A 114243-nucleotide genomic window follows, 5' to 3' on the forward strand; every position below is an offset into this window, starting at 1 on the left:
CCCCCCCCCGCTCCGTCCGGCGCGGACATGCAGGTGATCAATGCTTCCTTGATCTTGAGTGCGGGTGCTGCCTGGTCGACTTCACCGTCCAACGCAGCGATGGCTCCTGCTGTTCATCGCTGTCCCTGCCGGCTCAGGAGCATCGCGAGGGCCTGCGAGCGCTGAGCCACCAGTTCGTCGTAGGTGCCGTCGCGCTCGGCCCACCGGTGCACCAGGACGCGATCGACGAGGATCTCGCGCGGAGTGGGCTCGGTCCCCAGCAGGTCCATCACCTCGGTGGCGAAGTCGTCGAGCGGCAGCGCGTGCGGGTTCACCTTTTCCTGTCCTGCCGTGGCGACGGCCGGCGGGACGAGCTCGACGACGTCGACACCGGTGCCGTCGAGCTGCGCGCGCAGCGCCTCGGAGTAGGCGTGCACCGCGGCCTTCGAGGCTGCGTAGCTGGGCATGGGCGGGAAGGGCAGGAAGGCGATGCCGGAGGTGACGGTGATGAAGGTGCCGGCGCCCCGCCTGACCAGGTGCGGGGTGAAGGCGTCGATGACCCGGATGGTGCCGAGCAGGTTGGTGTCGATCGTCGTTGCCGCCGCCTCGAAGTGCGCGGGGTCGCGCAGGTCCTCCAGGAGCATGACGCCCGACATCGTCACCACGGTGTCCAGCTCGGGGTAGCGGGCGAGCACGGTGTCACGGAAAGATGCGACGGACGCAGTGTCGGTGACGTCGACGCCGATCGTGCCGAAGCCTTCCTCGGCGAGTTCCGCGAGTGCCTCCGGGCTGCGGCCGCCGACGGCCACGGTGCTGCCCGCCGCAGCGAACCGTCGGGCCAGCTCCCGCCCGATACCCGAGGTTCCGCCGACGATGAGAACGGTGCGGTTGGAGAGATCCATGAGATCTTCCCTTCGGTCCAGGGCGCCGCCGGCGTTCAGGCCCGCGGCGCAGACAGTGATGCTCCCTGTCTCTCTCGAAACAGTGCTGTCGCAGTCTTGACGGCATTCGCCGGGTGTGGCAGAGCCCCCGTCTTCCCTGGTCCTGCCAGGGCCCCCTCTGAGACACGCGCACCGCATTACGGTGTCGGTATGAAGGATGAGGAATCCGGCAACCGGCTCGGCAGCTACCTCCGTGCCCGGCGTGAGCTGGTCTCCCCGGCGCAGGCAGGACTCCCGCCCGGCGGCAACCGCCGCGTGCCGGGCCTGCGCCGTGAGGAAGTCGCCCTGCTCGCCGGGATCAGTCCTGACTACTACCTGCGCCTTGAACGGGGCCGTGACAAGAACCCCTCACCGCAGGTCCTCGAATCACTCGCGCGCGTCCTGCAGCTCGACGACGTCGAACGGACGTATCTGCTCGGCCTCGCGGCGGGCCGCCCCAGGGCGCCGCGCCGCAAGCGGCCCGAGCACGTACCGGCGCGGGTGCACGAGCTGCTCGCCCACCTTGAGATCCCCGCGTTCGTCGAAGGGCGCGCGTTCGACGTCCTGGCCTCCAACCCCATGGCCGTCGCGCTTTCCCCCCGCCTGCGGCCCGGCCAGAACCGGCTTCGTTCTCTCCTCCTCGATCCCGAGGAACAGGCCTTCCACCAGGACTGGGCGAAAGCCACCGCCGATTTCATCGCCGCCCTGCGCACCACCATCGGGGACGACACCGATGACCCCCGGTTCGTCGAGCTCGTCGGAGAACTCGCACTGTCCAGTCAGCGGTTCCGTACCCTGTGGGCCCGCCACGACGTCCGCAGTCTCGACGGAGGCACGATCACGGTCCACCACCCCGTCGTCGGTGAACTACGCCTCCACCGCGACAAACTCCCGATCGGCGACGTCATCCTCGTCGTTTACTACCCCGACAAAGACAGCGACAGCGACGAGAAACTGCGGCTCCTCGCCGCACTCTCACACACCGAGTCCGCCGGCACAGCACACGGCAGACCGGCGGACGACCCGCTCCCGAAGACGCCCTGACGAACAGCCACCGTCCCAGCGTCGCAACCAGAACGCCCGCACCCTTCCGCACCGGCCGCACGGCCGGACGATCTGCAAGTGCTCGATGTGCCCGTGGCCTCTGGCCCTGGAGGGTGATCAATCGCCGGCGGCCGCTGCTTACCGGGTGCGCTCAGTGCGGTCGTCGTACTCCCCGCGGGCGGTGATGACTTCCTCGATGTGCCGCACCGACCACTCCGTGAGCGCCTTCAGCGGTTCCCGCAGCGTCTGGCCGAGGGCGGTCAGTTCATACTCCACGTGCGGCGGCACCTCTGGGTAGACGGTCCGGCTGACCAGCCCGTCGCGTTCGAGGGTGCGCAGCGTCTGGGTGAGCATCTTCTCGCTCACGCCCGCCAGCGCCTGCCGGAGCCGGCTGAACCGGGAGGCCCCGTTCCGGCCGAGCTCGCCCAGCACGAGGACCGCCCACTTGCTGCCGATCTGGTCGAGCAGGTCCCGCGACGGGCAGCCGCGCTCGTACGGATCGAATGACGGTATGGGCCCGGTCACGTTCTCGACAGCCGCCATACGGCTCACCTCAATGCTTTCGCTTGGGTAAGTACCCTACCAAAAAGTGGCTACTTCCCGATGGAGAGTGTGCAGGTCACCCTGAATTCCACCCTGCCGCGGACGAACCGCGACAGGCGCGCGAGGCACGCTCGGAAGGAAGGAATGACCGTCATGTCGATCGTCGTCACAGGAGCCACCGGCCAGCTGGGCAGGCTCACCGTCGAGGCGCTGCTGCGGCGCGGGATCCCGGCCGCGGACATCATCGCGACCGGCCGGAACATCGCCGGCATCAAGGACCTGGCCGACCGAGGCGTCACGGCACGCCGCGCCGACTTCGCGGACACCGACAGCCTGGCCGAGGCCTTCGCGGGGGCGGACAGACTGCTGCTGATCTCGGCCTCGGTCCCCGTGGACGAACGGGTCGCCAACCACCGCCGCGTGATGGACGCCGCGGTGGCCGCGGGCGTGTCGCTCGTGGCGTACACGAGCACGACGCACGCGGACACGGCCACCACCATCATCGGTGCCACGCACGGCGAGACCGAGGAGTACCTGCGGGACCGCGGAATCCCCAGCGTGCTGCTGCGCAACGGCTGGTACCTGGAGAACTACACCAGCCAACTGCCGCAGATCCTGCAGAACGGCGCCGTCGTCGGCGCCGCGGGCGAGGGGCGGATCAGCGCCGCCTCCCGCGCCGACTACGCCGAGGCCGCGGCGGTCGTCCTCACCACCGAAGGCCATACCGGCGCCGTGTACGAACTCGGCGGCGACGAGTCCTTCACACTGACCGAGCTCGCCGCCGCGATCTCCGCTGCGGCCGGGAAACAGGTTGCCTACGCCGACCTCCCGGTGACCGAGTTCGCCCGGGTACTGGCCGCCGCAGGCCTGCCCGCCGAGCTGGCGGAGGTCCTCGCTGACGCTGACCGCGGCCTGAGCCGCGGCGAGATGTACACCGATTCCGGCGACTTGCGCCGCCTGATCGGCCGACGGCCCGTGACCCTGGCCGAGGCACTCGCGGTCGCGCCGCATTGACCCGGGGCCGGGGACTCGTCCGCGTCACTCGCCCAGGCTCTCAATCCGTGATCGCGTCGATCACGGTATCCGGGATGCCGAGGATCAGGAGGACGGCGGTCACGGCGGGGTGGTGAGCGCCGGCGAGACGCCCGTCCCGGGCCTGGAGCGGGGGCTGCGGACGTTGGACAGTCCGGCGCCTGAGGGGAAGGCTGTATGGGCGAGGGCCGCGCCCTCGCCCTCGCTCGTGGTGGCCCGCTCAGGCGAGGCCTTGGCACCCCACCCCTCACGTCAGAGGAGCGCTGATGACACCCACCTTCGACGCGGTCGTGATCGGGTCCGGCGTGAACGGCTTGGTCGCCGCTGCCCAGCTGGCCAAGGACGGCTGGTCGGTGGCCCTCGTGGAAGGAAGCGACCGGCTGGGCGGCTTCATCGCCACCGAGGAGCGGACTCTGCCCGGCTACCTGCACGACACGTACTCGTCGTGGCACCCGCTGTTCGTGTCCGGCGGGGCATACGCCGCCCTCGGCGAGGACCTGCACCGTCACGGTCTGGAGTACCGCAACACCGACGGACTGATCACGGGCACCGTCACCGACGAAGGGCGCGTGGTCCTTGCCCACCGCGACCCCGCGGCCACCGCCGAGATGTTCGGCCACTCCGAGGACCGAACCGCCTACCTCACCCTGCTGCAGAGGTTCCTCGACAACGCCGACGCACTGGGCGGCATCCTGGGCGGTGAGCCACGCTCGCCCCGTGTGCTCCGGCATGTGGTGAAGCTGCTGCGCCGCGAGCGCTTCAGCGGCACCGAGGAGTGGTTGCGGGCCACCGTGACCAGCGGCCGCTCCTACTGCCGCGGCACCTTCCGCGGCGACGAGCCCGATGTGCTGTGGACACCCTGGCTGCTGCACGCCGGACTGTCTCCGGACCACGCCTTGGGCGGCCTGATGCTGCCTCTCATGGCCGCGACCCTGCACGGTTTCGGCATGCCCGTGGTGGCGGGCGGCGCCCGGAACTTCGTCCGCGCCTTCGAGGCGCTGCTCGGCGAGCTCGGGGTGCACGTCTCCACGGGGCGGCCGGCGGAGCGTCTGCTCCTCACGGACGGCCGGGTCATGGGCGTCGCCACCGACGGCGAAACCCTCCGGGCCCGCCACGCCGTCCTGGCCTCGGTCACCCCGACCGCGCTGTACGGCGAGCTCCTGCCACAGGACGTGCCCGTCCCGCCCACCATCCGCCACGAGGCCACGCGCTACCGGTACGGACGCGCTGCGATGCAGCTCCACGTCGCCCTCTCCGCCCCGCTCGGCTGGCGCGATGCGCGCCTGACCGGCGTACCGCTGGTCCACCTCAGCGACGGGTCCGCGAGCACCGCGATCGCGTGCGCGGAGGCCGAGGCGGGGCTGCTGCCGCGCAGGCCCACACTGGTCGTCGGTCAGCAGTACGTCCTGGACCCTTCACGCGTGCCGGACGGCGCGGCGACCTTGTGGATCCAGCTCCAAGAACTGCCCTACAAGCCGACCGGCGACGCGGCGGGCGAACTGGACGCCCAGGGCCGCTGGACGAAGGAGCTGACCGAGGGATACGTCCAACGGGTCCTGGCCAGGATCGCGCTGCACGCACCCGACCTGCCGGAGAAGCTACTCGCCTGGGACGCCGTCACACCGTCGGACCTGGTGGCGCACAATCCGAACGCGGTCAACGGCGACCCCTACGGCGGCTCGGCCGAACTCGACCAGGCCCTCCTGTGGCGCCCCCTACCGGGCGCGGCCCGGCACGCCACCCCTGTACCCGGCCTGTGGCACATCGGCGCCTCGACCCACCCCGGCCCCGGCCTCGGCGCCGGGTCGGGCCACCTCGTGGCCCAGCACCTCATCCGCACCAGGCACCGAAGCAGCCGCCGCTGACACGCGGTCAGCAGGGCCCGGCCCGTCTCAGTTCCCCTCTCGTTCAGCCCCGTTCACGGCGTGACCTCAGCTTGTCCGGGTTGCTGTGGAAGGGGACTTGGGCTTCGGCTTGCCCGCTTTGGGGGTGGTCGAGGCGGTCGTGCCGGGCGGCGTGGGGGAGGTGTCGGGCTGCGCGGGCCGGCTCAAGCGGTGGCGGGGGGTCGCGCGGCGGGGCGGGCGGGTCAGGGTGATCTGGCGTACGAGTTGTTGGAAGCAGGCCAGGGACGCCAGGCCCGGCAGGGCGGCCGCCGACATGTCGACGAGCGTCCTCGGTGCCTGGACCACGCACAGCAGCATCGCGATGGACGAGAAGAGCAGCACCACGCACCAGGAGTGGACGGCGCGGCGCTGGTGCAGTGCGGCGCGCAGGACGGACAGCGACGCGACCAGCCAGGGGCCGTACACCAGCAGGGGCCACCAGGACGCGATGCCGTCGTGCATGCGGGACACCGCGACGATGTGCAGCGGATCGTAGGCGACCATGCCGCCGAAGAAGCTCACCGTGGAGGCGATCACCGCGGCGAGGGCGGCGATGAGATGGCTGGCGGTGCGCAGCATGTTCGGGCGCCTGCGTTCGCGGACCTTTCGGTGGCCGCGGGAGACGTCCCTCAGCGGAGGCAGTTCCGCCGTGATCTCCTGCAGGTTCTCCAGGGGGGTGTTCCCGGTTTTCGCGGCGGGCGCGTCGGGCTCGGGCTCGTCCCGGGCCGTGGGAATCGTCGGCCGCTGCTCCTGCTCCATCGCGTCCTGGAGCATGAAGGCCAGTTCCTCGGCGGGGTCCCACGCCGAGTCCGGCGGCACCAGAGGGCCGGCGAAGAACTGCGTCGGCGTCGCCCGGTGCCGCCCCGTGCCGCCTCCTGTTTCGCTTCCGCCTAATCCGCCGGTATACGGGTAATCATTCTGCACATGGCCGGTCTGCGGGTCTTCGGCATACGGGTAATCGGTGGAATATCCGGGACGTCGGTCGATACGTTCGTCATACATGAAATGACCCGGCTATTCCGGTCGCGGCACGGCGGACCGGCCTTCCGGGCCCACCCAGCGGCGGGCGAGGTCGGCTTGCAGCGCGCTGATCGCGTCCAGGAAATCCCGCAGCAGCGGTTCGGTCACGTCCAGCGCGACCGGGAGATCTCCCCTGGTCAGGGTGCCATTGACGTTGCCCGGCGCATGCACGGGCGCGGGCAGGTAGGTGTAGGGCCCCAGCGCGACCGCGCATCCGGCACTCGCGTTCTGTCGCTCGCGGCCCGCGAACAGACCGAAGTACCCTTCCCTGGTTGCCTTAGTCATATCCCAACTAACGCCACCCGACTTCCCCGGATGCGCGGCAAACGGGTGAAGGAATTCCCCGACCAGGCCTATATGTGCGATCGAATGGTTCATCCGTCCGTCCGGCCGGAGAGGTCCGCATCCGCAGCACGGCAGCGCAATTTCCGATATCGACCCCAACGCAATGGAATATTCAAAGTTACGGAAGGCGGAGGAGAGACTCCCCGGTCGGGCCAACCGGCGAGACACCCCCTAGCGCAGGATCCGCACCGTCCGCGACCCGCTCGCCTGGTCCAGCTCCGACACCCGTACCGTCGCCTTCGCGGTCCAGGCACCGGGGATCGGGAGGTTGAGGGAGTCGGTGCCCCAGTAGCCCCCCCTGTCGGTGAGCCGGGCGTCGATCGGGCCGATCTTCTGGGCCGGCAGGGACAGCGAGAGACGGAGTTCCGGGACGGTGGACAGGCCTCCGTCGGGGCCGAACACCACGGCCTCCACCGCGTTCTGGCCGACGCGGCCCGGTTCCAGGGTGATCTGCACGGTGCCGCGGCCGCCGGGCGTGCCGGTGTCGAACGGGATCGTCGTGACGGAGGCGCCCGGGATCCCTGCGGCGGGTGCGGTTCCGGCCGCCTCGGCGGCGGCCCGGCCCGGCAGCGTGCCGCTCAGCACCGTACTGACCACCAGCACGGCGACGGCCACGGCGACCTCGGCGAGCACCGAGCGCCGCAGTGCGCGCAGGCAGCCGCCCGGTGCGGGGGACGGGCAGGGAGAGGATGTGCCGAATGCCGCGCCGGCAGGTGGGCCCGAAAGCGGGGCTGAGGTCGAGACTGTCTGTGGCGCTGTCGTCCGCGCCGCCGGGTACGACGGGCCACCGACGGGCTCCGGGGTCCGTTCCTGCACGGCCTCGCTCCCGGTCGCTGCCGTTCCCGCGCTTCCCGCACTTCCCGCCCTCCCCGCCGCCGTCACCAGCCGTGCGGTCCAGCGGCGCGAGCCGCCCGCTGCGGCCAGCAACAGCACCACGGCGGCCAGTTTGGCCAGCAGCAGCCGCCCGTAGGTGGTGTCGGTGAGTGCGGTCCAGGAGCCGAGGCCGCGCCAGGACTGGTAGACGCCGGTGACCACCAGGACGGTGACGGCGAGGAACGCGATACGGGAGAAACGGGCCACCGTCGCGGTCAGCCGGGGGTCGTCGCCGGAGCTGCTCTCCGGGTCGGGGTCCGCCGTCGCCCGTTGAAGGGTCGTCAGCAGCGCCGTCAGGCCGCCCAGCCACACGGCCATGGCCAGCAGGTGCAGCACCGAGGACGCCATCGCCGACGGGACCTGGATGCCGGCCGAGGCGTGTTCGGACGCGGCCCAGGTCAGGGCCAGCGCGAGCGCCAGGGCGGCGCCCGTCGCCGGTGTCGTGCGCGACGGGCCGCGTCGGGACAGCCGTACGAGGAACGCGGCCACCGGTGCGAGCAGGGCCAGGCGGGCCAGCAGCACCAGACCCGGGCGGCCGGTCAGCGTGCGGGCCAGGGCCGCGGGGTCGAGCGCCGACGCCGGGCCGGCGCCGGTCTCGTACGGTGCCCGCAGCGCCAGCAGGACGACGGTGGACGCCAGCAGCGTCCACCAGCCCGCGGCCAACGGCCGGCGCAGCGGGCCGGGGTCCGGCGGACGGCACAGCAGCACGAAGGCCGCCGTGCCGATGAGCAGGGCGGCGGCGCCGTAGGCGGCGTAGCGGGCGAGGTCCCAGAGAGCGCCGGTCGCCGGGTTCTCGTCCGGGCCCGTGTCGACGGCGGCGGAGGTCGGGGACGGCTTCCCCACGGAGAAGGTGAAGGCGCCGGAGACCGGGTGGCTGTCCGCCGACACCACCCGCCACGCCACGGTGAACGTGCCCTGGCCCAGCCCGGCCGGGAACGCGACCTCGGCCGTGTCCGAGTGGCCCGGCGCGTGCCGGGCCTCGCCCGTGTGCACCCGCCGGCCGTCGGGACCGAACAGGCGGAAGGAGTCGTCGAGCAGACCGACGGACTCGGAGAAGGTCAAGGTGACGGAGGCCGGGGCGGCCTTGAGGACGGTTCCGTCGGCGGGGTCACTGGAGCGCAGGACCGCGTGGGCCGAGGCGGGGCCCGCACCGCCGAGCAGGAGCAGGAGCAGTACGGCGCCGAGCACCACCAACCGTCGCGCCGAGCCTCGGGTCACGTCACTTCTCCGTTGTGGGACTTGCCGGCCTTCCGATACGTACGGGCGCGGACGGCGCATCACTCACCGGTCGGTGACGGTCCTCCACCTGGCGTCGGGAAAGACCGTCTCCCGAGAAAGAAAGGCGAGTTGGGCACGCTTCTCCGGCAGGTGCACGTCGGGCAGGTCGTTCTCCGGCAGGACGACGACCGGTCCCCGTTCGAACCCCTGCCGCAGAAAGCGGGCGATGGCCTTGTCGTTGCGCACGTCAGGGTCCACCACGATCCGCCTGCGGTCCAGGCCCAGCAGGAGGTGGGTCAGGACGGCGTGCAGCAGCGCCGCGGTCCAGCCGGGACGCCGGCCGTCCGCGCCGGCCGGGGCGAGCAGCAGGTGGAGGCCGATGTCACCGGGGCGGACCGGATAGCACTCGCTCACGCGGTCGGCCTCCGGCTCGTACGTCTGGAGCAGGGCGGCCGCGGTGCCGTCCTTGACCACCAGGAAGGCGTGGTGGGTGTCCAGGGTGTCCATGTGGGCGTAGACGTCCGCGACCTGGCTGCGCGTCAGGCCGGTCATGCCCCAGAAGGAGGCGCGTTCCTCGCTCACCCAGCGGTGGACGGTGCCGGCGTCGGTGTCCGGGTCCAGGGGCAGGACGCGGACGGTGCCGAAGCCGTCGACGACCTGCTCGTGGACGGCTTCGCGCTCGGCGGCGTACGGCACGTACGGCTCTGGGGTCGTCACAGGTCGGTCTCCTTCGTCAGGCGGGCCCAGTCGGTGACGACCGGGGCGAGGTCTCCGGCGGTCCACAGGGCGAGTTGGTCGTGGTGGTGGGGTGCGCCGGGCACGCCGTCGGCGCCGAGCGGCACCACCCAGCGGCTGTTCTCGCGGTCGGCGAGGTCCCAGACGTAACGGGCCACCGGCCCGCGCGCGGCGAGATCGGTCAGCCCCGGCACGGCGGAGGTGCACAGCACGCAGTCGTGGTCACCGGCCAGACCGGGTTCGTCGTACGGCGCCCCGGCATCCGGCAGTGCCCGCCACGCGGCGAGGCGGTGCCGCTCCCCCCACGTCGTGGCGGGCCGGTCCGCCACCTCCTCCACGGCCGCGCGCACGATCGCCGGGCGGTCGATCCCGTACAGCTCCCGCGCCCCGAGGAGGATCTCCAGGGCGTGTCCGATGCGCGGGACGAGGGCCAGCCAGGGGAGGAACACCTCCGGGTAGGCGGGCGGTTCGGCGAGCGCGGCGAAGACGGGGTGGGCGGCGAGGCGGCGTACGACGGCCGTACGCACCGCCGCGTACGCCCCCGCGTCCTCGCTGCCCGCGTCCATGTGCCGGTCCCAGCGAAGGAGGCGGTCGCGCAGCCGGGCCGCCGCCGGGGACAGGCCGTCCAGGGCCGCCAGGTGGTCGAGCAGCGGGGCGGCGGAGGCGAGGTGGGTGTCGGTGTGGATCGCCGGCATGTCGCCGGCCGACCACACGGCGCGCCCGGCGAGCAGGGCACGGATGCGGTCGGCGCGGTGCGGCGGGGCGAACTCGACGCCGAGCGGGGCTGCGGGGCCGCGCTGGTTCGCCATCACGGCGACGCCGTCGGCCAGTCCGGCACGGGGCGGCTCGTGCCGGCCCTGCCAGTCGTGGCCGGGTTCCCAGGCCGGAACCGGGCGCAGACGGTTGTCCGGGGCGCGCAGCGGAACCCGGCCCGCGACCCGGTGCAGCACGCCTCCCTCGGTGTCGGCGGCCAGAACCACGTTGACCGGCTCGGCCCAGGCGTCGAAGGCACGGTCGACGTCCCCGACCCGGCGGGCGCGCAGGAGCGGCAGCAGCGCACCGAACCCGAGGTCACCGGTCACGCGGGGCGGGTAGCGGAGGCTGAGGGCGACGGGGTGCGCGAGGGAATCGTCCGGGCGGGGGCGGTCATCCGGTCCCTGGAGGGGGTCCCGGTACAGGCGGTGCAGGCCGTCCCGGCGCTCCGGACTCTCCGGGCCCCCCGAGCTCTCCGGCCTCTCCCGGCTCGCCGAACTCTGCGAGCTCGCCGAACTCTGCGGACCCGCCGGGTTCCCCGAGCCACCCGGTGTCGGTCCCTGGAGACCGCTCAGGCCCGCCGGCCCGTCCAGGCCCTCCGGGCCGCCCGCGATCACGGGGCCGCGGTCGGTCTCGACGATCTCCACCTCGACCGGGGCCTCGCCCGCGATCTCGACGGTCTCCGTGTGGCGGGCGGCGCGCCGCCAGGTGCCGTCGGGGCCGAGCGCCTCGATCCCGGCGCCCGTGCGGCGCAGGCGCTCCCGGTAGAGGTCCTGGTAGTCGGCCATGGCGTTGGTGATGGCCCAGGCGACCGTGCCGGTGTGGCCGAAGTGGGCGATGCCCGGGACGCCCGGGACGGCGAGGCCGACCACGTCGAACTCCGGGCAGGCCAGCCGTATCTGCTGGTAGACACCGGGGTCCTCGATGAAGCGGTGCGGGTCTCCGGCGATCAGCGCCTGCCCGGTGACCGTACGCGCTCCGCTCACCAGCCAGCCGTTGCTGCCGGAGGTCCCGGGGCCGTCGGTGGCGAACAACTCGACCGCGCCGGGCCCGAGACGGCGTACGACGTGCTCGCGCCACAGCTTGGCCGGGAAGCCGGCGAAGAGGATGTGCGCGCCGAGCCAGACGCCGAGCGGATGCCAGGGCTCCCAGTGACCGGGGGCGAGGCCGGTCCCGGCGAACTCGGGGGCGCGCCGGGCGCCCTCGGCGAGCCCCTCGTTGACGCCTTCGGTGTACGCCCTTACCCAGTCGGCCGTCTCCGGGTCCTGTCGCTCCAGGGCCGCGAAACAGCGCCGGGCGGTGTCGGCGAGGCGGGCGCGCCGGGCGAAGACGTCCCAGGCGAGGGCGGTGGCGCCGAGGAAGGACGCCGAGGTGCCCTGTGCCCGGTGCCGCTCGACCTCCAGCTGCCAGGCGCGGTCCAGGGCGGTGACCCGGCCCTGGGCCCGGGCGAGGGCGCGGGGGCCGTCGGCGCGCAGGTGCGGAATGCCCCAGGCGTCGCGATGGACCTCGGCGGTCGTCGTGTGCATCCACCCACCCCAATCTGATCAGGTTAGGCTAACCTAACTCAAGCTTGCGGACGGCGGAAACGGGGGCGCCAGGGGAGGTACGGCCCGGCTGCGGGCCGGCGCCTGACGGGCGATCATCGGGGCATGGACGTCACCCTGCACCTCGCCCAGGACCCCGAGGCCGACGAGCTCCTCGGCCGCAGTCCGCTCGCCGCGCTGGTCGGGATGCTGCTGGACCAGCAGATCCCGATGGAGTGGGCGTTCAAGGGACCGGCCACGATCGTCCGGCGCATGGGCACCGCGGACCTGGACGCCCACGAGATCGTGGCGTTCGAGCCGGAGACCTTCGCCCGGCTGCTGTCGGACAAGCCGGCGGTGCACCGCTATCCGGGGTCGATGGCCAAACGGATCCAGGCGCTGTGCCACTACCTGGTCGAGCACTACGACGGCGATCCCGAGGCCATCTGGCGGGACGTGGACAGCGGTCCCGAGCTGCTGCGCCGGCTCGAGGAGCTGCCCGGGTTCGGCAAGCAGAAGGCGCAGATCTTCCTCGCGCTGCTCGGCAAGCAGCTCGGAGTGCGCCCGGAGGGCTGGCGGGAGGCCGCGGGGGCGTACGGCGAGCCGGAGTCCTTCCGGTCCGTCGCGGACATCACCGGGCCCGACTCGCTGGCCAGGGTGCGGGCGCACAAGCAGGAGTTGAAGGCCGCCGCCAAGGCGGCCGAGAAGGCCAGGACGTCACCCAAGGCGTCGAAGCCCGCCGGCCAGTGACCGCCGGAGCCCGTGCCCGAAGCCGGTACCCGAAATCGATGGCCGAAGTCGGCGGCCGAAGTCGACGGCCGGAGCGGGTACGCCAGGTCAGCCGAACGGACCGTCAGCGGTGGCGGCCCGGCCGCGTCCGTTCGCAGCATGAAGCATGAGCGAGCCACCGAGCGGCGGACCGGAAGGGCCGGGGTACGACGACCGCCACGTCCACGCGGCACGTGAGGCACGGGACGCCCGGTCCGCGTCGTCGCAGGCGTCCGCGCCGCACTCCGCACCGCCTCACGAACCGCCGTTGGAAGGGCCCCTGCACTTCCTCTCCCGCACCGCCTGGCAGGCCGTCCTCGTCACCGGCGTCGCCGCTCTGATCCTGGGCATCCTCGTGCTGCTGTGGCCCGGTGCCTCGCTGGTGGCCGCCGGAGTCCTCTTCGGCGTCTATCTCGTGGTCAGCGGAGTGCTCCAGCTGGTCTCGGCCTTCGGCACCCACCGGACGACCTCGCTGCGCGTGCTGGCCTTCGCCAGCGGCGCCCTGTCGATCCTGCTGGGCCTGTTCTGCTTCCGGGGCGCCATGCAGTCGATCCTGCTGCTCGCCCTGTGGATCGGCATCGGCTGGCTGATCCGCGGGATCACGCAGACCATCGCCGCCATCCACGACCGTACGGCTCCCGCGCGCGGCTGGCAGATCTTCCTCGGCATCGTCACCTTCGTCGCCGGGATCGTGCTGATCGACTCGCCGCTGGAGTCGGTCGCCGTGCTCACCCTGGTCGGCGGCTGGTGGCTGGTGGTGGTCGGCGTCATGGAGATCGTCACCGCCTTCCGCGTACGCCGTCACGCCGAGACCGTTCCGCGTCAGCTGTGAACGCCGTCGACCGCCGCCCGCGGGATACGCCGAGCGGGCGGTTCGGCCGGCCGGCGCGGTGAACGTCGTACGGACGCCGGGGACATGACCGACGTGAGCACAGCACCCGCCGCACCACGCGCCGCCCACACGGCCGGCCGCGTCGGCCGCGTCGGCCGCGCGCGCTGCACGGACCGCGTGCGCCTCACGGACCACATGGGCTTCGCGGGCCGCGTGGGCCGCGTGGGCCTCACCGGCCGCTCCGGCCGCCGTCCCGTGCGCCCCGCGCGAAGCCGGATCGTCTGCCTGCGGACGCTCGTGCTGCTGCTCGCCCTCCTGATGCCCGGCGGGCCCGTCGCGGCGTACGGGGTGTACGGGTCGTACGGGGCACACGCGGTGCCCCTCGTGGCGGTGGCCGGCGGGCCGGTCTGCGCCGCCGCCGAGCACGAGACCCCCGACTCCGCACTGCGCACCTCCGTGCGGGTCAGCGTGCGCGTCGGTGGACCGCCCCTGCGGCCCACGCCCCCGTCCGCGCCGGTGTCCGCGCACGCGGCGGACCGCCCCGCACACACGCGCGTGCCCTCGCACCCTCCGTACCGCCTGCACGCGCTGCGCTGCGTGGTCCTGCGCTGCTGAGCCGGCCGGCACGCCTGCCCGGTCAGTTCATCAGCAAGCTCGGCCGGCTCAGCACGCCCGGCCGAGCACGTCCAGGAAGCGAAGTACAGCCATGCCCGTCGATCCCTACGCGGTCCTGCGCGCCCTCGTGCGCGCGGAGGCCGCCCGCAGCGCGCCCAAGCCGCCGCACCCACCTGTGAAGGAAGCTCATCGGCAGGAACCCCGTCGGCAGGAAACTGATCGGCCCGAGCCGGGCGAACCCCGCCCGGCCGCCGCCGAACCCGACCGCGGCTGACCGTCGAGCGGTCGAGCCGGGTGCCGGGACGGCGGACGGTCCCGGCACCCGGCTCACTCGGCGTCCGGCTCACCGCGACCATGATCCTGGTTCGCCCGGGTTTGCCGCGGCATTTCCAGAGCCGCACTGCGGCGGCGAGGCTGCGCCCGGAAGGTCTTGACCGGTAGGCTTTCCGTGTGATCTTCAAGCGCATCGGAAACGGCCGGCCGTACCCCGACCACGGCCGGGAAAGCACCCGGCAGTGGGCGGACGTCGCGCCGCGCCCGGTCCGCCTCGATCAGCTCGTGACCACCAAGCAGCAGCTCGACCTGGAGACCCTGCTGGCGGAGGACTCGACCTTCTACGGCGACCTCTTCGCGCATGTCGTGAAGTGGCAGGGCGACCTGTATCTGGAGGACGGACTGCACCGCGCGGTCCGGGCGGCGCTGCAGCAGCGCCAGGTGCTGCACGCACGCGTGCTCGAACTGGACTGACTCGACCGGACCGAGCCCACGGCCCGCATCGCCCGGCGGACACCGGCCATTCGGTGACGGCTTGGACCTTTCGGGTTCTGCTGAGCCGGATCCAATGATCATCTAGTAGGAATCGCCGCTCCCGCGCACTACGCTGCGCCCATGAGCATGCTGACGCCCCCCGGCATGGGCGGGCAGTACCGGATCACGGGGAACAAGTACCCCCGAATGCGCAGGCCCCGGCGGCACGGCAGGCTCGTGCTCCTGGTCGTCGCCTCCGCCGCCGTGCTCGGCGTGATCGGGTGGGGCACGCTGCAGCTCATCGACGTCTTCGCCGGCGGCAAGAAGGCCTCGGCGGCCGGCGCCGGGACGCACTGCGCGACCGACACGGCGGCCAAGACCGGGCCCTCGCCGGCGCGCACCGTTCGTGCGCTGCCCAAGCCGGGCCAGATCACCGTCAACGTCCTCAACGCCACGCCCCGCAGCGGACTCGCCAAGCAGACCGCCGACGAGCTGAAGAAGCGCGGCTTCCGCATCGGCCAGGTGGGCAACGCGACCAAGGAGTTCGACAAGAAGGTCAAGGGCTCCGGGATACTGCTCGGCCCCGCGTCGTCCCTCAACACCTCGCTGCCGGTGCTCGCCACCCAGCTCCCGGGCGCCGAAAGCCGCACCGACACCCGCAAGGGCACCGACGTCGACCTGATCATCGGCGACGGTTTCAAGCAGCTGGCCCAGAAGCCGGCCGCCGACAAGGCCCTGGCCGCCCTGACCGCACCGCAGCCGGCGTCCACCGCGAAGAAGGGCTGCTGAGCGGACGCCGGGCCCCGATCCGTGCGACGGGCCGGGCCGATCTCCGTAAGGCGGCCCGCCCGGCCGTCCGATCAAGCCTCGGCTACTCGGCCGCCCCGTACATGCGGTCGCCCGCGTCGCCGAGGCCGGGCACGATGTAGCCGTTCTCGTTGAGGCGTTCGTCGACCGACGCCGTCACGACCGTCACCGGGGTGCCCGCCAGGTCGCGTTCCATCACCGCGACGCCCTCGGGCGCGGCCAGCAGCACCACCGCGGTCACGTCGTCGGCGCCGCGCCTGATCAGCTCCTGGATCGCCGCGACCAGCGTGCCGCCGGTGGCGAGCATCGGGTCGAGGACGTACACCTGACGGCCGGAGAGGTCCTCCGGCATGCGCGTGGCGTACGTGGAGGCCTGCAGCGTCTCCTCGTTGCGGATCATGCCCAGGAAGCCCACCTCGGCGGTCGGCAGCAGCCGCACCATGCCGTCCAGCATGCCGAGCCCGGCCCGCAGGATCGGCACCACCAGCGGGCGCGGGTGGGAGAGCTTGACGCCGGTGGTCTCGGCGACCGGCGTGTTGATGTCGACCTGTTCGGTGCGCACGTCCCGGGTCGCCTCGTAGGCGAGCAGGGTGACCAGCTCGTCGGCGAGCCGGCGGAAGGTGGCGGAGTCGGTGCGGCGGTCGCGCAGCGTGGTGAGCTTGTGGGCGACCAGGGGGTGGTCGACGACGTGGAGACGCATGAGCCAACAGTAACCGGGCCCGGAACCGGGTCGCCCGCCACCACCTGCGGCCCGTCCGCGGCCCGTTCCAGCCCTCCGCGCCACCGTCCGCCCGTTCCCTTCCGCGCTGTTGTGGCGTCGGACCCGCCGTGTTGTGGCGTCGGACCCGCCGTCCGAGGGAAAGTGGGAGGGACGGAACCGGGGGTGGTGAGCCCATGCCCGGCCGGCGGTCCCACGAGGATCCGGCGCCGAACACCGCGGACGACGAGCGCCTTCGGCGCCGCGCGTCGCGCTCGCAGACCACTGTTCCGCCCGGTTCCGCTCGTAGGCCACTGCGGGGAACCCGGGAGAACACGGGCGGCACGGGGAAGAGAACTGGGGCAGTACACAGAAGGAAGAAGGCCGACACCGCGAGGAAGAAGGCCGACACCAGCGCCGACGCTCCGGGGCGGGCCGTGCGTGCCCGCCGGGCAAAGCCGCGTACGATCCGCAGGTGGCGGCAACTAGTGCGCTGGTGAGTGCTTTACCGACGGACGACAAAACAGCCGGACACAGGGAGTCGAAGACATCCCCTGAACGCCTTGTTTCTGCCACGATTCCGAGTGGGTGGGGCTCGGAGCCCAGCTCTCTCCGCCCAGAACCTCCGCCGGGGGGACCCCCAACCGGCACGCCTACGACCAGTGGGAGAGTCACGGTGTACTTCGCCGCACTGCTCGCGCGCACCGAAGACGGGTGGGAAGCGAGCGACACAGAGCTCGACGATGTGGAGACGCTGTCCGACCTGGCCGACCTGGCCCGGGAAGCCTCGGCCGAGGACGACACGGTGCTCGTCCTCATCGAGCAGGAGGACGCGTGGTTCGGCGTCGTCCGCGTGGACGGCGAGGACGACCCTCGTATCTACGTCTCGGACGCCGCCGCCGCTGCCCGCAGTTCGTACGGCGAGATCCTGCTCACCGACGAACTGCTCGGCCGGGAGCCCGGTGACGACGTCCCCGACCTGGACTCCCTCGACCTCGACGGCACGGAGGACGGCGAACCGGCGTCCGCCGAGGACGACGAGGAGGAGGAGGCCGTTTCCGCCGAAGCCATCACACACAGCCCGCTGGGTGACGGTGAGATCCTCGACGACCTGGGCGTCAGCGAGAAGGAGCTGCGCACCCTGGCCGCGGAGGACGCGCTGAGCGCGATCGCCGAGGCCCTGGGCGCCTCGGAGGTGCTGGAGACCGTCCGCTGACCCCGCAGGAGACACCGGGCACGTCCGGCGTGCCCCGCCTGCCCGACCCCGTCCGCGATCCCTGGCGGGACGCGATGCGGCTCGCCCTGCGCGAGGCCGAGGCGGCCGTCCGGGGCGGGGACGTCCCGGTCGGCGCCGTCGTGCTGTCGGGTGACGGCACGACCGTGCTCGGAGCGGGGCACAACGAGCGCGAGGCCACCGGAGACCCGACCGCCCACGCGGAGGTCCTCGCCATCCGGCGGGCCGCCGCGCGGGTCGGACAGTGGCGGCTGTCCGGCTGCACGCTGGTGGTCACGCTGGAGCCGTGCACGATGTGCGCGGGGGCCGTCGTGCTCTCCCGCGTGGACCGGGTGGTCTACGGCGCCCGCGACGAGAAGGCGGGTGCCGTCGGCTCGCTCTGGGACGTCGTACGGGACCGGCGGCTCAACCACCGGCCCGAGGTGATCGAGGGTGTGCTCGCCGACGACTGCGCCGGCATGCTCACCGAGTTCTTCCGCACCCGCTGAGCCCGGACGTTCCGTGACGCCAGACGCCCGGGAAACGGATTTCGGCCCAGGCCCCACTGTGCTGTAAGGTCTCCCTCGGTAGCGTGTCCGAGCGGCCGAAGGAGCTCGCCTCGAAAGCGAGTGTGGCGCAAGTCACCGAGGGTTCAAATCCCTCCGCTACCGCTGTAGAAGGGCCCCGTCCGCCGGACGGGGCCCTTCGTGCGATCATCGTGCAGCCGACGCCAGGGGCGACCAGCGACAGGGGAGGCCGCGATGGCCGTGAACGCCAAGAAGATCGTCGTCTATGTGCTCGTGGTCTTCGCGCTGTACGTGATCATCACGGACCCGGCCAAGGCCGCCGACTACGTCCAGATAGGGTTCGAGGGCATATCGGACGCCGCCAAGGCCATCGGCGACTTCATGACATGGGTCGCCAACGGAGGAAACTCATGATCCGCCACCTGGTCCTCTTCAAGCTCAACGAGGGTGTCGAGCGCGACGACCCGCGCGTCGTGGAGGGGGCCGAGGCCTTCCGCGTCCTCGGCGACCGGATCGAGGAGCTGCGCTTCTGGGAGTGCGGCTGGAACATGAGCGACCGGCCGATCGCCTACGACTTCGCGATCAACTCCGCCGTGGAGGACGCCGACGCCCTGAAGCGGTACCTGGAGCACCCGGCCCACCAGGCGGGCGTCGCGCTGTGGCGCGAGTTCGCCACGTGGGTGATCGCCGACTACGAGTTCTGAGCCGTACGGCTGCACGCTCGACCCCGCACCGGAACGGTGCGGGGATTTTTCGCGTCTTATGCCCTAATTCATACCTCAACACGTGCTTATGCGGTGCTTGAACCCGATGCACCTGTCTTGTGATGCTATGACCGCTTTTGACGGATGAGTTGATCGACGAAGAGGTGGCGTTGACCGTGTCGGCCAGTACTGCGCCGCCCCAGGAGGAATCCACTCAGGCCGCGGCCCCCGGGCCGACCGCGAACCCGAACCCGACCGCCCCGCCGGCCCCGGAGAAGCGGCGCGGCGCCGACACCCGCGCCCTCACCCAGCTGCTCTTCACCCAGCTGAAGGAGCTCGAATCCGGCACCGCCGAACACGCCCGCGTGCGCGGGGCGCTCATCGAGGCCAACCTACCGCTCGTGCGCTACGCGGCCGCCCGCTTCCGCTCCCGCAACGAGCCGATGGAGGACGTCGTCCAGGTCGGCACCATCGGGCTGATCAACGCCATCGACCGCTTCGATCCGGACCGGGGCGTGCAGTTCCCGACCTTCGCCATGCCCACGGTCGTCGGCGAGATCAAGCGGTACTTCCGCGACAACGTCCGCACCGTCCACGTCCCGCGCCGGCTGCACGAACTGTGGGTCCAGGTCAACAGCGCGACGGAGGACCTGACGACCACCTTCGGCCGCTCCCCCACGACCGCCGAGATCGCCGAGCGGCTGCGCATCACCGAGGAGGAGGTGCTCTCCTGCATCGAGGCCGGGAGGTCGTACCACGCGACCTCCCTGGAGGCGGCCCAGGAGGGCGACGGGCTGCCCGGGCTGCTGGACCGGCTCGGCTACGAGGACCCGGCCCTGGACGGCGTCGAGCACCGCGACCTGGTCCGCCACCTCCTCGTCCAACTCCCCGAACGGGAACAGCGCATCCTGCTGCTGCGCTACTACAGCAATCTCACCCAGTCGCAGATCAGCGCCGAACTCGGCGTCTCCCAGATGCATGTCTCCCGGCTACTCGCGCGTAGCTTCCAGCGGTTGAGATCCGCAAACAGGATCGAGGCGTAACCGTCACGAGCGAATCGCCCACCTGGGAAGATTCCGACAGGGACGTTCCGAAAGCCCGTCAGACCGCTTTCTGCCAGGGCGGATTCGCGTATCGGATGTCGACATGTCACTACAGCGCGTTGCCGACATGTGACATTCTGCGGGAAGCGCGTTTGCCGCGGCTTCGGCTCCGGTATTCAGGTGAAGGCTGAGTTCTCCTCGTCAGAGAGCCCGGCCGCGACCGTCCCGCGACCCAGAGGGGGTGGCATGTCCGCAGACCAGGGCAGCTCCAAGGTGCTGACGCTCATGAAGAGCGAGGCGCCGTCCCCGGCGCTCGAGCCGCTCGACGCCCTCGACGACGTGACGGCCCTCGCGGCCGTCCCGGCCCCGGCCCTGCCGGCCACTCCCACCCCGGCACTGCCGCCCTCGGAGATCATCGACACCCGCACCCTGTCCCGCTCCCTGTTCCTGCGGCTCGCCGCGCTCGACGAGAACAGCCCCGAGCGCGCCTACGTCCGGGACACCCTGATCGAGCTCAACCTCCCGCTGGTCCGCTACGCGGCAGCCCGCTTCCGCTCGCGCAACGAGCCGATGGAGGACATCGTCCAGGTCGGCACCATCGGCCTGATCAAGGCGATCGACCGCTTCGACTGCGAACGCGGCGTGGAGTTCCCGACGTTCGCGATGCCGACCGTGGTCGGCGAGATCAAGCGCTTCTTCCGGGACACGTCCTGGTCGGTGCGGGTGCCCAGGCGCCTTCAGGAGCTGCGGCTCGCCCTGACCAAGGCCAGCGACGAGCTGTCGCAGAAGCTGGACCGGTCGCCGACCGTCGGCGAACTCGCCGCGGTCCTGGGCGTGTCGGAGGAGGACGTCGTCGACGGCCTCGCGGTCGGCAACGCCTACACCGCCTCCTCCCTCGACTCCCCGGCCCCGGAGGACGACGGAGGCGAGGGCTCCCTGGCGGACCGCCTCGGCTACGAGGACTCGGCGCTGGAGGGGGTGGAGTACCGCGAGTCGCTCAAGCCGCTGCTCGCCAAGCTGCCGCCCCGGGAGCGGCGGATCATCATGCTGCGCTTCTTCGCCAACATGACCCAGTCGCAGATCGGCGAGGAGGTCGGCATCTCGCAGATGCACGTCTCCCGGCTGCTCACCCGGACCCTGGCACAGCTGCGGGAAGGGCTCATCTCGGACTGACGCCCCGAGGCAGGGCGACGGAGCAGCAGGAACGACGACATCGACTCACGGCCGTCGAGGCGCCGATGCGGGCGCCCCGACGGCCGTCGTCCGTCCGGGCGGGGGCGCGGGTGGCCGCCCGCCCGGGCGCGAGCTGTGCTCGAACGCCAGCTCTACTTGAACGCCAGGTCTACTTGAACGCCAGCCAGGCGACGGCCGCGACGATCACCACGGCGGCGACGACACCGATGATCAGGCCGACGCGCGGCCCGGAGGAGGTCTCCTGCTGCCGCGCGGCCTGGGGAGCCTCGTCGACGAACGCGCGGAACATCTGGGTGCTGCCGGCGGGGTCGTAATTGCCCTGGGGGCCCTGGGTGTTAGCCATGGCCCGAGACCCTAGCGAAAACGCGGGGGCTGCCCAAGCGCGGGGGCTCTTTCCGCTGCTCCTTCACACGCACCCGAGTGCTCCTTCACACGCACCCGAGTCGGTGTGGCCGTCCCTGGGGCTGCCGCCCCCGGACCCCCGCTTCGGCCTGAACGGCCTCGTCCTCGAACTCCGCCGGGGGGACCCCGGGACGGGCTGCCTTCTCCACCTGCAGGTTTACGTTCGCAATACTTGCCTTTGCCAAGTTTTTGCGCCGCCGACCACCGATTTGTTTGCCTGCAGCAACCAACCGCCCGTATGGTTGCCCCAAGCAACGATTACGGGAGGTGTGATGGCCGGGCAGGCGCAGTTCGAAGAGCTGGCGCGTCAGCTCAGCGCCATCGGAGCCGTGAAACGGGACATGGGACGGATCCTGCCGTCCGACTGTCCGGCGGGCTCGGCAGCCGTGCTGACGCTGCTCGGCCGTCATGGCGACATGCGCATGAGCAAGCTCGCGGAGCTGCTCGCCGTGGACATGTCGGTGACCAGCCGGCATGTGGCGCACGTCGCCGCGCGCGGCTGGATCGAGCGGCTGCCGGACCCCGCGGACAAGCGCTCGCGCATCCTGCGCCTGACGCCCGTGGGAGTGGACCGGCTGGACGACCTGTACCGGCGGACCACACACCTGTTCGCCGAACGGCTGAGCGACTGGACCGACGACGAGGTCGGTCAGCTCATCCGGCTGATGACCCGGCTGCGCGACAGCTTCGGCGACTGCCGGACCAGCGCCGTCCGGATCCCCGAACCCGCCGCGCCCGTAGTCGAAGAGACCACTTTGACCACCCGTACACCCGCAAGCACGTAAGTAAAGGAAGCCCATGGCAACGACCACACCAGCCGGTGTGCGGGCTCACGCCAAGCATGGGGGAGGCTCCCCGGGGAGCGCTCCGATGACCCACCGGCAGATCATGGAGGCGCTCTCCGGGCTGCTGCTCGGCATGTTCGTGGCGATCCTGTCGTCCACGATCGTCTCCAACGCACTGCCGCACATCATCAGCGACCTCGGTGGCGGCCAGTCCGCCTACACCTGGGTGGTCACGGCCGCCCTGCTGTCGATGACCGCGGCCACTCCCCTGTGGGGCAAGCTCGCCGACCTGTACAGCAAGAAGGCGCTCGTCCAGATAGCCCTGATCATCTACGTCGTCGCGTCGATGGCCGCCGGTCTCTCGCAGAACCCCGGCATGCTGATCGTCTGCCGCGTGATCCAGGGCATCGGCGTCGGCGGTCTGTCCGCACTGGCGCAGATCGTCATGGCCGCGATGATCTCCCCGCGCGAGCGGGGCCGTTACTCCGGCTACCTCGGCGCCACGTTCGCCGTCGCCACCGTCGGCGGCCCGCTGCTCGGCGGTGTCATCACCGACACCTCCTGGCTGGGCTGGCGCTGGTGCTTCTACGTCGGCGTGCCGTTCGCGGTGATCGCGCTGATCGTGCTCCAGAAGACCCTGCACCTGCCGGTCGTGAAGCGGAAGGTGAAGGTCGACTGGCTGGGCGCGTTCCTGATCTCGGCCGCCGTCTCGCTGCTGCTGATCTGGGTCACCTTCGCCGGTGACAAGTACGACTGGCTGTCGTGGCAGACGGCCGCGATGGTCGCCGGTTCGGTCGTCCTCGGCCTGCTGTTCGTGCTCGCGGAGGCCAAGGCCAGCGAGCCGATCATCCCGCTGCGGCTGTTCCGCAACCGCACCATCACGCTCGCGTCGCTCGCGTCGCTCTTCGTGGGCATCGCGATGTTCACCGGCACGGTGTTCTTCAGCCAGTACTTCCAGCTGGCCCGCGACAAGTCCCCGACGATGTCGGGTGTCATGACGATCCCGATGATCGGCGGTCTGTTCGTCTCCTCCACCGTCTCGGGTCAGTTCATCACCCGTACCGGCCGCTGGAAGGGCTGGCTGGTCAGCGGTGGCGTGCTGGTGACGGCCGGTCTGGGCCTGCTGGGCACCATCCGGTACGACACCGACTACTGGAAGATGGCCATCTTCATGGCGCTGCTGGGTCTCGGCATCGGCATGATGATGCAGAACCTGGTGCTGTGCACGCAGAACCAGGTGGCCCCGAGCGACCTCGGTTCCGCCAGCTCCACGGTCACCTTCTTCCGTTCCCTGGGCGGTGCGGTCGGCGTCTCCGCGCTCGGTGCGGTGATGGCCAACCGGATCACCCACTACGTCAAGGACGGCCTGTCCGACCTCGGTCCGAAGTACGCCAAGCTCGGCTCCGGCTCCGGCACCGACACCATCCCGGACATGAACGCGCTGCCGAAGCCGCTGCGCACGGTCATGGAGAGCGCCTACGGGCACGGCATCGCCGACATCTTCCTGATCGCCGGCGCGCTGGCCGCCGTCGCCTTCCTGATCACGCTGTTCATCAAGGAGGTTCCGTTGCGCACGAAGGGCGCGCTGGCGCAGGCCGCCGAGGGCGAGAGCGCCCCGGTGGACCCGGCCGCGACTCCGGTCGTCGCCGAGGCCGAGACCACGGCCGTCGAGGCCGCCGCGGCTCAGCCGTCCGCCCCGGCCGAGGAGCGGGTGCCCAGCTGGGCCGCCGCCACCGCCGGCACGGAGGCCGGCCCGGAGGGCACGCAGCGGCTGGCCGCGGTCGCCACGGTGGCGCCCGGTGAGCCGGCTGCCGGCTCCGGCGGCGGAATCCCGGTGCGCGGCTTCGTCCGGGGCGCCGAGAGCGCGCCGGTGCCGCAGGCCGCGGTCACGCTGATCTCGCTGGCCGGCCGCCAGCTGGGCCGGTCGGTCGCACAGGCCGACGGCGCCTACGCGGTGGACGCGCCCGGCGCGGGCTCCTACGTCCTGATCGCCTCCGCCGACGGCTTCCAGCCGCAGGCGTCCACGATCGTCGTGAACGGCGAGCCGGTGGCGTACGACATCCTGCTCAGCGGCACCAGCGGGCTGACCGGCGTGGTGCGGGCCGTGGAGAACGGGCTGCCGGTGAAGGACGCCATGGTGATCGTCACCGACGTGCGCGGCGATCTGCTGGCCACCGGGACCACCGGTGAGCAGGGCGAGTTCTCCTTCGCCGAGCTGGTGCCGGGTGCGGTGACCGTCGCGGTGAACGCCGTCGGGTACCGCCCGCGGGCACTGCCGGTCGAGGTGGGCGGCACCGGGGTCACCCGGGTCGAGATCGACCTCGACTCCGGCGCCCAGCTCCAGGGTGTCGTCCGGGCCCCGCACGGTCCCCTCGCGGACGCCCGCGTGACCCTGGTGGACGCGGCGGGCAACGTGGTCGGCACGGCCACCACCGGCACGGACGGGGCGTACGCCTTCACCGACCTGAACAGCGGTGAGTACACCGTCATCGCGACGGGCTACCCGCCGGTGGCGACGGCCCTGTCCGTCACCGGCCGCGGTGTCGACGACCACGACATCGAGCTCGCCCACCCCGGCGAGTAGTCCGGATCCGGCCCGCGGCGGGGCGTGCTCCGAACGGAGGTGCGCCCCACCGCGGGCCGGTTTCATATGACCAATTTGCAAGGCTTTGCACGCGAGTGAGCCGAAGGGGCGACGCCGGCACCGGCCGAAGCGCCCCGCAGGCGAGCGAGCAATCGAGAGGGAAGAAAACGGGATGGGACTGACCGCGAGGATCCGCACCCGGGACGGATGGGCCGTGTCGCACGCGGTCGTCACGGTGACCGACATGACGGGCACGCAGGTGCTGCGCGCCGAGGCCGACCACGAGGGCGCCGTACGGGACACCACCGAGCTGGTGCCGGGCGCGTACACGGTCATCGTCACCGCGGTCGGCTACGCGCCCGCCGCCTCCAGCGCGATCGTCACCGCCAGCGGCCGGGCCGAGGTCGGCACGGTGACGCTGGCCCGCCAGGGCGGCACCGAACTGCCGCCGCCGGGACCGTGGACCATCGATCCGGCGCACTCCTCGGTGGCCGCGGTCGCCCAGCACCTGGGGATCTCCAGCGTGCACGGCCGGTTCACGGACTTCTCGGGCACGATCGAGATCGCCCCGGACGAGGTCGCCAAGTCCCGTGTGGAGGCGGTCATCCGCGCCGCCTCCATCGACACGGGCAACGGCATGCGCGACGGCCATCTGCAGTCCCCGGACTTCCTGGACGTCGAGCGGTACCCGGAGATCACCTACCGTTCCACCGGGCTGACCGCCGCCGGCTCGGACCGCTGGACCGTCCACGGCGAGCTGACCATGCACGGCGTGGTCCGCCCGGTCGACCTCGACCTCGCCTACCTCGGCACCGGCGCCGACCCCTGGGGCGGCACCCGGGCCGCGTTCCGCGCGACCGCGGAACTGCGCCGCGAGGACTTCGCCATGAACTACAACCAGGTCCTCCAGGCGGGCATCGCCGCCATCGGTACGACGCTGAAGGTGGAGCTGGACATCCAGGCGGTGCAGGGCGACTCGCTGCCGCAGGCGTAGGCACAGCAGGGTCAGCCACAGGGGCGCACTTCGCCCCTAGGCTGCCCCCATGGCACCGAACATCGCTACCAACACCCGCGTCTCGCGAGACGAGCTGCTGGACTTCGTACGGCCCCGGCACCGGGCCCTGCTGATCACCCGCCGCACCGACGGCGGCCCGCAGGCCTCCCCGCTGACCTGCGGGGTCGACGACTCCGGACGGATCGTGGTCTCCACCTACCCGGAGCGGGCCAAGACCCGCAACGCCAAGCGGGACGCACGGGTGAGCATCGTCGTGCTGAGCGACGAGTGGAACGGGCCGTGGGTGCAGATCGACGGCACCGCCGAGGTCATCGACACGCCGGACTCCGTGGAACCGCTGGTCGAGTACTACCGCAACATCGCCGGCGAGCACCCCGACTGGGACGAGTACCGCCAGGCGATGGTCAAGCAGGGCAAGTCGATCATCCGGATCACACCGGAACGGTGGGGACCGGTGGCCACGGGCGGCTTCCCGGCCCGGCTCGCCGATGAGGGATGATCAGCCCCGGGCGACCATCGCCTCGATGCCCGCGACCAGCAGGTCCAGGGCGTAGGTGAAGTCGCGGTCCAGCATCTCCGCGACCGTGTCACCGCCGCGGGCCTCCATGATCTCCTTGGACTGCTCGATGTAGTCCGCCACAGACGGGTGCTGCCGCACCGCGCTCATCGCCTGCGCGTAGTAGTCGTCCGGCGTCATGCCGCTGTCCGCGATCCGGGACAGGAACTGGCCCTCGATCGTGCCGTAGCCGTAGACGAACTGGAAGACGGCCGAGATCGCGCTCGTCACGCGGTGCGCGGGCAGCCCGGCGCGGCGGATGACACGCTGCACCGTGTTGGAGAACGCCAGGTGGTTCGGGCCGATGTTGAGATAGCTGCCCGCCAGCGGCGACAGCCACGGATGGCGGACCAGCTGCGCGCGGTACTCGGCCGCGAGAGCGCGCAGCTGGTCGCGCCAGTCCACGTCGGCCTCCGGGTCGGGCAGCCGCACCTCCCCGAAGGCTGCGTCCAGGGCGAGTTCGAGCAGGTCGTCCTTGGTGTCGACGTACCAGTACACGGACATCGCCGTCACGTTCAGCTCGGCGGCGAGCCGGCGCATGGAGAACTTGGCCAGCCCCTCCGCGTCCAGCAGCCGCACCGTGACCTCGGTGATCCGCTCCCGGTCGAGCCCCGACGGCTGCCCGCCGCCGCGCCCACCCCGACGCGCCCTGCCCTCCAGCCAGACACTGGTCCGCGCCGCGTCCTTGGCGCCGGCTGCCTTCACCATGGCGCACCTTCCCATCGGTCCGATGCTCGTCATGCTAAGCGGCCGCTGAGGGCCGCCGGCACGCGCTACCGGGCGACCGCCATCTCCGCGTCCGTGTTCTCCCCTGCCCGCTCCGCCCGGTGCAGCAACGCCGCCGCGAGCAGTCCGCCGAGCAGTACGGCCGCCGCGCCGACCAGTTGGCTCGTCTCCAGGCCCGAGGAGAACGCGTGGGTGATCTGCCGCCGTTCCTCCGCGGAGTGCGCCGCGGCCAGCGCCGCCGGCAGCGAGCTCGCCGCCACCGGCACCAGCGCCGCGAACCGCGCGTTGAGGACCGCGCCCAGCACGGCCACGCCCAGGCCGTTGCCGAACTCCGCCAGCGTGCCGTTGACGCCCGCGCCCACGCCCGCCTTGGCCGGCGGGATCGCGCTCATGATGGCGTGCGCCATGGCCGGGCCGGCGACCGCCATGCCACCGCCGATCAGCACCAGGCCGAGGAGCGTACCGGCGTACCCGCGCCCGGAAAGGGTGGCGATCGACGCCAGCCCGCCGGACATCAGCACCATGCCCAGTGTGATCGACACCGGCGCGCCGAGCTTGGCCGTCCACTTGGCCGTGAGGCCGGAGAAATTGAGCACCACGACCGACAGGGCGAGCGGTGCCGTGCGCAGTCCGGCCTCCAGGGGGCCGTAGCCGAGCACGAACTGGAGGTGCTGGGTGAGCAGGAAGAGCGAACCGCCCATGCCGAAGGCGATCAGCACCGCACCCGAGACCGCGCCCGTGAAGCGGCGATCGCGGAAGAAGTGCATGTCGAGCATGGGGTACGGGATGCGGCTCTCGTAGTACGCGAAGGCGCCCAGCACCACGACCGCCACGGCCGCGGTGACCAGCACCCGCGCCGAGGTCCAGCCGTGCGCGGGACCCGAGATGATCGCGAAGACCAGCGAGGCCATGCCGATCGTGGACAGCAGCGCGCCGACCAGGTCCGGGCGGTCGCCCTGGGGGTTCTTGGACTCGGGCACCAGGGCGAGGACCGCGATCAGGCCAAGCGCCGCGACCGGCAGGTTGATCAGGAAGATCACACCCCACCAGAAGTGGTTCAGCATGAAGCCGCCGATCAGCGGTCCCGCGGCGAAGCCCAGCGCGCTGACGGCGCTCCAGATGCCGATGGCCTTGGGGTGCTCGTCCGGCGTGAAGATCTGCATCACCACGGCGAGCGTGGTGGTCAGCAGCAGCGCGCCGCCCACACCCATGCCCGCGCGGGCGGCGATCAGCTGCCCGGTGGAGTCGGCGAGTCCGGCGACCAGCGAGCCGATGCCGAACAGGGCAAGCCCGGTGACCAGCATCTTCTTGCGGCCGTAGCGGTCGGCGGCGCTGCCCGCGGTGAGCAGCAGTCCCGACTGCACCAGCGAGTACGCGTTGATCATCCACTGGATGTCGGAGGTCGCCGCGTGCAGTTCGCTGGTGAGCGAGGGGATGGCGACGTTCAGGACGGTGTTGTCGAGCAGCACGGTGAGCTGCGCGAGACAGATGACGGCCAGGATCAGCCAGCGTTGGGGGTGGCCCTGGGAGTGGCCTTGGGAGTGGCCTTGGGAGTGGCCTTTGGGGGTCGGGGTCGGCGACATGCCTTACAGCGTATAACGAGTCCCATACGCTGTACGATGCATCGACACGGGAAGGGGCGGTGCCCCTTCAGGCACCGCCCCTACCGCTCGGCGAACCGTCAGCCGCCCACCTCTCGAGTGAGGTCGTAGAAGGTGGCCGAACCGGCCGTGACCTTCTTGAAGGTCTTCTCGACCCATGAGGTGATCTGCGAGGACGTGCCGCTGCCGCCCATGCCTCCACCGCCCATGCCGCCGCCGGCGATGAAGTAGTGGATCCTGCCCTCGGCCACGTACTTCTTGAACTGGGCGAGCGTCGGGGACGGGTCGGTGCCGTTGAAGCCGCCGATGGCCATCACCGGGTCGCCGGTGGCGAGCTGGTAGCCGGCCGCGTTCTGGGAGCCGATGGACGCGGCCACCCAGGTGTACTTCGACGCGTCCTGCTCCAGCAGCTTCTTGGCCGCGGAACTGACCTGGGCGCCGTCGAGCAGACCGCCCATGCCTCCACCGCCCATGCCGCCCTCGCCGGTACGGCCGCCTGCGCCGGTGCTGCCGCCACCGGGGAAGCCGTTGCCCGGCATGCCACCGCCGGGGAAGCCGCCGACGCCTCCGGTACCGCCGGTGCCTCCAGTGCCGCCGGTGCCACCGGTCCCTCCGGTCCCGCCCGTGGTGCCGCCCGGGAAGCCGTTGCCGTTCTGGCCCGGCATGCCCCCGCCACCCGGGAATCCGCCCGTGCCGCGCCCGCCGGGGGCGCCGCCCCGGCCGCCGAAGCCCATGCCGCTCGCGCCCGCCGGACCGGCCGTGGGGATGGAACCGGTGTGCGCGGACTCCACCGTGCTCAGGGTGTACGCGGTCGGCCCCGCCAGGGAGGTCAGGATGCCCGCGGCGACCGTCGCGAGGACGAGGCGGCGGCCGAGCCGGGTCACGAAGATCAGTGCGAGCGCGGCGGTCAGCCCGCCGACCAGGACGATCCACTTCAGCCAGGGCAGGTAGTCAGGGGTGCGGTCGAGCAGGACGTACCCCCATGCGGCGGTCGCCGTGACGGCGGCGGCCAGGGTGAGCGACGCCCACGGCCGGGACCGTTCCTCCCACAGCACGGCCACGCCCATGCCGACGACGGCGGCGATGTAGGGCGCGAGAGCGACCGTGTAGTACTGGTGGAAGATGCCCGCCATGTAGCTGAAGACCGCAACGGTCATCAGCAGCGAGCCGCCCCAGGCGAGGAAGGAGCCGCGGGCCGGGTCGGTACGCGCGGCCTTCCGGGTCACGACCAGCCCGGCGACCAGCAGGATCAGCGCGGCGGGGAGCAGCCAGGAGATCTGGCTGCCGATCTCGGAGTTGAACATCCGGTCCCAGCCGGTCTCCCCCCACTGGCCCGTACCACCGCCCCTGCCCGGGCCGCCACCGCCGCCGACGCTGCCGGTCTCGTCGCCGTTGATGCGGCCGAGGCCGTTGTAGCCGAAGGTCAGCTCCAGGAAGCTGTTGTTCTGCGACCCGCCGATGTACGGCCGTGAGGAGGCCGGCCACAGTTCGACGATCGCGACCCACCAGCCGCCCGAGACGACGATCGCCACCGTCGCGAGCGCGAGCTGCACCAGCCGCTTTCTCAGCCTCACGGGCGCGCAGACGCCGTAGACGACGGCGAGGGCGGGCAGGATCAGGAAGGCCTGCAAGGTCTTGGTCAGGAAGGCGAAGCCGACCGCGACGCCCGCCCACACCAGCCACTTGGTCCGGCCGTCCTCCAGCGCCCGGATCACGCAGTACACGGTGAGCGCCATCAGCAGCGCGAGCAGCGCGTCGGGGTTGTTGAACCGGAACATCAGCGCCGCGACGGGGGTGAGCGCGAGCACCGCGCCCGCGATCAGGCCGGCGGCGGGGCCGAACCGGCGGCGCACGGCCGCGTGGACCACGGCGACCGTGAGGACACCCATGATCACCTCGGGGACCAGAATGGCCCAGGAGCCGAGCCCGAAGATCCGCACCGACAGGGCCATCGGCCACAGCGCGGCGGGCGGCTTGTCCACGGTGATGGCGTTGGCGGCGTCCAGCGAACCGAAGAAGAAGGCCTTCCAGGACGTGCTGCCCGCCTGCACGGCCGCCGAGTAGAAGGAGTTGGCGTAGCCGGAGGCGCCGAGGTCGTAGAGGTAGAGCAGGCCGGTGGCGAGCAGCAGACCGAGGAAGGCGGGGCGCGCCCAGCTCGGGTCCTCGGGACGGCCGCGCCACAGGCGGCGCGCGAGGGGCTGCTTCTCGGCCACGGCGGCCGAGGAGCTCGGGGGAGCCGTGGGCGGCGGCCCCCAGGAGGCCGGGGTCTGCCCCGCACCGTGCGGCTGGCTCGTGCGGTCGTAGTCAGTGGTCATCGGGGGTCCCTCGGATCGGTGTCACCCGGACGCACCGGCTGCAGCCGCGCGGTGGCGTCCCCTGGCCAGGGCTGCTGGTAGGGCTGCGCGGACGGGTACGGCTGGGCGGACGCGTGGCGCTGGGTGCCGGCCGGATACGGCTCGGTGGTGGGCTCGGCGGTGACCGGGTACTGCTGGGCGGTTGCCGGGTACTGCTGGGTGGTGACCGGGTACTGCCGGGCGGTTGCCGGGTACGGTTCGGCGGTGGCCGGGTACGGCTGCGCGATCGGCTGTTCGTCGCGCCGTTCCGGGAAGACCCAGACCCTGAAGAGCAGGAAGCGCAGCACGGTCGCCGCGAGGTTGGCGGCGATGAGCACCGCGAGTTCGGTGGAGTGGGCCGGGCTGCTGGTCGCCGCGCTCAGGGCGGCGAGCGAGCCGCTGGTCAGGGCGAGGCCGATGCCGAACACGACCAGGCCCTGCGCCTGGTGGCGGACCGCCCCGCCGGGGCCGCGCACCCCGAACGTCAGCCGCCGGTTGGCGGCGGTGTTGGTGACCGCCGAGACCAGCAGCGCGAGCGCGTTGGCGATCTGCGAGCCCGAGAACTGCCGGAAGGCGCTGTAGAGCAGCAGGTAGAACAGGGTGGACAGGGCGCCCACGACGCAGAAGCCGACCAGCTGGCGGGCCAGCCCCTTGGGCACGTCCTGGATCTCGCGGTCGCGGGGGTCGTCGCCGAAGGGGCGGCCGAGCCGGTCCAGCGGCAGCGAACCGGTGGCCAGGGCCTTGCCCACCCGCCACACGCCCTTGAGGTCGTCGGTCGCGGTCTTCACGATGTGCACGGTCGAGTCGGGGTCGTCGACCCAGTCCACCGGCACCTCGTGGATCCTGAGGCCCGCCCGCTCGGCCAGCACCAGCATCTCGGTGTCGAAGAACCAGCCGGTGTCCTCCACCAGCGGCATCAGCACCCGGGCGACATCGCTCCGGATCGCCTTGAATCCGCACTGCGCGTCCGAGAAGCGTGCTTGCAGCGAGCCGCGCAGGATCAGGTTGTAGGTGCGGGAGATGAACTCCCGCTTGGCGCCGCGCACCACACGCGAGCTGCGGTTCAGCCGCGAGCCGATCGCCAGGTCCGAGTGGCCGGAGATCAGCGGCGCCACCAGCGGCAGCAGCGCGTTGAGGTCGGTGGACAGGTCGACGTCCATGTAGGCGAGGACCGGCGCCTCGGATGCGGCCCACACGGTCCGCAGGGCGCGTCCGCGGCCCTTCTGTTCCAGGCGGAAGCTCCCGACCTCGGGGATCTGCGCCGCCAGCCGTGCGGCCACCTGCGGGGTGGAGTCCGTGGAGGCGTTGTCCGCGATGGTGATGCGGAACGCGTACGGGAAGGTACGCGTGAGGTGCTCGTGCAGTCTGAGCACACAGGGCCGGAGGTCCTTCTCCTCGTTGTAGACGGGGATCACTACGTCCAGGACAGGCGTACCGGCGTCTGTGGCCGGGAGATGCTCCCGCGCCGGCAGGGTGCCGGGAGAAGAGTCGGTTCGCATGGCAGCGACTCTTGTCAACCGCCCTGTCGCACCCATGTGGTGACGCTGTGCCGTGCCTGTGAGTGCGGCTCCTGGCCGGGGGCGGGCGCGGACGCGGACGGGGACGCGGGCGCGGACGGGGACGCGGACGGGGACGCGGACGCGGACGGGGACGGCCGGGGGACCGGTGGAAGCACGGGCAGACGTGCCGGCACACGCGCCGGCAGATGTAGCGGCAGGCGCACCGTGAACACGGTCCGCCCGGGCTCGCTGTCGACGGTGACGGCACCGCCGTGCGCGGCCGTCACGGCCTGCACGATCGCCAGGCCCAGACCGGTCGAGCCGGTGGCGCGGGAGCGCGCGCTGTCCCCGCGCGCGAACCGCTCGAAGACATGCGGCAGCAACTGCGGCGGAATGCCCGGTCCGTCGTCCTCCACGTCCACGCACAGGCACGGCCCGTCCCGCCGGACGCGCGCGGTGACGGTCGTGCCGGGCGGGGTGTGGGTGCGCGCGTTGGCCAGCAGGTTCACCAGCACCTGCTGGAGGCGTGCCGCGTCCGCCGACACCGGCGCGGGCTCGTCGGGCAGGTCGAGCCGCCAGGTGTGGTCCCGCCCGGCTGCCCGGGCGTCGCTGACGGTGTCCACGACGAGCGGTACGAGATCGGTGCGCTCGAACCGCAGCGGCCGGCCCGCGTCGAGACGGGCGAGCAGCAGCAGGTCCTCCACCAGCAGCGTCATCCGCCCGGCCTCGGACTCGATACGGCCCAGGGCGTGCCGGGTCTCCGGCCCGACCTGCTCCCGTCCCCGGCGGGTGAGCTCGGCGTACCCGCGGATGGAGGCGAGGGGTGTCCTCAGCTCGTGACTGGCGTCCGCGACGAACTGCCGTACCCGCGTCTCGCTCTGCTGCCGGGCGTGCAGCGCTCCGTGGATGTGGTCGAGCATCCGGTTGAGGGCGGCGCCGACCTGGCCGACCTCGGTGTGCGGATCGGTCTCCGACTCCGGGACGCGCTCGCTGAGGTTCACCTCGCCGGTGTGCAGGGGAAGTTCGGAGACCCGGGTGGCGGTGGCGGCGACCTTGCGCAGCGGGCGCACGGCGACCCCGACGATGGCCGCCCCGGCGAGGGAGGCCGCGACGAGCCCGGCGGCGGTGACGCTGATCTCGACGAGGATCAGGGTGTTGATGGTGCTGTCGACCTCGGAGGTCGGGATCGCCACGAAATAGGCGCCGTTGGGGCCGGTCACGTACTGCACCCGGTATCCGCCCAGGTCGGCGATGTCCGCGGTGTGCATGCGGCCGTCCCGGGAGACGGAGCCGAGAGCGCGGGTCTGGGCCTGGCTGAGCGACTCCGCGTTCAGCCACGGAACGTTGTTGTCGTCGTTGGCCTTCTTGCCGACCCTGGCGTCGGTGACGGAGCCGTTCTCGACCGCCGCCACGATCGTGCCCTGCGGCTGTGGGCCCCTGGTGACGAACTGGGTGAGGTCGATCTCCTTGCCCGTCGGCGGCACCGGGGCGTGGTCGCCGTCCCGGTGCACGTCGGGCGGCATGACCCCGGACGCCCGCGCGGCGACCTCCCTGAGCCTCCCGTCCAGCTGTTCGTACAGATGCGACCGCAGCGCCAGCGTCGTCACCGTGCCGATCACCGCGCAGACCACGGCGATCAGCGCCACGGATGCGACGACGAGCCGCGTGCGCAGCGTCCGCGGCTGTCGAGCTCGTCGCTGCTGCTGCGTACGCGGCCGTCGTCGCCCGCTCATGACACGGCGGGCTTGATCAGGTAACCGGCGCCGCGCCGGGTGTGGATCATCGGCTCGCGGCCGGCGTCGATCTTCCGGCGCAGATAGGAGATGTAGAGCTCGACGACGTTGGCCTGCCCGCCGAAGTCGTACGACCAGACGCGGTCCAGGATCTGCGCCTTGCTGAGCACGCGCCGCGGGTTGCGCATGAGGAAGCGCAGCAGTTCGAACTCGGTGGCCGTGAGGTGGATGTTGTCCCCGCCCCGGGACACCTCGTGACTGTCCTCGTCGAGCATCAGGTCGCCGACCACCAGCACCGAGTCGGAGCGCCGGTCGGCGGCACCCGAGCGGCGTATCAGCCCGCGCAGCCGCGCCACGACCTCCTCCAGGCTGAACGGCTTGGTGACGTAGTCGTCGCCGCCCGCCGTCAGCCCGGCGATACGGTCCTCGACGGCGTCCTTGGCGGTGAGGAAGAGGACGGGCACGTCCGGCAGCTCGCGGCGCAGCCGCCCGAGGACGGTGAGTCCGTCCATGTCGGGCAGCATCATGTCGAGGACGACGGCGTCGGGCCGGAACTCGCGTGCGGCCTGGACGGCGGCCTGCCCGTCCCCGGCGCTGCGGATCTGCCAGCCCTCGTAACGCAGGGCCATGGAGAGCAGTTCGCTGATCGACTGCTCGTCGTCCACCACAAGCACGCGGACGGGGCTCCCGTCCGGCCTGAGCAGTTCGGTGCGCCCCTGGGGCGAGATCGTGGTCATGGCGGCAACCCTGTCGGCCGCCTCTGAGAGCACGCTTGGGCAAGTCTGTGATTTCCCTGAGAAACGCTCAGGTGTCTCTCAGGGCCGACTGGTGGGCCTCCCGGGAACGTCCCGGTCCAGGCCGAACAGCCGCGCCGCGTTGTCGTGGCAGACCGCGCGCAGCCAGTCGTCACCGAGCTCCAGCCGTTCCAGGGCGTGCAGTTGGTGGACGTAGGGGTAGGGGATGTTGGGGAAGTCCGAGCCGAGCAGGATCCGGTCGCCGAGACCGGCCAGCCGGGGCAGGGCGCGGCGCGGGAACGGGGCGAACCGCTCGCTGAAGTCGGTGAACGCCATGGTGGTGTCCAGCCGCACCTCCGTGTACCGCTCGGCGAGGTCGAGGAAGTCCTCGTACTCGGGCATGCCCAGGTGGGCGACGACCAGCCGCAGCCGGGGGTGGCGGGCGAGCACGCGGGCGATCGGCTCCGGCCCGGTGTGCTTGCCGGGCGCGGGCCCGGACCCGCAGTGGATCACCACGGGGACGCCGGCGTCGGCGAGCAACCCCCAGGCCGGGTCGAGGCGTTCGTCGGCGGGGTCGTACGCCCCGACCTGGACGTGCGCCTTGAAGACGCGCGCGCCCGCCTCGACGGCCTCCTGGACATAGGTGTGCACGCCGTCCTCGGGGAAGAGGGTCGAGGTGTGCAGGCAGTCGGGGGTGCGGCGGGCGAACTCGGCCGCCCAGCCGTTCAGCCACCGGGCCATGCCGGGCTTGTGCGGGTAGAGCATGGCGGTGAAGGCCCGCACCCCGAACTCGCGCAGCCGGGCGACCCGTTGCCGCTCCTCCTCCCGGTAGGTGATCGGCCACTCGATGCCTCCGGTGAGCGGCCCCAGCCCGTCGAAGTACGCCCAGACCTTGCGCAGCACCCGCTCGGGCATGAAGTGGGTGTGCACGTCGACGAGCTCCCGCACCCCGATCCGCTCCCGGAACCGCCGCACTTCCCCGCTCTCCGCGGCACCCCTGGAACCACCGGAGGAACCGGGATCTGCGGGGTCCGCATCCCGCACGTGATCATTCATACGGCTCACGATCGCCCGGTCCCCCGGATTGCGTCCACCCCCGTCCTCAGAACAACCCGTCCTGCACCCCCCTGGCCTCCTTCGCCTCCTTCAAGGGCCGCACCGGCACGCTCGAGGCAACCCGCCCGGCCGGCCCGAGCTCCCACCCGCTCATCAGCCGCGTATCGAGCACCACGACCCCGCGCTCGGTGGCCAGATGCAGGTCCGGCCCGGCGGCGGCGACCAGCTCACCGCTCACGCTCCCGCCCGCGACGAGCTCACTCACCTCGCCGACGGCGGCGGGCACCCCGTCCAGACCGAACACGGCCATGTGATCGACGGGCCGGAACGGCGCCCGCTCCAGCGACTCCGGCCAGCCACCGAGTGCGACGGCTCTTCGGTGCAGCTCCGCGATCTCAGCGGCCCGCTCGGCGGGAGCAGCCGGCAGCCTGGACCGCACGGCCCGCTTCTCGGCGTACGGAATCCGGTCGGGCACCCTGAGCGCGGCGCGCAGCAGCTCCTCCGTCCGGCGCGCGGCCATCAACGGGCCGGCACCGAGCCAGCTGAAGCAGACGGCGCCCTGCTCCAGCAGCCGCGCCGGCCCCCGCTCGACCGCCGTGATCCCGACCTTGGTCATCCCGGCACCGAACCAGGCCAGATATACGTGGTACGGCCGCCGGTCGTCCGCGATCGTGTCCGCGGCCACCGAGTGCGCCCGCTCCAGCCGCGCGCACTCCTCGCACCGCGCCCCCGTACTCCGCCCCGGCACGACCGCCCGGACCGGGCACACATGCCCCCGCGCCCCCACACACGTCCGCACTCCCCCTTCCGCGACCCCGAAGGCCACCCGCTTCCCCCGCGTCAGCGCACTGGACCGCCCGCCGGCCCACACCAGCGCGGGCCCGCCGGCCGCCCACCGCAACCCCGAGCACTTCCACACCTGCCCCATCCCTGACGAGGCTACGACCCCCCACTGACAACGCCCCGCCACCCGCCCAGCGCAAAAGGCCCCGGATCTCTCCGGGGCCTTCCACTCTGTGCGCACTCGGCAGGATTCGAACCTGCGACCTTCTGATCCGCAGCTCTGTAGAGATCGGTCATTGGACGCCGTACAGGCTGCCGGAAGGGCCATGAGGACTGCTGTTGGGTGATGCCGGTTGCTGGGGTTGCTGTACTTCGTTGCTGTACAGCAGGATCCCGACCGGGGTGACAGTTTTATGTGACACCGATCGACAGCTGGCCGTCTCGATCCGCAGTTGGCCGTCGCCCCGTTTCGATTGCCCAAGGCAGGCCCGAGCGCCTGTCGGAGGCCCAGCCGATCGTCTTGGTTCGGTGCTCCGCGTCATACCCGGCTCCTGTCGGCAATCGGGCGGCGTCTCGTTCAAGGGGCACGCGAACAAGACAGGAGCAACGCCATGAAGCACCGCATCGTCGTACTCGGCGCCGGATACGCCGGGGCCTTCGCCGCCGGAAACCTGGCCCGCCGGCTCTCGCTCGCCGACACCCAGATCACCATGGTCAACGCCGTACTGCAGGACCCTCTTCTCATCCCTGCCGGACATCAAGCGATGCGCCTGAGGTAGGAAAAACCAGTGCCGCGGCCCAAGCAGGACTGCAGGGTCAAATCGCCCTCATACAGTCCCGCACCCGAACCGCCCTGCCGGTTGATGACCCGGTGTCCGTAAACCCGGTATTCCGCCACGGAGGTCGGACCTGTCACCGTGACGATCGTACCCACCGGCAATGTGGCAAACCGCTTGAATCCACAGTAGTTATGGCCAACCAGGACCGCCGTACCTCGAGTATGGGCATCCGGCGTAGGCCCGGCCCACAGCACGGCGTACCGGCACCCGTTGACGAGCCCCTGGCCTCCCTTCTTCACCACGCGAGACCACTTTCCGATGTGAATCACCGTCTGCGCAGTCCGCGCGTAACCCGTTCGCACAGCCGGCCCGGGTGAAGCCTGCCGCGTCTTGGATGCGGCAGGGGTGATCCGTCGCGAGGGCTGACGCACGGTGGGCGCGGTGTAGGGAACTGCTGCAGGTACGGGGCGCCGATTCTCCGGAACTGTCCGACTGCGCGGACTCGCTGCACCTACCCGGTGCACCGCATCAGCCGGCGTCTGCGCGGACCGTGCGACCTGCGCGCGACCCCTGGCCTCATGTCCGTGCGCAGCGCCCACATCCACCCCGCCTGCCGCGATGACAGCAGCGACGACCAAGCAGACATCCGTGTACCTGCGGTGCACCCGGCCCATCGGGCTCCTCCTACGCGACTGATCACCTGCGTCGAGACCGTTCGGGCTGCCTGCCGCCGTGCATTCGTACCCATTGATCAACAGCGCCCGCTCTGCCGACGCCTAGCCGCCTTGAGCTCGACGCAAACGCGACAAATGGTCTGGATGGAGTAGCCCAATTTGCTCGGAGCGGGGCGTCACCAGCCCCGGCGATGCGTCCAGGCGCTCACGGACCACCGCGCGGTGCAGGACGCGGGAACGCAAGATCGCAGGACCGCCCGGGGGGGCCTCATCAGTCCAATGAGGTTCGGCGTTGATCGCTGATGTGCGCAGCGTGTGCACGCCTGTTGATGTCAGCTGCTGACATGGGGTTTCGCTGTTGGGAGCTGCGGGCCGTATGTCGCCGTCGGTCGCCTCGGACGGCCCAGAGACGGCGTAGATACGTCAAGACTCACCAGGTCGATCACACCGCCTGACTGATGCAGCCGGATGCCCTGTCCGCCCCTGATCGGGTGTGCTGAGCGTCTGACGGCGACTGTCCCGGGTCGCGCACGAGGTGGTTCCAGTCGCTGTGGGTCAGGGTGCATCGGAGACTGGAATTCGATGACGATCCGCCCAGGAACACAGAGACAGCAGGGTAATGACAGGCGACCGCACACCTCTGGGCAGCTGGAGTCGAGGGCCTTCTCTTCTACCTGCCGCGGTGCTCTTCGTCGCGGTCATCGTCGACGTACTGATCCCGCCGGAATTCAGCGTGTTTCCGCTGCTGGTTGCCGCTCCCGTGCTGGCCGCCCCCGTGTACTCGCTGGCGGGCACGATCGCCACCGGCGTAGTGACGGAGTTGCTCGGGATGGCCATGGGGTACACGAAGGGGAACGTCGCCCTTACCGAGTACTTCGTCCGGTTCGCAACTATCGCAGTCCTGACCGTTCTGGCTGCACTTCTCAACCGGGCCATGGCCAGGGACCGGAGGCAGTTGAAGGACACTCGCGAAGTAGCCGAGGCTGTCCAGCGGGCGGTGCTCCCCATCCCTCCCGCCCGGGTCGGGCCGCTGGACGTGGCCTCCCGGTATCGGGCCGCCGCGAGGGAGGCTGCCATCGGTGGCGACCTCTACGCCATCCGCCCCACACCCGACGGCGTTCGAATGATGATTGCCGATGTGCGGGGGAAGGGACTGGGCGCGGTTCGAATCGTCAACAGGCTGCTCGGCGTCTTCTACGAGGCGGCGGCTCACATTCCCGACTTGACCGACGCAGTCGATCTTCTGGAAGAGCTCATGCAAAGGATCGATGCCGAGGAGGCGGGCCCTGAATCCTTTGCCACCGCCGTCCTCATCGACGTCCCCAACGACGGCTCCGCCCTATACATAGTCAATCTGGGGCATCCAGCGCCGCTCCTCGTCCACCGGGGCCGAGCAAGTCCGCTCGAGCCGTCTGCCCCGTCCCTGCCCCTGGGCCTGGGCGACCTGGGCCGCCGCCGGGTACCGGTCGATCGGTACGCTCTGCCGCCCGACGCGACCCTGGTGCTGTTCACTGACGGCCTGGTGGAGGCACGCGACCGCCACGGCACCTTCTACGATCCCGTGCCATTCCTGTCCCGCCCCCTCCCGACGGCCCCCGGCGTGATCCTGGACGCTCTCATCGCCGATCTGACCCGGCACACCGAAGGACACCTGGAGGACGATGCCGCCCTCATGGCCGTTGCCCGCCTGCCGGACGCGCCCAACGACGCTCACAAAGCTCGCTCCCACACCTGCGGGGTTGCCCAGCAGTGCCAGGCACGCCAACCTCACCCGGATGTTCGCCCTGCGGGCTCGCCGCGCCGGTGTCCCTGTCATCCCGCTCCGGAACACCCGGCACACGTGCAGCTCGCTCCTGGTCGCGCTGAAGGTGCACCCGAAGGTCGCCCGGCGGATCCTTCGCCACTCGCAGATCGCCATGACGATGGAGGTCTACGCCGAAGCGAGCGAGGAAAAGGTGCGCGCCGCGATCGGCAAGCTGTCCGATGCCGTGGGCGGTTGAAACGCAAGAGGCCCCGGATCTCTCCGGGGCCTCTCACCTGTGTGCACTCGGCAGGATTCGAACCTGCAACCTTCTGATCCGTAGTCAGATGCTCTATCCGTTAAGCTACGAGTGCTTGTTCTGTTTTCCGTCTTCGCTTTCGGCCCTTCCGGCCCGCTCGCGGCGACAGGAAGAACATTACATGACTGCCGCCGTCATGTGAAATCCATTCCCCGCACCCCTTGTGACCTGCGGAAACGCGATTCGGGGCGAGAGTGGAGAGGACGCCGGGACGGTGGGCATTGATCCATACGGTCCGGTCCTGACGACCCGAACGACTCCGTACGACGAAGCCCCGGTCCAGTGGACCGGGGCTTCGGTGATCTTGCGCGGAGGCGGAGGGATTTGAACCCTCGATGGGCTTTAAGGCCCAAACCGCATTAGCAGTGCGGCGCCATAGACCGGACTAGGCGACGCCTCCAGCACAACCGCTCACGCGAGCGCGCGAGTGGTGCGTGCAGATGATGACACACACGAGCGGGGTGTCACCAATCGCCCCCCACGGTACTAGGCAGGCGGGGCTCAGGGCAAAGTCCTTGCCGTGGCGTCGCCGGGTCCGCGTCGTGGGGCGCAACGTCACGGGGTCCGGCGCGTTAGTCCGGGCATGGTGCAGTTCAGCTCACGCTCCCCGCGCCGCCCGTTGCGGCGGCTCCTGCTCGGGGCCTCTGCCTCCGTCGTCGCGTTCACCGCGCTGTCCGCCCTGCCCGCCGCCGCCTCGGCCGGCGCGCCGCCGCCCGTCCGGGACGAGGACCGGGCCGGCGATCACCTCACCGTCACCGTGCGGCACGCCGGTGGCGGGAGGGACGGGACGTTCGAGCTGTACTGCCATCCCGGCGGTGGGAGCCATCCGGACGTGCGGGGCGCGTGCGGGGTGCTCGACCGGGGCACGCGGTGGGGCCGTGACACCTTCGCCCCCGTGCCGCGGGACAGCGTCTGCACCATGCAGTACGGCGGGCCGGCCACCGCCCGCATCACCGGGACCTGGGCCGGACGGCCCGTCGACGCGACGTACGACCGCGGCGACGGCTGCGAGATCGGCCGCTGGGACCGGCTCGTGCCGCTCCTGCCCGACCTCGGTTCCTGAGGCCCGCGGTCCGGATCCCGGAGTCGATGAGCGTCGTGATTCAGGAGTCGGTGAAGGTCGTGCGGAGGTCGTGCGAAGCGGAATCGTACGGTCACGGGTTCGACGTCACTTCCTCGTGCGACCTCCCTCTCATCCGGCGTCGCGGGCGCAACCTCAGCGCATAGACTCGCTCGCGTGACACGCTGCGGGCCGGTTGGCAAGATGACCCCCGCGGTCGGCAAGGTGCGGTAACAGGGAGGAAGCGTCTCGTGAGCAGCAGGCCATCCCGAGGCGCTGCTCGCCTCGCTGCCATACTCGACGCCCTGCCCGACGCCTTGGTGCTGGTCAACGCCAACGGCACCGTCGTCAACGCCAACACCATCGCCCTGGAGGCCTTCGAGACGCCGGGCACGGCTCTGGTGGGGCGCGGGCTGCTCGATCTGCTGCCGCAGTTCGACTCCAAGCTGATCCCCGGCTCCATGCGCCGCCCCGACCACATCGACCCGCGCGGGCGGACCAAGCCGACCCGGATGACGGCGCGGCGCACCGACGGCACCGAGTTCCCGGTCGAGGTCACGAGCGCGAATCTGGAGAACGGCCAGCAGGCCTACGACGGCTCCGGCTACACCGGCGACGAGCTGCTGATGCTGGTCGTGCGCGACCTGTCCGGCACCGTCGACACCGAGGCGGAGCTGGCCCGTTCGCAGCGGCAGACCGAGATGATCCTGCGGGCCGCCGCCGAGGGCGTCGTGGGTACCGACACCGACGGGCGGATCGTGCTCGTCAACCCCGCCGCCGCCCAGATCCTCGGCTATCGGGCCGGTGAGCTCGGCGGCCGCGAGCTGCACACCCTCGTGCTGCACTCGCGCACCGACGGCTCCCCCTTCCCGTACGAGGAGTCGCCGCTCTCCGACACCCTGCGCTCCGGCCGCAAGCACCGGGTGCGCGGACAGGTGCTGTGGTCCAAGGCCGGGGACAAGGTCCCCGTCGACCTGACCACCGCACCCGTGCGCGACGGCGACCAGCTCGTCGGCGCCGTGATGACCTTCACCGACCGGCGCCCCTACGACGCCCTCGCCGAGGAGAAGGCCACCGCCGAGCAGCAGCACGCCGAGGAGCTCGAACAGCTCGCCGAGGAGCACGCCTCCGAGCTCACCGCCCTGCGCCAGCAGCACGTCACCGAGATCGAGGAGCTCACCGAGCGGCACGCGGAGGAACTCGCCGCGAACGAGGAGCGGTACGCCGCGCTCGGGGAGCGGGAGAAGGACCGCTACGAGGCACTGGCCGCCCGCCACGAGCAGTTGCTGACGCTGCTGGGCGGCTCCCTGCGCGGCCCCCTCGACGAACTGCGCCGCGAGCTGTCCGCCCTCGCCGCCGACGACGCCGGCCAGCTGTGGCCCGAGGCCAACCAGGTGCTGCACCACCTGTCGGCCGGCTACTCGCGCATCACCACCCTCATCGACAACGTCCTCTCCTACCAGCGCCTCGATGTCGGCAGCGAGCAGATCACCCGGACCAAGGCCATGCTCGACGCCGTGGTGGCCGCCGGCGTCGACGGGGCCGTGGAACTCGTCGGGCCCGGACGGGTGCAGTTCGCCGTGCACGCGCCGCCCATCGAGGCCGAGGTCGACTCGCGCCGGCTCGCCACCGCGCTCGCGCATCTCGTCGCGGACGTCGCCGGCGTCGACGCGACCGGCAACGCGCCCGTGTCGGCGGGCGGTTACATGGACAACACCGTGGTGGTGGCGGCGGCGCAGCGCGGCAACGTCGTACGGATCGAGGTGCGCGGGCCGTACGCCGGGGGAGACCCGGTGCACCAGCCGATCGTGCGCGGGATCGTCCGGGCGCACGGCGGTGTGCTGCAGACCCATGAAGTGCCCGGCATGAGCGGCAGCGCCTACGTCCTCGAGGTGCCCATCGGGGGCGGCGCCGGGGCCGTGGCCCACGACCACCACGGCCGGGCGGGGGTTGTGGCCGTCGCGGACGCGGGGTCCGGGGCAGAGCTGGAGCCGGCGGCGAACTCGGGTCCGGAGACGGGGTCGGCGTTCGGTGCAGGGGGCGTATCGGCGGAGATCGCCGTGCCCGCGCAGGCCTCCGGTGGCGGACGGCGTCGGGCCCGCCGGTCTTCCACGGACGCGTTCCTGGAGGGCGACGGCGAGGGCGACGCCTCCACTTCCGATTCCGATGGCCGGACCACTCCGACCGGGCGGCGCAGGAGGCGTCCGGCCGAGGAGCCCGCGCCGGTTCCTGCCCAGGCCCAGGCTCAGGGCTCGGCCCAGGGAGCCGAGGTGTCCAGCGGTACGGGTCGGCGGCGCGGACGGCCCGCCGAGGACCCGGCCGTGGCCGAGGGCGCCGTGGTCACGGCGGCCGAGCACGCGGCGGGAGCGGCGGCCTCCGGTTCCGGCCTGGGCGGCACGGTGCCGCCGCAGGGCATGCCCGCGCCCAGCGGACGGCGTGCCCGGCGCGAGTCCGGTGAACCCCATGCTCTTCCGCCCGCGCTGCCCGTGGCGCCGGATGCCGCGGCCGGCCCCGTTGCTTCCGCCGGTTCCGTCGACGGTTCCGCCTCCGCGCCTGCCCAGCAGCCGACCGGGCGGCGTCGGCGTGCCCTCGCGGCGGCGACCGAGCGTGCCGCCGCCCAGGAGGCGGCTCCTCGTACGGTCTTCGCCCTGCCGCCCGCCGACGCGGACCGGCCTGCGTCCGAGTCCGCGCCCGTGCCCACACCGATGCCCGTGCCCGCGGCGCAGGGGCCGGGAGTACCGCAGCAGGTTCAGATTCCGGAGCAGGCCGCCGGTCCCGGATCGGGTGCCGGATCCGGTGCCGACGCGGGGCAGCACGACGCCGTGTCCGCCGGGCAGGCCGACGACCACACGCCCCCGCAGCCGCATCCCACGAACGCGCCGACCGGGCGACGCCGACGGGCGGTGGCCCAGTCGCCGGAGCCCGCGGCAGCGGCCGCCGCGACACCGGCGCAGGGCGTGCCCGCGCAAGGAACGCAGGGAACGCCCGGGCACGGCGTGCCCGCTCAGGGTGGTCCGGTGGTGCAGGGTCTTCCGGGGCAGCCGGTCGCAGCGCAGCAGCCTCCGGTGCAGGCGTCTGTCCAGGGCCCGCCGGCCCAGGAACAGGCCGCCACCGGCTCGCCGCTCCCGGCCGAGGCCGCTCCCGTGCACGGCACCCCGACAGCGGGCACGCCGGCACACGCCACCTCGGCCCAGGGCCTCCCCGCCCCGGCCGCCCCCGTCGCACAGCAGACTCCCGCCGCGGGTACACCGGCCCCGCAGCCGTGGCCCGGCACAGGTGACGCTTCCAGTACGAGCGTCCCCGTACCGCCGAACGGCGCCGCCGCGCCCGTACCGCCGCAGGGTGTGCCGGCTGCTCCGGCCGGCCCGACCGGGGCGGGCGCCCCCCTGCCCCCGAACGCCTCCGGTACGCCGCCCCACGGCACCCCGGCCCACGGCACGGTCCCCGGCACCCCGCTGCCGCCCGAGCAGACCGCTGCACAGCCGGCCGGCCAGCCCGTCGCCCAGGCCCCTCAGGCCCCGCAAGCCGCACAGCCCTCCGGGCGGCCGGTCGTTTCGCCCGTCCCCGGTGGCGGTGTTCCGCGGGTGGCCCAGCCGCTGCCCGCCGAGGCCGCCGTGGCGGGCGACCCGAACTCCACCCAGGGCCGGGCGATCAGCGTGCGGACGCTCGGACAGGGCGTGCCCTTCAGCCGTCAGGCCGCCCAGGTGCAGCAGCCGTCGGCCACGCCGCCCCCGCACACGCCGGGCGGTTCAGGCCGCCGCCGCAAGCTGGGCACGCCCCCGGACCCGGCCGCCGCACGCCCCGAACAGCGGCCCGAGCAGAACGCGCGCCCGCACCCGTCGGCCGAACAGGCCCCCGCGCAACCGTCCCTGGGCGGTTCCCCGATGGGCCCGGCCCCCGCGGCCTCTGCCGCACCGGCGGTCCCCGGGGCCCCGGCGCAGCCGTCGCCGCCCCCCGGGCAGCCCCGGCTCGCGCAGACCACCGAGGGCGCCGGACGGTCGTACGCCATAGGAGCCCCGGACGAGAACGCCGCCGAGGGACCCGAACCGCTGGACGGCCCCGGCGGTGCCGTCGAGGTCGCGGACATGCCGCGCCCGCAGCCGATGGACGACGAACTGCCGCCGGAGCCGCTCGACAACCCGCGTCGGCTGCTGGTCTGGCCGGCCCCCGACGCCACCACGCAGCAGGCGCTGAGCGACCGCGGCTACCGGCCGGTGATCGTGCACTCGCGCGAGGAGGTCGACGCGCAGATCGCGGCCTTCCCCGCCGCACTCTTCGTGGACCCGCTGACCGGGCCGATCACACGCACCGCGCTGCAGTCGCTGCGGCAGGCGGCGGTCGCCGCGGAAGTGCCCGTGCTGGTCACGGCCGGGCTCGGGCAGGCGACCCGCGAGGCCGCCTACGGCGCCGACCCCGCCGTACTGCTGAAGGCGCTCGCGCCGCGCGACAGCGAGCAGCACCCGCCGCGCGTGCTGCTCGTCGAGGAGCACGCGGAGATCGCGCTCGCGCTGACCGCGACGCTGGAACGGCGTGGCATGCAGGTGGCGCGAGCCGCGAGCGACGGCGACGCGGTGACGCTGGCGGGGCAGTTCCGGCCCAACCTGGTGGTGATGGACCTGATGCAGGTACACCGCGGCCGGGCCGGGATCCTGGACTGGCTGCGGGCGAACGGGCAGCTCAGCCGCACCCCGCTCGTCGTCTACACGGCCGCCGTCGACCAGGCGGACCTGCCGCGGCTGGCCTCCGGCGAGACGGTGCTGTTCCTGGCCGAGCGGTCGACGAGCGGCGAGGTCCAGACGCGGATCGTCGATCTGCTGGCCCGCATCGGCACCAACTAGGAATCGGCGCCCACTGGGCGGCCCGCCTCCGCAGGCGCGCAGGCCGCACAGGAGGGCCCGCCCTCACCGGTCTCCCGGAGGGCGGGCCCTGCCTTGGCGGCTCGACTGTACGAGGGCTGCGGCCGTGTGACGTCTACAACTGCGTGACGTCGAGTTCCCCGTCGGCGTACTGCCTGCGCAGCACCTTCTTGTCGAACTTGCCGACGCTGGTCTTCGGAACCGCCTCGACGATCGTCCAGCGCTCCGGGAGCTGCCACTTGGCGATCTTCCCTTCCTCGGCGAGAAAGACGCGCAGGCTCTCGAAGTCGGCGGCGGCGCCCGGCTTGAGGACGACCGTGGCCAGGGGACGCTCGCCCCACTTGTCGTCGGGGACGGCGACGACGGCGGCCTCGGCGACGTCCGGGTGGGACATCAGGGCGTTCTCCAGGTCCACCGAGGAGATCCACTCGCCGCCGGACTTGATGACGTCCTTGGCGCGGTCGGTGAGGGTGAGGTAGCCGTCCGGGCTGATCGTCCCCACGTCGCCGGTCTTCAGCCAGCCGTCCTCGCTGAACTTGTCGGCGGGGCGCAGCGGTTCGGCGTCGGGGCCGTTGTAGTAGGCCCCGGCGATCCACGCGCCGCGGACCTCCAGCTCGCCCGCCGACTCGCCGTCCCAGGGGAGGCGTTCGCCGCCGGGGCCGGTCAGCCGGGCCTCGACGCCGGCCGGGAAGCGGCCCTGGGTGAGGCGGTAGCCCAACTCCTCGTCGGTGCCGACCGCGTACGCGGGCGGGCGGGCCACCGTGCCGAGCGGGGAGGTCTCCGTCATGCCCCAGGCGTGGCAGACCCGCATGCCGAGCTTGTCGAAGGCCTCCATGAGGGAGGGCGGGCAGGCCGAGCCGCCGATGGTGACCTGGGTGAGGGAGGAGACGTCACGGGGGCGGGCGGTCAGCTCGGCGAGCAGGCCCTGCCAGATGGTGGGGACGGCGGCGGCGTGCGTCGGCTTCTCGCGCTCGATCATCTCGGCGAGCGGGGCGGGCTGCAGGAACCGGTCCGGCATCAGCATGTTGACGCCGGTCATGAAGGTGGCGTGCGGCAGGCCCCAGGCGTTGACGTGGAACTGGGGGACCACGACGAGCGAGGTGTCCTGGTCGGTCAGGCCCATGGACTGGGCCATGTTGACCTGCATGGAGTGCAGGTAGATCGAACGGTGGCTGTAGACCACGCCCTTGGGGTCGCCGGTGGTGCCGGAGGTGTAGCACATGGCGGCGGCCTGGCGCTCGTCGAGCTCCGGCCAGTCGTACGTGGTCGGCTTGCCGGCGATCAGGTCCTCGTACTCGTGCACCTGCGCGGAGGCGCCGTCGAGCGGGGAGCGGTCGCCGGGGCCGGAGACGACGACGTGCTCGACCGTCTTCAGCTGCGGCAGCAGCGGGGCGAGCAGCGGGATCAGGGAGCCGTTGACGATGATCACGCGGTCGGCCGCGTGGTTGACGATCCAGGCGAGCTGCTCGGCGGGCAGGCGCAGGTTGAGGGTGTGCAGCACCGCACCCATGGAGGGGACCGCGAAGTACGCCTCGACGTGCTCGGCGTTGTTCCACATCAGGGTCGCGACCCGGTCGTCGCCGCGGACGCCGAGGTCGTCACGCAGGGCGTTCGCCAGCTGTACCGCGCGCCGGCCCGCCTCGGCGAAGCTGCGGCGCTGCGGCTCGCCCTCCCCGGTCCAGGTGATGATCTGGGACCGTCCGTGCACCAGCGCCCCGTGGACGAGGATGCGGGTGACGGTCAGCGGTACGTCCTGCATGGTGCTCAGCACGGCGTCCTCCCGGAGCGGCATGGCCTACGCGGTGGTAGGGGCATTGCCTACGCGGTAGTAGGGTTCGCGCTGATTCTGCGCACATACCACGTGGTATGTCACTAGGGGCGGACGATCGATCAGGTGACCTTCTGGACGAACGCCTCCCGCCGGCGCCGGCCGGGGACCCGCCTCGGCGGGCTCGGGAGCCCGCATCGGCAGGCTCGCGTCGCCCCGCCTCAGCGGACCAGCCCGAGCTCCGGATCCTCGCGCAGCTTGCCGAGCGCCCGGGAGACCGCCGACTTCACCGTGCCCACGGAGACGCCGAGCACCTCGGCCGTCTGCACCTCGGAGAGGTCCTCGTAGTACCTGAGGACGACCATCGCCCGCTGCCGCGCGGGCAGCTTCATGATCGCCTGCCACATGGCGTCGCGCAGCGCCTGCTGTTCCGCGGGGTCGGCCGCGCCCGGCGCGGGCTCCGGCTCGGGCAGTTCGTCGCAGCTGAACTCGTCGACCTTGCGCTTGCGCCACTGCGACGTACGGGTGTTCAGCAGCGCACGGCGGACGTAGCCGTCGAGCGCCCGGTGGTCCTCGATCCGCTCCCACGCGACGTACGTCTTGGCGAGCGCGGTCTGCAGCAGGTCCTCCGCGTCGCTCGGGTTCGCGGTCAGCGACCGGGCGGTGCGCAGCAGCACCGACTGGCGAGCCCGCACGTACGACGAGAACGACGGATACGCCAGGCTCTGCGTCGCCGCCGGTACGGCGGCGGTCGACGCGCTGGTGCAGACGGGTGTGGTCATGCCTCCACGCTAGGAGCGCGGACCCCCGCGGCGTATCGCCCGCAGGTCCTGAAGCGGAGTCCCCCTCAGGTTGTAGGGGTGGGGTTGACCGCACCTCCTGAAGGTGGACGAGGGACCGGTCCGTACTGCGGGTTCACCCCTGGGTGACGCCCGGGTCACGCCGTCCGCCGGTTGCCGGAAGCGCGGAGCACCCCCGCGCGGCGCACGGAGAACTCCCGCGCCGAGCACGGAAAACGCCTGCGCGGCGGCACCGAAGCACCGCCGCACGGACGTGTGTTGCATCCCCACGAGCAGACCCACATGAGTTCAGGGCCGGCGGATCCCCGGTGTGCGTGCCGGCCCGCCCCGGCTCACCACAGGGGGGAGAAGTCGATGGCGACGTTCCTGTTGCCCTGCTGGATGGCGGTGAACGCGGAGCCGTTGACCTGGGCGGTGTTGCTCTGGTTCGAGGCGCCGTAGCCGACCGCCTGCTGCTGCGTGGTGGACGAGTTGCCGTTGTTGTTGTGGCCGACCCCGCTGCCGACGACGCCGGCGATGCCCGCGTTCGATCCGTTGTCCGCGAAGGCACCGTTGTCCGCGGCCGCGACGCCGGCGAAGAGGGCCGCCGCGAGGGGGATGGCGGTGACGGCGGCGAGAACGCGGGCGGTACGGATGCTTGCCATATTGCTCCTCCAGTACGAGGTACGCACCGGCTGCCTGCCGGAGTACGTGACACTGCGTGAAGCTGCGTGAAGCTGCCTGAACTCTGAGAACTCTGAACTACGGCTGTCACCAGGGAAGTTGGCCGACCACCCCGGCGGTTTCTCACGACGTCGCAAGATCAGAGTTGCCCACGGACCTCCGGCGAACCACCCCGGAAGCCGTGATTCGCACGCAAGCGTGAGGACAAGTCGATAAACCCCCTTCACCACCTTTCTTGCCCCACAGCCCCCACAGCGGACCGAACCGGTCCCCGACCACCCAAAGCCACCCCCAGCCGCCGCAAGGGCTGAAGCGTTCCGCCAAACCCCCACCACGAACCCCCTCGAAAATCGACAAATCCCCGCGCAGACCCCGGCGCGCCGCACCTTCCCCCTTCCCTTCTTCGAACACGCATACGAAACTGAAGTCATGGCCACCATCGACCGGCAGGCCACGACGCTGGCCCTCGCACACGCACTGTCAGCCGCCGAACGCGGACTGGCCGTCATCCCCCTGTCCCGGACGAAACTCCCGGCCCTGCGCTCCCCGCACCGCGCCGACGCACCCGACCCGGCCCGGCCGCGCTGCCACGGCGAGTGCGGCCGCTTCGGCCACGGTGTGTACGACGCCTCCACCGACCCCGCCCGCATCCGCGAACTGTTCGCCGCCGCTCCCTGGGCCACCGGCTACGGCATCGCCTGCGGCCTGCCCCCGTACCACCTGATCGGCGTCGACCTCGACACCAAGACGGGCACGGACGCCCCGGCGGCCCTGCGCGAGATCGCCCTGCGCCACCTGTTCACCATCCCGCCCACGGTCGTGGTCATGACCCCCAGCGGCGGCCGCCACCTGTGGCTGAGCGGACCGCCGGACGTCGTCGTCCCCAACTCGGCCGGCCGGCTGGCCCCCGGCATCGACATCCGCGGCGCCGGCGGCTACCTGGTCGGCCCCGGCTCCCGCACCGAACACGGCGTGTACGCCACCGCCCCCGGCACCGCCCACCTCGCACCCGCTCCCTGCCCACGGGCCCTGCTGAGGCTCCTTCTCCCGCCGCCCCGCACACCCCGCCATCCCGCACCCCCGTCGACGGGCGGGCACGGCCAGGGCCTGGTGCAGTTCGTCCTGGGCGCCCACGAGGGCCAACGCAACACCCGCCTGTTCTGGGCGGCCTGCCGCGCCTACGAGAACGGCATCGGCCCCGACCTCGCCGGCCCCCTGCTCGCCGCCGCCCTCCACGCCGGCCTCCCCGAACACGAGGCCCGGGCCACCCTCGCCTCAGCAGCCCGCCTGACAGGACACCGGCCGTGAGGGCCCTTCGGGAATCGGCAACACGACGAGTCGGAACTTCTTGAGTCGTGCCCGGTCCGACAACCGGCCGGCAGGAACCCACGCATCCACCGCTCCATCTTCCTAGCGGGTCGTCGACTTCCGTCGGCTGCCAAGGGCGACATGACCGGCCAAACCACCCATATCAGGCCAAAAATCAATATTTCATTGCCTCGCGCTGGCTACCGACGGGTAACCTCAGCGGGTCCCGACGCCGCACACGCAACACGGGCGGGCGGCCGGGAACCATTTCACAGGGGGAAGGACCCGACCTTGCGCAACAAGCTCGGCCGTACGATCACCGGCGCAGCAGTACTCGCCCTGACCGCCACCGGCGTCGCCACAGGACCGGCGGACGCCTCCACGGACGTGGGCGACGCCGCCTCCGCAGTCGTTCCCGACGCGGTGTGGACCGCGAACGGCTGGCCCGCGCCTTCAGCCGACCCGCACCTTCCCGACGCAAGCGGCAACATCCCCGCCGACCAGGAGGAGGCGCCGCAGCCGCTCATCGACGAAGGCGTCTACGGCCCCGACACCGATTCGGCGTCCGCGTCGGCAGAGCCGACAGGGCCGGCAGCGGCAGCCTCGGTGATCAGCGGCAACGGAACGGCCAACTGGGCGTACAACAACCTGGACACCAAGTGGGAGTACAGGACCGACTGCGCGAACTTCGTCTCCAAGGCCCTGTACCACGGGGGCGGGATGCAGATGCGCCCCGGCGGTCGTAAGGCCGACAACGCCTGGTGGCAGGGCAAGTACGGGTTCGGCAAGAGCTGGAGCTGGACGAGCGCGGACTACCTCCGGCGGCACGTGACCAAGTGGCGGAACGCCGCGACCGTTCCGCACGAGTACAACGCCAAGGTGGGGGATCTCGTCTTCTTCAAGTGGAAGAAGGAGAAGGTCTACAACCACGTGGCGATCGTCTCGGCCATGGTGCAGGGACACGCGAGGATCGTGCAGCACGGCCTCAAGAACGAGACCACTCTCCACGAGGTGATCGATCGGTACAGCCACACCTCGAACCCGATCGAGAAGGTCACCATCGTCAGGCCCAAGACCCGCAAGTAACCGAGTAACAAGGACGTGAGATGCCGAGGTTGAAGCAGAGCCATACAGCGGCCGGATGGCTGGCGGCGGCAATGCTGCTGACGTCTGGATGCGCTGCCCTCGACAACAGCTCTGCCGATGCCAGAGGGTCGGATGCGTCCTACGAGCAGGCGTACGCCGACCACGAGCCGTTGCACGTGGTCGGCTACCCCTCCACTGGCTCCCTGCTGGTGATGCAGGAGCTCGTGTGGGACATCGCCGACGGCAAGACGGACGCCCTTCGCAAGCTGGCCACCAGCGACAGCAGTGAGTCGGAGGCCACCAAGACCGCCGAGAACTGGATCAAGGGTTTCGGCACCGGCGCCCGCGGAAAAGTGACAGGCGATTTCTACGACGGCGGTTCGGAACGCCAGGTCGTGGTCCTGTACTTCCATGACTCCCGTCAGGTCAAGGAATTCACCGTCCGACTCGATGGTGACGCGGGCAAGGAGAACTGGCGGGTCCTGATGAAATCGACCGACTTCAAGGATGCCGTCCACGCCCCCACCTGGGCGCCGAAGGAACCGGGAGGCACCGGCTCCAGGACGAACAACAACTGATCGCATACAGAAGGGGCGCCGTCGCCGGGGGTGGCGCACAGGAGCGCGCCCTCCCCGCCGGGCAGGGTCTCCGGGTACCGGCGTGCAACAGCTCGAGGCACTTACATCCGACGAGAACGCCGGCGTCCGCGAGGAGGCTTTGCGGTTCGTCGGGAGCGCGCCAGAGGCAGTAGCAGGAGCGAGGACCTGAACTTGGGGCGTCCCGGCATCACTTCTCGGCCCGCTGCGTGATGGCTGCCTCGGTGCGGTCGCCCAGGAACTCGTACCAACGGCGTTCGAGGCAGACGTAGCGCACGTCCGCTTCGACGAGGCCGAGGAAACCCGACACAGTCTCGGTGAGACGTTGTTGCAACCCCGGGTCGGCCAGTGTTCCGTCTTCGGCGAAGGCCTGATAGCTGTTGGCCACGCTGAACATGTCCGGATAGACACGGGTGCCCAGGTGTTCCAGAGGAATCCTCAGGGCCCACAAGCCGCGGTTGCCGCCGACCAGCGACGGCGAGGCGGAGACGAGCAGCGCGTGCTTGGTCTTGAACGGCTGCGGCCGGACACGCGAGACCCAGTCGATCGCGTTCTTGAGCACTCCCGGCACGGAGGCGTTGTACTCCGGCGAGGAAATGACGAAAGCGTCGCTCTGCTCGAGCCGGTCGCGCAGGGCCAGGACGCCGGGCGGCAGTCCTTCGCCTGCCTCCATGTCGCCGTCGTACAAGGGCATGTCGAAGTCGCGCATGGAGGCGAGGTCGACGGCGGCACCGGTGTCGGAGATGAGCCGGGCCACGAGGGAGGCGAGGCGGGCGTTGGTCGAATCGGCCCGCAGGGCCGCACCGAAGACCAGGAATCGCAGCGGACCGGGAAGCGTGTCCGTGGGCATGGGTCCGTCCTTCCGTCGCGGGCGAGCGCCTCCGAGAGGGTGCCCCACCGACCAGTGTGGTTGCCCAGCGGCGGTCACGCGACAGGGCCGGGAGCCGACGGGCCCGACCCGGTCAGGACGATCGTTCGGTCCCTGCAAGAGGTGGTGCGCGGTCGGTGCCGGCAACCAACAACGCCAGAAACCCACGGCATCCGAACTCGTCAGAGCCGTGGGCTTCCGCGGCCTCGCTGGTCAACGGGACCAGTGATCAGTAGACCTGACGCGAACGGCCCCAGACCGTATCGCCTGGTCAGGGGCCGTTTTCGCGGGCGGTGGGTGTGGGATTTGAACCCACGGTGGCTTGCGCCACGACGGTTTTCAAGACCGTTCCCTTAGGCCGCTCGGGCAACCCACCTCGCGCCTGCCTGGTCGGTGGCGCGGGGACAAGAGTAACGGGTCGGCACGCGCACGCGCGGGTCGGTTGTTCCGAGGGAACGACGGCCCGCGGGTGCGGGAAGGTCAGTTGTCGCCGATGCGGGAACCGAGGGTGACCTCGGTCGTGTGCTCCTTGCCGTCGCGCTTGTAGGTGATCTTGACCTGGTCGCCGGGCTTGTGGGTCCAGATCTCGCCGATGAGGGTGGGGCCGGAGTCGATCACCGAGTCGTCGAGCCGGGTGATGACGTCGCCGGGCTTGAGGCCGGCCTTGGCGGCGGGGCCGCCCTGCTCCACGGCGTCGGAGCCGGCGGCGCCCTGGTCGGTGATCTTGGCGCCGCTCGTCGAGTCCTCCAGGGAGACCGACGCGCCGATCTTGGCGTAGACCGGCTTGCCGGTCTTGATCAGCTGCTTGGCGACGTACGCGGCCTGGTTGATCGGGATGGCGAAGCCCAGGCCGATCGAACCGGACTGGCCGGAGCCGCCGAGCCCGCCGCCGCTGGAGGACTGGATCGCGGAGTTGATGCCGATGACCGCGCCGCGGGCGTCGAGGAGCGGTCCGCCGGAGTTGCCCGGGTTGATGGAGGCGTCCGTCTGCAGGGCGCTCATGTAGGACGCCTTGCTGTCGCCGCTGCCGTCGCTGGAGGCGACCGGGCGGTTCTTGGCGCTGATGATGCCCGTCGTCACCGTGTTGGACAGGCCGAAGGGGGCGCCGATGGCGATCGTCTCGTCGCCGACGGCCACCTTGTCGGAGTTGCCGAGGGCGAGCGGCTTGAGATCCGACGGCGCGTTCTTGAGCTTGATGACCGCGACGTCGTAGCCCTGCGCGTGGCCGATGATCTCGGCGTCGTACTTCTTGCCGTTGGGGAAGGTGGCGGTGAGCCTGCCGCCGTCCACCGCGTCGGCCACCACGTGGTTGTTGGTGACGATGTGGCCCTGGGTGTCGAACACGAAGCCGGTGCCGGTGCCGCCCTGGCCGTTGGTGCTCTCGGCCTCGATGGTGACGGTGCTCGGCAGCGCCTTGGCCGCCACGCCCGCGATCGAGCTGGGGTCGCGCTTGACCTGCGCGGCGCCGGTGTCGGAGGCGGAGACCGTGGTGGAACTGGTGTCGTCCTTCTTGGCCAGCGTGTAGCCGATGCCGCCGCCCAGGCCGCCCGCGACCAGTGCGGCCACGAGCACCGCGGCGACCAGGCCGCCGCGGCGGCCCTGGGGCTTCGGCGCCGGCTGCTGGTACGGCGCGCCCCAGCCCGACCCCCAGCCGGAGCCGCCCGAGCCGTCGCCCGAGCCGCCTCCCGGACCGCCCGCCGCGCCGCCACCGGCATCGCCGCCAGCGTAGGCGGGCGTGTGGGGCGGGGGCGGCGGCCAGGAGCCATCCACGGGCGAGCCGCCGGGGCCGGCAGGACCGGTGGGGCCGACGGGGCCGTGAGGGGAGTCGGTGGGGCCGTGGGACTCGGCGCCGGGGGCGGCGGATGCCTGTACCCCGGGGGCCGGCGGTGCCGACGGTGCCGGCGGGTTCTGCGCCTCCGGTGTGCCGGCGGGCGGGGTCATGGGGGCGCCCCCCTGGGGGGCGGGCGGCTGCGGGGAAGCTGCGGGAGATTCCACCGGCACGGGAGGTGCGGACGGGGCCGGGGGTACCGCGGTGCCCTCGTTCTCGGTGCTCACAGCTCTTCTCCTCGATCCACGGCTGTTGTTGTCGGTCGCACTCGGTCACGCGTCACGCCTGCCGACGACCCGGCGTGCTCCAGCTGTGCATGTGCATCTGTACGACGTCAGCTTTTCCCACGGGCCGTCAGAGCACCATAAGCGGTGCCTGTGGGTCCGATGGCATTCTTTATATAGGTCATCTCACATGAAACGGACAAATTATCGACGCCCGATCGCCGTCACTCGCACCCCGCCGCAGTGGCACCATGACGCGGTGACCCACGTACGGCAGCACCACATCCAAGTCGTCGCCCACCGCGGAGCCTCCGAGGCCGCCCCGGAGCACACGCTGGCCGCCTACCGCAAGGCCATCGAGGACGGCGCGGACGCCCTCGAGTGTGACGTACGCCTGACCGCGGACGGGCACCTGGTGTGTGTGCACGACCGCCGGGTCAACCGTACGTCGAACGGGCGCGGCGCGGTGTCCGCCCTGGAGCTCGCCGACCTCGCCGCACTCGACTTCGGCGCCGGGCGGACGCGGGCCTTCTGGCGGGGCCGGGACGAGGAGCCGGACTGGGAGGTGCGGCCGGAGGATCCCGAGGACACCTCCGTGCTCACCCTGGAACGGCTGCTCGAACTCGTCGCCGACGCCGGGCGGCGGGTGGAGCTGGCCATCGAGACCAAGCACCCCACGCGGTGGGCCGGGCAGGTCGAGGAGCGGCTGCTGGTGCTCCTGAAACGGTTCGGCCTGGACGCCCCGGCCTCGGCGGAGGAGTCGCCGGTGCGGGTGATGAGTTTCTCGGCGCGCTCGCTGCACCGGGTGCGGGCCGCCTCACCGACGCTGCCGACGGTCTATCTGATGCAGTTCGTCTCGCCCAGGCTCCGGGACGGTCGGCTCCCGGCGGGGATCCGGGTCGCCGGCCCCTCGATCCGGATCGTGCGCGGTCACCCGGCCTACGTCGAGCGGCTGAAGCGGGCGGGGCACCAGGTGCACGTGTGGACCGTGAACGAGCCCGAGGACGTCGATCTCTGCCTCGGCCTGGGCGTCGACGCCATCATCACCAACCGTCCGCGCGCGGTCCTGCAACAGCTCGGCCGCTGATCGGCCGCGGGCCTTGACCGGTACGGCCGGAGGCACCATCCTCCGTTTTCGGCCACTCCTCAAGAAATCCAGCCACATACTGCGGTGTCATGACAGGGAGTGCTCCGGCGCGTTCGCTGTGTGTTCGATCGTTGCGAATGCGTCACCGGACGCGGAATGGCCGGTTTCCGGTTCAGGCCAATGGGGCATCCACACCGTGGCGTGGGGCGAAGGAGGTCTCGGGGGTGGCGTTGGTGGTGGCACAGGAGGTGCCCACGTCGTCGAGCATGGCCGTACCCCATGGCCCTGCGGGCGTGGGGGAAGCCAGACGTCGGATGCGCGATCAGTTGCGCAGAGGCGGCGTGGCGGAATCGGTCATCGACGATGCCGTACTGATCCTTTCCGAGCTTCTGAGCAATGCGTGCAAGCACGGCAGGCCGCTGGGCGGCATGTCGGCCGGTGACGGCGACGTACGGGCCGCGTGGCGCGTGGACGTGTGCGGCCGGCTGGTCGTCGAGGTGACGGACGGCGGCGGCCCCACCCGTCCGGCCCCGGCCACTCCCTCGGTCACCGCGCACGGCGGGCGCGGGCTGAACATCATCACGGCGCTCTGCGACGACTGGGGCGTACGCGACGACATCCACGGCGAGGTCACGGTGTGGGTGGTCGTCCACGGCGACGTCCACGACCCCGACGCCGGCCGCGTCGGCCACCGTCGCGACGACTTCGCCACCCGCATCGCGGCCCCGGCGGTGGCGGCACTGCCCGAGATGGGCTTCGCGGACGTCTTCGACGACCTGGACTAGGGACCGAGCGAGCGGCCCGAGCCCCGAGGAGGGGCCGCTCGGTGTTCGTACGGCTGCTCCTGCGTTGTCCACATGCGCCGCCTTGTCCACAGCTTCCCGTCGTTGAGGGTGTGAACGACTAGGCTCGCGCCGTACGAGACGAGCCGTAACCGGGAGACACCCAGATGGCCAAGAAGCGACCCCAGACGAAGGCCAAGCGCCCGCAGCTCACGGACGGAGAGATCCCGGTGGTCGGCGCCCGCGAGCCGTGCCCCTGCGGCAGCGGCCGGCGCTACAAGGCCTGTCACGGCCGGGCCGCGGCGCACGCGGTGACCGAGCTGGTGCAGCGGCCGTTCGAGGGACTTCCCGGCGAGTGCGACTGGGTGGCGCTGCGCGAGCTGGTGCCCGCCGCCACGGTCGAGCTGACGCTCCGGGACGGCCTGCCCGAGGGCGTCCCGTCGGTCACCCTGGCCACGGTCCTGCCGATGGCCTGGCCCGCGCTGCGCCGCGACGACGGCTCGGTGCTGCTCGGCCTGCAGAACGACACGGCGTCCGGCGACATCAGCCGCGACCTCGCCGACACCCTCCTGCGCGCCCTGGAGGCCGAGCCCGGCACCCCGGTGCAGGGGCGCCGCGCCCCGGCCGAGGGCCCGCGGCTGCAGGACCTGCTCGACGCCGAGGCGCCCTTCGAGCCCGTGGTGCACACGGGCTTCGAGTTCTGGGTCCCGGACGCGGAGAACGCGACGCCGGACGTCACCGCGTCCCTGGAGCGGGCCAACGCCGCGGCCATCCCGACCGTGCGGCTGCAGGGTGTCGATGCCGCGTACTGGTGCGAGACGCCGGAGAAGAACCATCTGCGCTGGGTCATGCCGCACCCGGAGGAGCAGTTGCTGGACGCCCTCGCCCGGCTGCACGCGGCGGGCCGCTCGAGCCTCGGTGAGGGCACCCGCCTGGTCGGTTCCTTCCGCGCCCACGGTCTCACGGTGCCCGTGTGGGACCTGCCCAACGGAGTGGGCGCCCAGGACGTGGAGAAGCCGGCCGCCGAGTTCGCCGAGCGGCTGGCCGCCGCGCTGGCCACGGATGCTCCGCTGACCGCCGACGAGCGCCGCGCCCGCGGCGGCCTGACCAACCGGCAGGTCACCCTCAGCTGATCCGCCGACCCGGCGATCCGCCGATCCACCGCCCGATCCCCGGCTTCGGCTGACCGACCGGTCAGCCGAAAAGTCTTGCGCAGAGCGAGTGACTCCAGTCACAACTCCCGGACCGTGCGGGCGAGTCGGTGACCGGAAAGGCAACCCAGAACATGACTGGAAAGCCGGGATCGAATTTGCGAACCGCCGATCTCTTGTTACCGTTCCAGTAGCCCGGTTGCTGGTGCATCCCCCGTCGCCAGCAACCGGGTCTTTCCGTCCGCGTCGTCGCTCACCGAGCGCAGCCGAGCATCAACCGCCTGTTCTCTCGGGTGAGTTGCTCCCCGAACGCAGCAGCAGCGGACCGCGTCCGCCACGCTCGTTGCTGCCGTCCTGTCCGGCGAACTCCGCGACGGCGCTGTAGGCGGTCGGCAGCCCCCGGGTGTGCTCCCGGGGTGTCTCACACGTCCCCGGTTCGTCGTCGCCGTCCAGGGCGCAGTGCGTCTGCACGGTGCGGTCGCCGGGGCCCATGAAGGTCAGGGCGGCGTCCAGGGGTTCGCCGCTCGCGTTGCGGTAGTAGGTGCGACCCCAGCTCTCGGTGCCCTGGGTCAGCACGCAGGTCTGCGCCTCGATGCCCTCGGGCGAGGAGACCTCCGGGCCGCAGCGGGCGGCGGTCGCCAGGCCCAGGCCGAGCAGCGCAGGGGTCGGCGTCCCGCTCGAGCGGGGCAGGCCGGGTTCGGCGGACGGCATCTTGTCGTCGCCGCTCGGCTGGAGACGTACGGCGGAGGGCGCGCCCACACCGCCCCGGTCGCCGACCTGACCCGCGGACGCCACGGCCAGTGGCAGCGCGAAGGCGCACGCCACGACGGCCACGAGGGCGTAGAGGCGAACGCGCCGGGGATCCAGCCGACCGCGCCACACGGATCGGCTTCCGCGCCCGCTCTCCCGCCGAAGTCCCCGCCGCACGTCCTGCCGGAGCGCCCGCCCCGCGTCCTGCCGAGGCTCCCGCCGACGCTCCCGATCGCCTGCCCGTTCGCTGTCCCGCCGACCGTCCCGTCCGCCCCCGCGCCCGGTTCCCCGCCCGCTTCCCTGTTCCTCGGAATGACGCAGCATAAAGGGACGATAACGATCAGATCGGGCATCCCGCCCCGGCGCGCCCGACGCCCTTACAACTCGGGCGCGCTCACACCCGTACGAGTGAGGGCGTCCACGACCGCGTCCACCACGGCCTCCACATCCGGCACCCACGGCGAGGCGGAGCCGGGTAACGGCGCGCGCTCCCAGCGGATCTGCCCGGCCCCGGTCTCGGAAGGGGGCAGGGCGAGGTAGCCGCCCTCGCCGTGGAAGCGGAGCGAGCCGGGCACGAAGTCCTTGGCGTGGAGGAGTTCGCCGAGCTGCTCCAGGGAGTAGGGCTTGACGAGGATCGACCAGCGCGTGGGCGAGGCCACCACCGGGCCGAGCCGCATGCCGACACGGTCGAGCGCACCGAGAGCACGAGCGGCGGCGAGGGCCGGCAGGCTCACCGCGCAGGGGGCCGTGCCACCGGTGGCCAGGATGATCGGCGCGGTCGGCCGGTTGGTCCACCACCAGCCCACCATCCGGGCGTCGGTGGTGGCCGCCAGCAGACCGGGGTCGAAGGGGTGTGCGCCGGGCACCGTGCACTCGGGGTCGGGGCAGCCGCAGCGGCCCGGGTGCCGCGGATCCTGCGCCACGCCCGGGAGTACCGGCCACCGCCACTGGGTCGCGAAGGTCAGGGCCGCGCTGATCGGCTCAGGCCTCCCGTCGCTGCGCCGGGACAGGAGCCTGCGTCGCCTTCCGGGGATCTCGCGCATGAGCGCTCGTTCCTTTCCGTTGCACCGCTGGCAACACCGTGGGCCACATCACACCATGGATCGATCACTTCACTGTGCGTACCTGTTGGCGCATCACGCCCCTGCCTTCAGGCGGGGGTACCCCTATGGGCCGAGCATTGACTGCTTTCCGCGGCAGCCCCGTCCGTGCGTCTACCAGGAGCACGGGCGTGGCGTGGGGTGGCGGAGCATGGCGTTTTGCTGTCGCGCGTTCTGCTCTCCGCCGCCTTCACGCGAGGATGGGGCACGGTCGTCGGTGGCTAAGACGCCCGGGTCCATCACCAGGTTCCGGGTGACTCTCAACCACCCCTGGCCTTCTCCGAGTACGTACCCATCACGACCGCTGTGACGCTCTGTGGAGCAAACCCAGTCGACCGCAATAGACCGTTACCCGAGGCAGTTTCAAGCCAACTTGATTGTTGCGCAAGGGGGCTGAAGAAAGACCCGTACGGGCTCCTGGACACCAGGAATCCCGGCAGGACAATGCTGGACATCCCCTCACGAGTGCGTGTACATGTGGAGACACTGCTGGCGGCGCAGAAGACATGGGGGTTTGCGATGCTTTCGAGCAGTACGCGCCGGTCGGAAAGCCGGACGCCATGAACGCCCCTCACCCTTCGAAAGTGGCTGGAATCGATTCAACGGTTCCCGCTCCCGCACACACTGTCCCGCCCGTTCCCTCAGCCCCGGGCACCTCTCCGGCCGCCACCGCCCACGACGCGCACTCCCCCCACACCCCGTACCCGCCGGGCGCCCTGCTGCAGGACCGGCTCGCCGGCTGGGTCTCCGACCTGACGACCCTGCACGAGCTGACCGAGCGGCTGGCCCGTACGGACCGGCTCGACGCCGCCCTGAAGGAACTGCTGCGCGCCGGTGCCGCCCTGGTGGGCGCCCGGCGCGGTCTCGTCGTCCTGGAACCGGACGACGGACTGGGCCCCCGCACCACCATCGGGCTGGGACTCGCCCGCGCCGATCTCGGGCACATCGAGACCGTGCCGCGCGGCGTGATGCCGTACGGCGCGCTTCTCGACACCGCCGCCGGACTGCCGGGCGGCACCGGCGAGATCGTGCGCCCCGACCTGTTCGCCGAGGACGGCCTCGACCCCCGCCACCGGGAGGTGGCCGCCCGCCTCGGCTACGCCGCCGGCTACGCGCTGCCCCTGTCCACCGAGGCCGCCGGCCGCCTCGGCGCCGCCCTGTGGCTCTACGACGAGCCCGCCGAACCCGCCGAGCGCCCACGCCATCTCGCCGGTCTCTACGTCCGCTTCGCCACCGAGCACCTGGCGCGCCTGCTCGACTGCGAGCGCACGCGCGCGTGCATGGCGACGATGTACGAGGAGCTGCTGCCCACCCGGCTGCCGCGCGTCCCCGGGGTCCAGCTCGCCGCCCGGCACCGCACCGGCCCGCGCGGGGGCGGCGACTGGTACGACGCGCTGCCGCTGCCCGAGGGCGCGCTCGGTCTCGCGGTCGGCTCGGTCACCGGCTCCGGCCCCGGCGCGGTCGCCGCGATGGGCCGGCTGCGCGCCTCCCTGCGGGCGTACGCGGTGATGGAGGGCGAGGACCCGGTGGCCGTCCTCTCCGACCTCGAACTGCTGCTGCGGCTGACCGAGCCCGCCCGCTCCGCCACCGCCCTGTTCGCCTACTGCGAGCCGGAGCTGCGCCGGATCACCCTGGCCGGCGCCGGGCACAGCCCTCCACTGCTGCTCGGCGGGCGGCGCACGGAGTTCGTGGAGACGTCCGTGTCCGCGCCGCTGGGCATGCTCGCCTGCTGGGAGGCGCCCAGCGTGGAGTTCCAGGTGGCCGCGGGCGAAACGGTGCTGCTCTACACCGACGGGCTGCTGCACCGCACCGGCGATCCCGTCGACCGTGCCTTCGCCCGGCTGCACGCGGCGGCGGCGAGCGTCCCGCGCGCGGTGCGCCACGACGTGGGGGCGGTCGCCGACCATGTGCTGCGCACGGTCCTGCCGAACGGCCTGGACAGGACCGACGGCGCGGAGGACGTGGCACTGCTGGCGGCGCGCTTCGACTAGGGCTCCACCAGGGCTCTACGGTTCGCACAGCGCTTCCGACGGTTCGGCCAGTGCCTCCGGCGGTTCGGCCGGTGCTCCCGGTAACAGGTGCTGCCGCCTCGGGCCCCTTCCGTACGACCGTACGATGGGGGTGGTCCAGTGCCGTACCTAGGAGGAAGACCGTGTCGGAGGAGCTCACCACCCCGGAGACCCCGGAGAACGAGTCCGAAGAGCCGATCAAGCAGCGCAAGAACGGCCTGTACCCGGGCGTGTCCGACGAGCTCGCCGAGAACATGAAGTCCGGCTGGGCCGACACCGAGCTGCGCGACCTGAAGCCGATCGAGCAGGCGGAGCACACCGCCCGCCGTCGCGCCGCGCTGTCCGCGCGCTTCCCCGGTGAGCGCCTGGTGATCCCCGCGGGCAACCTGAAGACCCGCTCCAACGACACCGAGTACGCCTTCCGCTCCTCGGTCGAGTACGCCTACCTCACCGGCAACCAGACCGAGGACGGCGTGCTGGTCCTGGAGCCGACCACCTCCCCGGACGGCACGAGCGGCCACCGGGAGACGATCTACCTGCTCCCCCGCTCCGACCGGGAGAACGGCGAGTTCTGGCTCTCCGGCCAGGGCGAGCTGTGGGTCGGCCGCCGCCACTCCCTGGCCGAGGCCGAGCAGCTGTACGGCATCCCGGCCTCCGACGTGCGCGAGCTGCCTCAGAAGCTGAAGGAGGCCACCGGCCCGGTCCGTGTGGTGCGCGGCTACGACGCCGGCATCGAGGCGGCCCTGACCGACAAGGTCACCGGCGAGCGCGACGAGGAGCTGCGCGTCTTCCTGTCCGAGGCCCGGCTGATCAAGGACAAGTTCGAGATCGGCGAGCTGCAGAAAGCCGTCGACTCCACGGTCCGCGGCTTCGAGGACGTGGTGAAGGTCCTCGACAAGGCCGAGGCGACCAGCGAGCGCTACATCGAGGGCACGTTCTTCCTCCGCGCGCGCGTGGAGGGCAACGACGTCGGCTACGGCACCATCGCCGCCGCCGGCCCCCACGCCTGCACGCTGCACTGGGTCCGCAACGACGGCCCGGTCCGCTCCGGCGACCTGCTCCTGCTGGACGCGGGCGTGGAGACGCACACGTACTACACCGCCGACGTCACCCGCACCCTGCCGATCAGCGGCCGCTTCTCCGAGATCCAGAAGAAGATCTACGACGCCGTGTACGAGGCCCAGGAGGCCGGCATCGCGGCGGTCAAGCCGGGTGCCAAGTACCGCGACTTCCACGACGCCGCCCAGCGCGTGCTCACCGAGAAGCTGGTGGAGTGGGGCCTGGTCGAGGGCCCCGTGGAGCGAGTCCTGGAGCTCGGCCTGCAGCGCCGCTGGACGCTGCACGGCACCGGCCACATGCTCGGCATGGACGTCCACGACTGCGCCGCCGCGCGCACCGAGACGTACGTCGACGGCACGCTGGAGCCGGGCATGGTCCTCACCGTCGAGCCGGGCCTGTACTTCCAGGCCGACGACCTGACCGTGCCGGAGGAGTACCGGGGCGTCGGTGTCCGCATCGAGGACGACATCCTGGTCACCGAGGACGGCAACCGGAACCTCTCGGCGGGCCTGCCGCGCCGCTCCGACGAGGTCGAGGCCTGGATGGCGTCGCTGAAGGGCTGATGCGAGTGTGAGGGCCGGGCACCACAGGAGGTGCCCGGCCATTCACATGCCTAGGGGGGTTTTCGTGGACGTGCACCGGGACGACTTCTGGTCCGGTGTCGGGGTGGACCTGCATCTGGAGCCGGACGCGGCGGACGGCCGCCGGACCGGGCTCGAGCGGGCGCTCCGGGACGCCGTGCGGGACGGACGGCTGGCGCCCGGGACCCGGCTGCCGGCGACCCGGCGGCTCGCCGCCGAGCTCGGCATCTCACGGGGCACCGCGAAGGCGGCGTACGACCAGCTGGTCGCCGAGGGGTACCTGACGGCGCGGCAGGGCTCGGGCACCCACGTCGCCGCGCTGCCGGCCGTCGACGCGGAGCAGCCCGGGGCGGCGGCACGCGCGCGTGCGCCCCGTTTCGATCTGCGGCCCGGCAGCCCGGACGTCGGGGCGTTCCCGGCGGCGGCCTGGCTGCGGGCGCTGCGACGCGCCATCGCGACGGCGCCCTCCCTGGCGTACGACTACGGTGATCCGCGCGGCCGGATCGAGCTGCGCACCGCGCTGTCGGGCTATCTGGGGCGGGCGCGCGGGGTGATCGCGCCGCCGGAGCGGATCGTGATCACCTCCGGGTATGTGCAGGGGCTGGCGCTGCTCACCCGCGTCCTGGACGGCGGCACGGTCGCCATGGAGGACCCCGGGCTGCCCTTCCACCGGGAGGTGGTGCGGCGCAACGGCTCGAGCGTGGTGCCGGTACGGGTCGACGACCGGGGCGCCCGCGCACACGAACTGGGCGAGGAGAGCGCCGTGGTCGTCACGCCGGTGCACCAGTTCCCGACCGGCGTGACCCTGCATCCCGAGCGGCGGCGGGCTCTGACCGACTGGGCACGCGCGCGTGGAGGGCTGATCGTCGAGGACGACTACGACGGCGAGTTCCGCTACGACCGCCAGCCCGTGGGCGCCCTCCAGGGCATGGCGCCGGGGCAGGTCGTGTACCTGGGCACCGCCTCCAAGACCCTCGGCCCCGCTCTGCGGCTGGGCTGGATGGTGCTGCCGCCGCACCTGGTCGACGCAGTGGCCGACGCCAAGCTGCACAGCGACCACCACACCGAGAGCATCGGCCAGCTGGCGCTCGCCGAGCTCATCGAAAGCCACGCCTACGACCGGCACGTACGCGCCTGCCGGCTGCGCTACCGGCGCCGCCGCGACCAGCTCCTGGACCGGCTGGGCTCCCGCCATCGGGTGCGCGGGATCGCCGCCGGGCTGCACGCCCTGATCGACGTCGCCGACGAGGACGAGGTGCTGGCCCGCGCGGAGGCGGAGGGGCTCGCGCTCGGCCACCTGGGCGACCACTGGCACGGGCCCGGACCCGGTGACGGCTCCGGCTCCGGCCTCGGTGACGGCTCCGGCTCCGGTGCCGGTGACGGATCCGGCGCGGGCCGGCCGCAGGGGCTGGTCGTCGGCTACGGAACGCCCCGGGAGCGGGCGTATCCCGAGGCACTGGCCGTGCTGGCGACGGTTCTTGACGGGGCGTAAGGCCTTCGGCCCGTCCGTACAAGTGGACCACTCGAGCGGGCGGCCATTGGGTCTGTCGAGGGGTCCATCCTGCCTCTAGCGTCGTCGGTATGAAGGTCTCCCTCGTTCCGCCTCCGGGGCCGCAACGGGTCCTGTCCCTCGCCCAGTTGACCAACTCGGTCGGCGACGGCGCCTACTACGTCACCTCGGCGCTGTACTTCACGCACGTCGTCGGGCTGGCACCCGCGCGCGTGGGACTCGGCCTGACCGTCGCCTGGGCGGTCGGCTCGCTCGTCGGGGTGCCCCTGGGCCGGGTCGCGGACCGGCGCGGGCCACGCGGTACGGCGGTGGTGCTCGCGCTGGTGACCGGACTGGCGGTGGCGGCCTTCCTCGTCGTACGCGGCTTCGTGCCGTTCGTGGCCGCCGCGTGCGCCTACGCCGCCGCCCAGTCCGGGCTCGCCGCGGCCCGGCAGGCGCTGCTGGCCGGCCTGGTGTCCGCGGCGGAGCGCACCGGGCTGCTCGCCCACCTGCAGTCGACGCTCAACGCGGGCCTGGCGGTCGGCGCGGGCCTGGGCGGGCTCGCCCTGCACGCCGGCACGCGGGCGGCCTACCTGGGCGTGTTCGCGCTGGACGCGGCGAGCTTCCTGCTGTGCGCGGGACTGCTGCTGCGGGTGCCGCCGGTGCCCCCGGCCGCCCGGCACGCGCCCACGCGTCTCGCGGTGCTGCGCGACCGCCCCTACGTCGTCATGACGCTGCTGAACACGGTCCTGCTGCTGCGGATGCCGCTGCTCAGCCTCGGACTGCCGCTGTGGATCACCGAGCGGACCGGCGCCCCGGACTGGGTGGTGTCCGCGCTGTTCGTGCTGAACACCGGGGCGGTGATGCTCTTCCAGGTGCGTACGGCGCGCGGAATCACCTCGCTCGCCTCGGCCACGCGGGCGGTGCGGCGTGCGAGCTGGGTGATGCTCGCGGCCTGCGCGGTGTTCGCCCTGTCGGCCCGGGTCCCCGCGCAGGTGGCCGTGGCCGTCCTGGTGGCGGGGGCGCTGCTGCAGGTGGTCGCCGAGATGGGGCAGTCGGCGGGCGCCTGGCAGTTGTCCTTCGACCTGGCGCCGGCCGGACACACCGGCGAGTACCAGGGCTTCTTCGGCACCGGCGTCACCGTGGCCCGCACCCTGGGCCCACTGGTGCTGACCTCGCTGCTGGTGCAGTGGGGCACGCCCGGCTGGCTGCTGCTGGGCGGCGCGACGGCGGCGGCCTCGTACGCGATGGGCCCGGTCACGCGCCGGGCCGCGCCGGTGGACGACGCTAACCCGGGCGCCGGACTCGCTACACCGCCACCAGCGGTGCGCCGTGCCGCCACTTGAGGATCTTGTCGAAGCTCACCACCGCACCGCCCCGGCCCGGCTTGTTGCCGATGTGGACGTGGTCGGCGAGCTCCTGGATGAGGCACAGGCCCCGTCCGTGCTCGGACTCGGCGTGCGCGGGGCGGATCGGTGCTCTGCGGACGGCGTGAGAGAAGCCGGGGCCCGCGTCGGCGACCTCGATACGGCACTTCTCGCCGTCCAGGTAGGCGGTGACGCGATAGGCCTCGCCGTCGCCGTCCCCGCCGTGCTCGACGGCGTTCGCGCAGGCCTCGCTCAGCGCCACGGACAGGTCGTAGGAGATGTCGGGGTCGACGCCCGCGGTCTCCATCGTGCCGAGGAGCAGCCTCCGGGCGAGCGGCACGCTGGCAGCGTCACGCCGCAGATGGAGGGACCACCAGATGCTCATGCTCCAGCCTCCTGGCCGCGGCTCGACATACCGATACGTATTGCCCTTCGTGCCCGACCGTAAGCACCGAGTTGACGACGGACCGCTCGATCGGCGGATGCGGTGGGGGCGGAATCGGTGTATGCGAGGGCGGCCGGCAGCCGGAAGAGAGCTGGAAGACAGCTGGAAGACAGCTGGAAGACGGCGGGTGGGACGGCAGTTGGCAGGCCACAGGAAGGCCGTCGGAAGACATGGGACGCCGGGTCGCGGAGGACAGAGGGTGACCAGACGGACGTACGGCATCTTGTGGACCTGCCGTACGCACCGTGGCCGCCCAGTGGGATGATGAGCGCGCCATGTCTGCCCCACACTCGCGCACGGCACACGCCGGACGCGATCTCCGGATGCTGCGGGCCGCGGTGTTCGCCGCGGTCTGCGTCGTGCTGGCCGCGGCCGGTCACACGCTGGCCTCCTGCGCCACGGTGCCCCTGTGGACGCTGGCCGCGGGCTTCGTGGGGGCCCTCCTCGTGGTGGTGCCGCTCGCCGGGCGGGCGCGCTCGCTGCCGGGGATCGCGGCGCTGCTCACGGTCGGGCAGACCGTGCTGCACACGCTGTTCGGGCTGGGGCAGCACGGCACGGCGGGCATGGGATCGTCCGGATCGACGCCCATGGGGTCGACGTCCTCGGGGTCGGCGCAGGCCGTGTCCGACGCCGGGCTCGTGGAACAGGCAGCGCGGTACATGTGCGGCACCGGCCCGGCCGGAATCACCCCGGCCCGCGCGCACCGGATCCTCGTGGACGCGCACCTCTACCCCGGGCCCGCCCCGGGCACCTCGGCCGTGCACCACCCGGCGGACGCCCTGTCCGCCACCGGTTCGGCGGCCTCGCTGCTGCCGTCCCTGCCCATGCTGCTCGGTCACCTGCTCGCCGGACTGGTCGCGGGCTGGCTGCTGCGCCGCGGCGACCTCGCCGTGCTGCGGCTGATCGAGCTGTCGGCGCACGGAGTCGCGGAGGTCGCGCTCGTACGCTCCCTGCGCGGGGCGCTCGCGCTGGTGCGCGCCTTGTGCGTGGGGCTGCCCACGGCGCCCGCGACCGGCCCGCGCTACGCGCGCGCCGCCGACACCCCGGCCGTCGCACCGCGCTCTGCCGCGCTCCAGCACACGGTGATCCGCCGCGGCCCGCCGGCCGCCGCCCTCGCCCTCGCCGCCTGACACGACGCGACCAGCACCCACAGGACACAGGACCGCCATCGAGCGGGTTCCGCCGGAGGGAGCGGCCGCCGTCGTGCGGCACGCGCGCGTGCCCGTTCCCGGGTGATCCGCCCCCATGCACCGGCGGTCACCCCTGCGCACGCGCTCCCTCTTCACCACCGGCACGCACCGGCATCCGCCGGACCGCGACCGGTGTCCACCGGAGCCCACTCGAAGCGGAGTGCACCTGCCATGAAGGCCATCAGCCGCAAGACCAATCGCCTCGCCACCGTCGGCGCCCTCGCGGGCACGGCCGTCCTCGCCGTGTCCGTCCCCGCGTTCGCGCACGTCAGCGTGCAGCCGGAGGGCACGCCCGCCAAGGGCGGCTACGCCGTCGTCGACTTCAAGGTCCCCAACGAGCGGGACAACGCCTCCACCACCAAGGTGGAGGTCAACTTCCCGACCGATCACCCGCTGGCCTCGGTGATGCCGGAGCCGATCGACGGCTGGAAGATCGACATCACCAAGTCCAAGCTGGCCAAGCCGCTCGAGATGCACGGCGAGAAGATCTCCGAGGCCGTCACCAAGGTCACCTGGACCGCCGACGGCGACGGCATCAAGCCGGGCTACTTCCAGAAGTTCCCGCTCTCCATCGGCCAGCTGCCCGAGGACACCGACCAACTCGTCTTCAAGGCGCTCCAGACGTACTCCAACAAGGAGGTCGTCCGCTGGATCGAGGTGCCGCAGAAGGGGCAGCCCGAGCCCGACAACCCGGCGCCGGTGCTGCAGCTGGCCGCGGCCTCGGACGGCGACGCCGACGGGGCGTCCGCGCAGAACGCCGCCGACGACTCCAAGCCCGCCGCCCAGGACACCACCGCGGCGTCGACGAGCGGCAGTGACACCACCGCCCGCGTCCTCGGCGTCGTGGGCATCGTGATCGGCGCGGCGGGCGTGGCGTACGGCGTGTTCGCCGGCCGTCGACGCACCACCGCCTGACCTGCTCGTCCGTGCCGCGTACCGGGGCCGTGCGACGCTTGCGTACGACCCCGGTACGCGCCGGAGATCTCACATCTGGGACATTTCTCTATGCGTAAGAAGACGTTCGCCGCGGCGGCACTGCTCGCCGCCGCCACGCTGACCCTCTCCGCCTGCGGCAGCGGCGGCGACAGCAGCAAGACCGCCACCGTCGTCTCCGAGGAGACCTCGCAGAAGCCCGCGACGGTCCTCGACCAGCCGTTCGACAAGCCCGATCTGGTACTCACCGACACACACGGCAAGAAGTACGACCTCCGCAAGGAGACCGCGGGCCGGCCCACCCTGCTGTATTTCGGCTACACCCACTGCCCCGACATCTGCCCGCTGACGATGAACAACCTGGCGGTCGCCAAGAAGGCGCTGCCCAAGGCCGAGCAGGACAAGCTGCGGGTGGTGTTCGTGACCACCGACCCCGGCCGCGACACCCCGGCCGAACTCGGCGCCTGGCTCAAGGGCATCGATACCCAGTTCATCGGACTGACCGGGGACTTCGCCACCATCCAGGCCGGGGCGCGCAGCATCGGCATCAGCATCGAGCCGACGAAGAAGGACAAGAACGGCAAGCTCGTCTCGGTGCACGGCACCCAGGTGATGGCCTTCTCGCCCAAGACCGACCGGGGCTATGTGATCTACGGCGAGGACACCACCGTCGACGACTACACCAAGGACCTCCCCAAGCTCATCAAGGGGGAGAACCCGTGAGGCGCCCGGCGACCGCGGCCCCCTTCGTCATCGGTACCGTCCTGGCCGGAACCCTCCTGCTGACCGGGTGCGGCGGTTCGGCCTCCGGCTCCGAGTCCGGCAGCGGCGGCGCCGAGCTGTCCGTCAACTCCTCCTACATGCCCCAGCCGGTCTCGGACTCGATGGCCGCCGGTTTCCTGACGATCGTCAACAAGGGCGACGCCAAGGACGAGCTGACCTCGGTCTCCAGCGAGGCCGCCGGCGACGTCACCGTGCACGAGACCGTCGGCGGGGCGATGCGCCAGGTCGACCGTCTCGCCGTCCCCGCACACGGACGGCTGGTGTTCCGCAGCGGTGGGAACCACCTGATGTTCGACGAGCTCAAGCGCAAGCCTGAGAAGGGCCAGACGGTCACGGTCGATCTGCACTTCGCCAAGTCCGGCGACCTCAGGGTCGAGATGCCGGTGAAGTCCGCCACGTACAACCCCGCGACCGGACACTGAGGAAGGGACCACCTTGACGCAGACCACCGCCCCCCGCGTCCGGACCCTGGTGCTGCTGCTCCTCGCCGTCACCGGCATGCTCTTGGCCGGTGCCGGACCCGCCTCCGCGCACGCCGCGCTGACCGGCAGCGACCCCCAGCAGGGGGTGGTGGTCGACAAGGCACCCACCCAGGTCTCGCTGACCTTCTCCGAGAAGGTCGCCATGAACGACGACTCGCTGCGCGTCCTCGACCCCAAGGGCGCGCGCGTCGACACCGGTACCCCCTCCAACATCAGCGGCACCACCTACGCCGTCCGGCTGCGCGCCGGGCTGTCCGACGGCACCTACACCGTCACCTACCAGGTCGTCTCCGCCGACAGCCACCCCGTCGCCGGCGCCTACACCTTCTCCGTCGGCGCGCCCTCCAAGACCTCGGTCGCGGTCGGCGGCCAGGAGGTGGGCGGCGGGATCGTCGGCCTGCTGTACGGGCTGGGCCGCTACGTCTCGTACGCCGGCTTCATCGTCCTGGCCGGCGGCGCCGCCTTCGTACTGGCCTGCTGGCAGCGCGGAGCCGGGGTACGGGTCCTGCAGCGGCTCGTCGTCTCCGGCTGGGTGGCGCTGACCGCGGCCACGCTCGCACTGCTCCTCCTGCGCGGCTCCTACACCACCTCCGGGAAGGCCGGGGACGTCTTCGACCTGGACCTGCTCGGGCAGGTGCTCCAGACCAAGACCGGCGCCGCCCTCGTCTCCCGGCTGCTGCTGCTCGCCGCGGCGGCCCTGTTCGTCGCGGTGCTCTTCGGGGCCTACGAGAAGCGGGACGACGAGGAGAAGCGCGATCTGACCTTCGGGCTCGCGATCGGCGGCACCGTGGTCGCCGCCGGGCTCGCGGCGAGCTGGGCGATGGCCGAGCACGCCTCGGTCGGCCTGCAGCCGGGCATCGCGATGCCGGTCGACGTCGTCCATCTGCTGGCCGTGGCCGCCTGGCTCGGCGGGCTCGTCGCGCTCCTGGTCGCGCTGTACCGGGCACCCGCGGACACCCCGGTCGAGGCCTCGGCCGTACGCCGCTTCTCCCGCGTCGCCTTCGGATCCGTGCTCACGCTGGTCGCCACCGGCACCTACCAGGCCTGGCGCCAGGTAGGCACCTGGTCCGCACTGACCGGCACCCGCTACGGGCAGCTGCTGTTGGCCAAGATCGGGCTCGTGCTGCTGCTGGTCGGGCTCGGCTGGTTCTCCCGGCGCTGGACGGGACGGCTGGCGCAGACGGCGACCGGGACAGTGACCGGGGCGGAGACGACGGGGCGCACGAGCCCTGCCGCGGAGGAGACGCAGGCGGCGGAGCGGAAGGAGACCGCGGCCGTACGCAAGGGTGCGACGGGCGCGGCGAGCTCGGCCGACGGTGAGCCCGGGGGGACGAGTTCCGCCGACGGCGACTCGGGCGGAACGCACTCCCCCGACGACTCCGGCGGCGACTCCCGGCGGACCGCCCAGCTCGCCCGGCAGCGGGCCGCCATGGACGCGGCACGGCAGAAGCGGCTGCGCGACGCCGACCCCCACCGGTTCGGGCTGCGCCGCTCCGTGCTGACGGAGGCCGGTGTCGCCGTCGTGCTGCTCGCCGTCACCACCGTGCTGACCCAGACCGAACCCGGCCGTACCGAGGAGGAGGCCAAGGCCGCCACGACCTCCTCGGCGGCCTCCTCGAACTCCTCCTCGTCCTCCACGGGGGCGGTCACCCTCGACATGCCGTTCGACACCGGCGGCCAGAACGGCAAGGGCGTCGTACGGCTCGACATCGACCCCGCGCGGGTCGGCGGCAACGAGCTGCACGTCTACGTCCAGCGGCCCGACGGGCAGGCGTTCGACATCCCCGAGGTCAAGGTCGCCTTCACCCTGACCGCGAAGAAGATCGGGCCGCTGCCGGTGGCCCCCGACCACATCACCACCGGGCACTGGGCGGCGAGCGGGGTGCAGATCCCCATGGCCGGCGACTGGAAGGTCGCCGTGACCGTGCGGACCTCCGACATCGACCAGGTGACCGTCACCAAGAACGCGCAGATCGGCTGAGCACCACCATGACCGACCAGTCCAGCCCCGAGGCCAACCCCAGGCCCTCCAAGGCCGCCACGCCCAAGGCGTCCAAGGCTGCCGTGCCTGGGGCCTCCAAGACCGGGACCAAGGCCTCGAAGGCCACGCCCAAGCCGACCGTCCCGGGCCTGCCCCGGCAGTCCGCCTCCGAGGAGAACGGCACACCCGCGGCGGGTGTGTCGCGCCGACGGCTGCTCGGCACGGCCGGTGCGACCGGACTCGTCCTCGGCGCGGCCGGCGCGGCCGCGGGGTACGCGGCCGCGCCCGCCGCAGCCACCCCGCTCACCTCGCTCGGCTCGAACCGGGCGATGTTTCACGGGAAACATCAGCCGGGCATCACCGAGGCCCTCCAGGCCCGTGGCCACCTCGTCGCCTTCGACCTGGCGGCCGGCGCGGGCCGCAAGGAGGCAGCGGCGCTGCTGCGCCGCTGGTCGGCGACCGCCGAGCGGCTGATGGCGGGCGAGCCGGCCGCGCACGACGACACCGACGTCGCCCAGGACGCCGGTCCCTCCTCGCTCACGATCACCTTCGGCTTCGGCCACAGCTTCTTCGACCGCACAGGCCTGGGAAAGCATCGGCCGGCCGCCCTCGACCCGCTGCCCGACTTCTCCTCCGACCACCTCGACAAGGCCCGCAGCAACGGCGACCTCTGGGTGCAGATCGGTGCCGACGACGCGCTGGTCGCCTTCCATGCCCTGCGCGCGATCCAGAAGGACGCGGGCAGCGCCGCCCGGATCCGCTGGCAGATGAACGGCTTCAACCGCTCCCCGGGCGCCACCGCGCAGCCCATGACGGCCCGCAACTTGATGGGCCAGATCGACGGCACCCGCAATCCCAAGCCGTCCGACGCCGACTTCGACCAGCGGATCTTCGTCCCCGCGAACGGCGAGCCGGCCTGGATGGCGAACGGCTCCTACGCCGTCGTACGCCGCATCCGCATGCTCCTGGACGACTGGGAGAAGCTCTCGCTCACCCAGCAGGAGAACGTCATCGGACGCCGCAAGTCCGACGGCGCGGCGCTGAGCGGCGGCACCGAGACGACCGCCATGGACCTGGAGAAGGCGGGCAAGGACGGCTCCTATGTCGTGCCGATCAACGCCCACGCCCGCATCACCCGGCCCGACCAGAACGGCGGCGCCGCCATGCTCCGGCGCCCGTTCTCCTACCACGACGGCTTCGGAGCCGACGGCACCCCCGACGCGGGTCTGCTGTTCATCTGCTGGCAGGCGGACCCGCTGCGGGGCTTCGTGCCGGTGCAGCGCAAGCTGGACCGGGGTGACGCGCTGTCGCAGTTCATCCGGCACGAGGCGAGCGGACTGTTCGCCGTGCCGGGCGGGGCGGCAGAGGGCGAGTACGTGGGGCAGCGGCTGCTGGAGGGATGACAGCTGTCCTCCGAGGGAGGGCTCGTGTCCTCCGAGGGAGGGCTCGGTGGGTCACCCATGGGAGGGGCGCACATGAGACACATGGGCCGAGTCCGGCCGAGGCCATTAGGGTGAGGACATGCCAGCGAGCTATGCGTATCTCGGCCCCGAGGGCACCTTCACCGAGGTGGCCCTGCGTACGCTTCCCGAGGCGGCCACCCGGGAGTTGGTCCCGTACGTGTCCGTGCAGTCCGCGCTGGACGCGGTCCGCACCGGTGATGCCGAGGCCGCGTTCGTGCCGATCGAGAACTCCGTCGAGGGTGGCATCACCACGACGCTCGACGAGCTGGTCGCGGGCCAGCCGCTGATGATCTACCGCGAGGTGCTGCTGTCGATCACCTTCGCGCTGCTGGTCCGGCCCGGCACCAAGCTGTCCGACATCAAGACGGTCACCGCCCACCCGGCCGCCCAGCCGCAGGTGCGCAACTGGCTGAGGGCGAACCTGCCGGACGCCGTGTGGGAGTCCGCCGCCTCGAACGCGGACGGCGCGCGCCTGGTCCAGGAGGGCCGCTACGACGCCGCCTTCGCCGGTGAGTTCGCGGCCGAACGGTACGGGCTGGAGCCCCTCGAGACGGGCATCCACGACGCGGAGAACGCGCAGACCCGGTTCGTGCTGGTCGGACGGCCCGCCCGCCCCGCCGCCCCCACCGGCGCGGACAAGACCTCCGTGGTCCTGTGGCAGCGCGACGACCACCCCGGCGCCCTGCGCGACCTGCTGGGCGAGTTCGCCTCCCGTGGCATCAACCTCATGCTGCTGCAGTCCCGGCCGACCGGCGCGGGCATCGGCAACTACTGCTTCTGCATCGACGCCGAGGGCCACATCAGCGACCGCCGAATGGCGGAGACCCTGATGGGCCTGAAGCGGATCTGTCTGCAGGTGCGTTTCCTCGGCTCCTATCCGCGTGCGGACATCGGGGTGGCGGACGTACGGCCGCCGTCCGCGGGGACGTCGGACGGGGAGTTCGCGGCGGCGGCGGACTGGGTGGCACGCTGCCAGGACGGCCGTTTCTAGCCGTTCCTAGCCGTTTCTGACCGGGTGCGACCGGTCCTACCTGCAGATCTTCGTTATCCACAGAAGTTATCCACAGGTGCCCTGATCGACCTGGGGACAAGTCGACACCATGCGGCGACTCGGTCGACAAATCGCCCTACGGCGCGCAAGCCGGGCCATCACCCCGTAGGTAACCCTTCGTCCACCCGTTTCCTTTGGTTCATCTTTTGGGGCGACCTCTTTCCACCCGAAAGTGGGTGTCAGGCCGGTTTGCACCGGGAATTCTTCCTTCCGGCCGCCGCTTCCGGAGTGATCAATTCCGGAGTCCACAGATCTTGCACACAGCCTGTGGATAACTTGCCGGAGGGGGCGGATCCCTGTGGACAACACAGGCTCCAAGTCCCGTTCCGCACAAGGAAATCCAGTCAACCAGGCATCTGCGGCCTGACCCCTTCCAGGGGCAGGGCATCTCTTTATTGACACACTGCGCAATTTGTCCATAACGGTGCGTACGGCCGTGCAGGGCATCGAGACGCGCGGTTCGGAATACAGGGTCGTGAGCGGGAACGCCGCACCGGTAGCCTTGACCGCGTGATTGACCTTCGCCTGCTCCGTGAGGACCCTGACCGTGCGCGCGCTTCCCAGCGCGCCCGTGGAGAGGACGTCGCGCTCGTCGACTCCCTCCTGTCTGCCGACGAGCGGCGCAGGTCGTCCGGCGTCCGCTTCGACGAGCTGCGCGCCGAACAGAAGGCGCTGGGCAAGCTCATCCCCAAGGCCGCCGGTGACGAGAAGGCCGAGCTGCTGAAGAGGGCGAGCCAGCTCGCCGCCGACGTCAAGGCGGCCGACGCCGAGCGCGACGCGGCGGACACCGAGACCCAGGAACTGCTGCTCCAGCTCGGCAACCTCGTGCACCCCGACGTGCCCGTCGGCGGTGAGGAGGACTTCGTCACGCTGGAGACGCACGGCGCGATCCGCGACTTCGCCGCCGAGGGCTTCGCGCCCAAGGACCACCTGGAACTCGGCCAGCTCCTCGGCGCGATCGACGTGGAGCGCGCCGCGAAGGTGTCCGGTTCGCGCTTCTACTTCCTCACCGGTGTCGGCGCCCTGCTGGAGCTGGCCCTGGTGAACGCGGCGATCGCGCAGGCCACCGCGGCCGGCTTCACCCCGATGCTGACCCCGGCGCTGGTCCGCCCCCAGTCGATGGCCGGCACCGGCTTCCTCGGCCAGGCCGCCCAGGACGTCTACCACCTCGACAAGGACGACCTCTACCTGGTCGGCACGTCCGAGGTGCCGCTGGCGGCGTACCACATGGACGAGATCATCGACGCGGAACGCCTGCCGCTGCGCTACGCGGGCTTCTCGCCGTGCTTCCGCCGCGAGGCCGGCTCGCACGGCAAGGACACCCGCGGCATCTTCCGCGTGCACCAGTTCGACAAGGTCGAGATGTTCTCCTACGTCGCCCCCGAGGAGTCACAGGAGGAGCACCGGCGGCTGCTGGAGTGGGAGAAGCAGTGGCTGACCTCGCTGGAGCTGCCGTTCCGCGTCATCGACGTGGCCTCGGGTGATCTGGGCTCCTCGGCCGCGCGCAAGTTCGACTGCGAGGCGTGGATCCCCACCCAGGGCAAGTACCGCGAGCTGACCTCCACCTCGGACTGCACCGAGTACCAGTCGCGCCGGCTGCAGATCCGTGTCCGCGACGGCAAGCAGGTCAAGCCGCTGGCCACGCTCAACGGCACGCTGTGCGCCGTACCGCGCACCATCGTCGCGATCCTGGAGAACCACCAGCAGGCCGACGGCTCCGTGCGCGTGCCCGAGGTCCTGCGTCCCTACCTCGGCGGCCGGAAGGTTCTGGAGCCGGTGGCCAAGTGACCGACCCCGCTCCCGAGGCCGCCGGCGAGATGTCCGGCGGCCTCCCCTACCGGCTGATCGCGACCGACCTGGACGGTACGCTGCTCCGCTCCGACGAGTCGATATCGCCCCGCACCCGTGAGGCGCTCGCCGCGGCCACCGCGGCGGGTGCCGCGCACATCGTGGTCACCGGCCGTGCCGTCCCCTGGACCCGGCACATCCTCGAGGACCTCGGCTACCGGGGCCTCGCGGTCTGCGGCCAGGGTGCCCAGGTGTACGACGCCGGTGAGCACCGCCTGCTGACCTCGGTGACCCTGGACCGGCAGCTGGCCGGGGTGGCCCTGGCCAAGATCGAGGCGGAGGTCGGCCCGCTGTACCTGGCGGCGAGCCGGGACGGCCTGGACGGCGAGGTGCTCGTCGGCCCCGGCTACACCCTCACCGGCGCCCTGCCGGCCACCCCGTTCACGGACGCCTCGGACCTGTGGAGCGCACCGCTCAACAAGATCTACGTCCAGCACCCGACCCTCTCCGACGACGAGCTCGCCGAAGTGGCCCACCGGACCGCGGGAGGCTTCGTCTCGGTCACCATGGCCGGCGAGGGCATCGTCGAACTCCTCCCGCTCGGCCTGTCGAAGGCGACGGGCCTCTCGCTCGCCGCACGACGGCTTGGCCTGAAGGCCGCCGACACGCTCGCCTTCGGCGACATGCCCAATGACATACCGATGTTCGCCTGGGCCGCGCACGGCGTGGCCATGGCCAACGCCCACGAGGAACTGAAGGCGGTCGCGGACGAGGTGACGGCCTCCCACGAGGAGGACGGCATCGCGGTGGTGCTGGAACGGTTCCTGGGCTGAACCCGCGGTTCTCGCCGGTTCTCGGTCTGTGCGGTTTCGGTCTCTGCGGTTTCGGTCTGTGCGGTTTCGGTCTCTGCGGAGGATGCACGGATCGAACGTGCGCGGGGTTTCACCCCCGACCACGGCTTAGCAAGCCGGTGCCTTACCACTCGGCCAATCCTCCGGGTGGGCGGCCCACGCGACAGCGGATCGCGTGCTCGAAGCGGCCGCCCCGGGCAGCTCCCCGTGCGGGGCGGGCTCTGACGGAGCGGTGAGGACTACTCCGGAGCCCGCCGCGGGCTGCCCTGTCGGGAGCTGGGCGTACTGCCGTGCATGGACATCGCCACAGCTCCTCTCCCAGAACGTGGCGCCGGATCGACCCGGCGCTGCGGACTCCACCACTGTGCCGTCCCGGCGCCACCGTCGCCACCGAATTAAACGCCCGCCGCGCGATGGTTCAGCGCCGCCGCCACCTGCGCCGACGGACCTTGCTGAAGAACCATCCCGCGGGCGGCTCGTCGGACCGCCAGGGCTGCGGTTCGGGTGCCTCGCGGCGCCAGCGGGCGGCGAGCATACGGGCCCGGGCGGACGGCTCGGTGCTCTCGGCGGCCCGTATGAAGTCCGCGTCGAGCACCACGTCGTCCCACCCGTCGCCGGTGGCCCCACGGCCGTCGTGCTCCGGCGTCTCGCCTGCCATCCCGTCCTCCTGGTCGTCCGTCCGCTTTGCCCAGTGTGCGCGCGTGCAGGTGAAACCTCCGTCAAGGCCGGGTGAGAACCGCCCGGTGAGCGGGCGAGGCCTCACTCCTCCCCGGCGAGGGTCAGGGCCCGCAGCTTCTGCCCGGCGTACCAGGTGGCCAGCACGGTCACCAGCACCAGCAGCACCGTCGCCGTCGGCAGCCCGACGTCGGAGGTGACCAGGTCCCCGCCGGCGACCTTGTGCGCCACGGCCAGGGACCACTGCTGGATGCTCAGGGTGCGCGCTCCGGGCACCAGGGAGCCGAACAGCGCCTCCCAGACGAGGGCGTAGACGAGGCCGAAGACCACCGCGTGCCGGGAGACCGTGCCCAGCAGCAGGAACAGGGCCGCGTAGGCGATGGAGGCGACCAGCGCGGCCACCGTGTAGGCCACGGCGATCTGCTGCCCGTTGCCGTTGAGGATCAGCCCGGCGATCAGCGTGGGCACCGCCGAGAACACCATGGTCACCGCGATCGCCACGATCAGCTTGGTGAGAATGATCGTCGGTCGCTTCAGCGGCTTGGACAGCAGGTACACCACCGAGCCGTCGTCGATCTCAGGGCCGATCGCGCCGGTACCGGCGATGACACCGATGATCGGCACCATGGTGGCCAGCGCGAACCCGCCCAGGACGTTCACCGCGGTCTGGTCGTCGGCGCCGGTGAGCGCGCGGACGACCACCGCGATGACGATCAGCAGCAGCGGCAGAGCGCCGAGGATGAGGGCCCGGCGACGGCCGAGGAGGGCCCGATAGGTGAGCCGGGCGACTGTGGGGTCGTACATCTTCGGCCTCCTACGCCGCGACCAGATACGAGAAGACGGACTCGAGGGACTCGTCGGACGGCGAGACCGTGTGCAGCCGGATGCCGTGGTCCCGGGCCACCCGCGGCAGCAGGGTGGTGAACCGGCCGAAGTCGACGGCCTGGATGCGCAGCGCGCCCTCGGCGAGGTCGACCTCGATGCCGGACGTCGACGGATCGGCGATCAGCGCGGCCGCGAGGGCGCGGTCGTCGCTGGAGCGGACCAGATAGCGGTGAGGGCGGTCGGTCATCAGACGGCGGATCTTGCGGAAGTCGCCGCTGGCCGCGTGCCGGCCGGCGACCACCACCTCGATGTGCCAGGCGAGCTGCTCGACCTCCTCCAGGATGTGGGAGGAGAAGAGCACCGTGCGGCCCTCGTCGCCCATGCGCCGCAGCAGGTCCATCAGCTGCATGCGCTGGCGCGGGTCCATGCCGTTGAACGGCTCGTCCAGCAGGAGCAGGGACGGGTCGTGCACGAGGGCGCTGGCCATCTTCACACGCTGCCGCATGCCCTTGGAGTAGGTGGAGATCTTCCGGTCCTGCGCGTACTCCATCTCGACGGTGGCCAGCGCCTTCTGTGCCGCCTTGGCCCCGAGGCCGTGCAGCTCGGCGTTGGCGACGACGAACTCGCGGCCGGTGAGGAAGTCGTACATCGCCTCCCGCTCGGGGACCACACCGATGTGCCGGTAGATCTGCTCGTTGCGCCACACCGGCTGCCCGTCGAGGGTGACGGAGCCGGTGGAGGGGGCGAGGAAGCCGCCCATCATGTTGATCAGCGTGGACTTCCCGGCCCCGTTGGGGCCGAGCAAACCGGTGACGCCGGGGCCGATCGTCATGGTGATGTCGTTGACGGCGACCACGTTGCCGAACCAGCGGGAGACGTGGTCGATGCTGAGGGTCGTCACAGTCCCACCTTCTTGTAGCGGCGCAGCAGGAGGCCGTAGGCAACGGCGATGAGGCCCAGGAGGACGAGGACGTAGACGACGCCTTCTCCGGTGCCGGGGCCGACGGCACCGGGCGCCGCGGAGGTCGCGCCGAGGAAGGCGGTCTGTACGCCGTCGATCAGGGTGACCGGCGAGAACAGGCCGATCCAGGGGATCGCGCCGGTGTTGTTCTGGGCGTCGGCGATGGCCTGGAGGGTGGAGACCGCGCCGTAGGAGATGACCAGCACGGCGATCACGGCCGCAATGCCGAAACCGCGGCGCGGGGTGACGGCGGCGATGACGAGGCCGATGCCGGCGAAGAGCAGTGAGAGCAGTGCCACGGAGACGAGTCCCTGTGCGAATCCCTTGGTCTGGTCGGCGAAGTCCAGCTTGGCCAGCAGCGCGCCGACGTAGAGCACGAGCAGCGGTGCGGCGGTCAGGACGAACATGGCCGAGGCCAGTGCCGCGTACTTGGCGCGGACGTAGTCTGCGGTCTCGATGGGCCGCGAGAAGTACAGCGGCACGGTCTTGAAGCGCAGGTCGCGTGAGACGGACTGGGGTGCCTGCGAGGCGACGTACAGGCTGATCACGCCCTGCATGATGATGGCGTAACGCGTGTAGTCGACGGGCAGGTCCTTGGCCTTGGTGGCGACCGCGACGGCGACCATGATGGCCGCGGGCACGCACATCACCACGAACAGCAGCATCGGCAGCACCTTGGACTTCACCGAGCGGCCGAGGCCGTAGGCGCCGCGCAGGGACTGCGAGTACAGCGACCGGCGGGCGTAGGCACGGCCGAGGCGGGGGCCGTCGTAGGTGCGGTAGCCGATGTTGTGGATGCGGGTCTGGTCACCCGGCCGCGTGACGGGTGCGCTCATGGGCTGCTCAACTGCCATGGCCGACCGCCTCCTTCCGCTGTCCGTCGCGCTGTTCGTCGTCCCGGAAGACCTCCGAGATGTGGTGCCGGCGCTGTTCCATGCGCACCAGGCCGAGGCCGAGGTCCGCGATCACGTCCCGCACCAGGTCGTACGTCTCCTCGCCCTGGGCGGTGAGGAGCAGGACGTGTCCCGCGCCCGGCAGGCCGGTGCCGTCCTCGGTCTGCAGCCCGCGCGCGTGGAGCGCGTCGCGCACCGCGCGGGTGCCGTCCGGGTGCTCGTCGCTGTCGGTGACCTCGATCGCGAGGGTGGTCGTGGTCTGGGTGAAGTCGGTGGTGGAGCTGGACCGCAGGAGCTTGCCGCCGTCGATGACGACGACGTGGTCGCAGGTGCGCTCCAACTCGCCCAGCAGGTGCGAGGTGACCAGGACCGAGATGCCGAAGTCGGTGTGGATGCGGCGGATCAGGCCCAGCATCTCGTCGCGGCCGACCGGGTCGAGGCCGTTGGTCGGCTCGTCGAGGAAGACCAGCTGCGGGTCGTGCACCAGGGCCTGGGCGAGCTTGACGCGCTGCTTCATGCCGGTGGAGTAGCCGCCTATGGGGCGGTAGCGCTCCTCGTACAGTCCGACGTGGCGCAGCGTGTCCGCGGTGCGCTCGCGCGCGGCGGTGGGCGGCAGGCCGGACATGCGCGCCATGTGGACGACGAACTCGGTGGCCGAGACGTCGGGTGGCAGGCAGTCGTGTTCCGGCATGTAGCCGACGCGCTCGCGGATGGCGGCGCCCTCGGTGGCGACGTCGAGGCCGAGCACCTCGGCGCGGCCCTCCGTGGCGGGGGACAGACCCAGCAGGATCTTGATCAGTGTGGACTTGCCGGCTCCATTGGCGCCGACGAGTCCGGTCACACCGGGTCCGACGTCCACGGAGAGCCGGTCAAGCGCGGTCACCCGGGGGAACCGCTTGCTCAGGCTTTCGGTCGCGATCACAGTCACGTCTTCGACGGTAGTGACCCGCGCCACGCGAGTCGTCAGACCCCAGAGCCGTTTCGGCCTCCACCTCGAGTATTACGGGAACCCTAGGGGTCAAGTCCTGAGGTCTAACGCCACCGGGTGGAGCCGCGTCCACCCGGTCCTATTGACGACCCGTCTAACAACTGCGACAGTCGCCCACGGCACTCGGCGAAGAGCGCTGGGCGAAGGAGAGGTGACGCGTGTGACGTCGCTGAACGGCGCACGGGAACGCCGGGTGCGCACCGGCGGGGTCGAGCTGTGCGTGGCCGAGCTGGGCGACCCGCGGCAGCCGACGGTCGTACTGGTGCACGGCTACCCGGACAGCAAGGAAGTCTGGTCCGAGGTGGCCGAACGCCTCGCCGGCCCCGGCGGACTGCATGTCGTGCTGTACGACGTCCGCGGGCACGGCCGCTCCACCGCACCGCGGCCGCTGCGGGGCGGGTTCACCCTGGAGAAGCTCACCGACGACTTCCTCGCGGTCGCGGACGCCGTCAGCCCCGACCGCCCGGTGCACCTGGTCGGACACGACTGGGGCTCGGTGCAGGCCTGGGAGTTCGTCACCATCGAGCGCACCCGGGGCCGGATCGCGTCCTTCACCTCCATGTCCGGCCCGTCGCTCGACCACTTCGGCCACTGGATCAACTCCCGCCTCAAGCGCCCCACTCCACGCCGTGTGGGCCAACTCCTCGGTCAGGGCGCCAAGTCCTGGTACGTGTACCTGCTGCACACGCCGGTGCTCCCGGAACTGGCCTGGCGCGGTCCGCTCGGCAGAAGCTGGCCGAAGATCCTCCAGCGCGTCGAGAAGGTGCCCGGCGGCGGCTACCCGACCCCGTCCCTGCCGCGGGACGCCGCGCACGGAGCCTGGCTGTACCGGGACAACGTGCGCACCCGGCTGCGCAGCCCGCGGACCGACGCCCACGCACACGCCCCCGTGCAGCTCATCACCCCCGTGGAGGACGCGTTCCTGTCCGAGCGGCTGTACGACGACCTGGAGCGGTGGGTCCCGCGGCTGGTGCGCCGCACGCTCCCTGCCAAGCACTGGATCCCGCGCACCCGGCCCGACCAGCTGGCCGCCTGGATCACGGACTTCGTGACCGCCACCGAGAGCGGACGGCCCCGGCCCGCCGCCACGGGGAAGTACGCCGACCGCTTCGCCGGGCAGCTCGTGCTGGTCACGGGAGCGGGCAGCGGCATCGGACGGGCCACGACGTTCGCGTTCGCCGAGGCCGGCGCACGCGTGGTGGCCGTGGACCGGGACGCCGAGGCCGCCGCGCGCACCGCCGAGCTGGCCCGGCCGCTCGGCGCGTCGGCCGCCTGGGCGGAGGCCGTGGACGTCTCCGACGGGCAGGCCATGGAGAAGCTGGCCGAGAAGGTCGCCACCGAGTACGGCGTGGTGGACGTCCTCGTGAACAACGCGGGCATCGGCCTGTCCGGCTCCTTCTTCGACCACACCGTGGAGGACTGGAAGAACGTCCTCGACGTCAATCTGTGGGGCGTCATCCACGGCTGCCGACTGTTCGGCAGGCAGATGGCCGAGCGCGGTCAGGGCGGCCATGTCGTCAACGTCGCGTCCGCGGCCGCGTACCAGCCCTCCCGGGCGCTGCCCGCCTACAGCACCTCCAAGGCGGCGGTGCTGATGCTCAGCGAGTGTCTGCGCGCGGAACTGGCCGGGCAGGGGATCGGCGTCACGGCTGTCTGCCCCGGCTTCGTCGACACGGGCATCACCTCGACGGCACGCTTCACGGGCGTCGACGCGGAGGAGGAGAGGCGCCGCCGACGGCGCGCTGCCCGGCTGTACGGGCTGCGCGGCTATCCGCCGGAGAAGGTCGCCGACGCGATCCTGCGCGCGGTCGTACGCGACGAGGCGATGGTGCCGGTGACCCCGGAGGCGCGCCTCTTCCACGCGATGTCCCGTTTCACTCCGCGGGCGCTGCGCAGACTGGCACGGGTGCGGCCACGGCTGTGAGTCGTGGCCGTGCGGCCTCCATGAGCAGCCGACCCCGGCGCAACGCCCTCGCTCGAGGGCCAGTTGTCCACAGAACGGCCCGTTCGCTTGTGGACAACGTGGCTTGTCTGTGGATCAAACCTTCGGAGCGAAAAATACCTGCGTGATGCTCGTCTCTCCCGGCACGCTGGTGGCATGGACGAAAGACGCACCGTGAAGGTGTCGAAGTACCTCTCCAAACACCTGCGCCACCAGCCCGGGAGGATCGGGCTCACGCTGGACGAGAGCGGCTGGGTGGGGATCGACACACTGATCGCGGCCGCTGCCGCCCACGGCTTCCCCTTCACGCGCGAGGAACTGGACCAGGTCGTCGCCACCAACGACAAACAGCGGTTCGCGATCGAGGGCGACCGCATCCGCGCCAGCCAGGGCCACAGCATCGACGTCGATCTCGGACTGCCCCCGGCGACCCCGCCGGCCTACCTCTACCACGGGACCGTGGCCCGCAATCTGGAGGCGATCCGCGCCGAGGGCCTGCGGCCCATGAACCGGCACGACGTGCATCTGTCACCGGACCGGGAGACCGCGACCCGCGTCGGCGCCCGCCGCGGCCGCCCCGTCGTGCTCGCCGTCGACGCCTCCGCCATGCACCGGGACGGCCATGTCTTCCACGTCAGCGCCAACGGGGTATGGCTGACCAAGGCAGTGCCACCGCGGTACCTGCGGTTTCCCTCGGGTCACTGACCCGGGTCGGGCATGATCGTCGCCATGGACCGCCACCTGCCCACCACCGAGGCCGCCGTCACCGCCTGCCGTGCCATCGCGGCCGCGTACGCACGCGAGATCGAGGTGACGCACGACATCGGCGCCGACCAGACCTCGCGTCGCAGCGCCGCCGGCGTCGGCGTGACCAGCGATCCGGACGGGTCGCTCCCGCACGAGGCCTTCATCGAGTTCGGCGGCCTGCCTCGGATCGCCGTGCGGCTCTACCCGGAGGACGACGCACTGATCACCGTCGAGGGCGTCGAGTTCCCCGATCTGCCCCGCGACGACGTCCCCGCCTTTCTCCGCGCCGTCCTCGACGGCATGGCATACGTCAAAGGGCGGCGCTTCCCGCCCGGCTACCGCATGGTCGTGCCCCTCCCGGGCGACCGCACCTACAAGGAGCGCATCCCCATGATCGGCCTCACTCCGTGGCTGAACCGCCGCGTGCGGTGACGGTTTCACGTGAAACACCAGTAGCCGCTTAGGCTCGCATCCATGAGTCTGCGCTTGAGCACCGTGATCCTTCCCTACCGCCGCTGGCACGAGGGCGGCCGTTCGGCGTGGACGCGCGCCGAAGAGCTGGGCTTCCACACCGCCTACACCTACGACCACCTGTCCTGGCGCAGCTTCCGGGACGGCCCGTGGTTCGGTGCCGTGCCGACGCTGACCGCGGCCGCGGCCGCGACCGAGCGGCTCCGCCTGGGCACCCTGGTCACCTCGCCGAACTTCCGGCACCCGGTCACTCTCGCCAAGGAACTGATCTCGCTCGACGACATCTCCGGCGGCCGGGTCACCCTCGGCATCGGCGCGGGCGGCACCGGCTTCGACGCCACCGCGCTCGGGCAGGAGCCCTGGGCTCCCCGCGAGCGCGCCGATCGCTTCGCCGAGTTCGTCCTGCTGCTCGACCGGCTGCTGACCGAGGACGGCACGGAGGGCGTGTCGTACGAGGGTGACTTCTACTCGGCGCACGAGGCCCGCAACATCCCCGGCTGCGTCCAGCGGCCCCGGCTGCCGTTCGCGGTGGCCGCCACCGGCCCGCGAGGGCTGCGGCTGGCCGCCCGGTACGGCCAGGCGTGGGTGACCACGGGCGACCCGAAGCTGTTCGAGAACGGCACGCCGGAGCAGTCGGTGCAGGCCCTCCGCGGCCAGACCGAGAAGCTCGCAGACGCGTGTGCCGCGATCGGCCGCGACGTCGCCGGCCTCGACAAGATCCTGCTGACCGGTTTCACCCCTGACCGGGGACGTCCGCTGGAGTCCCTCGACGCCTTCGTCGACTTCGCCGGCCGCCACCAGGAGCTGGGGTTCACCGAGATCGTGATCCACTGGCCGATCCCCGACTCGGACTTCGCCGCGGACGAGAAGGTGTTCGAACGGATCGCCATGGAAGCGGCGGCCCAGCTGACGTGACCGAGGCGACCCCTCAGATGTGCACACTCCCGCACGGGCGTGCGGGCATATGCGGAACAATGACCCGATGACCTCAGCGACTCGACAGCCCGAGCCCCCGGCCTCTCCCAAGCTCTCGACCTCGCTCGAGTCGGGAGGTGCTCCCGTCGTCAAGCCACGGCTCATCGCCACCGACCTCGACGGAACCCTGCTGCGCGACGACAAGTCGGTGTCGCCCCGCACGGTCGCCGCCCTCGCCGCCGCCGAGGAGGCGGGCATCGAGGTCTTCTTCGTCACCGGCCGCCCGGCCCGCTGGATGGACGTCGTCAGCGACCATGTCCACGGCCACGGCCTGGCGATCTGCGGCAACGGCGCCGCCGTGGTCGATCTGCACGGCGGCCCCGGCGCCCACCGCTTCGTGAAGATCCGCGAACTGGCGCGCGAGAACGCGCTGGACGCCGTGCGGCTGGTGCGCGAGGCGGCGCCCGGCACGGTCTACGCGATCGAGCAGACGTACGGCTTCTACCAGGAGCCGGACTATCCGAAGCTGCACATGGAGGTGCCGGACGCCATCGCGCCCGCCGAGGAGCTGCTGGCACCCGGCAGCGTCGCCGCCGGGCAGCCGGTCCTGAAGATCCTCGCCCACCATCCGACGCTGGACCCGGACGCCTTCCTCACCGTCGCCCGCCTCGCCGTCGGGCAACGTGCCACCATCACCCGCTCCAGCCCCAGCGCCCTGCTGGAGATCAGCGGCCCGGGCGTCTCCAAGGCCAGCACGCTGGCCCTGTGCTGCGCCGAGCGCGGCATCTCGCACGAGGAGGTCGTCGCCTTCGGCGACATGCCGAACGACGTCGAGATGCTCACCTGGGCCGGCCGGTCCTACGCCATGGGCAACGCCCACCCCGCCGCGGTCGCCGCGGCGTCCGGCCGCACGGTCGCCAACAACGAGGACGGTGTCGCCGTCGTGATCGAGCGGCTGCTGGGGGAGCGGCCGTAGTTCTCCGGGAGCGCGCCGCTACCGCACTCCCACCAGCAGCTCCGCCGCTGCCTCCCGCTCCGCCATCCCCCGCAGCGGCCCGGGCAGGGCCGCCAGCTCCGCGTACGGCCCCCGCTGGACCACACGGCCCTCGTCCAGCACGATCACCTCGTCCACGGCCTCCAGTCCGGCCAGGCGGTGGGTGATGAGCAGTGTCGTACGGCCCTCGGTGGCGGCCAGCAGGTCGGCGGTGAGCGCGTCGGCGGTCTCCAGGTCCAGATGCTCGGCGGGCTCGTCGAGGACCAGGACCGGGAAGTCGGCGAGCAGCGCCCGGGCCAGGGCCAGCCGCTGCCGCTGGCCACCGGACAGCCGCGTGCCGTGCTCGCCGACGAGTGTGTCGAGCCCGTCGGGCAGCGTGTCGGCCCAGTCCAGCAGCCGGGCCCGGGCCAGCGCGTCACGCAGCTCGGGCTCGGTGGCGTCCTTCTTCGCCAGCAGCAGGTTCTCCCGCACCGAGCTGTCGAACAGGTGCGCATCCTGGGCGCACAGCCCGACGAGCCGTCGTACGTCGTCGCCGTCCAGCGCGCGGGCGTCGACCCCACCGAGGGTGTAGGTGCCCGACCTCGGGTCGAGGAACCGCAGCAGCACCTGTGCCAGCGTCGTCTTGCCGGATCCGGACGACCCGACCACGGCCACCCTGCGGCCCTTCTCCAGGATCAGGTCCAGCCCGGTGAGCGCGTCCCGTTCCTGCCCCGCATGCCGGGCCGTCAGGCCCCTGACGGTCAGCGGGAACGGTGATGCGGGCGCCTGCCGGGGCCGCTCTGGCTCGTGGACGGGCGCAGGGGCGTCCAGGACCTCGTGCACGCGCTCCGCGCTGCGGCGCACCCGCTGCCGGTACTGCACGGCGAGCGGCATGCCGAGGACCGCTTCGAAGGCGGCGAGCGGGGTGAGGACGACGACGGCCATGGCCACCCCGCTCAGCCGTCCGCCGGCGACCGCCTGGGCGCCGACGAGGGCCGCCGCCGTGACGGTCAGCCCGCAGACCAGTGCGGTGAGCCCGTCACCGAGTGCCGTGGCGGTGGCCGCGCGCGAGGCGATCCGGGTGAGCGCACTGTCGGCCCGTCGCGCCTCGGCGGCGCGGGCGGGCAGGGCGCCGGCGACCGTCAGTTCGGCGGTCCCGGTGAGCAGGTCGGTCACACGGGTCGCGAGGTCGCCGCGGGCGGGGGCCAGCCGCCGCTCGGCGCGCCGGGCCACGGCGCCGGTGACCAGCGGGACACCGGCGCCGGCCGCGAGCAGCCCCACGGCGAGGACGGCACCGGCCTCGGGCAGCAGCCAGGCGGTGAAGGCGACGGAGGCCGCGGACACCGCCAGCGCCGCACCGGCCGGCAGCAGCCAGCGCAGCCAGTAGTCCTGCAGCGCGTCCACGTCGGCGACGAGCCGCGTCAGCAGATCGCCCCGGCGCAGCCCACGCAGCCCGGCGGGCGCCAGCCGCTCCAGGCGCCGGTAGACGGCCACCCGCGTGTCCGCGAGCATCCGCAGCACCGCGTCGTGCGACACCAGCCGTTCCGCGTACCGGAAGACCGCCCGTCCGATGCCGAAGGCCCGTGTCGCCGTGACGGCCACCATCAGGTAGAGCACGGGGGGATGCTGCGAGGCCCGGGAGATGAGCCATCCGGAGGTGGCCATGAGCCCGACGGCGCTGCCGAGGGCGAGGCTGCCGAGGAGCAGGGCGAGGGCGAGGCGTCCGCGCCGGGGGCCGGACATCGCACGGACCCGGGTGAGGACACTGCCTGTCGCCGCTACGGCCGCGTTCCCTGACCCGCCCTCCGGAGCGAGCGCGCCTTTGCGCACCGTCTCCGCCGTGGGTTCCGGACGGCTCGCGGGCACCAGCGCAGCGGACACCGGGCCGTGGCGATGGGCGCCGTCCAGCCGCACGACCCGGTCCGCGACCCCCAGGAGGGCCGGCCGGTGGACGACGAGCAGCACCGTCCGCCCGGCCGACAGCCGCCGCACCGCCGCCACGACCTCGGCCTCGGTCGCTCCGTCCAGCGCGGCCGTCGGCTCGTCCAGCAGCAGGACCGGCCGGTCGGCGAGGAAGGCCCGCGCCAGCGCGAGCCGCTGCCGCTGACCGGCGGAGAGTCCGGCGCCGTCCTCACCGAGCACGGTCTGCGTCCCGTCCGGCAGCGCGTCGACGAACTCCAGGGCCCCGGCGTCGGCCAGCGCCCCGCGTACGGCGGCCTCGTCCGCGTCGGGCCGTGCCAGCCGTACGTTCTCGGCGATCGTCCCGGCGTACAGGTGCGGTCGCTGCGGCACCCAGGCGATGCGCGACCGCCACTGCTCCAGATCGAGGTCCGCGAGATCGGCTCCCCCGACGCGCACCCGGCCCTCCGTGGGCCGGACGAAGCCCAGCAGGACGTTGAGCAGGGTCGACTTGCCGATGCCGCTCGGCCCGACGAGCGCGACCGTCTCCCCCGGCCGCACGACGAAGGACACCTCGGCCACGGCGTCCATGGACCGTCCGGGATAGCGGACACGCACGTCCTCGAAGGTCAGCGCTCCGGAGGGGACGGCCGCCGCGCCGGACTGCGGCAGCGGTGTCTCCAGCACGGCGAAGATCTCCTCCGCGGCCGCCAGACCCTCCGCCGCGGCGTGGTACTGGGCACCGACCTGGCGCAGCGGCAGATAGGCCTCCGGCGCGAGGACGAGGATGACCAGGCCGATGTACAGGTCCATGTCGCCGTTGACCAGCCGCATGCCGATCGTCACGGCGACCAGGGCCACCGACAGCGTGGCCAGCAGCTCCAGTGCGAAAGAGGAGAGGAAGGCTATCCGCAGGGTGCGCAGGGTCGCGCGCCGGTACTCGCCCGTGATGCGCCGGATCGACTCCGCCTGCGCCTTGGCGCGGCCGAAGACCTTCAGGGTCGGCAGCCCCGCGACCACGTCCAGGAAATGCCCGGAGAGCCGGGACAGCAGCCGCCACTGGCGGTCCATGCGGGACTGCGTGGCCCAGCCGATCAGCATCATGAAGACGGGGATGAGCGGAAGGGTGCCGACGATGATGGCCGCCGACACCCAGTCCTCGGTGACGATCCGCGCCAGCACCGCCACGGGAACGACCACCGCGAGCCCCAACTGCGGCAGATAGCGCGAGAAGTAGTCGTCCAGGGCATCGACACCGCGGGTCGCCAACGCGACCAGCGAGCCGGTCCGCTGCCCGCTGAGCCATCCGGGACCCAGCGCCGCCGCGCGGTCCAGCAGCCGGCCGCGCAGTTCGGACTTCACCGCCGCGCTCGCCCGGTGCGCGGCGAGCTCGGTGAGCCAGGAGACCAGCGCCCGGCCGCAGGCGACGGCCACCAACAGCAGCAGGGGAGTGCGGAGTTCGCCGACCGCCATCCCGTGCTGGAAGGCGCCGACCACCACTTCGGCGACGAGCATGGCCTGTGCGATGACCAGGCCCGCGCCGAGGGCCCCCAGGCCGACGACGGCCATGAGAAAGAGCCGGGTGGCCCGGGCGTAGCGGAGGAGACGCGGATCGATCGGTTTCACGTGAAACATGCCCTTCGGTCCAGAGGGTGTGTTTCAGCGTGTTTCACATGAAACACACCCCGGTCGGACTCAGTGCGCGGCTTCGGCGATGTGCTGCGTGCCGATCCGCTTGCGGAACACCCAGTAGGTCCACCCCTGGTAGAGCAGGACGATCGGTGTGGCGATCCCCGCGCACCACGTCATGATCTTCAGGGTGTAGGGGCTGGAGGAGGCGTTGGTGACCGTCAGGCTCCAGTCCGCGTCCAGCGTGGACGGCATGACGTTCGGGAAGAGCGACAGGAAGAGCATCGCCACGGCGGCCACGATGGTGAGACCGGACAGGGCGAACGCCCATCCCTCCCGCCCGATCTGGTTGGCCACCAGTGCGACCACAAGTGCCGCCACCGCCACGACCAGCGCCACCAGGCTCCGACCGTTGCCCGAGTGGGCCTGCGTCCACAGCAGGAAGGCCAGGGCCGCGACGGCCGTCACGAGCCCCACACGCAGGGCCAGCCTGCGCGCCCGCTCCCGGATCTCCCCGACGGTCTTCAGCGCCGTGAACACCGCACCGTGGAAGGTGAACAGCGTCAGGGTGACCAGACCGCCGAGAAGCGCATACGGGTTGAGCAGGTCGCCGACGCTGCCGACGTACTCGAGGTTCCGGTCGATCCGCACCCCGCGCACGATGTTGCCGAAGGCCACGCCCCACAGGAAGGCGGGGATCAGCGAGCACCAGAAGATGGCGGTCTCCCAGTTGCGCTGCCAGTTCTCCTCGGGCCGCTTGGCCCGGTACTCGAAGGCGACGCCCCGCACGATCAGGCAGACCAGGATGGCCAGCAGCGGCAGGTAGAAGCCGGAGAAGAGCGTGGCGTACCACTCGGGGAACGCGGCGAAGGTCGCGCCGCCCGCGCTGAGCAGCCAGACCTCGTTGCCGTCCCAGACGGGGCCGATGGTGTTGATCAGCACCCGCTTCTCGGCCCGGTTCCTGGCGAGCAGCTTGGTGAGGACGCCGACCCCGAAGTCGAAGCCCTCCAGGAAGAAGTAGCCGGTCCACAGGACGGCGATGAGGACGAACCAGACGTCGTGCAGTTCCATGACTGTGCCTCCCTCGGCCTAGTACGAGAAGGCCATCGGCTTGTCGGCGTCACGGATGTCGCCGCCGATCTTCGTGGGCGGGTTGAGGTCGGCCTCCGTGAGCTCCGGCGGGCCGGCCTTGACGTACTTCGCGAGCAGCTTCACCTCGACGACGGCGAGGATGGCGTAGAGCAGCGTGAAGACGGTCATGGAGGTGATGACCTCGCCCTGCGAGACGCCGGGGGACACCGCGTGCCGGGTCTGCAGTACGCCGTAGACGACCCATGGCTGGCGGCCCATCTCGGTGAAGATCCAGCCCCAGGAGTTGGCGATCAGCGGGAACGCGAGCGTCCAGATCGCGATCCGCCAGTACCACGTCGTCAGCTGCGGGCCGAGTGCCTTGTTCCTGAACAGGACCAGGTGCGGCACCTCGTCCTCGCCGACCCGCAGATGCTGCGGCAGCATGAACTTCTTGCGGGTGAGCCAGAGTCCGGCCAGGCCGATGGCGAAGGACGCCATGCCGAATCCGATCATCCAGCGGAAGCCCCAGAAGGCGACGGGGATGTTGGGCCGGTAGTCGCCGGGTCCGAACTTCTGCTGCTCGGCCTTGTTGACGTCGTTGATGCCGGGGACGTAGGAGCTGAAGTTGTCGTCCGCCAGGAAGGACAGCAGGCCGGGTATTTCGATCGCGACCGTGTTGTGGCCCTTCTCCACGTCGCCGTAGGCGAAGAGCGAGAACGGTGCCGGCTTCTGTCCGTCCCACAGCGCCTCGGCGGCGGCCATCTTCATCGGCTGCTGCTTGAACATGACCTTGCCGAGGGTGTCACCGCTGACGGCGGTGAGCAGGCCGGCGATGGCGACGGTGACCAGGCCGAGCCGCAGCGAGGTCTTCATCGTGCCGACGTGCTTCTTGCGCAGCAGGTGGTAGGCGGCGATGCCGACCATGAAGGCACCACCGGTGAGGAAGGCGGCGGAGAGGGTGTGGAAGGCCTGGCTGAGTGCGGTGTTCTGGGTCAGGACGGCCCAGAAGTCGGTGAGTTCGGCGCGGCCCTTGGCCTTGTCGATCCGGTAGCCGACGGGGTGCTGCATCCACGAGTTGGCCGCGAGGATGAAGTACGCCGAGAGGATCGTGCCGAGGGACACCATCCAGATGCACGCCAGGTGGATCTTCTTGGGGAGCTTGTCCCAGCCGAAGATCCACAGGCCGATGAAGGTGGACTCGAAGAAGAACGCGATCAGTGCCTCGAAGGCGAGCGGGGCACCGAAGATGTCGCCGACGAAGCGGGAGTAGTCGGACCAGTTCATGCCGAACTGGAACTCCTGCACGATGCCGGTGACCACACCCATGGCGATGTTGATGAGGAAGAGCTTGCCCCAGAACTTGGTCGCTCTGAGGTACTTCTCCTTCTCCGTGCGCACCCAGGCGGTCTGCAGCCCGGCCGTCAGGGCGGCCAGGGAGATCGTCAGGGGAACGAACAGGAAGTGGTAGACGGTCGTGATGCCGAACTGCCAGCGCGCCAGTGTCTCCGGCGCCAAAGCCAGGTTCACGTCGTCACTCTCCTTACGTCGCCGTGGTCACGGCGGCGGTTTGCCCCGATGTGTCCCACACAACAAGGCAGCAATCGGACTCGCTTGTGAACGCGTTCACATTCACAAGCAATTATGACGCACTGATTTTCGGCGGGGAACCCGGGGGTCCCCCTTCGCCGTCACGTCAAGGCCTTGGCAGGAACTTCAACAACTTGTTGAATTGCGCCTCATGCAGATACGGATTTCCTGGCCCGCGGGACACCTCACCGCGACCCTCGACGACACGCCGACCACCCGGGCGCTCGTCAAGGAGCTGCCCCTGGTCTCCACCGCCCAGACTTGGGGCGAGGAGGTCTACTTCGGCACCGGTGTCCGTGTTCCACGTGAAACGGAAGCCCGGCAGGTCGTCGAACCCGGCACGGTGGCCTTCTGGACCGACGGTGACGCTCTGGCCCTCCCCTATGGACCCACGCCGATCTCGCGAGGCTGGGGTCTCCCCCGAACGGAGTTCGAGGGAGAGTGCCGCCTCGCCGGCCCGTGCAACGTCCTCGGCCGGATCGACGGCGACCCCCGCCGCCTGGCGACCGTGCGCGCCGGCGACCCGGTACGGGTGGAGCCTCTGGAGGACTAGGGCCTGTCCGCCGGACAGGCCCTAGAGGCAGATCGTAAGAACGAGCAGTGGAACGAGCAGCGATCAGAGGACCGGGACGGCCACTCAGGCCTCCCTGCGGAACGCTTCCGCGGTCTTCAGGAAGATGTCGTTCCCCTCGGTCTCCCCGACGGTCACCCGCACACCCTCGCCCGGGAACGGTCGGACGACCACGCCCGCCTGCTCACACGCCTCGGCGAAGGCCATCGTGCGCTCCCCCAGCCGCAGCCACACGAAGTTCGCCTGCGTCTCGGGCACCGTCCAGCCCTGCGCGCGCAGCCCGTCGACGACACGCGCACGTTCGCACACCAGCGAACCGACCCGGCCGAGCAGCTCGTCCTCGGCACGCAGCGAGGCGATCGCCGCGTCCTGGGCCAGCTGGCTCACCCCGAACGGCACCGCCGTCTTGCGCAGCGCCGCCGCCACCGGCTCATGGGCGATCGCGAAGCCCACTCGCAGCCCGGCCAGGCCGTAAGCCTTGGAGAACGTCCGCAGCACACAGACGTTGGGCCGCTCCCGGTACAGCGACACACCGTCCGGCACCTCGGTATCGCGGATGAACTCGCGGTACGCCTCGTCGAGCACCACCAGGACATCGCCGGGCACCCGGTCGAGGAAGCGTTCCAGCTCGGCCCGTCGCACCACCGTGCCGGTCGGGTTGTTGGGGTTGCAGACGAAGATCAGACGGGTCCGGTCCGTGATCGCGTCCGCCATCGCGTCCAGGTCGTGCACATCGCCCGACGTCAGCGGGACCTGCACGGAGGCAGCCCCGCTGATCTGCGTGATGATCGGGTAGGCCTCGAAGGAACGCCAGGCGTACATGACCTCGTCGCCGGGGCCGCTGGTGGCCTGGAGCAGCTGCTGGGCGACACCGACGGAGCCGGTGCCGGTGGCGACATGGGAGACCGGCACCCCGAAACGCTCGGCCAGCTCCTCCGTCAGGGCGGTGCACGCCATGTCCGGGTACCGGTTGAAGGAGCAGGCGGCGGCCGTCACCGTCTCCATGACGCCCGGCAGCGGCGGGTACGGGTTCTCGTTGGAGGACAGCTTGTACGCCACCGGGCCGTCGGCCGCGGCGGGCTTGCCCGGCTTGTAGGTGGGGATACCCTCCAGCTCGGCGCGCAGCTTCGGGCTCGTCTCGCTCACCGCAGTCCTCCTCGTGACCACACCGGCTTTCAATACTGCACACCTTATGAGGATTGGGCGCCCGTGCGAATGGGTCTGGCCCCGTCACTCCCGTCCGGTCGCCTGCCTGGCCTGTCACACAGGCATCAGGGGCATCGACGGCACCATCGTACGAATATGTACGGATACGAGGGGCGCGCCGCACATATATCTACGCGCCGGTGGCTCGCGCCGTGGCGCGCATCCCTCGTGAAGGTGAGTTGAGACCTCTTCGAGACCTCGGAGGCACGCCAGGCGCACGCGCGCCACCGCGTCATCTCCTGGCATCCCAATGCCTAACTGACTTATTTTCTAAGGTAGTTGAGCAGAGATGACCATGCAGAAACGTGCCTGTCAATGCGCGCATATGCGTCCGCACTACCCCACCCGATGAGCCCTACTATCGGCTCGCCATGACAGCAGCAGGGAAGCACCAGGTGAGCCGCGCGGAAACCTCACGTCGAGGCAGTCGGCCGGGCCGGGCGGGCATCAGAGACGTGGCCGCCGCCGCCGGAGTCTCCATCACGACCGTCTCCGACGCCCTCAACGGCAAGGGCCGGCTCCCGGACGCCACCCGGCGCCATGTCCGCGAGGTCGCCGACCGGCTGGGATACCGACCATCGGCCGCAGCCCGCACCCTTCGTACCGGCAAGTCGGGCCTCATCGGCCTGACCGTGACGACGTACGGGGATGAACCTTTCACCTTCACCGAGTTCGCGTACTTCGCCGAGATGGCCCGCGCCGCCACCTCAGCCGCGCTCGCCCGCGGCTACGCCCTCGTGATCCTCCCCGCGACCTCACGCCACGACGTGTGGTCGAACGTCGCGCTGGACGGCACGGTCGTCATCGACCCCTCCGATCAGGATCCGGTCGTCAGCGAACTGGTCCGGCAGGGTTTACCGGTGGTCAGCGACGGCCGCCCGGCCGGCTCACTCCCGGTCACCGCCTGGGTCGACAACGACCACGAGGCCGCCGTGCTGGACATCCTCGACCACCTCGCCGAGGCCGGCGCCCGCCGCATCGGCCTGCTCACCGGCACCACCACGGACACCTACACCCACCTGTCGACCACCGCCTACCTGCGCTGGTGCGAGCGCGTCGGCCAGGATCCGGTGTACGAGGCCTACCCCGCCCACGACCCCTGCGCGGGCGCCGTCGCCGCCGACCGGCTGCTCGCCCGGCCCGACCGGCCGGACGCCGTCTACGGACTGTTCGACCCGAACGGCACCGACCTGCTCGCCGCCGCCCGCCGCTACGGCCTGCGCGTGCCCGACGACCTGCTGCTGGTCTGCTGCAGCGAGTCCACGGTGTACGCCAACACCGAGCCGCCCATCACCACGCTCTCCCTCAAGCCGCGCCGCATCGGCACGGCGGTGGTACAGCTGCTCATCGACGCCATCGAGGGAGTCGATTCCGACCACCCGGTCGAGCAGGTCATACCGACCGAGCTGATCGTGCGCACCTCGTCCCAGCGGCGCCCACCGCGCACGACCGTCAGCCCGCCACGCGCACCGGAGGGGCACTGAGAAGCCCGGGGAGCACGGGGGACAGCCGGTCGCGGGAGCGCCGAAGACGGCCCAATCGGGGCGAAAGCCGCGGTGAACCGCAGTCCTGCTCCGATTCACCACCCCTGGGTCATCACATGGCGCGATCCGCATTCCTATGATGGGCCCACGACACCGCGGGCCGCTGCGACCAGGCAGTCCGAAGCGGTGCAGATGCGGCGCGATGGTGGAGGGGTCGATGACTCAGGGGGCCGGTCAGGGACCCGAAGTGGAGCGGACGGCGACGCTGCGCGACTTCCGGGTACCCGCGTATGTGAACGAGACCGGTCCGTACGCCCACAGCACCCACCCCTCCGAGACCCTCCCGCCGACCGAGGACGGCTACCCGGACGCGTACACGCCCACCCAGCGCGACCTTCCCGTCATCAACCGCGGCGACACCCTCCAGGTGACCGTGGACCCGGCCTCCGCACCGGCCGCCCAGCCCGTCACCGGGCCCGGCCCGCTGTACGTCGTCGGTGACGTGCACGGCTATCTCGACCAGCTGGTCGCCGCCCTGCAGGAACAGGGCCTCATCGACTCCGCCGGCCAGTGGTGCGCGGGCACGACGCGGCTGTGGTTCCTCGGCGACTTCACCGACCGCGGCCCGGACGGCATCGGCGTCATCGACCTCGTGATGCGGCTGTCCGCCGAGGCAGCCGCCGCCGGCGGCTACTGCAAGGCCCTCATGGGCAACCACGAACTGCTGCTGCTGGGCGCCAAGCGGTTCGGCGACACCCCCGTCAACTCCGGTGCGGGCACCGCCACCTTCCAAGCCGCCTGGCTGCTCAACGGCGGCCAGAAGTCCGACATGGACCGCCTCCAGGACCACCACCTGCAGTGGATGGCCCGCCTCGACGCCATCGAGGCGGTCGACGGCTATCTGCTCGTGCACTCCGACACCACCGCCTACCTCGACTACGGCGACTCGATCGAAGAGGTCAACGACACCGTCCACGACACGCTCACGCGCAACGACGCGGACGAGTGCTGGGACCTGTTCCGCAAATTCACCAAACGCTTCTCCTTCCGCGACGAGGGCGGCGCCGACGCCGTGCGCTCCCTCCTCGATACGTACGGCGGCACCCGCATCGTTCACGGCCACAGCCCCATTCCCTACCTGCTGGGCCAAGTCGGCTCCGAGGACGGCGAAGACACCGCGGGGCCCGTGGTGGAGGGACCGCACGTCTACGCCGACGGACTGGCCATCGCGATGGACGGCGGCGTGACCATGGCCGGAAAGCTGCTGGTCCAGCAACTTCCGCTGGACGCCTGACCGTTCACCGCGCGAACCTGCCCCGCCGGGCCCGGGCGCTGCTGGGCACCCAATGGCACCCAATTTGTGAAAACCCCCTGTCACCGCGCGCCGTCACGGCTCTACCATCGGCTTATCCGTAGCAGGCTCCCCTCCGTTTCTGCCCGACGGCTCGCCGCCATGCGAGCCCCAAGCCCTACGGAGCATCGGGGGATGCACATGAACAGCGTTCCGCAGCACCTGTTGAGCGAGGACCGCCAGGAATACGAGCGGATCCTCGATGAGGCGCTGCGCTCCGCCCCACACCGCCCGGAACTGGCCGCCCTCGGCCAGCGGCTCAACAGCGAACAGCTGCGCACCATGGCGCTCAACGCCACTGCCCTGATCACCGCGGCTGCCGCCACCGAGTACCACTACTACGTGAAGGTCCGCGAGGAACTGCGCAGGCCCGCACCGTCCACCCCGTCGTCCGCCGGCGACACCGGCTCCGGTGAGCCCGGATCGGCCGCGAGCGGGCTCGCCACCACCATGGGCGAGGTCGCCGAGACCACCGGCGCGGGCGCCGGTGCCGTCGTCGCGGTCCTGGCCCCCGTGCTCGCAGGAGTCGCGGCGGCCCTCTTCCTGCTCGTCGGCTACATCCTGGAGATGCTGGACCCGGCCCCCGCCTTCGCCCGGACCATGGTCACGGCGGGCTGGGTGTTCGGCGCCGTGACCGCGGCCGCGATCGTCGTCGCCGGCGCAGGGCTGCTGCTCACCGCCCTGCGCAACCGCCCCTCGCCCGAGAGGGGACCGTACGGCGAACTGGGCGCGGAACTCGCCCAGGCCAAGCAGGCCTGGCACGACGCCCTGCTCGAACGCGGCATCGTGCCGTTCCTGCGCGACGCGCTCGCCGCCTCCGGCTCGGCCGCACACCGTACGGACCCGTCGGCACCGAGCGGCCGCATCCCGCAACTCGGCTACGACCGGCCCGGTTTCAGCAGCCCCGACGACGGCGTCCCGAGCTCCCGCCCGAGCTTCTCCAGCCCGGACTTCACCAGCCCGGACTTCGGAGGCCCCGAGCACCAGCCGGAGTGACCAGCGCCCCGGGGCCGCACCGGCCGACTCCCGCAGGGGAAGGCAGCTACGGCACCGGCTGGTCCGGGCGGCACACGCGGTGCCCCCGGACCAGTACGACCACCGTGACGCTCCGCCGCGCTCAGTCGGCGATCGGCAGGTACACCCGGTTGCCCGCGGCCGCGAACTCCTTCGACTTCTGAGCCATGCCCTCCTCGATCTCGCTCCGGCTGGTTCCGTGTTCACGCCGGATGTCCTGCGAGATCTTCATCGAACAGAACTTCGGGCCGCACATCGAGCAGAAGTGGGCCGTCTTGGCAGGTTCCGCCGGGAGGGTCTCGTCGTGGAACTCCCGTGCCGTGTCCGGGTCGAGGGCGAGGTTGAACTGGTCCTCCCACCGGAACTCGAAGCGGGCGTCGGACAGGGCGTCGTCCCACTCCTGCGCACCGGGGTGCCCCTTGGCGAGGTCGGCCGCGTGGGCGGCGATCTTGTAGGTGATGACTCCGGTCTTGACGTCGTCACGGTTGGGCAGGCCCAAGTGCTCCTTGGGCGTGACGTAGCAGAGCATGGCCGTGCCCCACCAGGCGATCATCGCGGCACCGATGCCGGAGGTGATGTGGTCGTACGCCGGAGCGACGTCCGTCGTCAGCGGGCCGAGCGTATAGAACGGAGCTTCATCGCAGATCTCCTGCTGAAGGTCGATGTTCTCCTTGATCTTGTGCATCGGGACGTGTCCCGGGCCCTCGATCATGGTCTGTACGTTGAAACGCCTGGCAATGCGGTTGAGTTCCCCGAGCGTGCGCAACTCCGCGAACTGGGCCTCGTCGTTGGCGTCCGCGATGGAGCCCGGCCTGAGGCCGTCGCCGAGGGAGTACGTGACGTCGTAGGCGGCGAGGATCTCGCAGAGCTCCTCGAAGTTCTCGTAGAGGAACGACTCCTTGTGGTGCGCGAGACACCAGGCCGCCATGATCGAGCCGCCGCGCGAGACGATGCCGGTCTTGCGGTTCGCGGTCAGCGGCACATACGCCAGGCGCACGCCGGCGTGGACCGTCATGTAGTCCACGCCCTGTTCGGCCTGCTCGATGACCGTGTCCTTGTAGATCTCCCAGGTCAGCTCCTCGGCCTTGCCGTCGACCTTCTCCAGGGCCTGGTAGAGCGGCACGGTACCGATGGGGACGGGGGAGTTGCGCAGCACCCACTCACGGGTGGTGTGGATGTTGCGGCCGGTGGAGAGGTCCATGACCGTGTCGGCGCCCCAGCGGGTCGCCCAGGTCATCTTCTCGACCTCCTCCTCGATCGAGGAGGTGACCGCGGAGTTGCCGATGTTGGCGTTGACCTTCACCAGGAACCGCTTGCCGATGATCATCGGCTCGATCTCCGGGTGGTTGACGTTGGCCGGCAGTACCGCGCGGCCCGCCGCGATCTCCTCGCGGACGACTTCGGGAGAGACGTTCTCGCGGAGTGCCACGAACTCCATCTCCGGCGTGATCTCCCCGCGGCGCGCGTACGCGAGCTGCGTCACCGCCTGGCCGGCACGCCCGCGCCGCGGCTGGCGCGGCCGGCCCGGGAACACCGCGTCGAGGTTGCGCAGGCCTCCGCGCGGAGAGGTGTGCTTGATCCCGTCGTCCTCGGGGCGTACGGGACGGCCCGCGTACTCCTCGGTGTCTCCGCGAGTGATGATCCAGTTCTCCCGCAGCGGTGACAGGCCCCTGCGGACATCGGTGTCGACGAGCGGATCGGTGTACGGGCCCGAGGTGTCGTACAGCGTGACCGACTGCCCGTTGGTGAGATGCACCTGACGGACCGGCACCCGCAGGTCGGGGCGTGAACCCTCGACATACGCCTTGTGCCAGCCGATGGACTTCCCGGCCTCCTCGGACTTCTCGTCCTGAGCGGAGGCAGGCGTGCGTGCGTCCTTGTTGGTCATGAGACCTACTCCCTACGCCGGCATTACCCGGTAACAGGTTCGGCGGTCGACGCAGCAGCTCTCGTCTGCCGGCGTTTCATGTGAAACATCACTCGTTCCACGTGAAACATCGCAAAGACGAAGGTCAGCGCCCTCTCAGCCCGGTGCTCCGAGCTCCCGCGTGTGCAAAGGTGTCTCCACGCTAGCGCCATTTGTGGCGCGCTGAACAGTGGGCCCCTGCCGTTCTTGCGATGATCTGGCGGTGACCACGACACAGCAGTCCCCCCATGGGCCCCCTCCCGGGAGCGGCGGCGGACACGGGCATGCGCACGGCCACAGCCATGGACCCGCCGCCCCCGTCTCCCAGCACCTCCGCAAGGTCATCGCAGCCATCCTGATCCCGTTCGCCGCCGCGGTCGTGGTCGGGCTCGTGGTGCTCTGGCCCGGTGGCGCGCCTTCGCACCAGCGCACCGGTGTGGGCTTCGACCGGCAGACACAGCAGGCCACGGTCACCGAAGTGGTGGCGGTGAGCTGCAAGTCGGTGAACGCCTCCGGGGACACGCCGACCGGCGACACCTCGACGGCCGAGGGCTCCTCCGCGCAGGCACAGGCGACCGGCACCTGCAAGAAGGCCACGGTCCGTGTCGACACCGGCAACGACAAGGGACGCACCTTCACCGAGATCGTGCAGCCGGACCAGTCACGGCAGTTGCACCAGGGCGAGAAGGTCGTGGTCGCCTACGAGCCCTCCGCCCCCAAAGACCTTCAGTACTCGGTCACCGACGTCAACCGGCGCTTCCCGATGGCGCTCCTGGCCGGTGTCTTCGCGCTCGCCGTCGTGGTCGTCGGGCGGATGCGGGGCGTCATGGCGCTGATCGCGCTGGCCGTCAGCTTCCTGGTGCTGAACCTGTTCGTCCTGCCCGCGATCCTGCAGGGTTCGAACCCGCTGCTCGTGGCCGTGGTGGGGTCGAGCGCCATCATGCTGATCGCCCTGTACATGTGTCACGGTCTGTCCGCCCGCACATCGGTGGCGGTGCTCGGCACGCTGATCTCGCTGGTGCTGATCGGCATCCTGGGCTCGCTGTTCATCGGCTGGGCCGCGCTCACCGGCAACACCGACGACAACACCGGCCTGATCCATGGCCTGTACCCGTCGATCGACATGAGCGGTCTGCTGCTCGCCGGGGTCATCATCGGCTCGCTCGGCGTCCTCGACGACGTGACCGTGACGCAGACCTCGGCGGTCTGGGAGCTGCACGAGGCCAACCCGGCGATGGGCTGGCGCGGGCTGTACCGCGCGGGCATCCGCATCGGCCGCGACCACATCGCGTCCGTCGTCAACACCCTTGTCCTGGCCTACGCGGGCGCGGCACTTCCGCTGCTGCTGCTCTTCTCCATCGCGCAGAGCAGCGTGGGAACCGTCGCCAACAGTGAGCTGGTCGCGGAGGAGATCGTCCGCACACTGGTGGGCTCGATCGGCCTGGTCGCCTCCGTGCCGGTCACCACCGCCCTGGCGGCCCTCGTGGTCTCGGCCGACCGTACGGGTACCGGGCCGATGCCCGCGCGAGCGATGCCCGGCGCGCCGGCTCCCGCGCGCGGCGGCAGGGGGCGACGGCGCAAGCGGTGATCCCGGGGCACCGGATCTCCCGCCGCTTCATGTGACCCGCGTACGCGGTGAAGCGTTACGCCACCGCACACGGCCCGTTGCCGAAACGCTTCAGCCCGCGCTCTGTTCCTCGGCCAGAATGCGCCCCAGGGCCTCGTCGAGGTGCGCGTCGAAGTCGGCCAGAGCGCCCTCCTGGCCCAGCGGCACCAACTTGTCCGTGCGGTCCAGGAACGCCACGAGAGGTGCCGTGGAGGAACGGAACAGCGCCCGGTCGCTGCCGACCTGAAGACGGATCAGGACCTCGCTCAGCGAGTCCGCGTCCGCGGGCGAGATCCGGACATCGCCGTCCCCGCACGGTGTGCCCACCCCGTCGATGAGCAGCTCCCGTCCGAAGGCCCAGGTCACGGGAGCATCTCCGGGCAAGTGGAACGTCAGCCGTACGGCGTAGGGATCACAGGTCTCGTACCGCAGCTCCACCGGGATGCGGAAGGAGAGCTCCTCGGACACGAGAAAGCTCATCATGACCTCTGCCTGTACGGACTCGCGCATCGCTACCCCGTCATCTGCCGTCGACTGGCCGGGAATCATCCCCGTGACACTGTGGCATCTTGCTGAACGTACACAACAGATCACAAGGAGTAAGTTTTCAGATACTGATAGCGAGTGCGAGGGTGCCGGCACACCGTTCCACCTCGTGCTGCAGTTGCAGCGCCGCGGGCATCAGCCGGTCGTCCTGGTGGGCGGGAAGCGACAGGGCGATCGTCACCGCCGTCGCGCCCACCGTGATGGGAACGGCCGCGCAGACCGTCCCCAGGGCGTACTCCCGGCGCTCCGTCACCGGCTGCATCCGGCGCATCCGTTCCAGACGCCGCAGGAAGCTGTGATTGTCACGGACCGTGTACGGAGTGACGGACCGCACGGGATAGCGGTCGAGATGGTCGCGGCGGGCACCGTCGTCCAGCTGGGACAGCAGGCACTGGCCGATGGCGTGCGCATGCCCGGTCTCCCGGAAGTCGGCCCACTCCTCCACCGCCGGATTGGCCGGGGTGTCGGAGACGCTCATGACCTCGATCTCGCCGTCCCGGTACATCGCGTAGTACACGGGTGCACCGATCAGATCACGCCATTGTGCGAGCGTCTCGACGATCGTGGTGCGACGTTTCTGCGCGGCTCCGCTGCTGCCGAGTCGCTCGGCAGCCTCGCCCAGGAAGAACAGCCCCCGCTCGCGGTACAGGTAGCCCTCGTGGACCAGGGTGCGCAACAGGTGGTAGGCGGTAGGAAGGGCGAGGCCGGTCTCACGGGCCAGCTGTTTCGCCGGGGCCCCGTACTCGTGGCGCGCGACGGTTTCCAGCAGGCGCATCGCGCGCTGCACCGATCCGATGAGGGTCTGCTGCGGCTGTGCGGCCTGCTCCTCCAGCGTCCCGGCGTAGGACTGCTCCACCGGCGGCGCGGAGCGCGGCTGTGCGGGGAGTCCCGTGGAACGGGACGGCGTCCGGGGGCCGGGAGGCGCGTGCGGTTCTGCGGGTGCGGTGTCAACCGTGGCCAAGGGTCACTCCCGTAGCACGAGGGGGCAGCCCGTGCGGGGAAACACGGGTGGGGAAACGCTGCCCGCGGGGGTCCTGCCCCCACGTCGTTGCCCAGACCCTATCCGCCCGCCACCGCTTTCGGACGGCCTGTCCGGGAAACTTCCCTCCCGCGAGGGAACCGGCGATTCCTGTTACCGATCACCGGTGTCCCTGCGTACTCACCAGTCGCCGCGCGAGGAGGACCCCGCCATGAACTTCCGCACGACGTAGATCAGGCCGCCGACCAGAGCCACGAAGACCAGCAGCTTGAACAGCAGCCCGATCACGAAGCCCACCACGCTCGCTATCAGGCCGCCGAAGACGACCAGGGCGATGACCGGCACCGCGATCCACTTCACCCACCACGGCAGACCCGCGAAGATCTCTCGCATTACCCTCGTCCTTACCTCTCCGCCGGCCCAGCGCCGGTGTCCGTCGGTGCCCCGCACCCCATGGTGCCGGGCACTGCCGATGTCCTGCACTCGATGCTATGGCCGTCAGCGGCTCCGGCGGGGGCTTCGCACCCTTGTCCTCCCCTGACCGTCCCCCTAGGGAACCCTGAGAAGGTGCCTCAGGCTTCCGGCGGAGAGAAGACCACCAGGACCCGCAGATCCTCGCTGATGTGATGGAACTTGTGGGCGACCCCGGCCGGTACGTACACCACGCTGCCGCGGGCCACCTCGGTCGTCTCCAGGCCGACCGTGATCGAGGCGCGGCCGCTGACGACGAAGTACACCTCGTCCTGGTGGTGCGGCTTCTGCGGGTCATGCTCGCCCGCGTCCAGCGCGTACAGACCGACCGACATGTTCCGTTCCCGCAGGAACTGGAGATAGGCGCCGTCGTGGGCGGCCCGCTCCGCCTCCAGTTCGTCCAGCCGGAATGCCTTCATCGTCCTCGCCCGTATCCGTGATCGATCTCTTCTGCCACGATCAGACACATGAAGAATTTCGTAGTCAAGACGATCGCCAACGCGGGCGCACTGGCGGTCGCCGTCTGGCTGCTCGACAAGATCACGCTCACCGGCGACAGCACCGCGAAGAAGGCCGGCACGCTGATCGTCGTCGCCCTGGTCTTCGGCCTGGTGAACTTCCTGGTCAAGCCGGTGGTGAAGGTGCTGACCTTCCCGCTGTTCCTCCTGACGCTCGGCCTGATCACCCTGGTCGTCAACGCGCTGATGCTGCTGCTGACGTCGTGGGTGTGCGGCAAGCTCGAGCTCAGCTTCCATGTCGAGGGCTTCTGGACAGCCGTCGTCGGCGGTCTGATCGTCTCGGTCGTCTCCTGGGCACTGCACATGGTTCTGCCGGACGAGGACTGACCGAGGAGGCCAGCCCCGCGCCCGCGCCGCGTCGCGGGCGCACCGATCGCCGCAGGTACACCGACCGCCACAGGCGCACCACGGGGGCCTGGACGCTGTCCGAGGGTGTCCTGAGATGGTGGAGGAAGCGGGCCCGGGGCTGCCGGCCGCGGTACGAGAGCGTGTGAAGGGACGGGCGGTATGAGCGATTCCGCTGCGGACGGCGCCTACGGCACGGAAGGAACACGGAAGGAGCCCGGCCTTCCCGTGGGCGCCGGTGACGGCACACGCGCGGTGCGGGCCGGACTTCCCGAGCCGGTCAAGCACGAACCGACGCTGCCCGGACCGGTGTTCGCCGCCCACTTCCATCTGCCGGGCGACCCGACGGGCCCCTACACCTACGGCCGTGACGAGAACCCGACCTGGACGCTGCTGGAGCGGGCCATCGGCGAGCTCGAGGCCCCCGGGCAGGAGAGCGTCGAGACGCTGGTGTTCGCCTCCGGCATGGCGGCCATCTCCTCGGTGGTCTTCTCCCAGCTGCGCGCGGGCGACGCGGTGGTGCTGCCCAGCGACGGCTACCAGGCGCTGCCCCTGGTGCACGACCAGCTCCAGTCGTACGGCATCGAGGTGCGGACCGCCCCGACCGGGCAGGACGCCCAGCTGGAGGTGCTGGACGGCGCCCGGCTGCTGTGGATCGAGTCCCCGTCGAATCCCGGTCTCGACGTGTGCGACATCCGCCGGCTGGTCGAGGCGGCACATGCGCGCGGGGCACTGGTCGCCGTCGACAACACCCTGGCGACGCCCCTGGGGCAGCGGCCGCTGGAGCTCGGCGCGGACTTCTCGGTGGCCAGCGGCACCAAGCAGCTCACCGGGCACGGCGACATCCTGCTGGGCTACGTCGCCGGCCGCGACGCCGAGGCCATGGCGGCCGTACGCCGCTGGCGCAAGATCGTCGGAGCGATCCCGGGGCCGATGGAGGCCTGGCTCGCACATCGTTCGATCGCCACCCTCCAACTGCGCGTCGACCGGCAGAACGCCACCGCCCTGGCCCTCGCCGAGGCACTGCACGGGCGCCCCGAGGTGACCGGGCTGCGCTATCCGGGGCTGCCGGACGATCCCTCGCACAAGGTCGCCTCACAGCAGATGCGCCGCTATGGGTGCGTGGTGTCCTTCACGCTGCCCTCGCGTGCCCGGGCCGACCGCTTTCTCGAGGCCCTGCGGGTCGTGGACGACGCGACGAGCTTCGGCGGGGTTCGCTCCACGGCGGAGCGGCGCGGGCGCTGGGGCGGGGACGCGGTCCCGGAGGGCTTCATCCGGATGTCCGTCGGCGCCGAGGACCCCGCTGACCTGGTGGCGGATGTGCTGCGCGCGCTGGACGAAACGGCGCACTGACCGCCTCTTCCTCGGCCTCGCCATGACAGGCGGTCCGAGCCTCCCCCCTCGTGGCTCGGACCGCCCTCGGTTCTGCGCGCGAAGAACCGCGCGACCAAGGCTAGTTGACCCTGCGTCAGTGTCCAATCACAGTAGCGACAGAGACCTATCGACATATTTATAGTTGTGCGCGGCCGGGGGGTCGGGCGTCGAGACAGGCGCCGCAAGGGGAGGGCGAGGCGTGGACCTGGCGTTGCTGCGTACGTTCGTGACGGTGCACCGAGCGGGTTCCTTCACCCGTGCGGCGGCGCTGCTCGGCCTCTCTCAGCCGGCGGTCACCTCCCAGATCCGCACGCTGGAGCGGCAGCTGGGCCGCCCCTTGTTTCTGCGCCAGGCCCGCGGGGTGACGCCGACATCCATCGGGGACGAACTCGCCCACAAGGCCGCGCCCCATCTGGACGCCCTGGTGGAGATTGCCGAGACGGGCCTCGACGACGAGTCCTCCTTCCGCACGTTGCATCTGGCCGGCCCGCCCGAGTTCACCGCGGAGCGGGCGCTGCCCGCGTTGACCGAGCTGACCGGCGAGGACGGACAGGGCTTCGCCCTGCGGGCCTCTTTCGGGACCGCCGAGGAGGTCCTGGAAGGACTGTCCGCCGGGCACCATGATCTCGCCATCAGCACTGCCCGGCCGCGCGGCGCCCTGCTCACGGCGGCTCCGCTGTGCGACGAGGAGCACATCCTGGTCGCCGCCCCGCGCTGGGCCGACGAGATCGGCCCCATGGCGCTGCACGGCAAGGAGGTGCCCGCGCTGGAGAACGTCCCTCTGGTCGAGGTCCACGAGTCACTGCCCTTCGTCTCGCGGTACTGGGCGTCGGTCTTCGACTCCCGGCCGACCGCGTCCGGCACCGTGATCGCCCCCGACCTGCGCGCGGTCCTGGCCTGTGCCGTGGCGGGCGCCGGACTGGCGGTGTTACCCCGCTACCTGTGCGCTTCCACCCTGGAGCGGGGAGACGTGGTGGCCCTCCATGAACCGGCGGTGCCGCCCCTGCGGACGTATTTCCTGGTGGTCCGCACCGGCACACTGGCGATGCCGCACATCGCCCGCGCCCACGAGTGGCTGTTGCGAGCGGCTTCCGAGTGGTGCTGAGGCCCTCGTCATGGACATCACTCAGTGAACTCGGTTGACGACAATTCGCGATGTTTCACGTGGAACCAACCGGGCCACATTTCTCCCATGACCGTCCGACCCGTGGTCAAGCGCACCGCTCGAGCCGTTCTCCTCGACGGCGACGACCTGATCCTGATCAAGCGCACCAAGCCCGGTGTCGACCCCTACTGGGTCACCCCCGGAGGCGGGGTCGAGCCGGGGGACACCACCGTCGTCGACGCCCTGCACCGCGAGGTGTACGAGGAGCTCGGCGCAAAGATCACTGACGTCGTGCCCTGCTTCGTGGACACCGTGGAACACATCGGCGCGGACGGTGGCGCAACCGGTGTCAAAGTGCAGCACTTCTTCGTCTGCCGTCTGGAGTCGATGGACCCCTCTCTGCGACACGGTCCAGAGGTGGAGGAGCCCGCCGGCGAGTACGAGATCGTGCGGGTGCCGTTCACCCGGGTGGGGATCGCCTCGGTCCACCTCGTCCCGCTGTCCCTGCGGCACTACCTGGACGGCAATATCGAGGGTGTCCGGGCCATGCACGCACCGGACCTGGGCTGACCGAGCGCCGTACGTTTCACGTGAAACACCCGGCGCCTGTCCGCGTGCCGTCCGGACTCCCACGGGATGGCCAAAAGCACGTACGTCCGTCTCGAAAGGAGTGGACGGGGACGACGCCCGTCGGACAGCCTGACCTGCGTGTCGACTCCTTCCCCTGCCGCTCTGCCCATCCGCCGTCTGACGCTCCGCGATCTCACCGCCTGCGCCGACCTGTCCGAGAACCGGGGGTGGCCGCGCGAGGAGCACAAGTGGGGCTTCCTCCTCAGCTCCGGGAAGGGATACGGCATCGACGACCCCGACGGAGGACTCGTCGCCGCCTGCGTCGTCACGGAGTACGGACCCCAGGAGCGACCGGGGCTGGGCGCCATCGGCATGGTCCTGGTCGCTGAGCGGCACGCCCGCCAGGGCATCGGCCGCCGGTTGATGCGTCACGTCGTCTCGACGATGGGCACCACCCCGCTGACCCTGCACGCGACGCCGAACGGCCGCCCGCTGTACGAGGAGCTCGGCTTCAAGGTCACTGGCCGGGCCGAGATGGTGCGGGGCCGCTTCACTCCGGACGGTTCGCCGTCCCCCGTCACCACTCGAGCGGCCACCGCCGAGGACCTCACCGGCATCCTCGCCCTGGACGAGGAGGTGTTCGGTGCCGACCGTACCCCTCTGATCATCCGGCTGCCCGCGTTCGCCGACCAGTTGCGGGTCGCCGAGGACGGCGACGGGATCACGGGGTACGCGGCCGCCTGGCCGAACATGGAGACCCACGTGGTGGGCCCGCTGATCGCACGGGACACGGAGACGGCCAGGGCGCTGATCGCCTCCCTCGCCGCTCACACCGACCGCCCGCTGCGCACCGACATCGATGTGCGCCACGAGGAACTGCTGACCTGGGTGAAGCAGCGCGGCCTGGCGTCGATCGCCTTCAACTCGGTCATGACATACGGCACCGCGGAGCTCCCCGGCGACTGGACTCGCCGGTTCGCTCCGCTGACCGTGGCGGCGGGATGAGCGTCAGGCCAGAGCCTTCACCGCGGTGACGGCGAAGGCGTGGTCCTGCTCCGGCGCGCCGCCGCCGACGCCGATCGCTCCGATCAGGCGGCCGTCGCGCCGCACGGGCACGCCGCCCGCGATGAACAGCAGCGGCCGGTCGAGCGCGGTGGGCAGGGTGTGGAAGAGACCGCCCGGCTGCACGGCGTCGACGAGGTCGGCGGTCGGGGTGTCCAGCTGGAGGGCCGTGTAGGCCTTGCGTGTGCTGGTCTCTCCGGAGATGAGGACGGCCCGGTCATCGCGCCGGAAGGCGAGCAGGTGGCCCCCGGCGTCCAGCACGGTGACGCTGACGGTGACACCGGCTGCCTCGGCCGCGCTGTGGGCGGCGGCGACGAGGGTCTCCGCGTCCTGGATGGTCAGCGGGGCGACGGTGGTGGTGCTCATCGGAGGTTTCTCCTTGTCGGTGGTGCTCATGGAAGGGTGGTGGGGTTGAGCCGGACGGTGCGGGGACGGCCCTGGCCCCGCGACGCCCGGCCCGGGATCAGTGACGGACGGCGGTCGGCTGATCGACGCGGGTGGAACCGAGGACGACGGTGCTCGGTGTGCTGTCCCGGCGCTCCAGAGCCGCCGAGACGACGGCGAGGACCAGAGCGCCTGCCGCGAGGACCGCGCCGACCCAGTTGGGGGCGGTGTAGCCGAAGCCGGCCGCGATCACCAGTCCGCCGAGCCACGCGGACAGCGCGTTGCCCAGGTTGAAGGCACCGATATTGACGGCCGAGGCCAGCGTCGGGGCACCGTGTGCCTGGTCCAGGACGCGCTTCTGCAGCGGCGGTACGGTCGCGAAGCCCAGGGCACCGATCAGGACGATGGTCACGGCAGCCGCGATCTTGTGGTGGGCCGTGAGCGTGAACAGGGCCAGAACCACGGCCAGGGCGCCGAGGGAGACGTACAGAAGGGGCATCAGAGCCCGGTCGGCGAACCTGCCGCCGACGAGGTTCCCGCCGACCATGCCGAGACCGAAGAGGACCAGCAGCCAGGTGACGGAGCCGTCGGAGAAGCCGGCGACATGGGTCATCATCGGGGCGATGTAGGTGATGGCCGCGAAGACACCGCCGAAGCCGAGGACGGTCATCGCCATGGCCAGCAGCACCTGCGTGTTCTTGAAGGCGGCCAGTTCGTGGCGCAGCCGGACTGCCTCGCTCCTGGGCACCTCGGGGACGAGCTTGGCGATGCCGGCCAGGCCGACGACGCCGAGTCCTGCGACGATGCCGAAGGTGATGCGCCATCCGGCGGCCTGTCCGATCAGGGTGCCGAGCGGAACGCCCACGACATTGGCGACGGTCAGACCGGTGAACATCATCGCGATGGCACCGGCCCGCTTGTCCGGCGCGACCAGGTCCGCCGCGACGACGGAACCGATGCCGAAGAAGGCGCCGTGTGCCAGTGAGGCGACCACCCGACCGATCAGCATGACCGAGAAGGCGGGGGCCAGCGCGGAGAGCAGATTCCCGGCGATGAACAGTCCCATCAGGAGCATCAGCATCCGCTTGCGGGGGATCTTGGTCCCGAGCACGGTCATCAGCGGGGCGCCGAACATGACGCCCAGCGCATAGCCGGTCACCAGCAGACCGGCGGTCGGGATCGAGACGGCGAAGTCGCCCGCGATCTCGGGCAGCAACCCCATGATCACGAACTCGGTCGTTCCGATCCCGAAGGCCCCGATCGCGAGGGCCAGAAGCGCGAGAGGCATGAGGGGACACCTTCCCAAACGATTGCAGGTGCGCTTTGCGTGCCTTCACAATAATTGCAGACGCGGGCTAATGGCAAACGGGGGCTATTGCGGTGCTGCTCTATCCTGGAGTCAACCGCTCGGGATGAAGGAGACGCCCATGACAGCGACGGACCCCGCGCTCACCGCTCTCGCCCAGGGCTGGTGCGCTCTCTCGCTGCTCCACGGGAGGATCGAGGCGCACATCGAACGCGCTCTGCAGTCGGGGCACGACCTGAGCGTGCGCGAGTACTCCCTGCTCGACGTGCTCAGCCGACAGCACGACGGCGAGGGCGGCCATCTGCAGATGAAGCAAGTGGCCGACGCGGTCGTCCTCAGCCAGAGCGCCACCACCCGGCTCGTCACCCGGCTCGAGGACCGCGGGCTGCTCGAGCGGTACCTGTGCCCCACCGACCGCCGCGGCATCTACACCAACGTCACCGAGGCAGGGCTCAAGCTCCTGGAGGAGGCCCGGCCGACCAACGACGCCGCCCTGCGCGAGGCGCTCGACGAGGCCGCGCAGAGCCCGGAGCTGGCACCGCTGGTCCGGGTCGTCGAGTCCCTGAAGGCCCCGGCTGCCGCATAAGGTGCGGCCATGGGAGATCTTGAGATACGGAAGGCCGTCACCGACGACGTCTCGGCCATCGTCGCCATGCTCGCGGACGACCCGCTGGGCGCCCAGCGGGAGTCCCCCGACGACCTCGCCCCGTACCTGGCCGCACTGGAACGGCTCAGCGCGGACCCGAACCAGCACCTGGTCGTCGCCGCCCGCGAGGGCCGCGTCGTCGGCACACTTCAGCTGACGGTCATCCCCGGCCTGTCGCGGCGGGGGGCGACACGCTCGATCATCGAGGCCGTACGCATCCATGCCGACGAGCGGGGAAGCGGGCTGGGCACCCAGCTGATCGAGTGGGCGATCGCGGAGTCCCGGCGCCAGGGCTGTCAGTTGGTGCAGCTCACGTCCGACCGAACACGTACCGATGCGCACCGCTTTTACGAGCGGCTCGGATTCGAGGCCTCACACATCGGCTTCAAGCTTCCGCTGTAGCGACGAACTCCCGCTGCAAAGGCGCTGAGGGGGCCTGTTTCACGTGAAACAGGCCCCCTCAGCGAGAGGCGGGCTACCCGATGCCCCGCCACCCCTCCGGATCGACTCCACCGGGAACCGACGCGTTCTCGTCGTAGGGCTGCCGCGTGAACACGAAGGACCCGAGGTCCAGATGGTCCACGGAGCCGTCGGGCCGCCGTACGGGCCGCAGCAGCTCTCCGGCGTAGTACCCCTCCAGCCCGGTCCAGGTACCGTCACCGTTCGCCCGGAATCGCGAACGCCGGCCGGTGCCGGACAGCGGCTCCAGGGAGATGAGCCCGTCGGCCGTCAGCCGCAGGCCGAAGCCGTACGTCCCCCAGTACCACTGCCCCGCCAGCTCCAGCACGGACGGCTCCACCTCCGGCAGCGGCCGCCAGGGCTCCGGAATCCGCGGTTCGGCGTCGGCGACGATGCGGACCAGATCCGCACCCACGGTGGCCAGCGGCACGCCTGAGGTGCAGTTGGCCAGTACAACGGCGGCCACGTCGTCCTCCACGGCGACGGTGAGGAAGGCGAGAAAGCCCGGCAGCGACCCCGAGTGCCCCACCAGCAGCCGCTCGCCCGACCGCCGCAGCTCCAGTCCCAGACCGTAGGCGTACCCCGTCACCACGTCCACGTCCTCGGGCGGGGCCGACGGCTGCCGCATCTCGCGCAGCGACTCGGCGCTCAGCACCCGGTCGTCCCCCTGGACGAGGAAGACGGCGAACCGGGCCAGGTCGGCCGTGGTGGACCAGAGTTGTCCGGCCGGGGCCATCCGGCCGAGGTCTTCGGCGGGCTCGGGCAGCATCACGTCGGCCCACGGGTGCACCGCCCAGCCACCGGCATGGGGCGCCTGAGGTCGAGTGCTTGTCCGCTGCAGCCCCAGGGGTTCGAGTACTTCCCGCCGAAGGACGTCCTCCCACGCGGCGCCGCGCAGCTTCTCGACGAGCGCGCCCAGGACGGTGTAGCCGGGATTGGAGTAGTGGAACCGTCGTCCGACCGGGTGCCGCAGCGGCTTCTCGCCGAGCACGTCGGCGAGTTCGGGGCGAAGTGTTCCAGGGGTCCTCTCCCACCAGGGTGCGGGCGACTCGGCGGCCAGGCCGCCGGTGTGCGCCAGCAGATCCCCGATCGTCGCCTCCCCCGCACCGGTTCCCGGCAGATGCTTCTCCAGTGGGTCCACGAGATCGAGGAGGCCCTCGTCGCGCAGGCGCAGCACGAGCACGGCGGTGAAGGTCTTGGTGATCGAGCCGATGCGGTACTGCGTGTTCTCGTCCGGCGCATGCCCGTCCACCGAGGTCCGCGCGCCGTGCCAGACCGTCCGCCCACCACGGGCGACCGCGGCGACGAGCGACGGTGCCCGTCCCTCGGCCTGGGCGACCGCGATCCGGTGCAGCAGGGCCCGGCGGGTACTCGGAAGCAGCTCGTCCTGAGGTGTCGTCATGCCCTCAGTCCATCCGGTACACCCGTGCACGTCGAGCGGATTTCACCCGCGACGGCCGGCCTGGGCAGTGGTGGCCACCCGCCCCGGCGAGGTCGAGATCAGTCGGCTTGCCCGTGTCGGCCGAGTACACCGCGCTGAGCCCCGAGCACGAGGCCTGCCGACGAGCCCGGATCGCGCACCGATGAGTTTCCCGAGCCGCGCTGGTCTATAGGCCGGACACCCACGGACGGAAGGCTCGGCCATGCGGAAACTGATCTACGGCATGAACCTGACCCTGGACGGCTACATCGCCGCGGCCGGCGACGACATCGGCTGGAGCGGACCGCCGAGCCACGAGCTGTTCCAGTGCTGGCTCGACCACGAGCAGGCGAGTGCCCTGTCGCTGTACGGGCGCAAGCTGTGGGAGACGATGAGCTCCTACTGGCCGACCGGCGACCAGCAGCCCAACGCCACCCCGGCGGAGATCGAGTTCGCGCGGAACTGGCGGGACACGCCGAAGGTGGTGTTCTCCTCGACGATCGACAAGGTCGACTGGAACACCCGCCTGGTCACCGGCGACGCGATCGCCGAGATCACCCGGCTCAAGGCCGAGGACGGCGGCCCAATGAACATCGGCGGCGCAACGCTT

General features: G+C 71.3%; 101 protein-coding genes, 5 tRNA genes and 2 pseudogenes (1 of these 108 only partly in view). 62 read left to right on the forward strand and 46 right to left on the reverse strand.

Features of this window, described 5'->3' with window-relative positions; all coding sequences use genetic code 11:
• Window positions 1-113 precede the first annotated feature (113 nt).
• The gene (locus IE318_RS20940) at window positions 114-881 is read right to left on the reverse strand and encodes an SDR family oxidoreductase (protein ID WP_189902572.1); all 768 of its coding nucleotides are present in this window, start codon (window positions 879-881) and stop codon (window positions 114-116) included.
• A gap of 189 nt (window positions 882-1070) precedes the next feature.
• Here IE318_RS20940 and IE318_RS20945 point away from each other — a divergent pair, with 189 nt between their 5' ends.
• The gene (locus IE318_RS20945; protein WP_030180449.1) at window positions 1071-1943 is read left to right on the forward strand and encodes a helix-turn-helix transcriptional regulator; all 873 of its coding nucleotides are present in this window, start codon (window positions 1071-1073) and stop codon (window positions 1941-1943) included.
• Window positions 1944-2081: 138 nt separating this feature from the next.
• Here the strand turns inward: IE318_RS20945 and IE318_RS20950 are convergent, their stop codons facing one another.
• Window positions 2082-2486, reverse strand: coding sequence for a winged helix-turn-helix transcriptional regulator (locus IE318_RS20950; RefSeq protein WP_189902574.1), 405 nt, complete (start codon window positions 2484-2486; stop codon window positions 2082-2084).
• 144 nt (window positions 2487-2630) lie between these two features.
• On the opposite strand from IE318_RS20950, the gene IE318_RS20955 reads away from it, so the two are divergent.
• Window positions 2631-3500, forward strand: coding sequence for an SDR family oxidoreductase (locus tag IE318_RS20955; RefSeq protein WP_229903641.1), 870 nt, complete (start codon window positions 2631-2633; stop codon window positions 3498-3500).
• A gap of 284 nt (window positions 3501-3784) precedes the next feature.
• Window positions 3785-5383 carry a phytoene desaturase family protein gene (locus tag IE318_RS20960; protein WP_189902578.1) on the forward strand — a complete coding sequence of 533 codons (1599 nt, stop codon included), beginning with the start codon at window positions 3785-3787 and terminating at the stop codon, window positions 5381-5383.
• A 66-nt stretch (window positions 5384-5449) separates the two neighbouring features.
• Here IE318_RS20960 and IE318_RS20965 read toward each other — a convergent pair whose 3' ends face one another.
• The 5 genes from IE318_RS20965 to IE318_RS20985 form a co-directional block, all read right to left on the reverse strand.
• Window positions 5450-6403 carry a DUF2637 domain-containing protein gene (locus tag IE318_RS20965; protein ID WP_229903642.1) on the reverse strand — a complete coding sequence of 318 codons (954 nt, stop codon included), beginning with the start codon at window positions 6401-6403 and terminating at the stop codon, window positions 5450-5452.
• Between the two features lie 12 nt (window positions 6404-6415).
• Window positions 6416-6706, reverse strand: coding sequence for a hypothetical protein (locus IE318_RS20970; protein ID WP_229903643.1), 291 nt, complete (start codon window positions 6704-6706; stop codon window positions 6416-6418).
• Between the two features lie 231 nt (window positions 6707-6937).
• The gene (locus IE318_RS20975; protein WP_189902751.1) at window positions 6938-8830 is read right to left on the reverse strand and encodes a copper resistance CopC/CopD family protein; all 1893 of its coding nucleotides are present in this window, start codon (window positions 8828-8830) and stop codon (window positions 6938-6940) included.
• Between the two features lie 90 nt (window positions 8831-8920).
• Entirely contained in the window at window positions 8921-9574 is a 654-nt protein-coding gene (locus IE318_RS20980) for a GNAT family N-acetyltransferase (protein WP_229903644.1), read from the reverse strand.
• Window positions 9571-11871 carry a penicillin acylase family protein gene (locus tag IE318_RS20985; protein WP_189902580.1) on the reverse strand — a complete coding sequence of 767 codons (2301 nt, stop codon included), beginning with the start codon at window positions 11869-11871 and terminating at the stop codon, window positions 9571-9573. The genes IE318_RS20980 and IE318_RS20985 overlap by 4 nt, the downstream gene beginning before the upstream one ends.
• Window positions 11872-11994: 123 nt before the next feature.
• Between IE318_RS20985 and IE318_RS20990 the strand changes: the two genes are divergently transcribed.
• The 6 genes from IE318_RS20990 to IE318_RS21010 all read left to right on the forward strand — a co-directional run bounded on the left by IE318_RS20990 (window position 11995) and on the right by IE318_RS21010 (window position 15619).
• Entirely contained in the window at window positions 11995-12618 is a 624-nt protein-coding gene (locus IE318_RS20990; RefSeq protein ID WP_037869613.1) for an HhH-GPD-type base excision DNA repair protein, read from the forward strand.
• 145 nt (window positions 12619-12763) lie between these two features.
• Entirely contained in the window at window positions 12764-13468 is a 705-nt protein-coding gene (locus tag IE318_RS20995; RefSeq protein ID WP_189902582.1) for an HdeD family acid-resistance protein, read from the forward strand.
• A gap of 93 nt (window positions 13469-13561) precedes the next feature.
• A complete protein-coding gene (locus IE318_RS21000; protein ID WP_189902584.1) occupies window positions 13562-14083 on the forward strand; it encodes a hypothetical protein in 522 nt (173 codons plus the stop codon).
• Between the two features lie 91 nt (window positions 14084-14174).
• A complete protein-coding gene (locus IE318_RS45055; protein ID WP_229903645.1) occupies window positions 14175-14357 on the forward strand; it encodes a hypothetical protein in 183 nt (60 codons plus the stop codon).
• A gap of 176 nt (window positions 14358-14533) precedes the next feature.
• A complete protein-coding gene (locus tag IE318_RS21005) occupies window positions 14534-14830 on the forward strand; it encodes a type II toxin-antitoxin system VapB family antitoxin (RefSeq protein ID WP_004943146.1) in 297 nt (98 codons plus the stop codon).
• Window positions 14831-14995: 165 nt separating this feature from the next.
• Window positions 14996-15619, forward strand: a complete 624-nt coding sequence (locus IE318_RS21010; RefSeq protein WP_189902755.1) for a LytR C-terminal domain-containing protein — start codon at window positions 14996-14998, stop codon at window positions 15617-15619.
• An 82-nt stretch (window positions 15620-15701) separates the two neighbouring features.
• On the opposite strand, the gene upp is transcribed toward IE318_RS21010, so the two are convergent.
• Entirely contained in the window at window positions 15702-16337 is a 636-nt protein-coding gene (gene upp / locus IE318_RS21015) for a uracil phosphoribosyltransferase (RefSeq protein ID WP_030180416.1), read from the reverse strand.
• Window positions 16338-17010: 673 nt separating this feature from the next.
• Here upp and IE318_RS21020 point away from each other — a divergent pair.
• From IE318_RS21020 to IE318_RS21050, 7 genes are all read left to right on the forward strand, one after another.
• Window positions 17011-17550: a tRNA adenosine deaminase-associated protein gene (locus tag IE318_RS21020; protein WP_189902586.1), complete on the forward strand. Its 540-nt coding sequence runs from the start codon at window positions 17011-17013 to the stop codon at window positions 17548-17550.
• Between the two features lie 74 nt (window positions 17551-17624).
• Entirely contained in the window at window positions 17625-18056 is a 432-nt protein-coding gene (gene tadA / locus IE318_RS21025) for a tRNA adenosine(34) deaminase TadA (protein ID WP_189902757.1), read from the forward strand.
• Between the two features lie 77 nt (window positions 18057-18133).
• Window positions 18134-18218, forward strand: a tRNA-Ser gene (locus IE318_RS21030).
• Between the two features lie 90 nt (window positions 18219-18308).
• A complete protein-coding gene (locus tag IE318_RS21035; protein ID WP_030180377.1) occupies window positions 18309-18488 on the forward strand; it encodes a hypothetical protein in 180 nt (59 codons plus the stop codon).
• Window positions 18485-18778, forward strand: a complete 294-nt coding sequence (locus tag IE318_RS21040; protein WP_189902588.1) for a Dabb family protein — start codon at window positions 18485-18487, stop codon at window positions 18776-18778. Before IE318_RS21035 ends, IE318_RS21040 begins: the two co-directional genes overlap by 4 nt.
• A gap of 170 nt (window positions 18779-18948) precedes the next feature.
• Window positions 18949-19821, forward strand: coding sequence for an RNA polymerase sigma factor SigF (locus tag IE318_RS21045; protein WP_189902759.1), 873 nt, complete (start codon window positions 18949-18951; stop codon window positions 19819-19821).
• A gap of 246 nt (window positions 19822-20067) precedes the next feature.
• Window positions 20068-20994 (forward strand): RNA polymerase sigma factor SigF, encoded by a 927-nt coding sequence (locus IE318_RS21050; protein ID WP_189902590.1) that lies wholly within the window; start codon window positions 20068-20070, stop codon window positions 20992-20994.
• 169 nt (window positions 20995-21163) lie between these two features.
• On the opposite strand, the gene IE318_RS21055 is transcribed toward IE318_RS21050, so the two are convergent.
• Window positions 21164-21358, reverse strand: coding sequence for a hypothetical protein (locus tag IE318_RS21055; protein WP_030180370.1), 195 nt, complete (start codon window positions 21356-21358; stop codon window positions 21164-21166).
• Window positions 21359-21689: 331 nt separating this feature from the next.
• Between IE318_RS21055 and IE318_RS21060 the strand changes: the two genes are divergently transcribed.
• The 4 genes from IE318_RS21060 (at window position 21690) to IE318_RS21075 (ending at window position 26300) form a co-directional block, all read left to right on the forward strand.
• Complete coding sequence (locus tag IE318_RS21060) at window positions 21690-22202, forward strand: MarR family winged helix-turn-helix transcriptional regulator (RefSeq protein ID WP_189902592.1); 513 nt, start codon at window positions 21690-21692, stop codon at window positions 22200-22202.
• An 85-nt stretch (window positions 22203-22287) separates the two neighbouring features.
• Complete coding sequence (locus tag IE318_RS21065; RefSeq protein WP_494487403.1) at window positions 22288-24786, forward strand: MFS transporter; 2499 nt, start codon at window positions 22288-22290, stop codon at window positions 24784-24786.
• A 172-nt stretch (window positions 24787-24958) separates the two neighbouring features.
• Window positions 24959-25780, forward strand: coding sequence for a YceI family protein (locus IE318_RS21070; RefSeq protein WP_189902596.1), 822 nt, complete (start codon window positions 24959-24961; stop codon window positions 25778-25780).
• A 49-nt stretch (window positions 25781-25829) separates the two neighbouring features.
• Window positions 25830-26300, forward strand: coding sequence for a PPOX class F420-dependent oxidoreductase (locus IE318_RS21075; RefSeq protein WP_030180363.1), 471 nt, complete (start codon window positions 25830-25832; stop codon window positions 26298-26300).
• Here the strand turns inward: IE318_RS21075 and IE318_RS21080 are convergent, their stop codons facing one another.
• The 8 genes from IE318_RS21080 to IE318_RS21115 form a co-directional block, all read right to left on the reverse strand.
• The gene (locus IE318_RS21080) at window positions 26301-27065 is read right to left on the reverse strand and encodes a TetR/AcrR family transcriptional regulator (RefSeq protein WP_189902598.1); all 765 of its coding nucleotides are present in this window, start codon (window positions 27063-27065) and stop codon (window positions 26301-26303) included.
• A 65-nt stretch (window positions 27066-27130) separates the two neighbouring features.
• Complete coding sequence (locus IE318_RS21085) at window positions 27131-28666, reverse strand: MFS transporter (protein WP_189902601.1); 1536 nt, start codon at window positions 28664-28666, stop codon at window positions 27131-27133.
• A 98-nt stretch (window positions 28667-28764) separates the two neighbouring features.
• Complete coding sequence (locus IE318_RS21090; protein ID WP_189902603.1) at window positions 28765-30999, reverse strand: glycosyltransferase family 39 protein; 2235 nt, start codon at window positions 30997-30999, stop codon at window positions 28765-28767.
• The gene (locus tag IE318_RS21095) at window positions 30996-32516 is read right to left on the reverse strand and encodes a bifunctional glycosyltransferase family 2/GtrA family protein (protein ID WP_189902606.1); all 1521 of its coding nucleotides are present in this window, start codon (window positions 32514-32516) and stop codon (window positions 30996-30998) included. The genes IE318_RS21090 and IE318_RS21095 overlap by 4 nt, the downstream gene beginning before the upstream one ends.
• A gap of 14 nt (window positions 32517-32530) precedes the next feature.
• Window positions 32531-34249 (reverse strand): sensor histidine kinase, encoded by a 1719-nt coding sequence (locus IE318_RS21100; RefSeq protein WP_189902608.1) that lies wholly within the window; start codon window positions 34247-34249, stop codon window positions 32531-32533.
• Window positions 34246-34986 carry a response regulator transcription factor gene (locus IE318_RS21105; RefSeq protein ID WP_030180354.1) on the reverse strand — a complete coding sequence of 247 codons (741 nt, stop codon included), beginning with the start codon at window positions 34984-34986 and terminating at the stop codon, window positions 34246-34248. The genes IE318_RS21100 and IE318_RS21105 overlap by 4 nt, the downstream gene beginning before the upstream one ends.
• Window positions 34987-35064: 78 nt before the next feature.
• On the reverse strand, window positions 35065-36039 hold the full coding sequence (locus IE318_RS21110) for an amidohydrolase family protein (RefSeq protein WP_189902610.1): 975 nt from the start codon (window positions 36037-36039) through the stop codon (window positions 35065-35067).
• Between the two features lie 46 nt (window positions 36040-36085).
• Entirely contained in the window at window positions 36086-36967 is an 882-nt protein-coding gene (locus tag IE318_RS21115; RefSeq protein ID WP_189902613.1) for a DUF2797 domain-containing protein, read from the reverse strand.
• A 466-nt stretch (window positions 36968-37433) separates the two neighbouring features.
• Between IE318_RS21115 and IE318_RS21120 the strand changes: the two genes are divergently transcribed.
• The 3 genes and pseudogenes from IE318_RS21120 to IE318_RS45065 all read left to right on the forward strand — a co-directional run.
• Entirely contained in the window at window positions 37434-37601 is a 168-nt protein-coding gene (locus tag IE318_RS21120) for a hypothetical protein (RefSeq protein WP_189902772.1), read from the forward strand.
• A gap of 1608 nt (window positions 37602-39209) precedes the next feature.
• Window positions 39210-39947 (forward strand): annotated as a pseudogene (locus IE318_RS45060) (PP2C family protein-serine/threonine phosphatase); the annotation flags it as partial.
• Window positions 39948-40038: 91 nt separating this feature from the next.
• A pseudogene (locus IE318_RS45065) lies at window positions 40039-40275 on the forward strand (site-specific integrase); the annotation flags it as partial.
• A gap of 42 nt (window positions 40276-40317) precedes the next feature.
• Here the strand turns inward: IE318_RS45065 and IE318_RS21130 are convergent.
• Window positions 40318-40390: transfer RNA gene (locus IE318_RS21130), tRNA-Arg, on the reverse strand.
• 254 nt (window positions 40391-40644) lie between these two features.
• Window positions 40645-40735: transfer RNA gene (locus IE318_RS21135), tRNA-Ser, on the reverse strand.
• A gap of 183 nt (window positions 40736-40918) precedes the next feature.
• Between IE318_RS21135 and IE318_RS21140 the strand changes: the two genes are divergently transcribed.
• Together IE318_RS21140 and IE318_RS21145 are read left to right on the forward strand one after the other, a co-directional pair.
• Window positions 40919-41398: an SSI family serine proteinase inhibitor gene (locus IE318_RS21140; RefSeq protein WP_189902615.1), complete on the forward strand. Its 480-nt coding sequence runs from the start codon at window positions 40919-40921 to the stop codon at window positions 41396-41398.
• Between the two features lie 248 nt (window positions 41399-41646).
• Entirely contained in the window at window positions 41647-46233 is a 4587-nt protein-coding gene (locus tag IE318_RS21145) for a hybrid sensor histidine kinase/response regulator (RefSeq protein ID WP_189902618.1), read from the forward strand.
• A gap of 133 nt (window positions 46234-46366) precedes the next feature.
• Here IE318_RS21145 and IE318_RS21150 read toward each other — a convergent pair whose 3' ends face one another.
• From IE318_RS21150 to IE318_RS21160, 3 genes are all read right to left on the reverse strand, one after another.
• Window positions 46367-48043 carry a long-chain fatty acid--CoA ligase gene (locus IE318_RS21150; protein WP_229903646.1) on the reverse strand — a complete coding sequence of 559 codons (1677 nt, stop codon included), beginning with the start codon at window positions 48041-48043 and terminating at the stop codon, window positions 46367-46369.
• Between the two features lie 197 nt (window positions 48044-48240).
• On the reverse strand, window positions 48241-48801 hold the full coding sequence (locus IE318_RS21155) for a SigE family RNA polymerase sigma factor (protein ID WP_189902620.1): 561 nt from the start codon (window positions 48799-48801) through the stop codon (window positions 48241-48243).
• A 350-nt stretch (window positions 48802-49151) separates the two neighbouring features.
• Entirely contained in the window at window positions 49152-49463 is a 312-nt protein-coding gene (locus IE318_RS21160) for a hypothetical protein (RefSeq protein ID WP_030168736.1), read from the reverse strand.
• 448 nt (window positions 49464-49911) lie between these two features.
• Here IE318_RS21160 and IE318_RS21165 point away from each other — a divergent pair, with 448 nt between their 5' ends.
• The 3 genes from IE318_RS21165 to IE318_RS21175 all read left to right on the forward strand — a co-directional run bounded on the left by IE318_RS21165 (window position 49912) and on the right by IE318_RS21175 (window position 52454).
• Window positions 49912-50790: a bifunctional DNA primase/polymerase gene (locus IE318_RS21165; protein ID WP_189902623.1), complete on the forward strand. Its 879-nt coding sequence runs from the start codon at window positions 49912-49914 to the stop codon at window positions 50788-50790.
• Window positions 50791-51081: 291 nt separating this feature from the next.
• The gene (locus tag IE318_RS21170; RefSeq protein WP_189902626.1) at window positions 51082-51876 is read left to right on the forward strand and encodes an amidase domain-containing protein; all 795 of its coding nucleotides are present in this window, start codon (window positions 51082-51084) and stop codon (window positions 51874-51876) included.
• A gap of 20 nt (window positions 51877-51896) precedes the next feature.
• Window positions 51897-52454 (forward strand): hypothetical protein, encoded by a 558-nt coding sequence (locus IE318_RS21175; protein WP_189902628.1) that lies wholly within the window; start codon window positions 51897-51899, stop codon window positions 52452-52454.
• Window positions 52455-52662: 208 nt separating this feature from the next.
• Here the strand turns inward: IE318_RS21175 and IE318_RS21180 are convergent, their stop codons facing one another.
• From IE318_RS21180 to IE318_RS21190, 3 genes are all read right to left on the reverse strand, one after another.
• Entirely contained in the window at window positions 52663-53322 is a 660-nt protein-coding gene (locus IE318_RS21180) for an NADPH-dependent FMN reductase (protein WP_189902630.1), read from the reverse strand.
• Window positions 53323-53631: 309 nt separating this feature from the next.
• Window positions 53632-53716 (reverse strand) — tRNA-Ser (locus IE318_RS21185).
• 104 nt (window positions 53717-53820) lie between these two features.
• Window positions 53821-55395 carry a S1C family serine protease gene (locus tag IE318_RS21190; protein WP_189902632.1) on the reverse strand — a complete coding sequence of 525 codons (1575 nt, stop codon included), beginning with the start codon at window positions 55393-55395 and terminating at the stop codon, window positions 53821-53823.
• Between the two features lie 256 nt (window positions 55396-55651).
• Here IE318_RS21190 and IE318_RS21195 point away from each other — a divergent pair, with 256 nt between their 5' ends.
• The 3 genes from IE318_RS21195 (at window position 55652) to IE318_RS21205 (ending at window position 58394) form a co-directional block, all read left to right on the forward strand.
• Entirely contained in the window at window positions 55652-56479 is an 828-nt protein-coding gene (locus IE318_RS21195) for a glycerophosphodiester phosphodiesterase (protein ID WP_030168723.1), read from the forward strand.
• Window positions 56480-56703: 224 nt separating this feature from the next.
• Entirely contained in the window at window positions 56704-57264 is a 561-nt protein-coding gene (locus IE318_RS21200) for an ATP-binding protein (protein ID WP_229903647.1), read from the forward strand.
• Window positions 57265-57428: 164 nt separating this feature from the next.
• Window positions 57429-58394, forward strand: a complete 966-nt coding sequence (locus IE318_RS21205) for a DUF5926 family protein (RefSeq protein ID WP_189902636.1) — start codon at window positions 57429-57431, stop codon at window positions 58392-58394.
• Between the two features lie 291 nt (window positions 58395-58685).
• Here IE318_RS21205 and IE318_RS21210 read toward each other — a convergent pair whose 3' ends face one another.
• The gene (locus IE318_RS21210) at window positions 58686-59294 is read right to left on the reverse strand and encodes a hypothetical protein (RefSeq protein WP_229903648.1); all 609 of its coding nucleotides are present in this window, start codon (window positions 59292-59294) and stop codon (window positions 58686-58688) included.
• Between the two features lie 245 nt (window positions 59295-59539).
• The gene (locus IE318_RS21215) at window positions 59540-60205 is read right to left on the reverse strand and encodes a bifunctional DNA primase/polymerase (protein WP_189902638.1); all 666 of its coding nucleotides are present in this window, start codon (window positions 60203-60205) and stop codon (window positions 59540-59542) included.
• Window positions 60206-60822: 617 nt separating this feature from the next.
• On the opposite strand from IE318_RS21215, the gene IE318_RS21220 reads away from it, so the two are divergent.
• The 4 genes from IE318_RS21220 (at window position 60823) to IE318_RS21235 (ending at window position 66746) form a co-directional block, all read left to right on the forward strand.
• Complete coding sequence (locus IE318_RS21220) at window positions 60823-62253, forward strand: PP2C family protein-serine/threonine phosphatase (protein ID WP_373311235.1); 1431 nt, start codon at window positions 60823-60825, stop codon at window positions 62251-62253.
• A gap of 161 nt (window positions 62254-62414) precedes the next feature.
• The gene (locus IE318_RS21225; RefSeq protein WP_189902641.1) at window positions 62415-63893 is read left to right on the forward strand and encodes an aminopeptidase P family protein; all 1479 of its coding nucleotides are present in this window, start codon (window positions 62415-62417) and stop codon (window positions 63891-63893) included.
• A 46-nt stretch (window positions 63894-63939) separates the two neighbouring features.
• The gene (pdxR, locus tag IE318_RS21230; protein ID WP_189902643.1) at window positions 63940-65403 is read left to right on the forward strand and encodes a MocR-like pyridoxine biosynthesis transcription factor PdxR; all 1464 of its coding nucleotides are present in this window, start codon (window positions 63940-63942) and stop codon (window positions 65401-65403) included.
• A gap of 89 nt (window positions 65404-65492) precedes the next feature.
• Window positions 65493-66746 carry an MFS transporter gene (locus IE318_RS21235; protein ID WP_189902645.1) on the forward strand — a complete coding sequence of 418 codons (1254 nt, stop codon included), beginning with the start codon at window positions 65493-65495 and terminating at the stop codon, window positions 66744-66746.
• Here IE318_RS21235 and IE318_RS21240 read toward each other — a convergent pair.
• On the reverse strand, window positions 66709-67152 hold the full coding sequence (locus IE318_RS21240) for an ATP-binding protein (protein WP_030168700.1): 444 nt from the start codon (window positions 67150-67152) through the stop codon (window positions 66709-66711). The two genes, IE318_RS21235 and IE318_RS21240, sit on opposite strands and share 38 nt — an antisense overlap.
• Before the next feature lie 335 nt (window positions 67153-67487).
• Between IE318_RS21240 and IE318_RS21245 the strand changes: the two genes are divergently transcribed.
• From IE318_RS21245 to IE318_RS21285, 9 genes are all read left to right on the forward strand, one after another.
• Window positions 67488-68342 (forward strand): hypothetical protein, encoded by an 855-nt coding sequence (locus tag IE318_RS21245; protein WP_189902647.1) that lies wholly within the window; start codon window positions 67488-67490, stop codon window positions 68340-68342.
• Between the two features lie 231 nt (window positions 68343-68573).
• Window positions 68574-69317 (forward strand): YcnI family copper-binding membrane protein, encoded by a 744-nt coding sequence (locus IE318_RS21250; RefSeq protein WP_189902649.1) that lies wholly within the window; start codon window positions 68574-68576, stop codon window positions 69315-69317.
• Window positions 69318-69407: 90 nt separating this feature from the next.
• Window positions 69408-70058, forward strand: coding sequence for an SCO family protein (locus IE318_RS21255; protein WP_030168689.1), 651 nt, complete (start codon window positions 69408-69410; stop codon window positions 70056-70058).
• The gene (locus IE318_RS21260; RefSeq protein WP_229903650.1) at window positions 70055-70540 is read left to right on the forward strand and encodes a copper chaperone PCu(A)C; all 486 of its coding nucleotides are present in this window, start codon (window positions 70055-70057) and stop codon (window positions 70538-70540) included. Before IE318_RS21255 ends, IE318_RS21260 begins: the two co-directional genes overlap by 4 nt.
• Window positions 70541-70553: 13 nt before the next feature.
• Window positions 70554-72581 (forward strand): copper resistance CopC/CopD family protein, encoded by a 2028-nt coding sequence (locus tag IE318_RS21265; RefSeq protein ID WP_189902651.1) that lies wholly within the window; start codon window positions 70554-70556, stop codon window positions 72579-72581.
• Between the two features lie 8 nt (window positions 72582-72589).
• Window positions 72590-73984: an iron uptake transporter deferrochelatase/peroxidase subunit gene (gene efeB, locus IE318_RS21270; RefSeq protein ID WP_189902653.1), complete on the forward strand. Its 1395-nt coding sequence runs from the start codon at window positions 72590-72592 to the stop codon at window positions 73982-73984.
• Between the two features lie 118 nt (window positions 73985-74102).
• A complete protein-coding gene (pheA, locus tag IE318_RS21275; RefSeq protein WP_189902655.1) occupies window positions 74103-75035 on the forward strand; it encodes a prephenate dehydratase in 933 nt (310 codons plus the stop codon).
• 570 nt (window positions 75036-75605) lie between these two features.
• Entirely contained in the window at window positions 75606-76883 is a 1278-nt protein-coding gene (serS, locus tag IE318_RS21280; protein WP_189902657.1) for a serine--tRNA ligase, read from the forward strand.
• Window positions 76884-76912: 29 nt separating this feature from the next.
• Window positions 76913-77716, forward strand: a complete 804-nt coding sequence (locus IE318_RS21285) for an HAD family hydrolase (RefSeq protein WP_030168669.1) — start codon at window positions 76913-76915, stop codon at window positions 77714-77716.
• A gap of 76 nt (window positions 77717-77792) precedes the next feature.
• On the opposite strand, the gene IE318_RS21290 is transcribed toward IE318_RS21285, so the two are convergent.
• From IE318_RS21290 to IE318_RS21315, 6 genes are all read right to left on the reverse strand, one after another.
• Window positions 77793-77879, reverse strand: a tRNA-Ser gene (locus IE318_RS21290).
• A gap of 273 nt (window positions 77880-78152) precedes the next feature.
• A complete protein-coding gene (locus tag IE318_RS21295; RefSeq protein ID WP_030168666.1) occupies window positions 78153-78392 on the reverse strand; it encodes an SGM_3592 family protein in 240 nt (79 codons plus the stop codon).
• A 101-nt stretch (window positions 78393-78493) separates the two neighbouring features.
• A complete protein-coding gene (locus IE318_RS21300; RefSeq protein WP_030168663.1) occupies window positions 78494-79213 on the reverse strand; it encodes an ABC transporter permease subunit in 720 nt (239 codons plus the stop codon).
• A 10-nt stretch (window positions 79214-79223) separates the two neighbouring features.
• On the reverse strand, window positions 79224-80135 hold the full coding sequence (locus tag IE318_RS21305; protein WP_189902659.1) for an ABC transporter ATP-binding protein: 912 nt from the start codon (window positions 80133-80135) through the stop codon (window positions 79224-79226).
• Complete coding sequence (locus IE318_RS21310; protein WP_189902662.1) at window positions 80132-81049, reverse strand: ABC transporter permease subunit; 918 nt, start codon at window positions 81047-81049, stop codon at window positions 80132-80134. Before IE318_RS21310 ends, IE318_RS21305 begins: the two co-directional genes overlap by 4 nt.
• On the reverse strand, window positions 81039-82010 hold the full coding sequence (locus IE318_RS21315) for an ABC transporter ATP-binding protein (protein WP_189902766.1): 972 nt from the start codon (window positions 82008-82010) through the stop codon (window positions 81039-81041). Before IE318_RS21315 ends, IE318_RS21310 begins: the two co-directional genes overlap by 11 nt.
• 226 nt (window positions 82011-82236) lie before the next feature.
• On the opposite strand from IE318_RS21315, the gene IE318_RS21320 reads away from it, so the two are divergent.
• The 5 genes from IE318_RS21320 (at window position 82237) to IE318_RS21340 (ending at window position 87127) form a co-directional block, all read left to right on the forward strand.
• Window positions 82237-84000: an SDR family oxidoreductase gene (locus IE318_RS21320; RefSeq protein WP_189902664.1), complete on the forward strand. Its 1764-nt coding sequence runs from the start codon at window positions 82237-82239 to the stop codon at window positions 83998-84000.
• 174 nt (window positions 84001-84174) lie between these two features.
• Window positions 84175-84723: an RNA 2'-phosphotransferase gene (locus IE318_RS21325; protein WP_189902666.1), complete on the forward strand. Its 549-nt coding sequence runs from the start codon at window positions 84175-84177 to the stop codon at window positions 84721-84723.
• Window positions 84724-84735: 12 nt separating this feature from the next.
• Window positions 84736-85197: a hypothetical protein gene (locus IE318_RS21330; protein ID WP_189902669.1), complete on the forward strand. Its 462-nt coding sequence runs from the start codon at window positions 84736-84738 to the stop codon at window positions 85195-85197.
• A gap of 42 nt (window positions 85198-85239) precedes the next feature.
• On the forward strand, window positions 85240-86151 hold the full coding sequence (locus tag IE318_RS21335) for an LLM class flavin-dependent oxidoreductase (RefSeq protein ID WP_189902670.1): 912 nt from the start codon (window positions 85240-85242) through the stop codon (window positions 86149-86151).
• A gap of 67 nt (window positions 86152-86218) precedes the next feature.
• Window positions 86219-87127, forward strand: coding sequence for an HAD hydrolase family protein (locus tag IE318_RS21340; protein ID WP_229903651.1), 909 nt, complete (start codon window positions 86219-86221; stop codon window positions 87125-87127).
• 18 nt (window positions 87128-87145) lie between these two features.
• Here the strand turns inward: IE318_RS21340 and cydD are convergent, their stop codons facing one another.
• From cydD to IE318_RS21355, 3 genes are read right to left on the reverse strand one after another with little or no spacing between them, the layout of a single operon-like run.
• Window positions 87146-90658: a thiol reductant ABC exporter subunit CydD gene (gene cydD / locus IE318_RS21345; RefSeq protein ID WP_189902674.1), complete on the reverse strand. Its 3513-nt coding sequence runs from the start codon at window positions 90656-90658 to the stop codon at window positions 87146-87148.
• A 60-nt stretch (window positions 90659-90718) separates the two neighbouring features.
• Window positions 90719-91723, reverse strand: coding sequence for a cytochrome d ubiquinol oxidase subunit II (gene cydB, locus IE318_RS21350; RefSeq protein ID WP_189902676.1), 1005 nt, complete (start codon window positions 91721-91723; stop codon window positions 90719-90721).
• A gap of 18 nt (window positions 91724-91741) precedes the next feature.
• Entirely contained in the window at window positions 91742-93250 is a 1509-nt protein-coding gene (locus IE318_RS21355) for a cytochrome ubiquinol oxidase subunit I (protein ID WP_189902678.1), read from the reverse strand.
• 211 nt (window positions 93251-93461) lie between these two features.
• Here IE318_RS21355 and IE318_RS21360 point away from each other — a divergent pair, with 211 nt between their 5' ends.
• Window positions 93462-93863 (forward strand): cyclophilin-like fold protein, encoded by a 402-nt coding sequence (locus IE318_RS21360; protein WP_189902680.1) that lies wholly within the window; start codon window positions 93462-93464, stop codon window positions 93861-93863.
• Window positions 93864-93947: 84 nt separating this feature from the next.
• On the opposite strand, the gene hisC is transcribed toward IE318_RS21360, so the two are convergent.
• Complete coding sequence (gene hisC / locus IE318_RS21365; protein ID WP_189902682.1) at window positions 93948-95027, reverse strand: histidinol-phosphate transaminase; 1080 nt, start codon at window positions 95025-95027, stop codon at window positions 93948-93950.
• Between the two features lie 431 nt (window positions 95028-95458).
• On the opposite strand from hisC, the gene IE318_RS21370 reads away from it, so the two are divergent.
• The 3 genes from IE318_RS21370 (at window position 95459) to IE318_RS21380 (ending at window position 98918) form a co-directional block, all read left to right on the forward strand.
• Window positions 95459-96571, forward strand: a complete 1113-nt coding sequence (locus tag IE318_RS21370; protein ID WP_078917015.1) for a LacI family DNA-binding transcriptional regulator — start codon at window positions 95459-95461, stop codon at window positions 96569-96571.
• A 202-nt stretch (window positions 96572-96773) separates the two neighbouring features.
• Window positions 96774-97865 carry a metallophosphoesterase family protein gene (locus IE318_RS21375; protein ID WP_267882679.1) on the forward strand — a complete coding sequence of 364 codons (1092 nt, stop codon included), beginning with the start codon at window positions 96774-96776 and terminating at the stop codon, window positions 97863-97865.
• Between the two features lie 192 nt (window positions 97866-98057).
• The gene (locus tag IE318_RS21380) at window positions 98058-98918 is read left to right on the forward strand and encodes a hypothetical protein (protein ID WP_189902684.1); all 861 of its coding nucleotides are present in this window, start codon (window positions 98058-98060) and stop codon (window positions 98916-98918) included.
• A 121-nt stretch (window positions 98919-99039) separates the two neighbouring features.
• On the opposite strand, the gene thiC is transcribed toward IE318_RS21380, so the two are convergent.
• On the reverse strand, window positions 99040-100824 hold the full coding sequence (gene thiC / locus IE318_RS21385) for a phosphomethylpyrimidine synthase ThiC (RefSeq protein ID WP_229903652.1): 1785 nt from the start codon (window positions 100822-100824) through the stop codon (window positions 99040-99042).
• Window positions 100825-101065: 241 nt separating this feature from the next.
• Here thiC and IE318_RS21390 point away from each other — a divergent pair, with 241 nt between their 5' ends.
• Entirely contained in the window at window positions 101066-102430 is a 1365-nt protein-coding gene (locus tag IE318_RS21390; protein WP_229903653.1) for a YibE/F family protein, read from the forward strand.
• Window positions 102431-102520: 90 nt separating this feature from the next.
• Here IE318_RS21390 and IE318_RS21395 read toward each other — a convergent pair whose 3' ends face one another.
• From IE318_RS21395 to IE318_RS21410, 4 genes are all read right to left on the reverse strand, one after another.
• Window positions 102521-102958: an SsgA family sporulation/cell division regulator gene (locus IE318_RS21395; RefSeq protein ID WP_030168615.1), complete on the reverse strand. Its 438-nt coding sequence runs from the start codon at window positions 102956-102958 to the stop codon at window positions 102521-102523.
• A 97-nt stretch (window positions 102959-103055) separates the two neighbouring features.
• A complete protein-coding gene (locus IE318_RS21400; protein WP_373311238.1) occupies window positions 103056-103955 on the reverse strand; it encodes an IclR family transcriptional regulator in 900 nt (299 codons plus the stop codon).
• A 198-nt stretch (window positions 103956-104153) separates the two neighbouring features.
• On the reverse strand, window positions 104154-104366 hold the full coding sequence (locus IE318_RS21405) for a DUF5326 family protein (protein ID WP_030168612.1): 213 nt from the start codon (window positions 104364-104366) through the stop codon (window positions 104154-104156).
• Window positions 104367-104545: 179 nt separating this feature from the next.
• Window positions 104546-104863, reverse strand: a complete 318-nt coding sequence (locus IE318_RS21410) for a cupin domain-containing protein (protein WP_030168609.1) — start codon at window positions 104861-104863, stop codon at window positions 104546-104548.
• Between the two features lie 48 nt (window positions 104864-104911).
• Between IE318_RS21410 and IE318_RS21415 the strand changes: the two genes are divergently transcribed.
• The 5 genes from IE318_RS21415 to IE318_RS21435 all read left to right on the forward strand — a co-directional run bounded on the left by IE318_RS21415 (window position 104912) and on the right by IE318_RS21435 (window position 109361).
• Window positions 104912-105289 (forward strand): phage holin family protein, encoded by a 378-nt coding sequence (locus tag IE318_RS21415; RefSeq protein WP_030168606.1) that lies wholly within the window; start codon window positions 104912-104914, stop codon window positions 105287-105289.
• A gap of 180 nt (window positions 105290-105469) precedes the next feature.
• Window positions 105470-106660 carry a cystathionine gamma-lyase gene (locus IE318_RS21420; protein WP_189902688.1) on the forward strand — a complete coding sequence of 397 codons (1191 nt, stop codon included), beginning with the start codon at window positions 105470-105472 and terminating at the stop codon, window positions 106658-106660.
• A gap of 220 nt (window positions 106661-106880) precedes the next feature.
• The gene (locus IE318_RS21425) at window positions 106881-107786 is read left to right on the forward strand and encodes a LysR family transcriptional regulator (protein ID WP_189902690.1); all 906 of its coding nucleotides are present in this window, start codon (window positions 106881-106883) and stop codon (window positions 107784-107786) included.
• 87 nt (window positions 107787-107873) lie between these two features.
• Window positions 107874-108356 carry an NUDIX hydrolase gene (locus IE318_RS21430; RefSeq protein WP_030168599.1) on the forward strand — a complete coding sequence of 161 codons (483 nt, stop codon included), beginning with the start codon at window positions 107874-107876 and terminating at the stop codon, window positions 108354-108356.
• Between the two features lie 138 nt (window positions 108357-108494).
• The gene (locus IE318_RS21435) at window positions 108495-109361 is read left to right on the forward strand and encodes a GNAT family N-acetyltransferase (protein WP_189902692.1); all 867 of its coding nucleotides are present in this window, start codon (window positions 108495-108497) and stop codon (window positions 109359-109361) included.
• Between the two features lie 3 nt (window positions 109362-109364).
• On the opposite strand, the gene IE318_RS21440 is transcribed toward IE318_RS21435, so the two are convergent.
• A complete protein-coding gene (locus tag IE318_RS21440) occupies window positions 109365-109784 on the reverse strand; it encodes a GlcG/HbpS family heme-binding protein (RefSeq protein WP_189902694.1) in 420 nt (139 codons plus the stop codon).
• A 97-nt stretch (window positions 109785-109881) separates the two neighbouring features.
• A complete protein-coding gene (locus tag IE318_RS21445; protein WP_189902696.1) occupies window positions 109882-111090 on the reverse strand; it encodes an MFS transporter in 1209 nt (402 codons plus the stop codon).
• A 139-nt stretch (window positions 111091-111229) separates the two neighbouring features.
• Between IE318_RS21445 and IE318_RS21450 the strand changes: the two genes are divergently transcribed.
• Together IE318_RS21450 and IE318_RS21455 are read left to right on the forward strand one after the other, a co-directional pair.
• Window positions 111230-111694 carry a MarR family winged helix-turn-helix transcriptional regulator gene (locus IE318_RS21450; protein WP_030168591.1) on the forward strand — a complete coding sequence of 155 codons (465 nt, stop codon included), beginning with the start codon at window positions 111230-111232 and terminating at the stop codon, window positions 111692-111694.
• Between the two features lie 9 nt (window positions 111695-111703).
• Window positions 111704-112156, forward strand: a complete 453-nt coding sequence (locus IE318_RS21455) for a GNAT family N-acetyltransferase (protein ID WP_189902699.1) — start codon at window positions 111704-111706, stop codon at window positions 112154-112156.
• 73 nt (window positions 112157-112229) lie between these two features.
• Here IE318_RS21455 and IE318_RS21460 read toward each other — a convergent pair whose 3' ends face one another.
• Complete coding sequence (locus IE318_RS21460) at window positions 112230-113615, reverse strand: serine hydrolase domain-containing protein (protein WP_189902701.1); 1386 nt, start codon at window positions 113613-113615, stop codon at window positions 112230-112232.
• Between the two features lie 241 nt (window positions 113616-113856).
• Here IE318_RS21460 and IE318_RS21465 point away from each other — a divergent pair, with 241 nt between their 5' ends.
• Window positions 113857-114243, forward strand: the 5' portion of a protein-coding gene (locus IE318_RS21465) for a dihydrofolate reductase family protein (RefSeq protein WP_189902703.1). 180 nt of this gene lie beyond the right edge of the window; 387 of the gene's 567 nt are visible here — the first part of the coding sequence; the start codon lies at window positions 113857-113859; its stop codon lies off the right edge, out of view.

The sequence above is a fragment of the Streptomyces spiralis genome, from assembly GCF_014654675.1.
Taxonomy (GTDB): domain Bacteria; phylum Actinomycetota; class Actinomycetes; order Streptomycetales; family Streptomycetaceae; genus Streptomyces; species Streptomyces spiralis.

Bases quoted from the DNA above. Each gene is read 5' to 3' on its own strand.
- IE318_RS20940 (WP_189902572.1), bottom strand. From the start codon at position 881: ATGGATCTCTCCAACCGCACCGTTCTCATCGTCGGCGGAACCTCGGGT.
- IE318_RS20945 (WP_030180449.1), top strand. From the start codon at position 1,071: ATGAAGGATGAGGAATCCGGCAACCGGCTCGGCAGCTACCTCCGTGCC.
- IE318_RS20950 (WP_189902574.1), bottom strand. From the start codon at position 2,486: ATGGCGGCTGTCGAGAACGTGACCGGGCCCATACCGTCATTCGATCCG.
- IE318_RS20955 (WP_229903641.1), top strand. From the start codon at position 2,631: ATGACCGTCATGTCGATCGTCGTCACAGGAGCCACCGGCCAGCTGGGC.
- IE318_RS20960 (WP_189902578.1), top strand. From the start codon at position 3,785: ATGACACCCACCTTCGACGCGGTCGTGATCGGGTCCGGCGTGAACGGC.
- IE318_RS20965 (WP_229903642.1), bottom strand. From the start codon at position 6,403: ATGTATGACGAACGTATCGACCGACGTCCCGGATATTCCACCGATTAC.
- IE318_RS20970 (WP_229903643.1), bottom strand. From the start codon at position 6,706: ATGACTAAGGCAACCAGGGAAGGGTACTTCGGTCTGTTCGCGGGCCGC.
- IE318_RS20985 (WP_189902580.1), bottom strand. From the start codon at position 11,871: ATGCACACGACGACCGCCGAGGTCCATCGCGACGCCTGGGGCATTCCG.
- IE318_RS20990 (WP_037869613.1), top strand. From the start codon at position 11,995: ATGGACGTCACCCTGCACCTCGCCCAGGACCCCGAGGCCGACGAGCTC.
- IE318_RS20995 (WP_189902582.1), top strand. From the start codon at position 12,764: ATGAGCGAGCCACCGAGCGGCGGACCGGAAGGGCCGGGGTACGACGAC.
- IE318_RS45055 (WP_229903645.1), top strand. From the start codon at position 14,175: ATGCCCGTCGATCCCTACGCGGTCCTGCGCGCCCTCGTGCGCGCGGAG.
- IE318_RS21010 (WP_189902755.1), top strand. From the start codon at position 14,996: ATGGGCGGGCAGTACCGGATCACGGGGAACAAGTACCCCCGAATGCGC.
- upp (WP_030180416.1), bottom strand. From the start codon at position 16,337: ATGCGTCTCCACGTCGTCGACCACCCCCTGGTCGCCCACAAGCTCACC.
- tadA (WP_189902757.1), top strand. From the start codon at position 17,625: ATGCGGCTCGCCCTGCGCGAGGCCGAGGCGGCCGTCCGGGGCGGGGAC.
- IE318_RS21035 (WP_030180377.1), top strand. From the start codon at position 18,309: ATGGCCGTGAACGCCAAGAAGATCGTCGTCTATGTGCTCGTGGTCTTC.
- IE318_RS21040 (WP_189902588.1), top strand. From the start codon at position 18,485: ATGATCCGCCACCTGGTCCTCTTCAAGCTCAACGAGGGTGTCGAGCGC.
- IE318_RS21050 (WP_189902590.1), top strand. From the start codon at position 20,068: ATGTCCGCAGACCAGGGCAGCTCCAAGGTGCTGACGCTCATGAAGAGC.
- IE318_RS21055 (WP_030180370.1), bottom strand. From the start codon at position 21,358: ATGGCTAACACCCAGGGCCCCCAGGGCAATTACGACCCCGCCGGCAGC.
- IE318_RS21060 (WP_189902592.1), top strand. From the start codon at position 21,690: ATGGCCGGGCAGGCGCAGTTCGAAGAGCTGGCGCGTCAGCTCAGCGCC.
- IE318_RS21065 (WP_494487403.1), top strand. From the start codon at position 22,288: ATGACCCACCGGCAGATCATGGAGGCGCTCTCCGGGCTGCTGCTCGGC.
- IE318_RS21070 (WP_189902596.1), top strand. From the start codon at position 24,959: ATGGGACTGACCGCGAGGATCCGCACCCGGGACGGATGGGCCGTGTCG.
- IE318_RS21075 (WP_030180363.1), top strand. From the start codon at position 25,830: ATGGCACCGAACATCGCTACCAACACCCGCGTCTCGCGAGACGAGCTG.
- IE318_RS21080 (WP_189902598.1), bottom strand. From the start codon at position 27,065: ATGGTGAAGGCAGCCGGCGCCAAGGACGCGGCGCGGACCAGTGTCTGG.
- IE318_RS21085 (WP_189902601.1), bottom strand. From the start codon at position 28,666: ATGTCGCCGACCCCGACCCCCAAAGGCCACTCCCAAGGCCACTCCCAA.
- IE318_RS21090 (WP_189902603.1), bottom strand. From the start codon at position 30,999: ATGACCACTGACTACGACCGCACGAGCCAGCCGCACGGTGCGGGGCAG.
- IE318_RS21095 (WP_189902606.1), bottom strand. From the start codon at position 32,516: ATGCGAACCGACTCTTCTCCCGGCACCCTGCCGGCGCGGGAGCATCTC.
- IE318_RS21100 (WP_189902608.1), bottom strand. From the start codon at position 34,249: ATGAGCGGGCGACGACGGCCGCGTACGCAGCAGCAGCGACGAGCTCGA.
- IE318_RS21105 (WP_030180354.1), bottom strand. From the start codon at position 34,986: ATGACCACGATCTCGCCCCAGGGGCGCACCGAACTGCTCAGGCCGGAC.
- IE318_RS21110 (WP_189902610.1), bottom strand. From the start codon at position 36,039: ATGAATGATCACGTGCGGGATGCGGACCCCGCAGATCCCGGTTCCTCC.
- IE318_RS21115 (WP_189902613.1), bottom strand. From the start codon at position 36,967: ATGGGGCAGGTGTGGAAGTGCTCGGGGTTGCGGTGGGCGGCCGGCGGG.
- IE318_RS21120 (WP_189902772.1), top strand. From the start codon at position 37,434: ATGAAGCACCGCATCGTCGTACTCGGCGCCGGATACGCCGGGGCCTTC.
- IE318_RS21140 (WP_189902615.1), top strand. From the start codon at position 40,919: ATGGTGCAGTTCAGCTCACGCTCCCCGCGCCGCCCGTTGCGGCGGCTC.
- IE318_RS21150 (WP_229903646.1), bottom strand. From the start codon at position 48,043: ATGCCGCTCCGGGAGGACGCCGTGCTGAGCACCATGCAGGACGTACCG.
- IE318_RS21155 (WP_189902620.1), bottom strand. From the start codon at position 48,801: ATGACCACACCCGTCTGCACCAGCGCGTCGACCGCCGCCGTACCGGCG.
- IE318_RS21160 (WP_030168736.1), bottom strand. From the start codon at position 49,463: ATGGCAAGCATCCGTACCGCCCGCGTTCTCGCCGCCGTCACCGCCATC.
- IE318_RS21165 (WP_189902623.1), top strand. From the start codon at position 49,912: ATGGCCACCATCGACCGGCAGGCCACGACGCTGGCCCTCGCACACGCA.
- IE318_RS21175 (WP_189902628.1), top strand. From the start codon at position 51,897: ATGCCGAGGTTGAAGCAGAGCCATACAGCGGCCGGATGGCTGGCGGCG.
- IE318_RS21180 (WP_189902630.1), bottom strand. From the start codon at position 53,322: ATGCCCACGGACACGCTTCCCGGTCCGCTGCGATTCCTGGTCTTCGGT.
- IE318_RS21205 (WP_189902636.1), top strand. From the start codon at position 57,429: ATGGCCAAGAAGCGACCCCAGACGAAGGCCAAGCGCCCGCAGCTCACG.
- IE318_RS21215 (WP_189902638.1), bottom strand. From the start codon at position 60,205: ATGCGCGAGATCCCCGGAAGGCGACGCAGGCTCCTGTCCCGGCGCAGC.
- IE318_RS21220 (WP_373311235.1), top strand. From the start codon at position 60,823: ATGAACGCCCCTCACCCTTCGAAAGTGGCTGGAATCGATTCAACGGTT.
- pdxR (WP_189902643.1), top strand. From the start codon at position 63,940: ATGCCTAGGGGGGTTTTCGTGGACGTGCACCGGGACGACTTCTGGTCC.
- IE318_RS21235 (WP_189902645.1), top strand. From the start codon at position 65,493: ATGAAGGTCTCCCTCGTTCCGCCTCCGGGGCCGCAACGGGTCCTGTCC.
- IE318_RS21240 (WP_030168700.1), bottom strand. From the start codon at position 67,152: ATGAGCATCTGGTGGTCCCTCCATCTGCGGCGTGACGCTGCCAGCGTG.
- IE318_RS21245 (WP_189902647.1), top strand. From the start codon at position 67,488: ATGTCTGCCCCACACTCGCGCACGGCACACGCCGGACGCGATCTCCGG.
- IE318_RS21250 (WP_189902649.1), top strand. From the start codon at position 68,574: ATGAAGGCCATCAGCCGCAAGACCAATCGCCTCGCCACCGTCGGCGCC.
- IE318_RS21255 (WP_030168689.1), top strand. From the start codon at position 69,408: ATGCGTAAGAAGACGTTCGCCGCGGCGGCACTGCTCGCCGCCGCCACG.
- efeB (WP_189902653.1), top strand. From the start codon at position 72,590: ATGACCGACCAGTCCAGCCCCGAGGCCAACCCCAGGCCCTCCAAGGCC.
- pheA (WP_189902655.1), top strand. From the start codon at position 74,103: ATGCCAGCGAGCTATGCGTATCTCGGCCCCGAGGGCACCTTCACCGAG.
- IE318_RS21285 (WP_030168669.1), top strand. From the start codon at position 76,913: ATGTCCGGCGGCCTCCCCTACCGGCTGATCGCGACCGACCTGGACGGT.
- IE318_RS21295 (WP_030168666.1), bottom strand. From the start codon at position 78,392: ATGGCAGGCGAGACGCCGGAGCACGACGGCCGTGGGGCCACCGGCGAC.
- IE318_RS21300 (WP_030168663.1), bottom strand. From the start codon at position 79,213: ATGTACGACCCCACAGTCGCCCGGCTCACCTATCGGGCCCTCCTCGGC.
- IE318_RS21310 (WP_189902662.1), bottom strand. From the start codon at position 81,049: ATGGCAGTTGAGCAGCCCATGAGCGCACCCGTCACGCGGCCGGGTGAC.
- IE318_RS21325 (WP_189902666.1), top strand. From the start codon at position 84,175: ATGGACGAAAGACGCACCGTGAAGGTGTCGAAGTACCTCTCCAAACAC.
- IE318_RS21330 (WP_189902669.1), top strand. From the start codon at position 84,736: ATGATCGTCGCCATGGACCGCCACCTGCCCACCACCGAGGCCGCCGTC.
- IE318_RS21335 (WP_189902670.1), top strand. From the start codon at position 85,240: ATGAGTCTGCGCTTGAGCACCGTGATCCTTCCCTACCGCCGCTGGCAC.
- IE318_RS21340 (WP_229903651.1), top strand. From the start codon at position 86,219: ATGACCTCAGCGACTCGACAGCCCGAGCCCCCGGCCTCTCCCAAGCTC.
- cydD (WP_189902674.1), bottom strand. From the start codon at position 90,658: ATGTTTCACGTGAAACCGATCGATCCGCGTCTCCTCCGCTACGCCCGG.
- cydB (WP_189902676.1), bottom strand. From the start codon at position 91,723: ATGGAACTGCACGACGTCTGGTTCGTCCTCATCGCCGTCCTGTGGACC.
- IE318_RS21360 (WP_189902680.1), top strand. From the start codon at position 93,462: ATGCAGATACGGATTTCCTGGCCCGCGGGACACCTCACCGCGACCCTC.
- IE318_RS21370 (WP_078917015.1), top strand. From the start codon at position 95,459: ATGACAGCAGCAGGGAAGCACCAGGTGAGCCGCGCGGAAACCTCACGT.
- IE318_RS21375 (WP_267882679.1), top strand. From the start codon at position 96,774: ATGGTGGAGGGGTCGATGACTCAGGGGGCCGGTCAGGGACCCGAAGTG.
- IE318_RS21380 (WP_189902684.1), top strand. From the start codon at position 98,058: ATGCACATGAACAGCGTTCCGCAGCACCTGTTGAGCGAGGACCGCCAG.
- thiC (WP_229903652.1), bottom strand. From the start codon at position 100,824: ATGACCAACAAGGACGCACGCACGCCTGCCTCCGCTCAGGACGAGAAG.
- IE318_RS21395 (WP_030168615.1), bottom strand. From the start codon at position 102,958: ATGCGCGAGTCCGTACAGGCAGAGGTCATGATGAGCTTTCTCGTGTCC.
- IE318_RS21405 (WP_030168612.1), bottom strand. From the start codon at position 104,366: ATGCGAGAGATCTTCGCGGGTCTGCCGTGGTGGGTGAAGTGGATCGCG.
- IE318_RS21410 (WP_030168609.1), bottom strand. From the start codon at position 104,863: ATGAAGGCATTCCGGCTGGACGAACTGGAGGCGGAGCGGGCCGCCCAC.
- IE318_RS21415 (WP_030168606.1), top strand. From the start codon at position 104,912: ATGAAGAATTTCGTAGTCAAGACGATCGCCAACGCGGGCGCACTGGCG.
- IE318_RS21420 (WP_189902688.1), top strand. From the start codon at position 105,470: ATGAGCGATTCCGCTGCGGACGGCGCCTACGGCACGGAAGGAACACGG.
- IE318_RS21430 (WP_030168599.1), top strand. From the start codon at position 107,874: ATGACCGTCCGACCCGTGGTCAAGCGCACCGCTCGAGCCGTTCTCCTC.
- IE318_RS21440 (WP_189902694.1), bottom strand. From the start codon at position 109,784: ATGAGCACCACCACCGTCGCCCCGCTGACCATCCAGGACGCGGAGACC.
- IE318_RS21445 (WP_189902696.1), bottom strand. From the start codon at position 111,090: ATGCCTCTCGCGCTTCTGGCCCTCGCGATCGGGGCCTTCGGGATCGGA.
- IE318_RS21450 (WP_030168591.1), top strand. From the start codon at position 111,230: ATGACAGCGACGGACCCCGCGCTCACCGCTCTCGCCCAGGGCTGGTGC.
- IE318_RS21455 (WP_189902699.1), top strand. From the start codon at position 111,704: ATGGGAGATCTTGAGATACGGAAGGCCGTCACCGACGACGTCTCGGCC.
- IE318_RS21460 (WP_189902701.1), bottom strand. From the start codon at position 113,615: ATGACGACACCTCAGGACGAGCTGCTTCCGAGTACCCGCCGGGCCCTG.